Raw genomic sequence first — 115343 nt, forward strand, 5'->3', positions numbered from 1 at the left:
CGATTGGAATGGGTGTTAATTTGCCAATTCGACGCATTGTATTCATGAATTTATGCAAATTTGATGGAGAAGAAGAACGATTTTTAACGTCCCAAGAAGTCAAACAAATTGCAGGACGAGCAGGAAGGATTGGAATTTATGAAGTCGGATATGTAGCAGGGTATGGACGTTCTTATTCATTTTTAAAAGAAAAGATTGAGATGGAAGATGACCCGATTGAACAAGCTGTCATTGGACCAAGTGAAGTGTTACTTCAGATTGAAGGATTACCGCTCAAAGAAAAGCTGGCGCTTTGGAGTACAATGCCTGTTGAGACCCTGTATTATCGTAAGATGGATATCCGTGATTATATTTTAGTCTTAGATAAAGTCCGTCGTTATAAATTGGATGAATATGTGGAATGGAAATTGATGAAGTTACCAATTGATGTGCATAATGATGAAGTCTTATCGACGCTACTATTTTTCATCGAAAGCTATTTTGTTCAAAAAGTGGGTGAAGTACCAAGACCTCATCTAGGTGAAGTTAATTTATCAAATTTAGAAACCTACTATCAAGAGGTTAACCTATACTACTCATTCTGTAAAAGTTTCAATATTGAATTTGATGTTGAATGGGTATACGATGAAAGACTGAGAATCAGTGAACTGATCAATGATTTACTTATAAAAGGAAGATACTAAATTTAAATGATATTAATTGGATGATGAAAATCAGGCGCATACGAAAATCAATTTTAAATGATAGGATAAGTGAGGATAGCATCATTGTTCATAAGTAGCCAATAAAATAGTATAGGGTTGAGTCTTATCACTTCTACTCAAGTCATACTAAAGCTACTAACATCAAGTAAAAAGGTTCAGAAACTTGAGTTCTGAACCTTTTTAGTAATCATTAATTAGAATTTATTAAACATTGATTCATCTTCAATTAACCAAAGCTTTTTATAAACTGTTCCAAATTCAATAGGGCAAACAAATCCATTTCGGTCAACTAAATGTAGTTGATTCGTAATCGTGTTTTGTTTAAGTTCTCCTGAAAGAAAAACAATGTCATCATAACATTCTATTTGAATTTTATCATTTAATTTAACGCTACAAATAAATTCACGATCAAAGTAACTATAAACATGAAGTTCATTATTGTTTGGTTTGATTAAAATATCGTTAAACATTTAAAAGCCCCTCCTAGTAAAAAAAACATATTGATAAACAATCTTTTATTAAATGTAAAAGATTGATGATTTCCTAGTTTTAAATATAACATATCCTAAAATACAAATTAAGCAATATGCAATTCTATATACAAAAGAACTTTAATTCATACATTTATAATCAGACTTACTACTTAAGCCCTTCTGTTGATACTAAGGAGAACGATAGGGGCAATCTAACATCTTTAAGAGAATAAGCTTCCACTATTTTGAGTAAAAGTTTTCCGAGTGTGAAAAACTTATTTAGACTGAGATAATTCGAGGAGCAAAGTGAGAAGTCGAATAGAATTTAAAAACTGTTCAGAGTATATTTAAATCTGAACAGTTTTTTTATTATTTTTTAAGTTTAAGGTTATTTACGAAGTTAATGACTGCCGGGTCATGCATTGAACATTTTGTAAGTAGTGTTGTATCTTTATCAACAATTTGATTCAATAATCGACGCACTCCTTCTGTTGATGAAAAGCTATATACTTTCCCTTTAAATCCATTTCGACGACATTGCAAAGCAATATATCTAGCTTGGGATCCTATAGTGATTAATACGTCGAGATCATACTGGCAAATCATATCCCCAACTTTTTGATGAAGTTGTCTTGAGTTTTTCCCCAGTGCATCAATGCTACCAACTAGCGCTATTTTTTTACGATTTTTAGCTATTTCACACATTGTTTTAATACTTGCTTCGAGTGAAGTAGGATTGATGTTCCAAGTATCCACAATCAGCTGACATTGATTCAATCCTTTCATAACTTCAAAGTGAGAATTTAAATGTTTGAATGAAGGAAGGAGTTTAATAGAATCACGATAGCTAATTCCCACTTCATAAGCAGCTGCAATGGCAGCCATGCTATTATAAACTTGATGGACACCGTAACCAGGAATGAAAACTTTGTATCTTTTATTATTAACAGTTAAAATGTAACTCATTCCTTTAGGTACGAATTCAATGTTTGAAGCCTGATAATCGGCATTCTCGCCTACACCATAGTAAATAATTTTTCCTTTAAAATCTTCTAAGCTAATTTTTTTAATGTTATCATCGTCGGCATTTAAGATTAAGGTTCCTTTTTCACCAACTGCTTTCACCATTTCACCTTTAGCTTTTATGTAACCTTCGAGTGTTTTACATTGATCAAGGTGGTCAATACCGATGTTTGTGATGATTCCGATTTGTGGTTTAAAGTATCGTGAGCTTTTTTTTATATAACCAGGAGCAGCCACGGCAGTTTCATAAACAGCTGCTTCAACACTATCATTTAATTTCATTAAGTAAGAGAGATGTTTAGACTCCCCGTTAGTAGACTTCACGGTTCCCTCTGTTTTATAAAAATGCTTTAAAATATGACGTGTCATATCTTTTGTTGTTGTTTTACCACATGTTCCAGTGACAGCGATAACGGGGATATCAAATTGATTACGATAAAAATCAATAAAGTCATAATATGACTCTTTTATTTTATTAACTTTGATAATTGTACAGTTATTACCGAATGGACAGTGACCAATAGGCCGATCTGTAACAATTGCACAAGGTAAGTATTTTTTGATAAATCTCCAGTCAAAAGTTCTAGGATTGAGTAAGAAAAGAAGGGTATTACTAGATTCTACTTGTTTTGCTTGTGTCACAACGGAAGAAATCATGAGATTATCATTTCCTTTAACAAGAGAACCGTGAATCACCTTTCTAATCGTACCTATTGAAAGTTTTTTCATAATAATATCTCCTTATGATTTAGGGTGGGTCTCCCTTATGATTTGAATTTCATAGTTCCCGATGTTAAGTTAAGTGACAATCTTGCTATAAGTATTATAAGGAATAAAAATATGATGTATTTAATAGTAGAACTTTATCATAATGAATTGAACTTAATTAAGAAGGGAACAACTATCCTTATCGGTTATTGAGGTGAGATTTATGTTGTTTAGCTAAATAAATCGTATACTGAATCATTGTGCGCTCAGCACCTACTTTTCCAAATAATGCATGAGGAAGTCCAGGGCGCCAATTTACTTCATAAATCCAAAAATGTTTATTTTGATCAATACCAATATCAATACCAAGCTCATCTAAAGTTTCAGAATGAACTTGTTGTTGAATCTCATCCATGTGCCGTGCCAAATCCAATGCAAATCTTTCAAGGCGTTTTTTCATGGCACTGTATTCTTTTGGGTATTGTTGGCGTAAAAATTTTTCAATTGGAACCCGAGATCCTCCGCTACTTAAATTAGTAACGAACGAATTATTACGAGCTACACGGGCATAAATTAAGGCAACTTTCCACTCACCATTACCATCTTTTTGCACATGCAGTCTTAAGTCAAAAGGGACACCATATCGTGTCTTAGAATTAATACAGGGCTGTATTAAATGTTTTTTACCTCTGATACGTTGTTTCACAAATCTCATCAATTGTGCTTCATTATATATAAATTTCTGATGATCTACTTTTACACTATATCCTTTAGGTAATTTATCAATAAAAGTCACACCAATCCCTTTATGACCATCATTCGGTTTAAATACAATTTTTTTATATTTATTTAAAGCGTTTAAAACATCTTTAGGTGAGTAAACCGTAATAGAAGGAATTAAATACTCTGAAAAAGTTTTCGCTTCTTTTAAGCGATAATAAACTGTCATTTTTGATCCAATGGAATGGCTTGTAAAAGGAATTTCTTGTTTTAAGACATCAATTTTATCTTGGGAATGAGCCATTTTACCTGGATTTCCGTGGTTGAATATAACATCTGGAAAACGGCGTTCAACTTTTTTCCACTGATTTTTAACTAAGATATATCCATTGATTTTTCGATTTGCAATATCGATCCCTTTTGGTGAAAAAAATAAAAATTCTGCATTTTCTTTTTGGGCAGCGACTGCAAAGTAATAAGCCTGCTTCACCGTTCTTGGATTTTTGCGATGGCTTAAATATCCAATTAATATCATATTTTTCTCTCCTTAGGATAGATAAAAACACTACCCCAATGCTATCATATGCGAATTGAGAGCGAACGGATAATTTTTTCCAAAATAAAAACTCCAATAGGGTTGGAGTTTTAAATAGGAAATTTAAAGAGCTAACGTCTTGGTTTTCGATTTGAATTTCGACTAAGATTTCGAGTATTAGTTCGATTGACATTACGATTTGTATAAGGCATTAAGACGAATTTTATTTTTGAAGCAGCATATTTAGCATTTTTTTTGGCTTCATTTTCAGTTTTTCCAATCGCTACAACATAAGCATAACGATTTCCCATTGATTCTGGGGGGGTTAAGAGTGTACCTTTTCTAGGTTTAATATAAACTGATTTAACATTAGGGGATGTAAGTGCAGCTTGTTTTCCTAAGACTCGCTCTAAGATTCCTTTTTGTTTGACAATAATATATTGTGCAAATGCATTTTTTTTGTGTTTAGGTTCTAAATCAGGTTCTTTACCAAGTGCTAGTTTTAACGTTTCTTTTACAAGATTTATACCCAATCCAATTTCAAGAAACTCATTCATTCCACTACCAGAAATTCTAGGATTTGTTTCAACTAGCTTCCATTGTTTATTAACGAGGCGCATTTCAAGATGACAGGAACCATTTTCAAGCCCGTGAAGTTCAATGATATCTTTTACAGCAACTTTAAGAGATTCATAGAATTTTGGATTTGGATCAATCACTAGATTATACCCCGTGATGATATAACGATTGTAAAATGTAATCTCTTGCTCGATAATCGCGACAATATGAACGCTTTTTTTAATAACCATACATTCAACTAAATATTGAGGGCCATCAAGGTATTCCTCAAGAAGTAGAGGCTCTTGTGGATATTTTTTAGTGAGTCTTTTTCGATAAGTGTTAAACTCATCCATCGATGTAATTTTAAAAACATCTTTAGATCCTGCTGAAGACGGAGATTTTAACATGAATGGAATTAAGTCTTTAACTTCACGCTTACTAAAACTTTCATTTGGATTTAGTTTAATAAAACGTGGGCTATAAGGAGAATTTTTAACCGCATTTCGTGATAATAACTTATCTTCCATATTCATAATTCCAGCTGTTGTGAATTGACTAAGACCAAATTCTTCTGCTAATTGAGCTGCTACATAACAATATTGATCAATAAAGCTAATGATACATTTAATTTCAAATTTACCTGTTTTTTGTAAGTTACTTATGACGTTACGAACTTCATCCATGTTTTTAAAATTGACTCGTTTCACTAATTTTATTTCAGGGTATTCTGAACGATTTGTAAATCCGGATTTATCAGTTAATAAAATTGTAAAGTATCCCATTTTATCTGCGGCTTTAATAGCTTCACGACTAGAGCCGTTTTTGTTACTATTTATAAATATAATGGTTTTCATTACCTATTACTTCCTTTTGTAAACAATAATTTAATAGCTTTGACGATGATTTCATTTGAGTAGTTCAGCTTTATCCAAGTGTGTATGTGGGAAGTCTTTTATAAATGGAATGATAGGAAATAAGACTAGGAACTTTAGGTATTAGAAATACTTTTGATGTCATATTACTAAGTTTCTTATCCTAATCTTCTGATGTAGCATTCTTTTGCTAATCTTACGTTCATTCACACATCATTTTTTACATAAGCTTGCGGCATAACGAATAGTGTTAGTTTCGATTCCATACTTTCCATAGAAGGAGTGTGGAGTGCCAGGAAGCCAGTTGACTTCATATATCCAGATATTGTTGTGTTCATCAATTCCGATATCAATTCCGAGTTCGTCAAATTTATGAAGATGAGATTTTTCCTGTAAATCATCTAAGTGATTGGCAAGCTTTATGGCGAAGATTTCAAGTTTTTTCTTCATTTCTTCTCGATGACGTGGATTGTGTTCTTTTAAATAGTCATCTAAGACGGCGACTTTTGCTCCTTGATGAACATTTGTAATTAAGCTTCTTGTTGTAGAACTTCGTGCATAAATGACTGATATAATCCACTTTTTATTTCCATCTTTGTGCACATGTAGTCTAAAGTCCGTTGGTTCACCATCACTATTTTTAGAGTTAATATAGCGTTGTACAAGATAGTTTGTATGAAGGATTCTTTTTGACACAAATTCATTTAATTGAGATAGGGTATAGATATGATCTACCCCTTCAAATTGAACTAAGAACTTTTGTCCTTTTCGTTCAATAAAGGTTACACCTTCACCTTGATGACCACCAACCGGTTTAAAGACAATTTTTCCATTCTTTTGTATAAACTTCAACAGTTCTTGGGTTGAAGAAACTGTTTGAGTTGGAATTAAGTAACGTGAAAAAACTTTTGCCTTTTTTAAACGCTTATATACCGCCATTTTATTTCCTACTGGATAACTTGTAAATGGAATTTCTTTTCTTAATCGGTTAACGATCTGTTTTGAACGATTAAGCTTTGCAGGACTCCCTGCATTGAAAATGACATCAGGAAATCGTTTAGTTGCACGTTTCCAAATTCCGTCTTTATACACATAGCCATTAATGACTTTATTTTTAAAATCCACCCCTTTAGGTGAAAAATAAATAAAATCTACCCCTTCTTCTTTAGCGGCAAGGGCATAAAAAGAAGTTCTTTCAATGGAAGTGGGCATTTTACGATGATGTAACATTCCAATCAAGATCATTTTTTATCACTCTTCTTTAAAATAGGGTAGGATAAATAGCATCCCAATTTTATAATATGCGGGACTTCGATATTAGGGTAGAGAAAAATAACATAAAAGAAAGCTTAAAGTACAAAAAATCCCTCTACTAGTGCTAATAGTAGAGGGATGTATGTAATAGGGATTGACATGTTAGGTAAACAATGATGTTTTTTATTTTAAACTTGCGGCTGCGCTTGCACCGGCAATACGACCAGTTCCATAAGCATATCCTAAAGTTCCACCTTCAAAGAAGACATAGCTGTTTCCATATGCTCCATTTGTTTCTGATCCAGCAGCATATAATCCTTTAATTGCTTTTCCGTTAGGATCTAATACTTCAGCATTATCGTTAATATCAATTCCACCTAAAGTTCCTAAGAAGACTGAAGGAGTTGTTTTAACAGCATATAAAGTTCCTTCTAATTTATCTAAATATTTAGATGATTTAAAGTGATCAGTATCTTCACCAGTTTCACATAATTCATTGTAACGTGCGATAGTATCAACTAAGTGAGCCATTCCTAATTTTTCTGCTAATTCTTCAGGACTGTTTGCAGTAATAATACTTCCTGCTTCAATTAACGCTTCAATATCAGGCATGATATCCGTTGGTGTATGAGCTTTTTTAGCAGCGTCGGCTGTGTTAACTTCGTGTCCAACTTCAATAAATACTGTTGGATTAGTTGCTAATTCACCAGTATAAACATCAGTTAAACCAGCAGCTCCTTTTTCTTTAACGATATCGATCATCGTTTGATCGAAGATTTCATAAGCTGTCATTTGAGGTAATGATTTAATAACATTTGATGTTTTAATTGGTTCGAAAATAAATGATTCTTCATTCATGAAACGATTTCCATCAACATCAACAAATAAGAATGGATTAATTAAAGCAGAGTTTAGTGCAGATCCCCAAGATGATCCACCGCGGTTAACTCCATAATGCATTGTAATAGCATCTTCATAACTTGCTGCAGCCCCAGCAGAGATGGCCATTTCGATACCTGTTCCGATATTTGTTGCAACGCGACCTTTTCCTACGCCTTCACCAAAATATTTAGTTACTAATTCTTCGTTTCCAGCAAATCCACCTGTTGCTAAAATGACGGCATCAGCATTAATTGTTAAGATTCCACCGTCTTCTTTCTCAGCTTGAATTCCTTTAATTTCACCATTTTCAATCATTAAATCTGTTGCTTTAGTTGAATATAGAACTTCTCCACCTAGTGCTACAATTTGTTCATGTAATGTTGTAATAGCAACAGTTCCTCCATCTACATATCCATGGATAGTTGAATTAGGATGCGTATACTTATGCTCTTCATATCCACCAGTTGAAGGATGAGCTAAGATTAAATTCACCCCATTTTCGATTAACCAGTCAACAGTGCGTCCAGAGTTTTGAATTACTTTAGATAATAATCCACCATTTGCAGTATAGTTACTTGTATCAACGAATTGATCATAGAACCATTTACCATCTACTGTTTTACCTTGTTCTTGTTGTTGAGTTGAATCTGTTCCAAATAATCCACCAGCCATTGTTCCTTGACCAGCAGGAGATGCCGTCATTTCAACTAATGTTACTTTTGCTCCATCTTGAACAGCTTGTAAGGCAGCAGCCGAACCTGAAGCACCTCCCCCAACAACAACGATTTCAGTTGTGATTTCTTCGTCGATTCCAACTTTAGCAATTTCAGTTTTAAAATCTTCAATATTAGCGCCTGCTTCTGTTAAACATGTTTCAATAGCTGTTAATAACGCACTTGAACTATTTGTTGCACCTGTTACCGTATCAACGGCAATTGTTTGGTTTGCTACGACTTCTTCAATTAAAGATTCTAAAGCTTTATCTCCAAGTCCTGCCGTTTCTGTTGATTCTAAAATTTTAATACTTTCAATTTTTGTTTCACTTAAGACAACTTCGACTGTAATGGTTCCGTTGTTTCCAGTCCCCGTTGCGGTATAAGTTCCAGCTTTAAGTGTTCCTTTTGATTGCGTTGATTCAGATACTGAATCAGATGATGTTGATGCTTCATTAGCAGAACATCCAGTTGTAAGTAATGCCATGACTAAAAAAGCAGCGGCAGCACGTTTAGAAAAATGATTCATGATGATAACCTCCCCAAATAAACTTTGTGTTTTATTTAACAATCTCAGTTTAAGGGTGAGGGTAAGTGGCAAGTCAACAGGATTTGTGAAAAAATTAATATAAAAAATCTACTTTTTTTATTCATTTTCTAATTAATTTACATATTTGGAATAGACACAGATTCTCAAATCAGCATAAAAAAAAACTAACCCGAGTGTAGGACACAGGTTAGTCTATTGGAATATATATTTTAAAATATTGATACAGAATCTCATCCTCGCAAGTCGATTTTAATAAGATAGCGATGATATCCCCACTACAATGAAACGGATACGCAGTGAAGATTTCCTTAATCGCATGAATTAGAACTTTGTTTTCAGTATACGGGATCTTAACTTTTAAATAAGTTGTAAAAACACGACAAGAATCTATACGAATAAATCGTTCATCAACTGCTAACTGTAAAAAATCTAGTGCAGTTTGTGAAATCCCCAAACACCAGTGATAACTAAAATCCTCCGTCTTTAAATTAGACTTTGGAATATATAATAACGACTCTGTAATTGGGGCATGATCAATTAAATTAATTTCTCCGATTAAACTATGGTGTTCTTCAATTAATCTTTTATTATCACTCTGGATTAAAATATATCGAGTTGGCATCATTTCAATGAACCATTGATTTAATCTTTCATCACATTCTACACTCAAATCATATAAATCTATCGCCAACTTTTGTTGTAATTTTAAATTTTCAATTTCAACTTGAAGAGAGTCAATATGCTTTGATAGCATCTCATTTAGTTTTGTATTATCAATTCCTTTAACTAAGTCAGAAGTATCCTTAATCGAAAAACCTATATTACGAAATTTTTTAGATTGAATCAATCTTCCAAACTGCCCAAAATCATAATAACGATAATTAGTTTCATGGTCTTTCGTTGGAATAATTAAATCAAATTTTTCATAATGCTTTAATAAATGAGGAGACACTCCCATTGTCTTAGTTAATTGTCCAATCTTATAATTCTCCATAACTTCCCCTTAAAAAATATTTGTCAAATGATATGCACTTCATTTTATCAAAAGATAAGAGGAATTGCTATAAAACCTATCTTTTAATCGATATTTCCAAGGGAATCTTGTTCATAACGATCTAAAAATAAATTCGTATTAATCAGATTTAACTGTTTATTCAGTGCAAAAATTAATAAAGAATCACGACGATTCTTAGCGTACAACTTATTAAATCCGCCAAGAGTCAAAGCTTTATTAGTCTCCTCAAGGGAAAAACCACCGCTAATACATAATTTTAAAATGGTATCGCGACTAGGAGATTTAGTTCCATTAAAAATCTGATATGCATAAGAACGTGAAATATCAGCTTGTTCAATCCACAAGCCTTTCTTTAAGTTTTTGTTTGAACGAATTTCCTCAAGATAATTGATAAACGTTAATGTGTTTTTGGGTAATTGAAGTTTTAAGTAGTCATCTAACATTTTCTCATCTTCAATAAAGTTTAATATTGTATCAAGCTCTGTCGTTTTTTTATCGCTCATATTCACACCTCAAATCACAAATTATATATTTACAGAAATAGTTTGATCGTTCCTAGGTCCTAGAAATTTAATTTAGTCAAAAGTTTTTACGCTGTTAAAAACTTACTTGGACTTGTATAGTATAATAGTATAATGAGTTAAACTTTAAATCAATGTTAAGGGGATTATATGGATCAACTAGAACAAGAATATCAAATTTCATTATATGAAACATTAGTTGAATTAAATCATTCACCTAAAAGTGACGTTTTACTTGTTCAAAATTCGTTAACAAGTAAAATTTATATTAAGAAAATTCTGAAAAATTATAATCTAGATGTTTATCGAAAATTACAACATATTAAAAATCGACATCTTCCAAAAATAGAAGAGATATTTGAATGTGAAGATTGTTTAATTGTTATCGAGGAATTTATCAACGGACGAACCTTACAAGAATATATGAATGAGCCGTTAGATGAAAGTTTTGCGATTAAATGTGGAATTCGCTTATGTGAAGTACTAGAAGTACTACACAATCAAAAACCCCCAATTATCCACCGCGATATTAAACCATCCAATGTCATGATTAGTGCAGACGGAGTTTTGAAACTGATTGATTTTGATGTATCGCGTGTTTACCAAAATAATCGCCAGCTCGATACACACATTTTAGGAACTAAAGGTTACGCTTCACCTGAGCAATTTGGATTTGAACAAACGGATGCACGCAGTGATATTTACTCGATTGGTGTGTTACTAAATGTATTAACAACTGGTGATATGTATCAAAAAAATCGATCTAAGATTGGGAGAATCATCGATAAATGTACGAAACTCTCACCGAATGATCGATATCAAAATGTGCATGAATTAAAGTCAGACTTATCCAAACTGATTCATAGGCCAATAGAACTAAAAGAATCATTAATTAGGCAACAAGTTAACCTATATTTATCTTGTTTAGACTTTTTAAACATTCTTCCTAACAAGGAACCTAAAAATCTTGTTTTAAAAGAAATTAGACAAATTCCAGGATACCGACGTGGAAATCTACTATTTGTCATTATTGCGACGCTTTGGTATCTGTTTTTAATATTTGGGGGAACTCAAGGTACTTCAATCATTACTTGGATTGAAAATGTATCACTCGTTATCTGTTTAATTAGTATGACGTTACTCAACAGTAATTATAAACAGCTTCAACAGAGACTTCCGGGTATAAAAGATAATTTATTGACTGGATTAATGGTTTATAATTTTATTATATTCATGATTTGGGGATTACTTAATGATTTTTTGAAACGCTAATTTTTTATATTAAACCAAAAGGGTCTGCTCCTAGCAGACCCTTTTGGTTTAGGTTATTTGTATAATCAATAGGTGTCATTTCAATCGATACTGATCTAATTAAGTTATATATCATCGCATAGAGAAGTAAAAAAACGAAGGAGGACCTGAATAATGGGAAAAATGATTAAATGTAAAACGTGTTCTAAAGAAATAGCATCTAAGGCTAAAGTATGTCCAGAATGTGGGGCGAAAAATAAAAAATCATTTTATAAAAAATGGTGGTTTTGGTTGATTATTTTATTTGTCATGATTGGAGCTTTCGGTGGGGAAGATTCATCAAATCATTCAGAATCAAATCAAACTATTGAACAAGAAGTGGATCAAGTAAATAAAGTAGAAGAGACTACTCAAAAAACAGAAAATACTACTCAAGTAGAGGAAAAAGTGGAAGAAAATATTCCAACAGAATACAAATCAGCCCTAAAAAAGGCAACAACATACAGCGATATCATGAATATGTCTAAGGCAGGAGTATACGATCAACTAACATCGGAATATGGAGAGAAATTTTCACCAGAAGCTGCCCAATATGCCATTGATAATGTGCAAGTTGATTGGAAAGAAAATGCATTAAAAAAAGCAACAACGTATAGCAATACCATGAATATGTCTAAAGCTGGTGTTTATGATCAATTAACATCAGAATACGGGGAGAAGTTTACAGCAGAAGAAGCACAGTACGCGGTGGATAATGTAAAAGCGGATTGGGAGGAAAATGCGTTAAAAAAAGCAGAAACTTATCAAAAAATGATGTCTATGTCTCCGAGCGCTATTTATGATCAATTAACATCAGAATATGGAGAGAAGTTTACAGCGGAGGAAGCACAATACGCAATTGATCATCTTCAATAACTCATAAATTTCTAGGAGCGTTTGACGCTCCTTTTTTTTGCTCTTTATTAATGAAAATATTATTTATCAAATTAATAGTTTGTCTGCTTGTAGCAGACCAATTTTAATTTGATTCTAGTTATAATAAAAGAGTGGTTCATATTCTAATTGCCTTTAAAAGTGTTTGGTGTGTAGTTGAAATGATTTTGTGGGGAAATCATTAATTAGTAGTTGTTATGTTATTTAAATTTCATTTGAGAGTCTATCTTATAGTTGTAAGGTAGGCTTTTTTTGTCGTTTATAAACAATAAAGGATGCAAGCCTTCAGATAATCTTGTAAAATGAATGAGAAAGTGAACGTTTAAAAAGAAAAGTTAGGAGGAGATTTTTTGTTACAGACAGTCCTCGCAGGTATCAAACCCATTAATCAAGAAACAAAGAAGTTAGCTAAAAAAAGAGTTGATTCATTAGCAAAGCCCCTAGGGAGTCTAGGTGAATTAGAACATCTTTCAATTCAAATCGCCGGAATTACAGGACGTGTTGTAAATAAGATTGAAAAAAAGTGTATTATCATAATGGCGGCTGATAATGGAGTGGTTGAAGAAGGCGTAGCATCAGCTCCACAACTTGTAACATTGGCTCAGACTAAAAATTTTATTAAAGGTAAAACAGGCGTTGCAGTTTTGGCAGCTCAAAATAAAGCTGATTTAATGGTGATTGATATTGGGATTAATTCTGACGAAATTATTCCAGGAGTCATTCATAAAAAACTTGCGAAAGGAACGCAAAATATTTATAAAGGGCCCGCAATGTCTCATGAAATGGCGGTTCAAGGGATTGAAGTTGGAATTGAAGCAGTTAAAAAAGCTAGAGAAAAGGGGTACCAATTACTCGGCGTGGGTGAAATGGGGATTGGAAATACCACAACCTCAGCTGCTGTCTTAAAAGGATTAACGGGGATTTCTGTGGATAAGCTTGTTGGAAAAGGTGGCGGAATTACGAAAGCTGCCTATGAGAAAAAAAAGCACGTCGTAAAACGAGCAGTTGAGTTAAATCAAGTAAATCCACAAGATCCAATTGATGTGATTGCTAAAGTCGGTGGATTTGATATTGCAGGAATGGTCGGTGTCTTTTTAGGTGCGGCTTATTACCAAATCCCCGTTGTCATTGATGGCTTTATTTCAGTTGTAGCAGCATTAGTGGCAACTAAATTAAATAAAGATGTAAAAGATTATTGCATTCCATCGCACAAATCAGAAGAAATCGGCTATAACATAGCGATTGAACAATTAGGATTGACACCTATGCTAAACCTTAGCATGCGTTTAGGGGAGGGGAGTGGTTGTCCCATTGCGTTTTCGGTGATTGAATTTGCAATGGCTATGATGAATAACATGGCAACATTTGATGAAGCGCATATTGATGATGATTATTTAGATGAAGTGCGGAATGAAGAAAGTTATAAAGTTTAAGGAGGCCGACTATGGAAATCGGATTAATTCATATTTATTGTGGAGATGGTAAAGGAAAGACAAGTGCTGCAATGGGACTTGGACTTAGAGCTGTTGGTCATGGGAAAAAAGTATTGTTAACACAATTTTTAAAAAGTAATAAAACAGGAGAATTAAAATCGATTGAGAAATTATCAGAATTTTTTCATGTTGTAAAAGGTGAGCCAGCTAAAAAATTTGTTTGGAATATGACAGAAGAAGAAAAAGCAATCGTAAAAATAGAACATACTAATCGTTTTAAAGCAGTCACCAAAAAGGCAGTCGAAGAAGACTATGATGTTCTCATTTTAGATGAATTGATTGCGACGGTTAATTTAGACTTTGTTCCTGTGCATTTGGTCGTTGATTTTTTAAAGAATAAGCCAACATCATTAGAAGTTGTCATGACAGGGCGTAATCCTAAAGTTGAATTAGTTGAACTTGCTCATTATGTATCTGAAATAAAGGCTGTGAAGCATCCGTTTACAGAAGGGATTCCCGCACGAGTAGGAATTGAAATATGATCATCCTTGTAGTAGGTGGAGCTAAAAGTGGAAAATCTGATTATGCTGAAAAAATAGCACAAATGCTACATGAAGGCGGAAATCTATATTATATTGCAACGATGAATCCTCATGATGAGGAAGATCAACAACGAATCAAAATTCATCAACAAAAGCGTGAAGGCCGCGCTTTTCAAACACTAGAAGCAAAGCGACAGCTTCATAAAATAATCGATACGATTAATCCACAGGATACTATCTTACTCGATAGCTTAACCTCGTGGATGACAAATGAAATGTTTGTAATGGCTGAGTTTTATCCAAATGTGAGTGTACAAATGCTAGAAGTCGTAAAAAAGATAAACACAAAACACCTTGTCATTGTGTCAGATTATTTGTTTAGTGATGCCATTCATTATGATGCGTACACCGAGACATTTCGGCGCGAACTAGGCTATGTAAACTGTGAAATCGCAAAATTGGCTGACGTTGTCATCGAGTGTGTTTACGGAAATACGATTGTCCACAAGGGAAAGGAGGCGCTTCATGAAAAGCTTATATTACGCACTTAATATGGCCATCAGTATGTTCACGATTATTCCACTACCGAAATATGAATGGGATGAATCATCGGCACGTCATATGATGAAACTTTATCCTTTCATCGGACTCATCATCGGAGGACTTTGGTACGTGGCGGCTTTGTTGTTAACCGCTCTTCAAGTCACGGAAACTTTAACCGCCTCTATCTTACTTGCCATTCCATTTTTACTGACAGGATTTTTACATCTAGATGGGTTCATGGATGTATGTGATGCCTTATTATCAAGACGTTCCCAAGAAGAAAAAATTCGAATATTAAAAGACTCTCGGGTCGGTGCCTTTGCTGTTATTTCTTTAGTCTTATTATTAATTTGTCAGTTTTCAGCACTTCAGACACTTCTAACACATCAACAATCCTTTCTGTTTTTCATTCTCATTCCGATTATTTCAAGAAGTCTTGTTGGATACTTTTTAATTACAAAGGAGACGATTAGTGAAAGCTATCTAGGAAAATTATTTAAACAAGGAACTGGGCGCCTTGACCTTCTTATCTTAAGCCTAATCTACTTCATCACCTTTTTGGGGAGCTATCTACTCGTTGGAATATTAGGGATTGCCGTTCCCCTTTTCATGGGAATCGCTGCTTTGCTACTTGTACGTAACACCCAAAAACAACTCGGTGGATTTAACGGAGATGTCGCGGGCTATATATTAGTTCTTTGTGAATTTATCGGATTACTAACCTTAGGAGTGATAAGATGAAACTCATAATTGGTGGCGCCTATAACGGAAAATTAAATTACGTAAAAGAAACATTAAGAGTAGTGGATGAAGATATTTGTTATATTCAAGACACCCTTGATTTATCAAAATCAGTTCTATACGGAATTCACCACTTTATTTATCACAACGCCTTAAATGGCATCTCATCATTACCATTTTTTGAAGAGCATCTCGACGACTTAAAAACTAAAGTCATCGTTTGCGATGAAATCTCATCAGGCATCGTTCCATTAAAAAAAGAAGAACGATTTTATAGAGAGGAAGTAGGGCGCATCCTGCAATTTTTAAGTCGTGAAAGTAATAGCATTATTCGGATTTTTTGTGGTATCGAGGTGGTCCTTAAAGATGAATAATATGATTTTATATGTCATCAGACATGGAAAAACAAAAAGTAATGAACAACGACTTTACTGTGGAAAAACAAACGATGTTTTAAGCGAAGCCGGCATCAAGGAAATCAAAGAGAAACAAAAATGTTACAACTATCCTGTTTGTGCTAAAAACTTTACAAGTGGTGCAATTCGTGCGAATCAAACCTTTGAACTCCTTTATCCCCAAACCTTTTATGAGGTGCGTCCATTATTTTGGGAATATGATTTCGGTGAGTTTGAAGGAAAGTCGTATGACATGTTGAAAGATGATGCGCGCTATATCGAATGGATCATGGATGAAGAGGGAGCAGTTTCGTGTCCACAAGGAGAGTCAAAACAAGATTTTTATAAACGAATTTCAAAAGGACTTGAATTACTTGTGGATGAGTTGTTAGAAAGTCATGAATCAGAGGCTTTGTTAGTCTGTCATGGCGGTGTGATTGGAACATTACTTCATTTGTTTTATGATCAACGTAAACATTTTTATGAGTATCAACCCCGTTGTGGTGGCGGTTATAAATTACGTCTTACAAAGGAGACAAGTATTAAAATAGAGATATTAGAGGAGTTTTAGCATGTGGTCTTTAATGATTGGATTCGTCCTTGATGTCATCATCGGCGACCCACATAATCCATATCACCCGGTTCGAATCATTGGAAGTTGGGCGATGAATTTGGAAAGTGTATTTCGAAAAATAGATTCAAATAACCTTAAATTAGCAGGAGCACTTGCGTGGCTTTGTATTATTGTTCCGACCTTTTTAATCACGTTAATCATCGTTAAAATAGCGTTCTTTATCCACCCGATGGTCGGGATTTTAGTAGAAGGTATTTTAATTTATTTCTGTCTTTCAGCTAAAGGGCTGAAAGTTGAAGGACTTAAAGTGATTAAAACGTTAGAGTCCGGTGATATTGAAAAAGCGCGTCATCAATTATCATATATTGTCGGACGTGACACGGCATCACTTGATGAAACTTCAATTGTTCGTGCAGTGATTGAAACAGTGGCAGAAAATATGTCAGATGGCATTATTGCTCCGATTTTATTTGCAGGACTTGGTGGTGCGCCGCTTGCGATGGCGTATAAAGCAGTCAATACGTGTGATTCGATGTTTGGTTATAAAAATGAGAAATACCTTGAATTTGGTTTTGTTTCAGCTAAAATGGATGATTTATTTAATTATATTCCAGCTAGATTAACGGGCTATTTGATTATCATTGCATCATTTATTTTAGGATTAGATTATAAACAAAGTTATCAGATTTATCAGCGTGATCGTTATAATCATACCAGTCCAAATAGCGCACATCCAGAAGCTGCAGTAGCAGGAGCCTTAGGAATTAAGCTAGGAGGAGCGAATTATTATTTCAGTAAACTGGTTGAAAAACCGACGATTGGCGACGAAACAAAAGCGATTGAAATGAAAGATTTATATCAAACGAATATGATTTTAACAACGGTGAGTTTTTTAGGATTAATTGTTGCCTTATTAATTGGAGGAGTGGTGAGATGAACTTAGGCCATGGTGGAAACATTGCACAGATTGCGAGATTACACGGAATTTTTGAAGATAGCATCATTGATTTCTCGGCAAATATTAATCCTCTTGGACTATGTCCGAATGTGTTAGAGGCCATGATTCAATCATTAGATAACATTGTTCATTATCCTGATATCACGTACTATGATTTAAAACGGGCTATTGCGAATTATGAAAATATAAAGGAAGAACAAATCATACTTGGAAATGGAGCAGCAGAAGTGATTTTTAATGTTGTTCGTGCACTTCAACCTAAAAAAGCATTGTTGTTTGCACCGACATTTTCAGAGTATGAAGATGCCCTAAAATCGATGGAGTGTCAGATAGAGCATTATATTTTAAAAGAAGATTTTAAGTTAGAAGATGGTTTTATAGACGCGATAAAGGAAGGGATTGATGTTTTATTTATTTGTAATCCAAATAATCCAACCGGTGTTTTAACACCGAAAGAATTCATCTTAAAAGTTTTAAAGAAAGCAGTCCAAACTAAGACAAAAGTCGTCGTGGATGAATCATTTTTAGATTTTGTTGAGAACAAAGAAGACTACTGTATGATAAGTGATGTGAATCAATTTAAACAGTTGATCGTAGTTAAATCACTGACGAAGTTTTTCGCCTTTCCAGGTATTCGGGTGGGATATGGTGTTTTAAGTGATCAACATCTGATTGAACAAATCAATAAAATCGCGGTACCGTGGGCGATTAATACGGTCGCTAATTTCGGAGCTCAGGTGGCGTTAACTCAAACAGAGTATATCTCTAAAACTCTGACCTATGTTAAAGAAGAAAATGAATTCCTATACACAGCTCTTGAAAAATTTGACTCATTGACAGTGTATCGTGGGGCGGTAAACTTCTTATTTTTCAAATGTAAAGTGTCATTGGATTTGAAACAGGAATTATTAAAGGATGGGATTTTAATTCGTAGCTGTGATAATTATGTAGGGTTATCAGCAGGGTTTTATCGGGTTGCAGTGCGCACACGAGCAGAAAATTTAGCGCTAATTAACGCGTTAGAGGGCATTTTGATATGAAAGAAGTGCTAATTATTTTAGATGGTTTGATGGAAGAGCAGCTTGACTTTAATCCGACATCCTGGTGTGATTTTTCGGTTTTGAATCGTGATCTGGATAGTTTAAATTGTATTTTTAATCTGCTTGGTTATTCGTCTAATCAGTTTGAGATTGGTGAACGTGCCTATTACGAAGCTCTTGCAAATGGGATTTCTCTTCAGGAAAATGAAGTTGTATTAAGATGTAATATTGTACGAGTTGAGGATGGAAAATTAGTAGACTTTACTGGTGGAAGATTGCCGTCAAACATTGAAAGTATCCTTCAAGAAATTCACGTACCGGATGGAACGTTGTATGCGGGTGACACGTATAAAAATTTATTGCTTCTAAAAAATTTTTCCTCAGATATTAAGTTATACCCGCCACATTTTCATGTAGGTGAAGACCTTGATACTTTAATACCAAAGGATTGGCGACTTCAAAAACTGATGAAGGACTCTAAAGCTGTTTTTAATCAACACGGATTAAACGGTTGCATGCTATGGCCTTGGGGATTATCTACGGTGGTTCATCTTCCATCTTTTTATGATCGATATCAAAAAGTTGGAGCAGTGGTAAGTGGGATTGATTTAGTAGCGGGAATGGGATTAGCGCTTGGTATGAAATCAATTAAACCAAGCCTAGCAACAGGTTATGAAAATACAGATTTAGTTCAAAAGCTTGAAGTAGCCCTTTCTTTAATTCAAGAAGTGGATGTTTTAATTGTGCATATTAATGGACTTGATGAATTAGCTCATCAAAAAGATTTTGCGGGGAAGTTAGCCTTCTTAGAAAAAATAAATACCCAATTCATTTTACCGTTAGTCAATCAACTCAGTGATACAATGATTTATATAACATGTGATCATCGTACCGATTCTAAAACTGGGAAACATGAGGTAGGGAAGGTGCCGATGTGGGAAATAGTTTTAGAAAAATAAAAAAGACTGCTTTTCGTGGCAAGGAAAAGCAGTCTTTTTTTGATTAAAACATGGCAGTGAAAGAATTCAAAAAGGAATTCATTTCGGTTTGTAAAAATTCAAAACGTAAACATAAGAAGCAACACACACACCCAAAGGAAAATAAAGTAATAAAACTAAAGGAGTTTGTAAGATTAAGCCGTACCCCAGTAACTTAATCTTCTCTACAATGTATGGGAATAGTATTAGATTTAGAACTAAAATAAACTCTTTTTTGAAATTAATTTAGATGTTATGATGAGAATTGAAATGAGGGATAGGATGAGTAAATGGTGGATGATGATTTTAATAAGTATGCTATTAACAGGATGCACATCACAAGCTATTAAGTTGGATGATGAGAAGTTTTTAGAGTGTGTCGACGGTGATACGGTAGATTTTTCAATGTTTTTTCCTACTGATTGGGATATAGTATGGATCTTTCATCCATATACACCACTTGAAAAAGTTGAGGAAACAATTGGAACTCGTTTTAAGCATGAGACAGCGATTGAGTATTCAGATACTATTCATTTAGTTATAGCTCTAAAAGATGACCATGTGGTGAGTTATGCTGAGATTAGCCGCTTAGTTTATGATTTCAATACGGCAGAAACGTTAAAAATAACGAAGGAAAACCAATTACAAATCAATTGAGAATAAAGATTGGGTATGATTCATAAAGTGTTAGGTAATTGGCTATCATTAGACAAATTTGACAAATAGAAGTGTAACGACTATACTTGATTAGTCATGGACTCATAGCAGGTGATATGATCTTAATAAGGAATGAAGTGAAATTCTTCAACTATCTCAGTAACCGTGAAGCGGACAATGTCTTAGTGAGCCACTGCATCAATTGATGTGGGAAGGGAAGACGGCGAATGATGCAAAGTCGGGAGACTTGCCTGATATGCGAGTGCTATTATCCCCTGAGGATGGGATAATGGGATACGTACGTGATTTTACTTAAGTCATTAGGTAAAAGAATTTAATGTAGTCATACCTTAATGTGGTATGTTTTTTTATGTTAATTTCATACGTATCATATGAACCTCAAAATTTTAAAACTTGGAGGAGAAGTATGAAAAAGTTTAAACAAATCGTGTCATCATCTTTAGTGGCATTTGTTACAATGATGTCATTAGCAGGGTGTCAAACAGAAGCACCCGAAAACAAAGAAACAACTGAACAAACACAAACGCCAGTTGAGCAAGCACAAAACTCAGATGCAACATCTTCAAAAATGGTAGACCGTGAAGGAAATGAATTTGAAGCGCCAGTTTCGATTGAGCGCATTTTATCAACTGCACCATCTAATACGGAAGTATTAATTGCACTAGGATTAGCTGATAACCTAGTTGGTGTGGATAAATATTCAACAGATATCGAAGGAATTCCAGCAGATGCTGAAGTCATCGATTTTAGAAACCCAGATTCAGAAGCAATTATTGAAATGCAACCTGATATTATTATTGCATCAGGACATAACAAAGTAGGAGATGAAGATCCTTACGCTTTATTAAAAGAAGCGGGAATTACAGTAGTATATATCCCAAGTAGTGATAGCATTGAAGGAATTTATGAGGATATTGCTTTTATTGCGGATGTAACAAATAAAGAAACAGAAGGACAAGAATTAATTGATGAAATGAAACAAGAAGTAGCTGCTATTAAAGCCGTTGGTGATACCATCACAGATAAAAAAACAGTGTACTTTGAAATTGGTTCATCATCAAAATTATATAGCTTTGGTCATTCAACATTTATTAATGAATTAATTGAAACAGTAGGCGCAACAAATATTTTAGCTGATGAAGAAGGATGGATTTCACCAAGTGAGGAAGCGGTTATTACAGCTAATCCAGATGTTATCTTGACAAATGAAACTTACTTAGATAATGCGACTCAATTAATTAAAGAACGTGCGGGATTTGAAACAATCACAGCGGTTGAAAATGATGCCATTTATTTAATCGATAAAAATGCCTCATCACGTGGTAGCCAAAACGTGATTAAAGCTTTAAAAGAAATTGCACAGGCTGTTTATCCTGAATACTATGCAAACTAATAAACGCAAACTTTTAATACTACTAGCGATTCCGTTAGTAGTATTAATTATATGTATCGGAACCATCATCGGAAGTTCGAACATTGACTTTCTTGATATCTTATCGATTATAGGGCATAAACTATTTAATCTCCCGCTACTCGAAAATATCCAAAATAAAGATGTCTCAATCATTTGGGTCATTCGATTACCACGCGTCTTACTCGCTTTTTTAGTCGGAGCCTCTCTCGCTGTTAGTGGAGCTGTCATTCAATCCATTCTAAAAAATCCACTTGCCTCACCTTACACACTCGGCGTCTCATCTGGAGCATCGCTTGGTGTTGGACTTTACATTATCCTAGGGTTTTCAATTCCATTGGTTGGGAATATGGCCTTACCTGTTATCGGGTTTATTTGTGGGTTAGCCACTGTTTTTTCAGTTATTTTATTCGCGAACAAAGTAGATCGTGGGCTCTCAAATAATACAATGATACTTGCTGGAATGGTATTTTCATTATTTACAAATGCCATGCTCACAACCATAACTGCTTTAAATAGTGAGAATATTACTCAAATAACGATGTGGCAAATGGGCTCATTTGCGATGCGGGGATGGCCCTATGTGAGAGCTATTATCCCATTTTTTATCGTCGGTCTTTTTATCGTTTTAAAATATTGTAAAGAAATGGACGTTTTAAGTTTCGGAGAAGATCAAGCAAAAAGCGTCGGAGTTGAAACCAAAAAAGTTAAAACAAACCTCATTGTAGCAGTTGCAATTTTAACTGGAAGTGCGATTGCTTTAAGTGGGACGATTGGTTTTATCGATTTAATCACACCGCATGTCGTAAGGAAACTGGTCGGTTCAAATCATAAATGGGTCATTCCAATGTGTATCGTTTTTGGTGGATCTTTCATGGTGTTAACAGATTTAGTTGCTAGAACGATTATCTCCCCATCCGAACTTCCTGTTGGAGCTATTACCGCTTTAATTGGAGCCCCATTCTTTGCTTATCTATATTTCAGTAAGAGAAGTAGGTGAGTCAAATGTTAAAAATTAATCAACTCAATTGTGGATATGATGGAAAAATAGTTGTTAAAGACGTTAACCTACACATAAAAAAAGGTCAAACTCAATGTATTGTGGGGCCTAATGGTTGTGGAAAAACAACGATTTTAAAAGCAATTGCCAACCTTCTAGATTATGAAGGAGAAATTCTATTAGAAGGTCAGAATATTAAACACATCAAACGAAAGCATCTTGCTAAAAAGATTGCCTTCATGACGCAATCATCAGACCTTTATTTTCCTTATACCGTGTATGAAACCGTCTCACTAGGAAGATATGCTCATTCAACCGGACTGTTTTCCACACTATCAAAACGTGATAAAGAGATTGTGCTCGATTGTATTAAACGAGTCGGATTAGAAGCGGAAAAGGATAAACTCATCAATGAATTATCAGGTGGTCAATTGCAGCGCGTTTATTTAGCACGCGCATTTGCTCAAGAACCTGACATCATTTTACTTGATGAACCGACGAATCATTTAGATTTAAAATATCAGATTGAAATTTTGGACCATATTAATCAATGGACAAAGGAGCAGGGAAAAACTGTGATTGCCGTTTTGCATGACTTGAATTTAGTTCAAATGTTTAGTGAAGAGGTCATCATGATTAAGGACGGACAAGTCGTGGCATCTGGTCTTTCAAAAGATGTTTTAGATGAGGAAAGATTACTTGATGTTTACGGAATTAATATCAAAAACTTTATGTTAGAAGCGTTAGAGAAATGGAGATAAGGTTATGAAATTTGTTATGTCATATAGCTGTGGAAAAGACAGTACGCTATCATTATATCGTATGATTAAAGCAGGACATGAACCGTTAGCTTTATTAATTACAGTGGATAAAAAGGTATGTCGTAGTTGGTTTCACGGTGTTCCTAAGCATCTACTTGAAGAAGTATCAAAGTCATTAAATATTCCGCTTTTATTGGTTGAAAGTATTGGGGATAATTATAAAGAAACGTTTGAAGAAGCACTAGGTAAAGCCAAAGAACAGGGCGCCGAGGCTTGTGTTTTTGGAGATATTGATTTAGAAGCCCATCGTACTTGGTGTACGGATCGTTGTGAAGCAGTTGGACTTGAGGCAGTCTTTCCTTTATGGTTAGAAGATCGTGAAGCGTTAACGCATGAATTTATTGATTTAGGGTTTACAACGGTTTTAAAAAATGTGAAGTTAGAATGTTTAGGTGAAGAATTTTTAGGCAAGGTCTTAACGAAAGAATTAGTTGAGAAAATTAAAGCAACGGGGTCTGATGCATGTGGTGAAAATGGTGAGTATCATAGTTTTGTCTATGATGGGCCATTATTCTCTTATCCTGTTTCATTTGAAGTTGGCGAAAATATTTTAACCGAGACACACGGTTATTTAGATATTAAGTAGGTAAACAACATGAAGACAAAACGAATCATGTTACTTGGAACAGCCTCATCAGTTGGAAAAAGTACTCTAGCGGCAGCGTTTTGTCGCTATTTTAAAAAGCAAGGATATAGCGTTGCACCGTATAAAGCTCTGAATATTTCACTTAATTCTTATGTGACAAAAGATGGCGATGAAATTGGACGTGCTCAAGTGGTACAAGCCGAAAGTTGCGAAATCGAACCGGTTGCAAACATGAATCCAATTCTAATGAAACCGAGTGTGGGTTATAAAACACAAGTCATTGTTCGAGGTAAAGTTCACTGTACGATGGATGCCTATCAGTATCATGATTTAAATAAATATTTAAAGGAACAGGCGGCACTAGCCTACAAACAGTTAGCACAAAATCATGACCTAATCGTTTTAGAGGGATCAGGAAGTTGCGCTGAAATTAACTTAAAAGCAACAGATATTGCAAATTTTCATACGGCAAAGATGGCAGATGCGCCCGTTATTTTAGTTGCTGATATTGATAAAGGCGGCGTTTTTGCCTCAATTGTTGGAACGATTATGTTGCTTGAGGAAGACGAGCGAGCACGTGTTAAAGGAATTATCATCAATAAGTTTCGCGGTAAAGTCGAGTACTTTAAGGATGCGATGAAGCAAATTGAAGACCTGATTAACATCCCAGTACTTGGCGTCTTACCTTATTTTGAATTAGACATTGAAGAAGAAGACGGCGCAACGGACAGAGTTCAGACCAAAAGAGGGAGCGGTGTTGATATTGCGGTGATTCGACTTCCACACATGTCGAATTTTACAGATTTTAATGCTCTTAATCGATTGCCAGATGTCAGTGTCCGCTATGTCTTTAACCCAAGAGAATTAGAAGGGGCTCATTTAATTATCATTCCAGGAAGTAAAAATACGATTGATGATTTAATCTATTTAAAACAAAGTGGTTTTGCCAATGGAATTGAGTTTCAACGAACACAAGGAACCTTAGTTTTTGGAATTTGTGGTGGTTATCAAATGCTTGGCCAAATCGTTAAAGACCCAAAAGGTGTCGAAGGAAATCCGCGTGAGGAAGCGGGACTTGGCTTACTTGAAATGATCACTGAATTTAATCCGATAAAAACAACGAAACAAGTGTGTGGATTTGATTTAGATGGAAATCAAATCAATGGATATGAAATCCATAATGGCATGAGTTTCACAACGAATTCTGAAAACATCTGGATTAAAGATGAGAATGATGTCGTCCTTGGGATGAAAAATAAAGAAGGAAATGTCTTTGGAACCTACATTCATGGATTATTCGATGAAGGTGACTTTGCTCTCAAGTTAATCAATCAACTTAAACAAAAATTAAATCTAGAAATAAAAAATCAAATGAATTATAAAGATTATAAAATGTCACAGTACGATCAACTATGCGAGCTTTTAAAAGAGAATGTTGATATGGAATACATTGAAACCCTATTAAATTAAATCTATATTTTGAAGGATAGTTAATATCTATGGATTTGTTTTTTTAGAGTGAATTAACCAATTCAAGTCGAATAATATAAAGTCCAATTTAAAATAGAGCTTAATGAAAATACCTAAATGAAATGATAAATAGAGTTTTAATATTTATCCTCTGTCATTTAGGTGTTTTTTTATTTATGAAGCGATAAGAAATTGTTCAATGAGCTGATATTCAGGATTCATATTTTTTGAAAGTATCTTAACATAATATTTTCAAATAGATACACACTATAATTAGGAACCATCAGCTTAAAAATAGGTGTTTTGATGAGTTCAAAATTAATGTTTTATTTTAATAGAAAGATGGGATTGAAAAATATGTGTACAGGACTTAGCTTAGTTACAAAAGATAATAAGCATTTATTTGGACGAAATTTAGATGTACCCGCTACATATGGACAAGCTGTTCATATTGTTCCAAGAAATTATGATTGGTTCAATATTGTGAGTGATGAAACATATACGTCAAAGTATGCTTGTATTGGGATGGGAATTGTTGTGGATCGTCTTCCCCTTCTTTTTGATGCAGTTAATGAAAAAGGATTAGCAGGTGCCGGGTTAAATTTTACGCATTTTGCTAAGTTTAACGAAAAAGCTGTTGATGGAAAAACGAATATTTCAGGTTCAACTTTCTTATACTGGGCATTAAGTAATTTCTCAAATTTAGATGAATTAAAAGAAGCCTTAAAACAGTTAATTATTACGAATATTCCAGTTAAAGAAGGGCTTCCTGTTGCAGGACTTCACTGGATGTTTACAGATTTAAGTGGAAAAAGTATTGTCATTGAGTACATGGAAGATGGAATGCACGTATACGACAATCCAGTAGGAGCCTTAACAAATGATCCAACTTTCCCTTGGCATTTAACAAATCTATGCCAATATGTAACATTAGATACAAAAACTCCAGCACCAAAACAATTTGGAGAATATGTTGCTAAACCATTTGGTCATGGGCTTAATATGTGTGGAATCCCAGGAGATGCTTCTCCAGCTGCACGATTTGTTCGAACAGTCTATTTCCGTGATACAGTTGTCGAAGCAGATGATGAAGTCAGTGGTGTTTCAGCATTCTTCCAAGTGCTAACAGGTGTTACCGTCATAAAAGGAAGCGAAATTGATCCAAATGGAGATATGAATTACACCGTCTATAAATCTTGTATGTGCCAAGAATCAGGAACATACTACTACACAGATTATAAAAACCGTCGTATTAGTGCCGTTTGCTTATCAAAAGCCGACCTAGATGGAAAAGAAATCATCAGCTTTGAATATCAAGGTAAACAAGATATTTTATTCCAAAACTAAATCAGATAAATAAAAAAAATCATCTCATATTCTAGTTCATATGAGATGATTTTTTTTATTCATAAGGATTATAGGCGAAAAAATTAAAAAGATAATAGAGTTAATCTTCTGAGCTTTACTTTAATCTCCAAAAGATTTTTTATTTAATGTGCTATAATATCTCAATATTAGATGCTTAGCAGTGGGAGGGAAAAATAGAGTGAAGAAAGTGAATTATCACACGCATACGAAAAGGTGCAAGCATGCGGGGGGAAGTGACGAGGAATATATAGAAAGTGCCATTAAATCTGGTTTTCAAGAATTAGGATTCGCAGATCACACACCATGGCCATTTGATTCAAGCTACACATCAAGTATGCGAATGGATATAGAACAACTTGATGATTATGTGAATCATCTGCAAATCTTAAAACAAAAATATGTCAATCAAATTAGTATCAAAATTGGGTTAGAGTGCGAATATTTTGAGGAATATATTCCATGGCTTAGGCATATAATTGAGGAATATAAAGTCGATTATGTGATTTTTGGTAATCATTTTTCATCGAACGAACAGAAGAATGTCGGATATGGAAAAATGAAAACTGATGAAACAGCATTAGAGCTGTATTTAGACACCGCGATTAAAGCTATTGAATCGAAACTCTTTGCTTACTTTGCACATCCTGATATCTTCATCAGAGGCTATGGAAAATTTGATGACGTTTGCGAACGGATTTCACGTCAGATTTGTGAGAAAGCGAAAGAATATGACTTAATTTTAGAATTTAATATTTCAAATTACATCTGTGAACCTGATTCAAAACATTATTTATATCCATGTCTTGATTTCTGGAAAATTGTAAGTGAGCTTGGATGTCGATGTATTATAGGGTACGATGCGCATCAACCACAGGTGTTAGAGCAACAGAATGGTTACTTGAAAGTGATAGCCGAACTTGAAAAAATAGGCATTGAAATCGTAGATGTTATCCCATTTTTGAATCATCTATGACTCTGAAAAGAAGTTATTTCCACAAAACAGTAAGCGCTTCAAAAATAAGGGTATAAGATGTATAATAAAAATATAGAGTTTCGACGTATTTCAACAACTGGGGAGGGGATTATATGAATACTCAGATGATGATTGAGATTGTTATTCGCACTATTTTATCAATGATCATTGGTGGTTTGATTGGGTGGGAGCGTGAAAGTACGCATCGGCCAGCTGGACTGCGCACCCATATGTTAGTTGCTGTTGGAGCCTGTGTGATTATGCAACTTGGAATATTTACGGCAACACAGTATGGAAACTTAGATCCAACTCGCCTTGGCGCACAAGTTATTTCTGGGATTGGATTTCTAGGTGCCGGTACGATTATGAAAGAGGGAGCTTCAGTCAAAGGATTAACAACGGCTGCTAGTCTTTGGGCGGTAGCATGTTTAGGTCTTGCTGTTGGATGTGGAGCCTACTTTATTGCAATTGTTGGATTTGTTGCGATTATCTTGACGTTAACGGTATTCGAACGGGCTTCAAACTACGTTCCGGATGGAAAATATACGCGATTAACCATTAGTATTCGTTGTGAAGATATCTCGCAAACATTAGCACATCTTAATGAAATTGCCGAAAAGCATCAAGCTCAAATTCTAGAGCTACAATTAAAAGTAATCGAAGAACATAACAATAAAATTACGTTTAAACTAGCGACCAATAAATCACGTCGTCGATTAGATTCAACAGAGTTAATGGGGAATATTTCACAGTACTCAGGAATCAACACCGTTAAAATGACGGAGTGTTAAAAACGTGATATAATGAAACACTGAAAAGCTATGGAATTTATTCCGTAGCTTTTTATATGAGGTAAAAAGGAGTATGAGAGCATGAATATGGATCATATTTTAAATGCAAATTTATTTAAAGTTTGGTCAAAATTTGTTATGGCATCAGTCATTGGTGTCGTATTAAACACGATTTATACGATTATTGATGGAATGTTTGTTGGTCAAGGGGTTGGAGAAATAGGACTTGCGGCAGTCAACATTGTTTGGCCTGCCATTACATTAATTATCGGAACAGGATTAATGCTTGGAATTGGGGCTAGTAGTTTAATCGCTATTTCACTCGGTAAAAAAGATATCGAAGAAGCTGAAAAGTATCTGGGAACAACGATGGTGGCTTCAATAGCAATCGGTGCTTTGATTACAATCGTTGGTTTATTATTTAGAAATCCGATCTTAAGAATGCTTGGGGCGGATGAAATGGTGATGCCATATGCACAAGATTATTTCTCCATTTTTTACTGTATTACCATTCCTTATATTTTTTCTACAGCGCTTAACCCTATTGTACGAACAGATGGAAACCCAAAACTTGCGATGATGATGGTTGGGATTGGAGCAATTGCAAATATTATTTTAGACTATTTACTCGTAATAGTTTTTGATTTTGGAATTAAAGGGGCAGCAATTGCTACAAGTGCGAGTATTGTTCTAAGTACTTTGATTTCACTTTATTATTTTTTAAAAGGCAACTCAACCATTAAGATTAGGAAGCTCTATTTAAAACTTGATGGAAAAATTTTAAAAGAAATTGTGAAAATTGGATTTGTTAGTTTCATGATTCAGCTCTCGTATGGAACCATTATTTTTGTTCAAAACAATGTCATGTATGCTTATGGAAGTAACATCGATGTAGCTATTTACACTGTTGCATCGTATGTGAATTGTTTCTTCGTAAATGTTTGTACAGGAATTTCACAAGGTCTTCAACCCTTAATTGGATATCATTTTGGAGCGAATAAATGGACTCGTATGAAGCAATTTTTATATTTAAGTATTGTGATAAGCGTGGTAGCAGGTATTCTTGTTTTCATTGGAATTTATAGTTACGGTCGAGAACTCGTATCCATTTTTGGAATTTCATCTGAAAATTTAGAGTATGGCTATCAAAGTATTTTAATGTATTGTTTGGGTAGCCCCATTATTGGAATTATTTTTACGATGAGTGGTTATTATCAAGCTATCGGTAAAAATATTCAGGCCAATATTTTGTCGGTTAGTCGAGGGCTTATTTTTCAATTTATTTTAACACTAGCATTACCACCACTTATTGGCGTATCAGGTGTCTTTTTATCCTTACCGATAGCCGAAATTTTAACACTGATGATTTTAGTGTTCATGAATGGTAAAAGGGTCATGAGGTTAAAATTTTCCTATTAGCATTATTTCGTCAAATTTAAAAATAGCGATAAGTTTTTCATACTGTGAAACTTTTTAACAGATTTCATTAGTAAATTATGTTAGAGATAAAAGGAATCATCTTGAAAAATCGAACTAGACCGTCTCTTGTTAGAGATGGTCTTTTTTCATAGATCAATAAAGGAGAAGAATCCATATGATATATTAAGCTTACTATTTTGGAGGGGGAAACATGGCAATAAAAATGAGCAAAGTTGCAATTATAGGAACAGGATTAGTCGGATCAAGTTGTGGATATGCTTTAATTAATCAAGGAGTATGTGACGAGATACTATTAATTGATATCAATCAAGAAAGAGCAACAGGTGAAATGATAGATTTACTTAATAGTGTTTCATTTATGTCATCTCGTACAAAAGTAAAAGTTGCAAGTTATAAAGAACTTCATGATGTAGATATCATTGTTTTCACTGCAGGAGCCGCACCAAAAGGGAATCAAACACGACTAGATACACTAGGAGTCAGTGCCGCTATCTGTGATTCAGTCATTAAAGAAGTCATGGCATCAGGATTTAACGGTTTCTTTGTGGTTGCATCAAATCCCGTAGATATTATTAGTTATCATATTATGAAACTATCAGGTCTTCCTAAGAATCAAGTAATTGGAACTGGAACCTCCATTGATACCATCCGTTTAAAAACGATTCTATCTTCTTACTTAAATGACATCGATCCACGTGATATACACGCCTATGTTTTAGGAGAACATGGAGATTCACAAATGGTACCATGGTCAAATGCAAAAGTAGCGGGAATTCCTTTAACAGAATATATAAAAGAACCACTGGATTTAAATGCGATTGCTTATCAAACGATGCAAGTCGGATGGGAAATTTACAAACGAAAAGGGACCACCTACTACGGTATTGCGGCTGCCGTTGTGAGAATCATTAAAGCTATTTTTAATGATGAACAAATAATCATTCCAACGTCGGCGCTGCTAGAAGGAGAATATGATGAATTTAATATATACATAGGAGTACCAACGATCATCGGAAAAAATGGAGTCGAGTCAGTCCTTGAACTCCCACTTACACCAAACGAATTAAACGCCTTTAAACACTCCAATAATGTGTTAAGAGAATCTATGAAAACGATAGGGTATTAGAACATTAGAATAAGTAATGAAAGCATTAGCTTCAATTAAAAGACGTGCATGGACACGTCTTTTTTGTATGTCATTGATCTCTTGTTGTATTTGAGTTAGAATTAAGAAAATGAAATTAGTAATTAGGGTGATAGAAGGAGTACTAGGATGAAACAAAGTGAGCCAGTTTTTATTCGCAATACAGGTAGTATAAATGTCTTAGATGATTTATTAAAATCTTTAGATCGTTGTAGCGGGTTTTATTTTACAGTTGCATTCATGACATATGGTGGGATTCAACTTTTATTACAAAAGTTTAAAGAATTAGAAGAACGAGGGGTAGAAGGGAAAATTTTAACGTCAACTTATCAAAACTTTTCGGAACCGAAAGCCATTGAAAAGCTTCAAGAGTTTCAGAATATTGAGGTCCGATTATTCGATAAGCAATTAGATGGGGGATTGCATGCGAAGGGGTATCTATTTATTCAAGGAGAGGTGGTTGAGGTTTATATCGGATCTTCAAATTTAACGACGAGTGCTTTAAAAGACAATATTGAATGGAATGTCAAATTAACTAAATCCATTCAAGAACCGTTTGTGAAAGAGGTTTTAAAAGATTACGAACAATTGTGGAATTTAGCTGGTCCATTAACGGATGAGGCGTTACAAGCCTATAAAGAAAGTTGTAAACGTTATAAATTATTTGAAAAAGAGAATTCAAGGTCATTAGATGATGTGATGAAAGATGTCGAAGAATTTATTCCTAATCAAATGCAACAGGCTGCTATGAAGAAATTAGCGTCTTTGCGAAATCGTGGTGAAAAGAAAGCCTTGGTGATTGCGGCAACAGGAACTGGGAAAACCTATATGTCGGCATTTGATGCTAAACAATTTGAACCTAAACGATTATTATTTATTGTTCATCGGGAAGAAATCTTACAGAGCGCAAAAGAGACATTTGAAAAAGTCATCCCAGGGATTAAGGCAGGATTGTATACAGGCAATCAAAAAGATAAAGATGCAGATTACTTATTTTCAACAATTCAAACAATGTCCCGCTACTATAAGGATTATAAAAAGGATGATTTTGATTATATGATCATTGATGAAGCTCATCATGTGGGTGGTGATACATATCAAAGATTACTCGATTATTTTGAACCTAAATTTTTACTTGGAATGACGGCAACCCCTGAACGTTGTGATGAGTTTAATATTTTTGAATGTTTTGATGGTCATGTTGCACTTGAGGTTCGATTGAGAGAGGCGTTAGAAGAAAATCTCATCATTCCATTTCACTATTTTGGGATTCGTGATATTGAGGGAATTGATTTAAGTGATGTCAAGTTAGATCAAATTCAAGAAATTACTAAGCGATTAAAGGTAAATGAACGTGTCGATTTTATTATTGAACAGATGAATTTATTTGGTCAGGATGGAGAATTTAGAAAGGCACTTGGGTTTTGTGTGAGTGTTGAACATGCCGAGTATATGACTGAGAAATTTAATGAAGCGGGAATTGTGAGTGCTTGTTTAACTGGGAAAAATACACCTGAAGAACGTCAGTCTGTTATTAAGCAACTAGAAAGTGATGAAGATCCATTGGAGATGATATTCACTGTGGATATCTTTAATGAAGGAGTTGATATTCCTGCAATTAACTTAGTTTTAATGTTACGTCCAACGCAATCTCCAATTATTTTTATTCAACAGTTAGGACGAGGATTAAGAAAACAAGAAAATAAAGAATTCTTAACTGTGCTTGATTTCATCGGAAATCATAGTAAGTCTTTCTTAACTGCTATTGCTTTAAATGGTGACCGATTCTATGATAAAGACAGTTTAAAAGTAGCTGTTTCAACCGGATTTAGTGATATTCCTGGGGAAAGTTTTATTATCTTAGATACGATTTCAAAAGAACAAATTTTAAGACAGCTTGATACAGAAAACTTCAATTCAATGACTTACCTCAAAGAAATGTATCAAGAATTTAAACGAATGAATCGTGGACAAACCCCGTATATGTTAGTTGATTACTTGAAATATGAAGGAGCACCAGATCCAATTACCTTTATAAAAAAAGAAAAAACGTATCTAAACTTTATTGCGAAGGTGGACAAGGATCCATTCATAGGTTCACTAATCCAGTCCGAAGAATTTATAAAAGTTTTAAAAGAATGGTCAGGGCAGCTTCCATTAAAACGACCATTTGAATTCATTATATTAAAATATTTTTTAACTCATCTTCAAGAAACACATATTGACTTAGAAGTAGCCGAACATGAAATTTTAAAATATGTTGAATCAGTGAATGAAGCCAATGTGAAACATGCTCTAGAGTGTTTGAGTCAAACATACTATGATTCAACTGAAGTGAATCAATATTTGAAATTAGGAGAATACATTGGAGATACTTTTATCATTACTCCTATTTTTAACCAGTTACGGCAAGCTCCACACTTTAAGCCATATTTAGCAGATGTCTTAAATTATGGGTTAATTCGTTATGAAGAAGAGTTTAGCGATACAGATTACGGTATTCCGTACTTTAAGTTGTATGAGTCCTATACGATGAAAGAAGTAGCTAAGTTGGCAACATATGATAAAAAGCATAGTGCTTTTAGAGGACAAGGATTATTAACCTTTGAAAATGAATTTTTCTTATTTGTTGATTTGCATAAGGAAGAAGATATTAAAGAAAGTATTAACTATCAAGATAAATTTATTTCACGTGAAATCTTCCAATGGCAAACTCCAAATGCCACATCTCAAGATTCAGAACGTGGTCAGAAAATTACGAAAAATAAGGATTATGGTGTGAATCTTCATTTATTCATTCGTAAATTTAAATCAATTGATGGAGTTGTACAGCCATACATTTATATTGGAAAAGGAAATACAATTTCAGCTGAAGGTAATAAGCCGATTACGATTCATATGGAATTAGAACATAAAGTACCTCAGTTTTTATATTTAGAATTTAATCATAAAGCATAAAACAAAAGAGTCTAATCACAATCGTGTTTAGACTCTTTTACTTATTTACTCAGAAGCTCAACTGCTGGGATATCAGCAGGAGCCCAGTGGAGAGATTTTAAATCCTGCTTTGGAATCCATTTTAACTCTGCATGCTCACTCGCAGTTGGAATTCCATTAACCAATTTACACATAACAGTTATGAGATTTACAAAAATATGTTCATATTCATGTGTATAATCATTAAAGATATCGAAAGCTTCAATCTCACAATTTAATTCTTCTTTAATTTCTCGAATAACTGCTTCTTGAATGCTTTCTCCTACTTCAATTTTTCCACCTGGAAACTCCCAATAGTTTGGAAGACTCATCTCAGGAGAACGAAGCGCGCACAATACTTCATCTGCTTCACTTAAAATAATTGCGCCTACTACACGTACTGTCTTTTTCATCTTAAATCACCTTTAGTTTTTTAGTAATTATAACATAATTTATTGCTATGAGAATGTTAAATTGATAACAGAAGAACAAGAATAGCCTCTAAAATTCAAACATATAAATAAAGTGTATGGATTTATAGGGAGGGATTATAGTGGGGTAAATATATTATGTAATAAAGGTATCGAATTGACAAAAGGAGAAAGTATTGTTTTAGAGACTTTAAGAAAAATATATAAGGACGTTACTTATAATGTATTCATATATGTTCAAGCCATGATTGGAAATAAACGACCAGATTTTATTATTATGGATGAAAAAAGAGGTGTGTCAATCATCGAAGTGAAAGACTGGTCAGAAGATTATATAGTTGATGTGAATAAAGTTAAAGTCAAACTTGTTGATCGAGAATGTGAAAATCCTATTAAACAAATTAAAGGGTATAAAAATCTTCTTAGTAGTGCTTTATTTACAAGAGATGTAGATCCTATAGATGAAGAAGATATAAGTCTTAGAATTATATACACTAACTTGAATCAAACCTCCCAATATAATGAAAACTTAACCTTATTATTTACTTCTCAGGTAGGCTATATATTTAAGAATAACTTAGCCAACTTAAGAGTCTCTCAATTGTTTGACAAAGAGGCATTAGAAACTCCTCTCTTGCTAACAGATTTAAATTCAATAAGGGTTTCATTATATCCAGAAATCGAAATAATTACCTTGGATCAATCCATTATTAGTCGAGAGATAAAGGCATTAGATTTTGACCAAGAAGAGTTTGCTAAAAGAATTCCCCTCGGGCATTATATGGTAACAGGAATTCCCGGAAGTGGAAAAACTGTAATTCTATTATCAAGAGCAGTTTATTTGATTAAGGAGAACCCAGATTGGCGTATTTTGATTTTAACGTATAATAAATCTCTTAGTCATAAACTAAATAGTCAGTTGGAGAGAATAGCCGAAAATTTAAAACAAGATGCGATAAATGATATAAATCTTGAAAATATAGAAATAAGAAATTTTCACTCAGAAGTTAGCCGATTATTAGGGAGAATGAGAAAACCTGAAAATATGGATAATGATGTTTGGTTTAATGATGAATCGGTAAAGTTAGCGAGTGAAAAAGCGTATCCGATTTATGATGCAATTTTGATTGATGAATATCAAGATTTTTATATGAATTGGATTTCTCTTTGTTTAAAATTATGTAAAGAATATACGAATGATACATCTGATAAGATATTTAAAAATATATTTTTAGCGGGTGATCGTTTACAGAGTATTTATAATCGCAATGAAATTAGTTGGAAAAGCATCGGTATTAATATGCAAGGCCGCTCTAAATTTTTAAAGACATCTTATCGAAGTGCCAAACAACATTTGAATCTAGCACTTAACTTTTTGCGAAATGATAAAATTTTAAAAAAAGATGTTGATAAATTTTATGTAGATGAATTAAATAATCAGGAGTTAGACGCTGTTAATAATGGAAGTGTTGAATTTTTAACAGGTAATTTTGCAATGATTGGAGATAAAATAATTGAATTAAAAAAACAAGGATATAAAAACGAAGATTTTTTAATTCTTTGTCCAAGTAAAAACTGTTGTGACAGTGTAAAACAAAAAAGTTCGAGTTCAATCAAGTATGAAATGGAATACATAAAAGATTTAACAGATGAGACAAAGAATATTATTTTAACAACCTATCATTCATCAAAAGGCTTAGAGGCTAAAGTCGTTTTTTTAACAGAAATTGATAAAATATATGTAAGTAATGATGCAAGTGATCAGATTAAAAGAAAGATTTTATACGTAGGGATGACAAGAGCTTCTGAAAAATTATATATACATAGTACATCATCTGAAAATGGAAAGTACCTAACTGAATTGAAAAAACTATTATAGAATAAATCAGCCCTGCAGTAGAATTATAAGGTTAATTAGATAATTTAGTATAACACATTATAAAACTAAACTGTTTGGAATTAATATTAAATTAAAAGTTGATATAAATAAAATGAATACATATAAAAAGTGCACTTCAGGAAAGTGCACTTTTTATATGTATTCATTGGCTAATATTTATTTTATATAAAATTATAAAACAAAAATTAGTACAAATGTACTAATTTTTGTTGACTTGTTAAATTTTGAGTGTTAATCTATTATGGCAAAGATGATTTGTGAAAAATATATTTTTGATTCAAATATTGGAATTCATTTCAATATTTAGGAGAGTTTTTGGAGGAGAAGAAGTATGAAAAAGTTAGCTAGTTTATTAGCTGTATTCGGGTTAACGTTATCATTAGGTGCGTGTTCTAATGAAACAGCTCAACCTGAAGAAACATCTACACCTGAAGTATCTGAAACAACTGAGACTCCTGAAGTTGAAGCAGAAACAGCAGCTTCTGAAGGAAATAAAGAAATCGTTGATGGATATACATCAGCATCAACAACAAAAACAACATTAACTGGAGATGCTTTAACAGAAGCAACGACTGGCTTAGTGGCTGTATCATCAGACTTAGCATCATTAGCAACGACCCAAGAGGAGGGGTATATAGCTCCTGAATCAGCAGCTCATGTTCAAATTTTATCAGTTAATCCTACGGGAACAGTTGGATTCTCAACAATCGCAGCTTGGCAATATCAACAACATGAAGATGGAGTTGATCAAGTTGTGGTCCAATTAACTGATGGACAAAATGCTCGTAACTTAGCTGAAATTGGAAAACGTGGATCAATTATCGTTCACAATGGTTTATATTACATCTTACATTTAGAAACAGTAGCAGTTGAAGTATTAGAATACACAGAAGAAAACTTCAATAATGGATTATTCAACTATGCTTACACTGGAGCTGCTCACCAAGCATCTCAATACAACATTACATTCAATGTATTAGCAGTGGAAAGCACACCGGTTGCATTATTAGATTAATTTAAAAGTATGTCATGATTTACCCCCTTAAAAAATGATATAGATAGCTAGTGGCTTCAGTCACTAGTTTTTTAATGCCTATGATTACTTAGACTGCTTGATAAACTTTAATGTTTTAAAAGTCATGTAATTTTGTGCAATAAATTATCTAAAATAGCTCATTGTATTTCACGTCATTTCCATTGAAAACAAAATCAAATTTTGTTAACATTAGCATTAACAAAAGGAGAGATGGGATATGGATAAAAAGCGTCAGATACTTATCACAGCAAGAGCATTATTTAACGAGAAAGGATATCATCAAGTTAAAATGCGTGACATCTCAAATGAACTAGGAATTAGCGTTGGAAATCTAACGTATCACTATAAAAAGAAGCAAGATATTATTCAGGCCATCCACCAGGAAGTTTATGAAACATTAAATGAGGAACATGCAGTCGAAACATTATCCGATTTAATGAACTTACTTCGTCATATGATTCGTACTCTGTTTAATGAGAAATATTACTTTAATGATCGAACAATTGGAGATGAACTTCCTGAATTTATTGAAGAACAGGGACGTCGTTCTATTGATGTAAAACAAAACGTGATAGATGGAATGAAAAAACTTCGAGAAAATGGTCTACTTAACGTGGATGATGAAAGTATAGAAGTTGTCATTCAATTCATTTTATTAAGTCACATTGGGTGGATTTTAGATATTAAAGAATTAACAGAAGAAATAGAAGATGCCTATATCAATCAGCATCTCATCTTATTAAAACCTTACTTAACAGAAGCAGGGTTAAAAGAATATGAACAATTAAAAAAGCGATGAGAGAAGAAACTCATCGCTTTTTAGCTTTAAAATTAGATGTAACATTAGATTTTGATTTAAATTTAGATGTGCCCTTAGATTTAGCCTTATTTTTAGACTGAGCTTTTAATTGAGCCAACTCTTTCTCTCTTTGCTTTTTTCGTTTAGTAGCTTCAGGATTTTTATCAATCATCGTAAATAAATTAGTACCCGAATCACAATCAGGACATTTATCAGGGGCTTTGATTCCTTTGTGGATATACCCACAGACTTCACATACAAATTCTTTCATTATATAACCTCCAAGTTTAAATTGTAACTCTTAGTATATGCATAAGTCCATAGAAGTTTTTCATCGTCAAAAAAATTATACTTTAGTGGTGTTAGAATTCTTTTCAATGATTTTTCTATTTAAAGTCCATTTTCTTCTAAAGAGGTCACCTACCTATACTAAAAGATTTTTAATTCATAAGATGTATTGTCGGCAAGATAATTGAAGTTATCGCGTCGGCATCTTAGTACAAAAAAGGAGTGTCTTTATGAATTATTATCAAGCAAATGCACACAGAGGAAACGGATATTATAGAAGTGGGCGACGCACTAGTACTACATCAGGATCAAGCCGTTCACAAAGCTCAAGATCAAGCCGTTCACAAAGCTCAAGATCAAGCCGTTCACAAAGCTCACAATCAAGCCATTCACAAAGTTCAAGATTTAGTCGTTCTCAAAGTTCACAATCAAGCCGCTCTCAAAGCTCAATGAGCAGTCGTTCTCAAAGTTTTCAATCAGGCCACTCTCTAAGTTCAATGAGCAGTGGTTCACAAAGTTGGTCTAGATTTAGTCGCTCACAAAGCTCACAATCAAACCGTTCTCAAAATTCAAGAAGCCGTTCAAATAGCTCACGTAGTCAGTCACAAAGTTGGTCTAGATTTTAATTGTTAAATCTGACGCCGTGAGATTATGGATAAACATTTTAAAAAAAATCAGTCTATTAACGGATATAAAGTGACAAAAAGACTAGGTGAAGGTCGATATGGGATTGCTTATTTGGCAACAAATGAGCAATCTCAAAAAGTTGTAATTAAACAATTAAAAAAAGATATGCTTAAGGAAACGAGAAAAAAACTGTTTTATGAAGAAAAGATATTAAAAAGTTTAGATCATCCAGCTATTCCGAAATTTATTGGAAAATTTAAAGAGGGGTCAACTGAAGGATATATTCTTGAATATATTGAAGGAAAAACATTTGATCAACTCATAAGACGAAATGAAGAAGTTTTTACCAAAGATGAAATCTATCATATTGCGGATCAATTACTTGATATTTTGCAACCACTTCATGAACAAAATATTGTGCATCGCGATATTAGGTTACCTAATGTTATTGTCAAAGACAATAAAGAGTTAGCGCTTATTGATTTTGGGCTTGCAAGATATGTAGATAATCAGCGCTATGTTAAAGCCGTTGATTACTGGTATCTAGCTGATTTCCTTCTTCATCTTTACTACACGACATATAATGGACTTGAAACATTGGAAAGACCATGGTATGACGAGCTTGATTTATATGATGAAGAAGAAAAGTTTCTTAAAAAACTATTAGGTATTTCAAAAGATAAGGCAAAGTATCATAGTATCGATGAGATTAGACAGGATTTAAATAAAGTAAAACAGATTCATCAACGAAAAAAAAAGGAAGAGGAGGGGATTAATGTGATTAGTGAGGTTGAGATACAAAAAATTCATCTTAAAAGTTTTAGAGCGAATATTTATAATCTAGAGCCATTTAGGGTAATTGGTTTAATTGATGTTGATGTGAAATACAGTTATGGAATAGAGCGAGTAACGTTGGCTTTTTATCGCTCATCAGGAACGAATAATGGTAAGATTAAAGGACTTTGGTATCCGATTGTCGGAATTAAACTTGAAACTGGACCGTTTACTGAGTTTACAGATTATTTAAACCATGCTTTGACGATGTCGACAAGACGAGGATATGGTAAAAAAGGCTGGTTAGCAAAATCAGTGTTTTTTACAGATAGCTATGTTCCCAAATCACGATTCCGTGGATTTTCTAACGGACCACATTATGAACCTCTTTTTGAAATCGGAAAAACATTAATGAATCTTTATGATGAGGATAGTTATTATGAAATGCACGAACTAGATGCAAAAACATTAGACGATCTTGTAATAGAAGACAGAATACTACCTGGTAATAAACATACTCAAAGAGAAAACTATAATCGATTAATGGCCGATATCATTAATGGGGTTAAATAGCGTAACCTTAAGTCAATCTAGCTGTAAGTTGTTTGAATACTTGTTCAAATGACTTACAGTTTTTTGTTTTTTATCCTAATTTCGTATAAAATATCCAAGTATGGTACAAAATTTAATTAAATTTAAAAATTTTACATGAAATTTTTTAAATATCATGGTAGAATATTTAAGTTGAAAATATTCATCACACATATGGAGTAAGTGGTCAAGTGCTATGTAGATAGTGGTCATTTACAATGAAGTATGTGGTAGTAAAACAAAATTATAATTAGGAGGAAATAATTATGGCAATTATTTCAATGAAACAATTATTAGAAGCTGGGGTACACTTCGGACACCAAACTCGTCGTTGGAACCCAAAAATGAAACAATACATCTTCACAAGCCGTAACGGAATCTACATCATCGACTTACAAAAATCATCTAAAAAAATCGATGAAGCTTATGCAGCAATGCAAGAAGTAACTAAAGATGGTGGAAAAGTAGTATTCGTTGGGACTAAAAAACAAGCTCAAGAAGCTATCAAAGAAGAAGCTATCCGTGGTGGACAATACTGGGTTAACCAACGTTGGTTAGGTGGAACTTTAACTAACTTCAAAACTATCCAATCTCGTATTGCACGTTTAGAGCAATTAGAAGCTATGGAACAAGACGGTACTTTCGAAGTATTACCTAAAAAAGAGGTAATCAACTTACGTAAAGAAATGGAACGTTTAAATAAATTCTTAGGCGGAATCCGCGAAATGAAAGAATTACCAGCTGCAATGTTCGTAGTTGACCCACGTAGCGAGCGCATCGCAATCGCTGAAGCACGTAAATTAAACATCCCTGTATTCGGTATCGTAGATACTAACTGTGATCCAGATGATGTTGATTACGTAATTCCTGCAAACGATGATGCAATCCGCGCTGTACGTTTAATCGTTGGTAAAATGGTTGACGGAATCATCGAAGCTAACCAAGGTGCTGCTGAAGAAGTAGTAACTGAAGAAGTAGCTGTTGAAGCTGCTGCTGAGTAATTTTTACTCTTAAAAACACTTATCTCGTAAGAGATAGGTGTTTTTTTTTAGTATTGACATAAATTGTAAGCGGTGTTATAGTGATTTTAATCTACTAAGATGGAAACAAAAAGGGGGAATAATAATGAATTTTATAAAAGGAATGGATGTTTCAATGCTTCAAGAACTTGAATCAGAGGGAGCAAAATACTATTTAGACGGACAAGAAATGGATATCTTTGACTTATTTAAGCAAAAAGGAATTAACTCTATTCGATTGAGACTTTGGAATTATCCTTATGATGAAACAGGGGCACCTTATGGTGGGGGAACGAATGACTTAGAAACAACAATCAATCTAGCTAAACGTTTAACTGAAAGTGGATTAGATTTTATTTTAGATTTTCACTATAGTGATTTTTGGGCAGATCCTAAAAAACAAGTGAAACCTAAAGCGTGGACTGATTTGACTGGCCGAGATTTAGAAAACGCCGTGCATGATTATACGTTAGAGACACTTAAAACATTAAAACAAAATGGTATTCAACCGACATGTGTGCAAGTTGGAAATGAAATTACGTACGGATTTTTATGGGGAGACGGGCATATTTCTAATTTAGAAGGAATGACATCCCTACTTCAAGCAGGAATTTCGGCCGTTAGAGAATTCGATTCAACAATCAAAATTATGCTTCATTTAGATTATGGAACGGATAATAGACTATATCGAGAATGGTTTAGCAGTGTTAAAAAGTATGAACTCGACTTCGATTTAATTGGCATGTCGTATTATCCTTATTGGAATGGCAGTCTTGAAGTATTGTTAGCTAATATGAACGATATTAGCCAAAGATTTGATAAAGATATTGTCATTGCAGAAACAGCTTTTTGTTATACAACGGACTCACTTGGATGTAATGGGATGATTGTTGATGAAGAGCTTGCCAAAAATGTTCCTTATGAACCAACCAAAGAAGGACAAAAGGAATACTTAGAAGCCTTACTTAATATCATTAAAAGTGTCAGAGATAATCGTGGGGTTGGTCTTATTTACTGGGAACCATCATGGTTGCCAATTCCTCATGTTGCCTGGGCTAAAGAGGCGGGGGCTAAATATGCTAATGATGAAGGTGAGCTAGGAAACTCGTGGGCAAATCAAGCTTTATTTGATGAAAGCGGGAATGCTAATCCAGCATTAGATATTTTCTTAAATGATTAAAAAAGAATGCACTTGTCAGGATCTAGAAAATTTATAGATTTGGATAAGTGCTTTTTATATGATAAAATATAAAAATTTAAAATTAAGTTCAAGAATTTTCATTGTTTGACTTTAAATACCATAATGTTATAATCAATGTTGGCAAGTGCGGAAAATGTTATTATTTGTCGAGATACTGTATAAATATATTTACTTGAAGATACGTTTTTCTTTATTAAGAAGGATATATCTATTAAATATTGTATTAATTAAGTAAAGGGATGATAGATAATAGGTTTAATTTGGCACTGTCCAATTTTTTATAAAATGGTAGTTAGAGGTGGTTAGCATGTTGTGGTTAATTGATATTTTAAAATCTCGTCCTGAACTAGCTTTGTTCTTAACATTAGCTATTGGGTATGCAGTTGGAAAAATTCAAATTGGCACATTTAAAGTTGGAGCAGTTACGGGAGTTCTAATAACAGGTGTTGTGGTAGGTCAGTTGAATATTGTGATTGATCCAACGATTAAATCGGTATTCTTTCTTTTCTTTTTATTTACGCTTGGTTATAATGCAGGACCACAATTTTTTAAAGGGCTTAAGAAAGAAGGACTATCACAAGTTATTTTTACGTTTCTTGTTTGTGTGATTGGATTGATTTCTACGATTGTTGTCGCAAAATTATTTTCATATCATGCAGGACAAGCTTCAGGGCTCGCGGCAGGGGCATTAACTCAGTCGGCTATTATTGGCGTATCACAAGATGCTATTTTAAATTTACCTGTTGAAGATACAATCAAAACTCAAATGATAAACTTTGTTCCAGTTGGTTACGCTGTAACTTATATATTTGGGACGATTGGAGCTGCTTTTGTATTATCAACTTTTGGCCCTAAAATACTTGGCGTTAACTTAGAAGAAGAAAGTAATAAACTAGACCATGCTTCGCGTGTAGCAATTGAGGATGAGTTACTGAAATCATGTGCAGGTGAAGTTATTTATCGAGTTTATAAGATAGATGAAAAATTTATTGGACAACGTGTAGAGCAGGTTGAAAAACAACTGTCAACTGAACCGATTCGTCTTTTTATTGCACGAATTAAACGTTCAAATCAGATATTAATCCCAACGGCTGATGAGATCATTCAAAAAGAGGATAGAATTGCGATTGTATTTAAAGAAAAAGATTTACCGAATGTTTATTTTGCTGAAATTGGAACAGAAGTTATGGATTATCAGTTAACTAGATTGGAAACAGAATCTGTGGCTATTTATTTGAAGAATGTAGAATTAAATGGGAAAACCGTTAAGCATATTGATAACGATGTCTTAACGCGCCATGTTTTTATTTCAAAAATTCAACGTGCTGGGGAAGAAATAGCATATGATGATCATACCATCATACAAAAGCATGATGTGATAACTTTAACGGGACCTAAAAATGAAGTAGAAGCGATGAGTTCTGTTATTGGAAAAGTTGCTCGTAAAACAGATGAAACAGATATGATTTTCGTTGCACTAGGTATTTTGTTAGGTTCTTTAATTGGAATTCCAACTTTAATGCTTGGAAAGATTGGCATTAGCTTATCAACAAGCGGTGGCGCTTTAATCATGGGATTAATTTTTGGATTTTTACATTCACGTCGACCGACTGTTGGTAACATCCCTAAAGGAACAGCATGGTTTTTAAGTAATGTTGGTTTAGCGGTATTTGTTGCTATTGTAGGAATTAGTGCGGGTCCTGGATTTATATCGGGATTACGTGAATCAGGAATGAGTTTTCTATTAGCAGGAGTTATCGTGACACTCATTCCAACATTCTCAGGTATTCTTCTAGGAAAGTATGTATTCAAATTTTCAGCTCCGGTTACATTAGGAGCTACAGCTGGGGCTTTAACAGTAACAGCAGCTCTTGGGGCTGTTTGTGAGAAAGCGAAGAGCAACGCTCCTGTTCTTGGATATACAATCCCGTATGCTGTTGGTAATATTTTATTAACGATTTGGGGATCTTTAATTATTCTCTTTTTCTCATAAATTATATAAGTCCAGATAAGTTTTTTACATTTGGAAAACTTTTATTTTCTCTAGTAAGTGAGGATGGCGATGATATGCCTCCTGAAGATAGGATATATTCGTACCAAAAAAATTTGGCAATCGAGACTCATGTTTAATAGGTAGAAATAAGTATTAAAAAACTTCTCACTTTTTGAGAAGTTTTTTTTGTTATGATTCTTTATTGTTTTAATAAACAATATTTGGTAGAGTATTTCTATATATAAGCCAAATTAGGAGGAAAAACTGAATGGAAGTTTTGGGAATTATTATCGTCTTAATTGAGGGAATTTTATCATTCTTTTCACCTTGCATCATTCCTCTCTTACCGATTTACTTAGGAATATTATCAACAAGTGATAGTGAAGAAAAATTATTTCATAAAAGTGGATTGTTTAAAAATACAATCGCCTTTGTACTAGGCATTTCGACAACATTCATCTTACTAGGACTTTCTTTTCAATCGCTAAGTTCACTTTTAGCAAAATATCAAAACACGATAACTCTCGTGGGGGGAATTATCATCGTTATCATGGGACTCTTTTATATGGGAGTGCTAAAAATTCCATTTTTAAATCAAGAAAAAAGAATGCACATTCAAACAAAACGTATGAACATATTGAGCGCCTATCTGCTCGGATTTACGTTTAGTTTTGGCTGGACACCTTGCATCGGACCAATGCTTGCGTCGGTTTTAATGATGTCAATTACCCAAAGTTTCGTTCTCATTGTGGTTTATACAATGGGATTTATCATTCCGTTTATGATTGTCGCACTATTTTATAATCGATTGTTACATTTCTTAACTTGGATTAAATGTAACATGGACAAGATTAAGCTCGTAGGAGGAGCGGTGTTGATTATTTCAGGAGCAGTCATGATTTGGGGAAGCATGAATGTTTTAAACGCTGAATCGATTGAAAATCAAACCAACATTTCAGAAGAAACCTCAGCTGAAGAAGGAATCAAAGCCATTGATTTTGAGCTAAAAGATCAGTTTGGAAAAATACATCAGTTGAGTGATTACAAGGGAAAAATTGTGTATTTAACTTTCTGGACAACATGGTGTAAAAATTGTGTGGCAGAACTTCCGATTCTAAATCAATTATACGAAGAATATGGATTTAATGAAGATGACGTTGCTATTTTAACGATTGCCTCTCCTAATGTTGGACGAGAAGGTGATGAAGAATATATTAAATCATTTATTGAACAAAATGGATATACACTCCCAGTTTTAATGGACGATGGAGGAATGATTGCGTCATACTATGGAATTCAGGCTATTCCGACAAATTTTGTTATTAAACCTGATGGAACGGTCCTTGGTTATATTCCAGGGCGAGTTGGAGAAGAAACAATTCGTAAATTAATTGAAGAAGTAAAAGAGTAATAAAAAAAGTATGGTCTTATCGTAAAGTGAGATCATACTTTTTTATATTGACGACTTAAAAGTGCCAAGGGATAAGTGTAGCTATTTTGATGCAGTGATGGTGTAAAGATATATAAGTCCAGACAAGTTTTTCACACTTGGAAAACTTGTCTGGGCTATAGTTAAACCTAAGTATCAAAAAGACTCCGGTACTGAGACTCATTTATAATAATGACATACATTTCTGTTTCTATATAGATGAGAAGATGGCTGAAATAATCATACTATTCAAAGGATGTGAACGATTATTAATCTTTATAAGTATATGTTACAGAGACATGACTTAAGAGCTCATTTAATTTCTTATTAAGTTTGAAATCTTTACTATCAATAAAAATCATGGTACTTGCTTGCCATAAAATCACACTAGCAGATGTGTCAATGAGAGTATTAAGAAAGGTTTCGGGATAATAAATCTGAAGATAGTAATTTACAATAAAGAAAATTAAAGCAGTCAATACATAATAAATTAATCGTAAAATTGATAGTCGACGAATTTGATTTTCATAATTTGAAAAAGATTGATAGTAGTTTTGAATTCCTTCTACAGATAAATTTTCTTTTGCACAATCCTTGATAGAATGAGGTAAAAAGATATGCAGATTTAACTCGGGAATCTGTTTTAAATCTCTGTTAAAAAGAGCCTCTTTTAACAATGCGTCAATATTTTCATTGACTGTTCGGATGTTTAAAGGTCGACAATCAATTTCGTTGAAAATCGCATCATAACTCTCTAGCTGGATGGGGACGGTAATAATTTCTTTCATTATAAAAACTCTCCGTATGATAAAAAATGAATAATATTAGGATGGGAAATTTTCATTAATTTATTTTATAAGAAAGGGGTTTTAAAAAAAATGAAATGATGGTAAGATGAAGTTGTATTTGAATTGTGCGAAATGGGACAGGGGATATGTTAAAAAATGTATGAATCATGTATTAAAAGAGCGGGGATTTTTGATGCAGGCTTATTTATTTGTTCATTTTAGAGAAAAATCGACACCAGATGGTGAACAAGTCCATTTTGGTTTAAGTAAAGACGGATTTCACTGGGAAGCAGTCAATCAAGGGCGTCCAATTGCATGGGCCTATTATGGAGATAAAGGAGTTCGTGATTTCACGATTGTTCGTTGTCACGATCGCCAAAAATTTTATATTTTTGCTACTGACTTAAGTCTAGCTTATGGAATGCGTAATCAATATCATAACTCATGGTATGAAATTTCGGTTAATGGAAGCAAATATTTCTCAGTTTGGGAATCAGATGATTTAGTAAACTGGTCAGAACAACGCCTTGTTAAAATCGGGGATGATAAGTTTGGATGTATGTGGGCACCAGATCTTATTTTTGATAAAGAAAATGAAGACTACGTTCTTCATTGGTCATCACCTCACCATGATTATCCAAATGGAGAAAAAGGTATTTACTACAGTCGTACAAAAGATTTTGAACACTTTACCAAACCAGAAGTTCTTTATCGTAAATCGGATAGTGGTGTCATTGATTCAGCGATTTACGAAGAAAATGGGATATACTACATGTTCGTTAAAAGTGAAGAGAATCCTGCTAAAAATATGCTGCTCAAAGCCAATCAAGTGACAGGACCTTACACACGCATTGAAAAGTTTGATGAATGTATGGCAGATCTCGCAACACATGTCTATGAAGCGCCAACAGCAGTTTGTTTAGAGGATGGAAAATGGTGCTTGTTCTTAGATTATTATGGTGTCCGTGGGGCAGGCCAAGGATATGTGCCATTTGTTTCTGATGATATTTCAGAAGGGAAGTTTGAACGTTCAGATGCAAGTTTTAGCTTCCCTTACGGATTCAAACATGGAACCATTTTACCCATTACGCTTGAAGAATACGAACGGATAAAAAATCATAAATGGGAAGCATAGTGAAAAAGAGTGACGTCATGAAAAGAGTGACTTCACTCTTTTTCTTTTTAGGTAAATAATTGGTTTGTAGTAGTCCATAATATAATATATATTCAATTTAATGATTAAATGAGATGATAAAATAATTAAAAAAGATGAAATACTTGTCTCAACTAAACTTGTTTCGTATAATCCAATTATCAGTTAGCTAGTGCTAACTAAATGACATTATGAAGAAATAACAAAGGAGAATCATAAAATGAAGAAAAGTCTTTTATTAATAATGAGTACATTCGCTTTAATGTTTGGTTTAGTAGGATGTTCAAGTTCTGATAAAACAGTTGAAGAAAATACAAATCAAACAGTTGAAACAACAGTTGTAACAGATGTTAAAGGAGAAGTTGAAATTCCAGCAAATCCACAGCGTATCGTTGATTTAAGTGGTGCAAGTGATATCTTAGCTTTAATTGGATATGATGTAATCGGAACAGCAAATAGTGATGGATATGACTATACAAAATTCCCAACTTACTTAGAAGATGTATTAGGAAATGCACAGATTTTAGGTTATAGTATGTTAGCTGAAATGGATGTTGAGGCTATTATTGCTTTAAATCCAGATTTAATTGTCATTTCAACAGTACAAGAGAAAATGTATGATCAATTATCTAAAATTGCACCAGTTGTTATGGTTGAGATGAAACAAGTAGATTGGAAAGAAGATTTCATGCATGTTGCGAAAGTATTTGGAAAAGAAGAAGTTGCAACAGAATGGATTAATGACTATTTAGCAAAAGCAGCAGAAGTTGGAGCACAAATTAAAGCAACATATGGTGAAGATAGCTCATACTTATCATTCTTAGCAAGCGGTGGAAGCTTATTTATCTTTGATCAAGCTGGTTTAGGATCAATTTTATATAATGATATGGGATTAGCAAAACCTGAAGGAATGCCTAAACAAGAAAATATTAGCTTACCAGTTGTCACATTAGAAGGATTAGCAGAAATTAACTCAGATTATATCTTTGCTGTTGGAACAGATGAAGATTTAGCGACATTAACAGCAAGTAGCATCTGGAATAACACAGAAGCAGTGAAAAATGGAAATGTTGTAACATTACCAGCGAGTCCATACTTTAACCAAGGTTATAGCCCAATTGGACGCTTAGTATTTGTTGAAGAAGTACAATCTTTATTAGCGAGTATGCATGAATAAAAAAACATTTATTCTCGTTTTAGGATGTAGCATAGTTGCAATAATCGGGCTAATTGTTGCAATCTGTGCAGGAGCAAAGAGTATTCCTTTGCAAACTGTATGGGATAGTATCTTCCACTATGAAGACGTGTTAGATATGCAATTAGTTAGAGATGTTCGAATACCGAGAGCCATTAGTACCGCCTTTGTAGGCGGTCTTCTTGGTATTACGGGTGCTATGATGCAAGGGGTCACAAGAAATCCTGTTGCCGAACCATCTCTAATGGGAATTACTCAAGGCGCGACATTTGCAATCGCGCTTCTTGGCATGAGTTCCTCTTTATACGGATTACTTGGAAACACACTGGCTGCTTTTGTTGGAGCGATTATCAGTGGATTACTCGTCTTAGCTTTTAGTATGAAAAGTGCTCGAAACATGAATATGTCACGCTTGTTATTAGCGGGAACTGCTCTTAGTACTTTTTTCATTTCAATGGCAACTGTTATTGCTCTGCTTACAAATAAATCACAAAGTTTAGCATTTTGGATAACTGGGGGCTTTCGAGCTGTGACATGGAACAGTGTCATGCTACTGCTTATTGTTGGAGGAATGACTACGATAATCGCCCTGTTTTTAGCACCGAAAATTAACATCGTTAATTTAGGGGAAGATGTCTGTATTGGACTAGGTGAAAATCCTGTTAAAATTCGTATGATCACATTACTTTTAATTATTCCGATGTGTGCAGTATGTGTGGCAGTAGCGGGAAACATCGCATTCGTTGGGTTAATTGTGCCACATATTATTAGAAAACTTTTAGGAACTGATTATCGAGTGATTATGCCGGTTTCTTTTTTAGGTGGGGCAATGCTCGTCATTTGGGCAGATGTTTTAGCGCGACTTGTTAATCAACCGTACGAGACGCCAATTGGATTATTTACGTCTTTAGTAGGAGTTCCATTATTTATTTGGATGGTTAGAAAGGAGAGCTAATTTTGAAAAAACGTTTAATAATTGTCAGTATCATGATTACTCTTCTTCTAATCGGAATCTTTTTGCTCGCCATTAGTTGGGGAAGTTATAATATTCCACTTCAAGATGTTGTAGCGACCTTATTCGGAAACGGAACTAGACTTCAAAATGCAACGATTTTTGATATTCGTCTACCACGAATTGTTGTAGCGATGGTGGTCGCTGTTTGTTTATCAACAGCAGGATGTATTTTACAAAGTGTCACACGAAATGAACTTGCTGAGCCCGGAATGATTGGAATTAATGCCGGAGCAGCACTTGGAGTGGTGTTGTTAATTTCGTCAGGACGTACGAATTATTATGATGCGATTGGAGACGCGGCATTATTTGTCATGCCAGTTGTAGCCATTATCGGAAGTGTGATTAGTGGAGCCTTAATTTATAGGTTAAGTTATAAAAAAGGCGTCTCACCAACTCGCTTAATTTTAACTGGAATTGGTGTGAACGTTGGAATTAATGCCTTTATCTCATTGTACCAATTAAACATGGCGCAAGGAGATTATAATCAAGTCTTAACATGGACGAGTGGAAGCTTATGGGGAAGCAGTTGGAAATTTTTCTATTTGGTGACTCCATTAGCGATTCTATTTTTAGCTTTAACGATTTGGAAAGTTAAAGTGTTAGACGTTTTAAATTTAGGAGATGAAATTGCAACAGGTCTTGGTGTTAAAGTAGAAAAAGAACGTAAAATTTTATTTTTCTATGCCATTGCCTTAGCAGGACTAGCAACCTCTGTTGCTGGAAATATTGCCTTTTTAGGATTACTCGGACCTCATATTGCTAAACGCTTAGTAGGTCCAGTACACAGAAGACAAATTCCTGTTTCAGCTTTGATTAGTTGTATCATTATTTTATTTGCAGATTCTATTTCACGAAATGTATTCTCCCCAATTGAAATTCCAGTAGGGATTACCATCTCAATTGTAGGAGTTCCTTATTTCATTTACTTAATGATGAAAGAATAAATTGTGCCGGAGGGATAAGATGGACGCGATTGAAGTTAAAGACTTAGATGTAGCATACGAACAAAAATATATTATTAAAAATATGAATCTCGAAATTCCTAAGGGAAAAATTACGATGATTATTGGCTCAAATGGATGTGGAAAATCGACGTTATTAAAAACAATTGCTCGTATTATCACACCTAAAAAGGGAGAAATCAAATTAGATGGTGTGAGTCTTAAGGCGCAAGCACCAAAAGAAATCGCAAAAAAAATGGCTGTCCTGCCACAAAGTCCGATTGTTCCTTCAGGCCTTTTAGTCAAAGAATTAGTCTCTTATGGACGTTTCCCTTATCAAAGTGCGATGGGGGGATTAAAAGAAAAAGATATTGAAATGGTAAACTGGGCAATGAAAGTAACAGGAATTGCTGAGTTTTCAGAGCGTTCAGTTGATAGCTTATCAGGCGGGCAACGTCAACGAGCATGGATTGCCATGGCTCTAGCTCAAGAAACCGAGATTCTCGTTTTAGATGAACCAACGACGTATCTTGATATGGCGCATCAACTAGAAATTTTAATGCTACTTCAAAAACTAAACAAAGAGGAAAATCGCACGATTGTGATGGTTTTACATGAGTTAAATAATGCGACGAAGTTCGCAGATTATTTAATTGGGGTGAAGGAAGGCGAGGTTGTTTTCCGTGGGAAACCACTCGACGTGATTACTAATGAGAATTTATATACCTTATACGGGATTGATGCAAAGTTACAATTAGATGAAACGGGGCAGTATCCAATCTGCGTCGACTTTAGTATCAAATAAGCTTAAGGAGAGAATATGTCAAATAAACTATACCACAAGAATTTTAACATCTTAGTTTTAGGGCAAATCATTTCGTTATTTGGAAGTTCGATTCAACGATTTGCTTTGTCATTATATTTATTAGATTTAACAGGATCGGCGAGTATCTTTGCAACCATTCTTGCGATTTCAATGATTCCAGTCGTTTTAATGTCACCAATTGCGGGAATTTTAGCCGACCGTGGAGATAAGAAAAAGTTAATGGTTAGCCTTGATATATTAAGTGCTATTTTATTAATTTTCTATTCAGTTATTGTCTTAAATGGGCAAGACAGTGCTTGGATGATTGCTATGGTAATGGTAATATTATCAGCTATTTCAACCATTTATCAACCTGTTGTGAATACGTGTATTCCAATTGTTGTAAAAGATGATCAATTAGTTCGCGCCAATGCGATTATTCAACAAGTCTCTTCACTAAGTAACTTCCTTGGCCCAATTTTAGCCGGAATGTTATATGGATTTTTCGGAATTACAGGTGTGATTACGCTAAATATGGTGAGCTTTTTATTCTCAGCTATCCTTGAGTTATTTTTAGATATTCCACATCAAAAATCTGAGGAAAAACAATCGTTTAAAACTGTGTTTGTGACGGATATGAAGGAAAGCTATCGTTATTTAAGATATAAAAATCCAATCGTTTTTCGCATGCTTTTATTCTCGGGATTTTATAATCTCTTTTTAGTACCAGTCTTTAGTGTTGCGGCACCTTACTTAATTAAAGTCACATTCGGATTATCGTCACAAGTTTATGGAATTGCAGAAGGAATCATTGCTCTTGGGATGATTATTGGAGGATTGATTATTACCGCGAAACCAACAAAATTCCACATCAAACGTGTACACCATTTACTGTACTTTACCTCAATATCAATGGTGATGATGGGAATCTCAGTTTACTTATTTCAAAACGGACTAAGCACAGCTCTTATCAGTGTTATCTTATTTACCGTATTTGGGATGATCATCATGGGAATTCTAGGTGTAGCCAATGTATTAAGTGCTGCATACTTATATCAAGCAACTGATGGGGCTATGCTTGGAAAAATTTTAGCCTTTGGATCAGCTTTTGCAATATTATGCATTCCACTAGGACAGATTCTATTTGGAGGCATGATTGAGATGTTGACACAGAACATTTACTGGTTGATTTACGTGGCAGCCATCTTTGTATTTGGAGTCACAATGCTCGTACGCTCAAATGTTTTACAAATTAAAGGAGAAATAAAAAACAGTTAGAGTTCATCTAACTGTTTTTTAATTTCTACTATTATTTCGATATTGAAGTGGGGTGCATTCATACGTTTGTTTAAACATTTTAATAAAATTACTACTATAAAGATATCCTGTTTCAGTTGCAATATCAGCAATACTTTTATCCGTTGTACACAACAGATTAGCCGCTAATGTCATGCGTAGAGAGGTTGTGAATTCTCCAATCGACATATGATATTGATGAGAAAATCCGGCTTTTAACTTTTGTGGATTTAATAAAACTATTTCACTCAGTGTTTCAATCGTTGGAGGGTTAGAAATATTTTGAGTTAAAATATCATGAGCCTTTTGAATACTTTTAATATCCCTAGCACTTAAATTAAGATAACGATCTTTCCCAATTTGAACCTTTCCATGATGAAGTTGCTTCGTAAACGTATTATCATCAGATTCCTCGACTGTCTGAATAATCAACGAAATACATTGTAAAATACAACTTTCAAGCATTAAGGAATCGAGCATATTTTTGTTGGATAAAGTTTGCATTGTTTGTAAAATAGACATGACTTCAAGTGGAAGATAATTATACGTATAGTTTGTTGCAAATCGCTCAAAATCAAAATCATTTTTTAATAAAGGGCGAATCACATCATTGAAATAATTTTCATAAATCGTGATTTCTGCACCATGAAAATGTTGTCCTTTTGTCCAATTCTGCTTCCCTTTTAAATCTTTTTCTACAACGAAAAAAGAAGAAGGTTTAAAAGAAGAAATGGGTTGATTATCAATTTGAAATTCTGTTGTCCCTTTGTGAACCGTTCCAAATCGAACAAGTCGCTGTGGGTTATCAAAATTTAATGTAAAATGATGGGGAATCGTATAATCAGCAATCCCGAACTCATAATAACCAGGGCGTTCGTATAATAAGAAATAGCCATTTTCAGGATGTTCAATATCTTTGAAAATTTTACAATACTTCTCTTGGAATGCCTTGAAATTTAACTCATAAAGGACCGCTTCTCGAAACTCCTCTGAAGAGTGAACGATTGTCATGCTAAAACCTCGCTGTCAAAAAAACTGATTTTAATTAAGTATAACATACTACAAAAGTCATTTTCAAAATGTATCTTTAAATGATTGAATTCGATAAAATAATTGACTTTTTGTCTCTAAATGAGTTAAAATCTAATTATAAAAAATTAAATAATGAACTAGAACAAACGACACATGTAGTGCTTTGCACGTAAATCTGATTACGGTACAAGGTGACTTCGTGTGTCTTTTTTTGCGTTCTTTTATGAAAAGAAAGGAAAGATACTATGCCAAAAACAAAAATTCAAAAATTATTCTTTGCTGTACTAACTGTTTTTATTACAGTTCATTTATTCGTCTTTTATAACGTAGCCATTGAAATGGGAGGAATGTCAAATCAAGTCTTTGTTACTTCTTTAAAAATCGTTCCGATTGAATTCATCTTCGCCTTACTTATTGAAATATTTATTGCAGGTCCTCTTTCAGAAAAACTTGCTTTTAGTATGATTGATTTCAAAAAAGATAGCCAAGTGATTATTACAACCGTATTTATTTGCTCGACTATTGTCTTCATGTGTCCTTTAATGTCATTAGTTTCAACTATTTTATTCCACGGTTTCACAAGCGAACTAATTGCTACTTGGTTCCAAAATATTGTGATTAACTTACCCTTTGCTTTCTTTACTCAAATTTTCTTTGTTCAACCCTTTGTTAGATATATTTTCCGATTTGTCTTTAAACACCAGTTAGATAATGAAAAACAGTACGATACAAATGAAATTGAAGTCGCTTAAGATGAAAAAGTTATCCTCCTAATTGAGGATAACTTTTTTTCTAATACTAAAATATGACATCCAAACGGAATAAAGGGGGGATGATTGACATAAAATAAAGAGAATTCACAATTAAATAGTATTAAGCATGATGAAACGTGCTTATTCAAACCATCATTAAAACGTAGAGGTTGCGAAGGCTTAAGAGTACTAATAACGAGGTAAGCGCGATGACTTATTGGGAAAGGAAGATTCGCCGAAGAGATTAACTGACGCTTTAAGGTTAATTCTCTGGGGGTGCATAAAAGATATGCATCACTGTCACAAAAATCACTTTGTGGTGTGCTACATTTGAGGATATCCCAACCGATTTTTCGGTATATTAAAGGCCCCTTGAATGTATTCGAGGGGCTTTTTTAGTGCCTTATCAAAATGAAAAAAGGAGTCTAGGATGAAACTACATGGAACAATGAACATTGAAAATCAACAATTATTTATTGGAGGGGTAAGTTGTCAAACATTGGTTAACACTTATCAAACACCACTTTATGTCTTTGACGAAGCACTACTTAGACAAAATTGCAAAGATTATAGGAAGCATTTTAAAGTTGAGGAGCGAGGGAATCGTGTGGCTTATGCCGGAAAAGCTTTCTTGCCACTTTACATGTGTCACCTGATTAAAGAAGAGGGGCTTTATCTTGATGTTGTATCTGGTGGTGAACTGTATACTGCTTATAAAGCTGATTTTCCAATGGATCATGTTTTGTTTCATGGTAATAATAAGACATTTGATGAAATCAACATGGGCTTAGAGTATGGTGTCGGTGTTTTTGTAGTTGATAATTACTATGAACTAGAGACGCTAAATACAATGTGTCATAAACGTGGTAAACAACAAAATGTTTATTTAAGAATTACACCTGGTATCGAAGCACATACACACGACTACATTAAAACAGGACAAATCGATTCGAAATTTGGATTCACCTTATCGAATGGGGACTTACAAAGATGTCTTGAAGTGTTTCATAAGTATGAGCATTTAAATTTAATTGGTTTGCATGCGCACATTGGATCACAAATTTTTGATGTGAATCCCTTTTTAGATGAAGTTGAGATTATGATGACACTCGTAAAAGATATTAAAGAGCAATTTGGATTTGAGATTACTGATGTTGATTTAGGTGGAGGAGTCGGCGTTTATTACACAGAGAAGGATGCACCTAAATCGATTGCACAGTTTTGTGAGGCAATTTTAACAAAAGCCCAGACGGTTTGCGAAACTTTACAAATAGATATTCCAAGATTGATTATTGAACCAGGGCGCTCAATTGTTGCCAATGCAGGAAGTACTTTATATACGGTTGGGTCAATGAAAGATATTAAAGATGTTAGAACTTATGTTAGTGTCGATGGAGGAATGACAGATAATATTAGGCCTTCTTTATATCAAGCGGTTTATGAATGTGCCATTGCAAATTGGATGGAATCAGGAAACGAGCGTCATGTTACGATTGCCGGAAAATGTTGCGAAAGTGGGGATATCTTAATAACTGACGTTGACGTAAATAAGATTGAAAGTGGGGACATTTTGATTATCACCTCAACAGGTGCTTATGGTTATTCCATGTCCTCAAATTATAATAAAATTCCAAAAGCAGCAGTTGTTGCTGTGAAAGATGGTGAGGCTCAATTAATTTGTCGTCGTCAAACATATGAAGAACTTCTATCACTAGAAGTTTAAAGAGGTAAACAGGAGGGGAATTAAATGGGGATTTTAGTGCATAAATATGGCGGCACATCAGTTGCAAGTACGGATAAAATCAAAAATATTGCTAAAAAAATAGTCGCTGAAAAAGAAAAGGGACATGATCTGGTCGTTGTTGTTTCAGCCATGGGAAAAACCACAGATGATTTGATTGAATTATCAAAAAAAATATCAACTAATCCTGATAAACGAGATCTTGATATGCTCTTATCAACGGGGGAACAAGTATCCATTTCCTTATTATCGATGGCGCTTAAAGAATACGGTGTGGATGCAATTTGTTTAACCGGATTTCAGGCTGGTATCAAAACCCAAGGTCCTCATACAAAAAATAAAATCATTGATATCGACATTGAAAAAGTAAAATCGTATTTAAAAGAAGGAAAAGTTGTCGTCGTCGCAGGATTTCAAGGTATGAATGAAAAAGGTGACATTACAACACTTGGTCGTGGGGGTTCCGATACAACAGCTGTCGCTTTAGCAGCCAAACTACGAGGAGGATGTCATATTTATACGGATGTCGATGGAATCTACTCTGTTGATCCGCGTCTATATAAAGAGGCAAAGAAATTAGATGATATTAGCTATGAAGAAATGATGGAAATGGCGAGTCTTGGAGCTGGAATCATGGAACCAAGAGCTGTTGAAATTGGTTGTAAATATCAAATTCCAATTTATGTAGCATCTAGTCAGCATGATATCACGGGGACAACAATTAGGGGAGTTGATCATAATATGGAGGAGAACGTCATTACAGGATTAAGTATCAGTGACGATGTGTTAATGGTGACTATCAGCAATCTTGAATTTAAGGTTGAAAATATTGCAATAGTTTTTGAAAAATTAGCAGAAGCGAATATTAATGTGGATATGATTAGTCAAACGGGACCGATTAATGGGATCGTTAATCTTTCTTTTACTGCATCAACAGACGATTATGATGTCATCAAGGAAGTCATGCAACAACTAAAAAAACAGTATCAAGAAATTGACATTGAACTTGAAGATGATATTACAAAAGTCTCAGTGATTGGGGTTGGAATGTTGAATCAAAGTGGAGTAACGGAAAAAATATTTAGAATTCTAGCTAATCATCATATCTCATTTAGACAGGTAACGACATCTGAAATCAGCATTTCCTATACCATCAATAAAAAGGATAAGGCAACAACAGTTGCTGTTTTAGCCGGAGAATTAGGCTTATAACTTAGGGGAGTGATTAATTTGAAAAAAGTAAATGTTGCAATTGTAGGGGCGACTGGATTAGTTGGGCAAACTTTTTTAAAGGTACTCGAGGAGCGTCAGTTTCCGATTAATCATTTATTTCTACTAGCATCAAGTCGCTCGGTTGGAAAAAAAATCGAGTTTGCTGGAAAAGTTTACACGGTAGAAGAGTTAACACCAGATTCCTTTAATAAAGACATTGATATCGCGTTATTTTCAGCAGGTGGAAGCGTCAGCAAAAAGTATGCACCGATTGCTGCGGCTCATGGTATACGTGTTGTTGATAACTCGAGTGCTTGGCGAATGAATGACAAGATTCCTTTAGTCGTGCCAGAGGTTAATGCGAATGTATTAACGGAGGATGATTATATTATTGCAAATCCAAACTGCTCAACCATTCAATGCGTCGTGCCGTTACAAGTATTGCATAAAGCTTATCAAATTAAACGAATTGTCTATTCAACGTATCAGGCTGTATCAGGTTCAGGTGTGAAAGGATTAAGGGATTTAGAAAGTGATATTCAAGGAGAAAGAGTGTCATTTTATCCGCATCCGATTGCCTATAATTGTCTACCTCATATCGATGATTTTTTAGATAACGGATATACAAAAGAAGAAATGAAAATGGTTAATGAAACGAGAAAAATTCTTGGAGATAATAACCTAAAAATTACAGCCACCACAGTTCGAGTACCTGTTAGATTTGGACATAGTATTGCCATTAATGTCGAGCTTGAACACCCTTTTGAATTAGAAGAGGTAGTTGAAAAATTAAGAGCGGCTGAGGGAATTGTAGTAGTAGATGATGTTGCAAACAATGAATATCCACTTGCTCTTTGTGCTGAGGGAAAAGATGAAGTGTTTGTCGGACGAATTCGTCGTGATTTTAGTGTTGAAAATGGATTAAATTTATGGGTAGTTGCCGATAACATAAGAAAAGGAGCGGCGACAAATACCGTTCAAATTGCACAGCAATTATTAAAATACTTATAAATGTAGCTTTTTACGCAGAAAGAGTTGAACTAGGATGACTAAATTTATTGGAGCAGGAGTCGCATTAATTACGCCGTTTAAAAATGAGGAAGTAGATTACGAAGCTCTTCGCGCTTTGATTGAATGGCATATTCAAAATTCCACAGATGCCATTATTGTTTGCGGAACAACTGGTGAATCTGCCACGATGAGTGATACAGAGCGAAAAACGGTGATTAAGTTTACGGTAGAAGTTGTAAAATCTCGTATTCCGGTCATTGCTGGAAGTGGGAGCAATAATACGCCCTACGCGATTGAATTGAGTCGGTATTGTGAATCAGTTGGCGTAGATGGTTTGCTTGTCGTGACACCTTATTATAATAAGGCAACAGATTTAGGACTGATCAAACATTATGAAGCTATCGCGTCATCGGTTAAGATTCCAATTATTTTATATAATGTTCCCTCAAGAACAGGAGTTAATTTGAAACCACATGTAGTGAAACAACTGAGCGGGATTAAAAATATTATTGGAATTAAGGAAGCGAGCGGTGATTTTTCACAAGTTGCTGAAATCATGAGATTATGTGGTTCTGATTTTGCGATGTACAGTGGAAATGATGATATGATTGTTCCCATTTTATCGCTTGGCGGAGTCGGTGTAATTTCCGTCGTGAGTAATATTTTACCTAAAGAAACGCATGAACTAGTCATGAGTTATTTACAAGGTGATACGAATAAAGCTTTAAGGTTACAACTTGCGATGAAGTCATTGATTGATGCTTTATTTATCGAAGTAAATCCAATCCCGATCAAAACAGCTATGAATTTGCTGGGAATGAAGGCCGGAACTTTGAGATTACCTTTATGTGAGATGACAGAAGAACATGCAAAAATACTTAAAGAAGAACTTACAGCTTATGGAAAGTGGCACGAGGTGAAGTAACATGATTAGAATTGGACTTAGTGGATGTTTAGGGACGATGGGACAAATTATCAGTGAGTTGATTGAACAACAAGATGGGGTAGAGCTAGTGTTTGGAATTGATAAGCGAGCGGGAGAGATTGACGTTTTGTATCCAGTTTTCTCTTTACCAAAGGAAGTTAACCTCTCATGTGATGTCATCATTGATTTTTCAAATGCGGGCAATGTCGATGATTTAATTGATTATTGTATCTCGAATCAGGTGGCGGCTGTTATTGCTACAACAGGGTTAAGTGAGAAGCAAGAAGAAAAGATTAAAGAGGCAGCACGCATCATTCCGATTTTTAGATCGGCCAATACATCGCTTGGAATCAATGTGTTACTTGATTTAGTGAAGAAGGCAACAAGTATTTTAAGTGATAATTTTGATATTGAGATCATTGAAAAACATCATAATAAAAAAGTTGATGCACCGAGTGGAACAGCATATATGATTGCGAGTACGATTAATGAGGAGCTCCATCATTCGATGAAATATAATTATGGCCGTCAAGGAAATGACTCAAAGCGTTTAGAAAATGAAATTGGAATTCATTCAGTTCGTGGTGGAACCATTCCCGGGGAACATATCGTTATTTTTGCTGGCTTAGATGAAGTTATTGAAATCAAACATACTGCATTATCAAAAAAAATATTTGCAAAGCAAGCTATTAAAGCAGCTGAGTTTATTGCCCATAATAAACCACAGTTATATAACATGGGAGATTTAATGAATCAATACTAGGGGGGATTTTTTAGTGATGAAGGAAAAACAGTTATTAACTGATCCATATGAAATTGCACACTTTATTAAAGAAGCAAAAAAAAGTACACCGGTTAAACTTTATATCAAGGGTGACTTAGAAGGTGTGGAGTTTCCGAACTGTAAAGTATTTGGCGAAGGTCATTTTAAAATCGTATTTGGTGAATATAGCGAGATTGAATCTATTTTAGAAAAACATCAAGCTAAGATTGAGTACTATGAAATGGAAAATGACCGTCGTAATTCAGCCATTCCAATATTAGATTTGAAACAGATTAAAGCACGAATTGAACCAGGTGCTATTATTCGAGATCATGTGACGATTGGTGAAAATGCCGTTATTATGATGGGGGCTGTCATTAATATTGGAGCCGAAATCGGTGAAAATACAATGATTGATATGAATGCTGTCGTGGGAGCTCGAGGAACAATTGGAAAAAATGTTCATATCGGAGCGGGATCAGTCATTGCAGGTGTTCTTGAACCACCTAGTAAAACACCTGTGATCATTGAGGATGATGTGATGATTGGAGCCAATGCGGTTATTTTAGAAGGGGTTCGAGTTGGAAAGGGAGCAGTTGTAGCGGCAGGAGCTGTTGTAACGGAAGATGTCTTGCCAAATACCGTAGTAGCGGGAATGCCTGCCAAAGTCATCAAACAAAAAGATGAACAAACAAAAGACAAGGTGAAAATACTAGAAGATTTAAGATAATTTTTAGTCGAATATAAAAAGATTAATCTTAGGTATTATTTCTTAGATTAATCTTTTTATTTTATTTTCTTGCTATGGAGTTAACTCCATACCCTATAATAACTTTGTAATGAAATTTCTAATAGTTATAGTAGGTGAGAAAAGAGAGCACTTTATAGGAATTTTTGAAAAGGGGATTAAAATATGACAAGTGCTGAAGTTAGTAAAAAATATAATATTTCTATTGATACATTACGGTATTATGAGAAGATTGGCCTTCTCCCACCTATAAAGCGTGATTCTAAAGGTTATCGTGTTTATACAGAACAAGATTGTAATTGGATTTATTATATTAAGGTGATGCGAAATGCAGGGGTTTCGATTGAAGCCTTAATCGAATATTTCGATTTATTTCAAAAAGGGGAATCCACGATTAACAAAAGAAAAACAATTCTTTTAGAACAACGCGATCAACTAGCTAAAAAGGTTCAGGAGATGCAAGACACATTAGCCATGTTAACTCATAAAATTGATATTTATGAGGAACTGCTATTAAAGTTCGAAGATGAAAAGTTAAGAGGATTAGAAAATTAAGAAAGAAGGAATAAAAATGAAACAGGTGACATTAAATAATGGATTGAAAATGCCTATTTTAGGGTTCGGTGTTTACCAAATTACAGATTTAAAAGAGTGTGAACGTGCGGTATTAGATGCGATTGAAGTAGGGTATCGATTAATTGATACCGCACAAGCGTATGGTAATGAGGAGGCAGTCGGAAGAGCTATCAAAAAATCATCGGTTCCAAGAGAGGAATTGTTTATTACCACAAAAGTATGGATTTCAAATGCAGGATATGAAAAAGCAAGGCAATCACTAGAAGAATCATTAAAAAAAATGCAACTTGATTACATCGATTTAGTTCTCATACATCAACCTGTTAATGATTATTATGGAACGTATCGCGCAATGGAGGAAATGTATAAGGAAGGGAAAATTAAGGCGATTGGAGTAAGTAATTTTTATCCGGATCGTTTAGTAGATATTTGTTTATGCAATGAAATTATTCCAGCCGTTAATCAGGTAGAAGTTAATGTCTTTCATCAGCAAACAGATGCTCAGGAGTATATGAAAAAATATAATGTTCAAATGGAGGCATGGGCACCCTTTGCTGAAGGTAAAAACGATATGTTTAATCAACCTCTTTTAAAAGAGATTGGAACGAAATATGGGAAGTCGGTTGCACAAGTTATCTTAAGATGGTTAGTTCAACGTAATATTGTTGTATTAGCTAAATCAGTCCGTAAAGAAAGAATGGAAGAAAATATAAATATTTTTGATTTTGAATTAAGTCACGATGAGATGAACAGGATTAGTGAATTAGATAAGGGTGAAAGTTCATTCTTCTCACACTATGATCCAAATATTATTGAATTTTTAGCTAATCTAAGTAGATAAAGAGTCAGATTAAATTTAAGTTTGATGGTGTAATAAGACAGGTAAGACCCCTAAATCGTAAAATTTCTGATAATTTAAAATGGCAAACCTCAATTATTTAATACTAAATAATTGAGGTTTTTTTTTGATTTTTAATAAAAATATCGAGATGATGAAATCGACTTACGTTACACTATTGGCGGAAACGTTTTTAATTTTTAATCGCTTTCTATAGAAGAATAAAATATAATATGATACTATCATAGTAGAACTTATCGAAAAATGTAGTAAATTGAGTGAAGAGGTTGACAGATGTTTAATTACGAACAAATCAAAAAATTTACTGACGTAGAGATTTTAATCTATAACTATATCATGCAAAATTCTCAAAATATTCGTTATATGACGATTAGAGAACTAGCAGATGCGGTTCATGTTTCGACTTCTGCGATTATGCGCTTTTGCAAAAAACTTGATTGCGAAGGATATGCTGAATTTAAAGTGCAATTTAAAATGCATTTAGAAGAAACAAAAGAAAAACAACCATTAAACGATATTTCAGAAATCATACATTATTTTCAAAGTGTTAATAATGAGGAATTTGAGCAAAATATTAGTCAAGTTGCGCAATTAGTGAGTCAAGCCAAACAAATTATCTTTGTAGGGATTGGAACATCAGGAATTCTTGGAAAGTACGGAGCACGCTATTTTTCAAACATTGGAAAATTTAGTTACTTTATCGACGATCCATTTTACCCAAACATCGGAGGAATTAGCGATGATGCTGTTGTCATCATGCTATCGGTATCAGGAGAAACTGAACAGACATTAAACTTGGCCAGATTCTTTTTACAACAACGTTGTACGTTAGTTAGTATTACCAATAGTACAAACTCAACGTTAGCTAAAATGTCCCAATATAATCTATCGTATTATATGACCAACCAAAAAAATCAAAAAGAATATGATATTACAACTCAGGTTCCAGTCGTTTTTATTTTAGAATCCATTGGAAGAAGACTGACGTTAAATGCGTAAACACAGGCTATTGTGTTACGCATTTTTTATTGTCACAAGTTGTTTCGTTTTGGGAACAAATATCAAAGCGATGTTACAAATGCTTATCGCTTACAAAAATAATGACAGAAAGGGCTTTATTAAATACAATAGGTATGCAACACAGTTAGAGAATTAGATGGAGGTATTACAAATGGCAATCGATTATAGCCAAACGGCAAAAGAATTAGTTGCTGCCTTAGGTGGCAATGAAAATATTAACAATGTAACACATTGTGCAACACGTTTACGTTTTATTTTAAAAGATCATTCAGTTGTTGATAAAGAAACAGCAAGTAAAATTAAAGGAGTTATTACAACAGTAGAAGCTGGAGGACAGTTCCAAGTTGTTATCGGAAACCACGTTAAGGATGCGTATGAGCAAGTTTTAAAATTAGTTGATGTAAGTGAAGAAAAAGGATCAACTTCAACTGAAAAAGTAGGAGTATTTAGTAAAATTATTGATATTATTTCAAGTATCTTCGCACCATTCTTATACACATTAGCTGCTTGTGGGATTTTACAAGGAATCTTAGGGGTACTAGTTGCGTTAGAGTGGATTGATACAGCAGGTGGAACATACCAAGTCCTAAACTTTATTTCTTGGACAGCGTTCACATTCTTGCCAGTTTTAATTTCGATTACAGCAGCGAAAAAATTTAAAATTAATGAGTTTATTGCTGTTGTTATTGCCTGTGCGTTAATTTCACCAGATTATAATGCAATGGTAAATGACGGAACACAGTTAAGCTTCTTAGGAATTCAAATTCAGATGTTAAGTTATACATCATCAGTTATCCCAGTTATTTTAGCAGTATGGGTAGCCTCTTATGTAGCAAGATTCTTTGAAAAAATCTTACCAACTGTTATTCGTAACTTATTTACACCAATGTTTACAATTGCTATCATGGTTCCATTTACGTTATTAGTATTCGGGCCATTCGGAGCAACAATTGGTGGAGCAATTGGAGATACATACAATTACTTATATAACTTAAGCCCAATCGTGGCAGGTATTATTGTGGGTGGACTTTGGCAAGTATTAGTTATCTTCGGGGTACATTGGGGAATCACACCTGTTACAGTTGGAAACTATGCATCACTTGGATATGATACATTTACGGCACTTCAAGCATCTGCAGTCTTCTCACAAGCCGGAGCAGCATTTGGAGTCTTCTTAAAAACAAAAGATAAAGAATTAAAAGACGTTTCATTACCAGCCGCTATTACAGCCGTATTCGGAATTACAGAACCTGTTGTTTATGGAGTTAACTTACGTCTGAAAAAACCAATGATCTGTGGATGTATTGCGGGAGCAATTGGTGGAGCTATTGCAGGAGCATTCAATGCTGTATCTTGGAGCTATAACATGCCTGGTATTGCAACAATCCCTGCTTTCTTCAAGGCAGGACACATGACACCATTCATTGGTTTCTTAATTTCAATCGTTGTTTCATTCGTACTTGGTATGGTCTTAACAATGATCGTTGGATTTAAAGAGGATAACAAATAAGGAGGTAACAAACATGAGTCAATTACCTAAAAACTTTCTATGGGGTGGAGCTGTTGCAGCCCACCAAGTAGAAGGTGGTTACAACAAAGGTGGTAAAGGAATCAGCATCGTTGATGTTCTAACGGGGGGAGCACATGGTGTAGACCGAATTATTACTGAAACGATTGAAGAGGGAAAATATTATCCAAATCATGAAGCCGTTGATTTTTATGGTCATTATAAAGAAGATATTGCATTATTTGCAGAACTTGGATTCAAATGTTTTAGAACATCAATCGCTTGGACACGAATCTTTCCAAAAGGTGATGAATTAGAACCAAATGAAGAAGGGTTAAAATTCTATGACGATTTATTTGATGAGTTATTAAAATATAATATTGAACCAGTTATCACCTTATCTCACTTTGAAATGCCACATCATTTAGTTAAAGAATATGGTGGATGGAAAAATCGTAAAGTGATTGACTTCTTTGTTAGATATAGTGAAGTGGTCATGAAACGTTACAAAGATAAAGTGAAATACTGGATGACCTTCAATGAAATCAATAATCAAAAAAATTATAAATATCCACTGTTTGGATATACTTGTTCAGGCGTTATCTTCAATGAAGATGAAAATCCAGAACAATGCATGTACCAAGTCGTGCATCATCAATTAGTCGCAAGTGCTAAAGTTGTAAAATTGGGACATGAAATTAATCCAGATTTCCAAATTGGATGTATGATGGCTTGCGTTCCATTATATCCATACTCTTGTAAACCAGAAGACATGATGTATTCAGTAGAATCGATGCATGATCGTTACCTATTCTCTGATGTTCATGTACGAGGAGAATACCCATCTTATGCCATTAAGGAATGGGAACGTAAAGGATTCAATATCCACATGGAACCAGAGGATAAAGATATCTTAAAAGCTGGAATCGTCGATTACATTGGATTAAGTTATTACATGACAAATGCGGTCAAAGCAGGTGCGGTTGTAGAGGGGAATGGATTAGATGGATTCCCTGGAAGTGTGCCAAATCCACACGTTAAATCATCAGATTGGGGATGGCAAATTGACCCGATTGGATTACGTTATGCCTTAAACTTATTATACGAACGTTATCAAAAACCATTATTCATCGTTGAAAATGGATTTGGAGCAATCGATAAAGTCGAGGAAGATGGATCAATTAACGATGATTACCGCATTGATTACTTAAAAGCACACATTGAAGAAATGAAAAAAGCTGTCACTTTAGATGGTGTTGATTTAATGGGATATACACCTTGGGGATGTATTGACTGTGTATCATTCACTACGGGTGAATATAAAAAACGTTACGGATTCATTTATGTTGATAAACATGATGATGGATCAGGAACCATGAAACGTATGAAAAAGAAAAGCTTTAACTGGTATAAAAACGTCATTCAGACAAATGGAGAAGAATTATAATAAAAAAAGGTGCTACCGTGTAGGTGCACCTTTTTTGTTACTCTGATTCTAAAGTAGTTCCAATGGCAGCTACAATAGCACCAAATGTTTGAATCCAACTTCCGATAAAAATATAGATATTTCCTCTGATTTTAAATCCTTGTAACAGTTCGTATCCACCATATGCCTGTAAGCTATTCCCAAAAGTTTGTGTAAAGTTGCCGTAAGCACTCAGTAATTCTGCAGGATTGTTAGATTCTTTGAGTTCGCTAATACCAGCTAAGTATGCGCCATAGCCTTGTAAGAGATTTCCAACGATAATGAGTTGATAAACCTCATCTTTTTCAAGTTCTGATTGAAGGCTATAAAGGACTGCAAGATTTCCACTGGCTCCAATTTCGTTTCCGATTGTTCCAAGTAAAGAATCATTTCCTAATGCTTCAATTCCATTACCAGAAGCTTGTAGAATGTTTCCCCACTGACCTAAGTCGGTCACTAAATTTTGAGCCTCTTCCTCAGTTAGAAAATTTGATCCTAAAAAGGTGCCATCAAAATCAATGTCGGTAAAAAAGGGGGAAATCCCGAGGGATGCAACAACTGTTCCAGTTGCATCAATCCAGGCTCCAACTATTTCATCCATTGTGGTCTGTTTCATGATAATCTCCTCCCTTGAACTCACTTATTATTATTCTAAGTCGCTTTAATGATTTAGAGCATGTACAGGCCTACTTTTGAAGTAAAATTAAGACACAGGGATAGATTCTGCCACCAGATAGATATAATTAAAGAGAGTTTTTTAACAATGAAAAATCTCCTAATTAATGAAAGATTATGTCTCATACTGTCCATTAAAAAGCTTAAGTCGTGAGGGTAAAGATAAAAAGTAAAAAAAATATATAGATATATAGAAAAAGTCCACTTAATATATAATATTGAAAATTGAATGCGCTAACAGGGTGAATTAAAATAGAGCTATAGTTGATAAAACTTAATTCAAAAATAATAGTCCGTGGGGGAAAAATAATGAAGGATATGTTTTTAACGAAAAATAAATTGCAAGCTCGTACCGATGAAATCGCATCTTATCGTTATCGAGAAGGATTCAGCTTAGGGACTTTAGAAATAAAAGAAGATGTATCAGGTGAAGTTAATCCAGCTTTAGTTCATGAATTTGATGGTGAAATTGCCATTGGAGATCGTTGGTCAGGTCGCGATAAATACTTATGGTTACATAAAAACGTAACAATCCCAGCAAACTGGAGCGGAAAAAAAGTTTTAGGAATTTTTGATTATGGAAATACAGGAGCCGGAAATAATTCCGGATTTGAATCGTTACTTTATGTGAATGGGGAACCTTTCCAAGGGGTTGATAGTAATCATAAAGAAGTCTTCTTCAAAGAAGAACACATTGGACAAGAAATTTCATTACAATTCCGTTTATGGTCAGGTCTTGAAGGTGGAGGAGTGCCAACATCACAAGAACACCGTATTAATTGTGCAATGATCGCCTGGTTAGATGAAAAAATTGACGATTTATACTATAATGCGCACGTTATTTTAGAAACGTTAGACATTTTAGATGAATTTAATCCTGTCCGTGCTAAATTACAAAAGGCATTAAATGATAGTTATAAATTAATTGATTGGTCATACCCAGGGTCAGAATCATTCTATGAATCGTTACACGAAGCAAGCGATTTATTAAATGAGTTAATTGATCGCATTGGAAAGCATTCAGATATTCATGTCACTTGTATTGGTCATACTCATATTGACGTGGCATGGTTATGGCGTTTAAAACATACGAAAGAAAAATGTGCGCGTTCATTCTCAACAGTAATGCGTTTAATGGAACAATATCCAGAATATATTTTCTTACAAACTCAACCACAACTTTATGAATATGTAAAACATAACTATCCTGATTTATATGAAAAAATCAAAGCTAAAGTAGCGGATGGACAATGGGAAGTTGATGGGGGAATGTGGGTTGAAGCAGACTGTAACTTAACATCAGGTGAGTCATTAACGCGTCAAATCTTAGTCGGAAGCAAGTTCATTAAAGATGAGTTTGGAAAAGATGTTGAATATTTATGGTTACCAGATGTCTTTGGTTATTCATGGGCGTTACCTCAGATTTTAAAGAAATCGGGAATTGATACATTTATGACAACTAAAATTAGTTGGAATCAATATAATCGTATGCCGCATGATACGTTCCATTGGAGAGGAATTGATGGAAGTGAAGTCCTAACTCACTTTATTACAACACCTGAACCATGGAGTGAACCAGGATCTTGGTTCTATACGTACAATGGTCGTATTAGTCCAAAAATCGTTAAGGGAGTATTTGATGCTTACAGTGAAAAAGAGTTAACGAATGAATTGTTAATTTCTTACGGATTTGGAGATGGTGGAGGTGGTGTTAACCGTGATATGTTAGAATATCGTCGCCGTATTGACAAAATGCCAGGACTTCCAAATATTAAAACAGGAACAGCATCAGATTACTTTAAAAACTTACATGAAAAAGTTAAAAATACAGATTCATATGTTCATACATGGGACGGAGAACTTTATTTAGAATATCACCGTGGAACCTATACATCTCAAGCTTATAATAAGAAAACAAATCGTCAATTAGAGTTATTATATCGTCAGGCTGAATGGTTAATGGCAATGGCAGGTATTGAAAAAGATGAATTAGCTGCTGTTAAACAAGATCAATTAACAGAAGGATGGAAAATCATCTTATGTAATCAATTCCATGATATCATTCCAGGATCTTCAATTCGTGAAGTATATGAAGATTGTCATGATGATTATGAACGTGCAGAATGTCTAGCGACTGATTTACAAGCTGAAGCTTTAACAACATTCTCAAAAACATCAGCTCATACTTGGACGATTATGAATAACATGAACTGGAATCGTACAGAATTAGTGACAATCGATATCAAAGCGAACGGTACTTGGTACGATATTGATGGTAATCTGTTAAAGGCACAAAAACAAGAATCAAGCTGGGTGGTAGAAGTAAAAGATGTACCAGCGATGGGATGGACAACTATCCGTTTTGAAGAAGGAACAAGTAAAGAAGAAGCATCTGTTTTCAATGTAACGGAAAATAAAGTTGAAACACCATTCTATATCATCACATTAAATGAAGCGGGACAAATGACATCTATTTACGATAAAGAAGCAGATGTTGAAGTGTTAGCACAGGGAGAACGTGGAAATGTCTTACAAATGTTTGAAGATAAACCATTAGCACATGAAGCATGGGACATCGATTTATTCTACCAAGAAAAAATGCGCGAAGTAACAAATCTTCAATCGATTGAAGTCATTAATCAAGGAGCACTTCAAATCGATCTAAAATTAACATGGAAATACATGAGCACAACAATTGTACAAGATTTAATTCTTTATGCTAATAACAAGCGTATTGATTTTAAAACATGGGTAGATTGGCGTGAACGTAAACAATTATTAAAAGTTGCCTTCCCGGTCAATGTTCGTGCGACTTATGCAACGTATGATATTCAATACGGAAACGTGCGTCGTGCAACGAACTGGAATACAAGTTGGGAACAAGCGCGTTTTGAAACAGTCGCTCATAAATGGGTAGACTTATCAGAACGTGGATATGGAGTTAGCTTAATGAATGATTGTAAATACGGTCATGACATTAAAGATAATGTGATGCGTTTAACCTTATTAAAAGCAGCTACTCATCCAGACGTAGAACAAGATCAAGGTGAACATGAATTCACATACTCATTATTACCACATATCGGGGATTGGGTAGACGTTGATACAGAAAAGGCATCATGGGCGATTAATCAACCCTTACAAGCCATTGAAAAAGATTTAGGAACACGTCAATTCATGACCGTAGATAGTGACCAAGTTATTGTAGATGCCATCAAACGTAGTGAAGATGGAGAATACTTAGTGGTTCGAATACATGAATACACAGGTGGAAAAGATAACGTCACTGTATCACTTAACTTTGATGTTAAAGCATGGGCAGAAGCGGATTTACGCGAACGTTCAATTGAAGAATTTAAATCAACACCAATTGAATTAAAAGTAAAACCATATGAAATCAAAACAATTTTAATTAAAGCATAACAAAAAAGTCCTTAACCGCTAGACAGTCTAGTCGTTAAGGACAATTTTTATGAGGAGAATGATGAGATGTTAGAAACTAAAGTGAAAAGATATCAATACGGTAACCCATTTCAAACTGATGCCGTCGTCATCAAACTGCCAATCTATCACGAACCCTTACAAAAACTATCGCATGAAAATGGGAATTTTATCTACAAATTAGAAAAAGGGGCTGCCGTTTATGGGCTTGGGGAAAGTGTGCGCGGAATTAATAAACGCGGTTGGTTTTACACAAGTTTTTGTACGGATGATGATATGCATACTGAAAATAAACACGCCCTTTACGGATCACATAACTTTTTAATTTGCAATGAATCACAACCATTCGGAATTTTTATCGATTATCCTGGAAAAGTTCATTTTGATATCGGATATACGGATTTGGATACCTTAATGATTGAGCCTGAGATGATGAATCTAGATCTTTATTTAATTGAAGGTCAGAATGTTCTAGAAATTATACAGACTTTTAGAACACTCATCGGGCAAAGCTATATCCCACCAAAATGGGCTTTTGGTTACCAGCAAAGTCGTTGGAGTTATGAAACGGCAGATGAAATACGAGAAGTCGCTCACCATTTCAAAAAACATGAAATCCCATTAGATAGCATTTATTTAGATATCGACTACATGCAAAACTTAAAAGATTTCACAGTTGATCCTCATAAGTTTCCTGATTTTGAAAATCTGGTAGCAGAGTTAAAAGAGGAAGGAATTCATCTGATTCCGATTATCGATGCCGGTGTTAAAGCAGAAGCAGGATATGAAATTTATGATGAAGGCATAAAAAACGGATACTTTATTAAAAATGAGGATGGAACACCATTTGAAGCAGCTGTTTGGCCAGGAAAAGTTCATTTTCCAGACTTTTTAAATAAAGAAGCACGCACTTGGTTTGGAATGAAATATAAAACGTTAATCGATAAAGGCATTGAGGGGTTTTGGAATGATATGAATGAACCATCGATTTTTTATACGCCAAATGCGATGAAACAAGCGATGGATTCAGTGCTGGAAAATAAAGAAAAAAATATTGATTTAGGTTTGTTTTTCGGTATTAAAGATCAATTTAGTAATATCTTAAATAAGCCAGAATACTTTAAAGAAATGTATCATGATACAGACCAAGGGTTTGTATGCCATCATGAGGTTCATAATCTTTATGGATATAATATGACACGTGCTGCTGCGGAAGCTTTTGATGTGATTAAAGAAGAGCGTATGTTGTTATTCTCACGTGCCTCTTCAACCGGAATGCACCGATTTAGTGGAATTTGGACAGGCGATAACCGTTCTTGGTGGTCACATTTATTATTAAATATTAAAATGATGCCATCTCTTAATATGTGTGGATATCTATATAGTGGAGCTGATATCGGGGGATTTAGTGATAATACAACCGAAGACCTGTTAACAAGATGGTTACAGTTTGGAATCTTTACACCATTAATGCGTAATCATACGGCTAAATATACAAGAGCCCAAGAACCGTATCGTTTCAAAAGTATGGATGTCATGCGTCATTTCATTTGCTTACGCTATGTATTGGTGAATCATTTATATAGTGAATATATGAAAGCTTGCTTAAGCAACACTTTATATTTTAAAGCGTTAGCCTTTGAGTATTCGGATGATATTTCAAAAGAAATAGAAGACCAACTCCTACTTGGAGATGGACTCATGATTGCACCTATTTATGAACAAAACAAAACAGGACGTGTTGTCTATTTCCCAGAAGAGATGTTATGTGTTCGTTTTACAACTGAAAAAACGTATCAACTTGAATTAATGAAACAAGGGCATCACTATGTTAGCATGCCAATAGATCAATTGGTTATCTTTATTCGTCCTAATCATTTATTAATTTTAAATGATGAAGCACAAAATGTGTCTCAGCTTGATAATCATCAAATTGAAATCATCGCTCATGTTCAAACAACGTGTGAAGGACGTTATTATGAAGATAATGGTCTAGTTAAAAATCCAAAACTAGAAGATGGATTAAGTCAAATCAACATTAACATTGAAAATAATGAAGTAGGTACACAGTGGCAAAAATCAAAGAATAGCCAACTGAACCACGTCACTTACACTGTGTATGATGCCAAGCAAAATGAGATTTTCATTCATACTGAAAATTTATAAAAAAAAAGGATTCTCAAATTTTGAGAATCCTTTTTTAAGTACACTTTATTTAGTTAGTCAATTTTAGACTTGTCCTAGGAAAACTTGTACAACAAGTGCGACAATAACAACAATAGCTGAAATAATGAATCCGTGAAGCATAGGAAGGAAACCTGACTTCGTAACATCGCGAATATCTGTTTTTAATCCAATTGCAGCTAGTGCCATGACCATAAAGAACTTACTTAATGTTGAAAGAGTTGAGCTTAGTGCCGCTGGGATAATACCAACACTGTTTAGGATAGCTGCCCCTAAGAATAATAAAATAAACCAAGGGAATATCTTTTTTAAATTAATTTTCTTTTGTTCACCTGATACGGCTGAATTTTGTTTTTGTTTTAATCGTTCATTTAAATATGAGAAAGCTAATACAACCGGAATGATTGATAATGTACGTGTTAATTTTACAATCGTTGCAAAATCACCTGCAGCATCGCTATAAGCGTATCCTGCGGCAACAACAGAAGATGTATCGTTTACAGCTGTACCTGCCCATAATCCGAATGCCATATCACTCAATCCAAGTGCTGCTCCCATAATAGGGAATAAAATAACCATTACAACATCAAAGATAAATGTTGCAGAAATAGCATAAGCGACATCTGAATCTTCAGCATCGATAACTTGTGATAAGGTAGCAACAGCCGTTCCACCACAAATTCCTGTTCCTGCTGAAATTAATGAACTAAGTTTCCAGTCCATTTTGAAAAGCTTTCCAAATAAATAACCAAATCCAAATGCTGCTGCTAAAGTAAATACCATGACAACAAGTGAGTATTTACCAACATGAATAATTTGACTAATACTTAAGCTAGTTCCTAATAAGACAATTGCAACTTTTAAAAGTTTTTTTGAACTAAATGTAATTCCAGCTCTATATTTTGTATCATCCTTCATAAAAAAGTTAAGGGCCATCCCTACTAAAAGTGCAAATACACTAGCCCCGATGATATGAATATATTGATTTAGTAACGTTGCGATAATAGCAATCGCTAATGAAAGAAGAACCCCAGGTATGACTTTTTTCATAAAAACCTCCTATTTTTTAACATAACTTTACAATAACATGCAAAAATGTATAAAATCAAATTATACATTTTTATATGACTATAATATTTTTTTATAGGAGGTACCTATGATTGATTATCGATTACTTACTTTTATTGATGTGTGTGAAACAAGAAATTTAACAAAAACAGCGAAACACTTATGTTTAACACAGCCTGCTGTTACACAACATATTAAATATTTAGAAGAAACTTATAATACGAAATTATTCGTTTATGAAGGAAAAAAAATGCAGATTACAGAATCGGCACACGCCCTTTTACAGTATGCATTAAAAACACAGGCACTGCTCAAATCAGCTGAAGCTGAAATATATGAATTAAAAACAAAACAGGTGAAGTTAAATTTTGGCGCAACATTAACGATTGCAGACTATGTCATGCCAACGATATTAGATGCACACTTAAAACGATTTCCAGACATTCAACTTAACTTTAAAGTTCAAAATACATCCCATTTAATTGAAGATCTTTTAAAAGGTAAAATTGAATTTGCATTCATCGAAGGTTATTTTGACAAGGAACAATTTGAACACCATTTACTAAAGAAGGATGATTTCATTTTAGTAACATCAATTAATAGTGCACTAAATGAAACAATTACATTAGAAGAATTGAAGAAGCAAAGACTCATTATTCGTGAGTTTGGATCTGGAAGTCGCGATATTTTAGAAAAATTATTGGCTAATACTAATAGTTCACTCAATCAGTTTAGACAACTTGATGAAATTGGAAGTCTAAAACTATTGAAACATCTTGTCAAACAAAACCATGGTGTCACGTTTATCTATAAAGAAGCTGTCAAAGAAGAATTAGAAAGAAATGAATTAAAACAAATTCAGATTGATGGAATTAACCTCAGTCGAGAATTCAATTTCGTCTACTTAAAATCATCCTTACACAAAGAAAAGTATCAAAAATTTTTTAGGTTTGCCAAAGATAAGTTAACAGATATTGATTTATCAATTGGAGAAGGATAATTTTTAAATCGAGAATTAAAGTTAGTTGACAAAGAAGTAATTGGTGAATAAAATGGAAAGATATTTAGTGATGTATAGATAACAATTAAAACATTACACTATTAAAATGGTTATATTTATTACATCATACTGACATTTTTTCTGATGAGAATTAAAGTAAATGAGTGAGGCAGTGAATGAGTAGAAATTTTAGTTTGTTAGGAAGAGATAATATGAGGAGAAGGTCAAAATTCAGACAATTAATTGGCATTTTGATGGTATTACTTTTTATCATAGCCCCTAATGATTGCATCAGAGCATCCGATAAAATAAAAGTCGCTTTTTATGAATATTATCCGTATTATTATCTGAATGAACAATTACAACCTTCGGGTTATTATCATGATTTAATGAATTTGATTGCAAATGATTTGAATCTTGATTATGAATATGTTGATGTCCCTATTAATCAGGCTTTAGATAAGTTAAAAAATAAGGAAATAGATCTTTTATTTGGAATTTCCTCTACTCCCAAAAGACAAGAAGAATATCTGTTTAGTAAGTATTATATTAACATTAATAGAGTTGGATTGTTTACTAACCACAATATTAGATATGGAGATTTAGAGGCATTAAACGGAATGACGATTGGGTTTATTGAAAATGAACAAAATTATCAACGATTGTTAAATATGCTAGAGGGAAAAAATATTAATGTCAATCTGAAAATTGTCGATTCATATGAAAGTACTTTAAATTTATTCCGTCATCATCAAGTAGATGCTATTCTTTATTCAGCTGAATATACAGATTTAGATAAGAAGTATCGTAATATCTTTGAATTTTCTACAGGCTCTTTTTACATTGTTACAAATAAGGAAAATAAAGAGTTGATGACGAAAATTGATTCTTATTTCGAACAATATGATTCCCTTCCAAATAATCCGATTCATAAGCTTTACGATAGTTATTTTAATTTATATAAGCAAAAAAGTGATTTATTTATTTTGATTATTACTATATTAATTTTAATTATACTGACATTTGGATTAAAACTAATGTTGGATCAAATGAAAATAAAGAAGAATCGTCAAAAGATTTTAAATGATTTAGAACAAAATAAATTTTTATTATACTATCAACCTATTATAAATCCCAATACGAATAGAATTGTAGGTTGTGAAACGTTGTTGAGATATCAAAGTGGAGTTAAAATTCAAACGCCATACTTCTTCTTAAAACAGATTGAAGAATCTAATATGATGTATGAAGTGACGATGTGGGTTTTAAGAAAAGCGATTGAAGATTACGATACGATAACGTCATCAAATGACAATTTGGAGAACAATTTTTATCTCTCTATTAATGTCTCATTTAAGGAATTACAGGATGCTAGATTTTTAACTGATTTGGAAGAATTAATTAAAGTGACAAATGCTAATCCACAACAATTTTGTTTAGAGATAGTGGAAAGATTCCAATTAAGCGACGTTGAAAAAATTCAGGATATTATTTTAAAACTTAAAAAAATAGGATTTAAAATTGCCATTGATGATTTTGGTGCTCAATATTCCAACTTCGATGTATTAGAAATGATTGATTATGATATGATTAAATTAGATAAATATTTCATTGATGATATTGAATCATCGTTTAGAAAAAGAGAAATTATGAAATGTATGTCAAATATAACTAAAGAAAATAAGATCATCATGGTCATAGAGGGAGTAGAAAGTTACGCTCAAGTAGAGATGATTAGAACTTTTGATAACGATACGATGTATATTCAAGGTTATTATTATTCAAAACCAGTACCATTGGATAAAGTGATTACTTTAAAAATAAAATCAGAAATATTGAATAATAAAAGTAAAAATTCAGTGATAAAAGGTTGATTTAAAGAACCGATAGTGTATTTTTACGTACAAAAACGCACCATTAACGAACAAAAAATCGAAAAATGTCGGAAATTGTGTTATTTTTTTGGTAGCGACGTGAGGTTACTTATCTGTTCACGAATATCATGTCCAATTAAAATCCCTTCTAAACTTAGAAGGGATTTTAATTGGACATGATATTGTTAGGATAGAATATATATGCATAGAAGCCTAAAGAACTGAATTTTAATTTTAAAAAAGTCATTAATTTCATGATGTTGTATTTCTTTAAAATAATATTACGAGATTAATGCATATCAGTTAAATTAAAAGTCGAAATTAAATAATACATGATGCACAATATACAAGATAGTATTGATTGTTAATTTTAAATTTTTAAGCAATTTGCTGTGAAAGTTGCTTACACTTTTCCAATATTAAACAATGAATTAATCTATCTTCTACAGTGCTACCTTGGATTGTCAACACTAAACTAAACAACTTTTTTAAGAGTATTTTGACGATATTCAACTGGGGATAAATATCCCAGTGAAGAGTGGATCCTATGATTGTTATACCAGTTAACGTAGTCGGCAAATTCATAACCTAGTTGTTCTTGGGTTTCAAATATCTGATGGTTTACAAATTCTGTTTTGATTACTTTATAGGTCGCTTCTGCAACAGCGTTGTCATAGGGACATCCCTTCATACTTAAAGAGCGTTTAATTTCAAATACCTCTAAAATCTCATCAATGATTTTATTCTTAAATTCGTTACCTCGATCCTTGTGGAAAATCTTGATTTGACTTAGGTTAGTTTGGACTGTACTGAACGCCTTCTTAACTAATTCTGCATCCTTATTAGGCCCAGAGCTATAACCGATAATTTCACGATTAAACAGGTCTACAAGCACACAAAGATAGTGCCAGCGATTTTTTACACGAATGTACGTTAAATCACTGACAAGAACGTTTAAATGTGGTTGTTCATCAAAGTTACGATCCACGATATTTTCAGTGTTATCTTCGTTACATTTAGCTGTATGCGGCTTAAATTGAGCAACGGTATAATTCGATACAAGGCCTTCTTGTTTCATGATACGACTAATACGACGACGTGAAACTTGTTGTCCCATCTTTTTTAACTCTTGCTTAATTTTTCGAGTCCCGTAATTATTTCGGCTTCGACGAAAAATCTCAATGATATCAGTAACCAGTTGAGTTTCATCTTTCTTCGGTTTAGACTCATAATAATAAGTGCTACGAGGCACATTAAGGACTTTGCACATCGCTGAAACTGAATATTTGTGTGTATTGTTTTTAATCACATTTATCTTCGTCCTAAGATCAGCGCGGCTTGCTTTAAAATATCATTTTCCATTTCCAATTGCTTAACTTTTTTACGAAGTTGGATTAACTCCTGTTCTTCTTCTGAGCGGTTATCTTTCTCCTTAAAAGAACCTGTAGAAGTTGACTGTTTAATCCATTTATCGAGTAAAGACGATGAGATATCGTATTCACGAACAATATCACATTTACGTTTCCCATTTAAATAAAGCTGGACTAATTGGTTTTTAAATTCATCTGTATACGTACGGCGTGGTCTACGAGTTTTAGTTTGGGTCATGTTAAAGCTCCTTTAGATTGATATTATTTATAATTCTACATGACCTTAAAAAAACTGTCTAATTAATTGTAACCTATCCAAAATTATATCAAGGGAAGTAATAAAATATAATCCATGTCAAAGCAGATGGATTGCAACCTATATTAATAAATCTAAAGTACCAAAATTAATTGAATCTGCATTGAATGAAGTAGCGTAGCAATAACAGATAAAAGAAAAAATATTAGAATATGATTAAAGAAAAAAAGATTAATCTCAATTTAGTAGTCATCTACTATACTCAGATTAATCTTTTTCTTTATATTCATTTTCCTGTAACAGTTGCGGACGTGGATATTCTGGTGGAGATGGGGCGTTCCGGTTATTATTCACGTTCACAGTATATTTTACAATGATTTTTATTAACCGATTAAGATTATTTATAGTCCAATGAGGATAAATGAATTTGAAGTTATTTTTTTACATGGTATATTTGTTTTGTGCAAGGGAGAGGATCTTAATTTGTTTTTAAAAAAAAGAAAATTGGGGGATGAAAAAATGAAAAAAATCGCAAAAAATTAACAGCTTTAACAATTGTTTCAACATTAGCCAGCGGAGGGGCTATTTTCGCTAATGCAGCAGTTCCAGATAATGTTACAGATAACGAGGGTGTTTGGGAAACCGTTACAGCTAACATCGGGAATGCTCGTTTATCATTTGGAACAGTTACTGTAAGCACGAATTCACTAACAGGTGGAGCCCATGCAGAAACAGCGACATATGAGGGAAAGGCGACTAAAATTTCTGCAACAATAAAAACAACTTACAATAATGGGGCTGCTGTTGGTCCTTCAGCAACAAATTCAGCAACAAATACAACAGCAGTTAGAACTGATACTGTTCGTTTATTTGGAGCAAGTGGTAGAAAAGCTACTGCATCAGGATCAATTACATATAATGGAGAAACTCAAACAGCTACGGTTAGTAAAAGTTACTAGTAATCTAATATAGTTGGTTAGTTCTCTTTAAGAGAAAAATAAAGTATCTTCTCCCTATACCATTATCTTAAATGAAAGAGGTATAATATGTTTAAGAGAAAGTATGTCGCTGTTTCAGTGGGATGTATTTTAGTTATAATTGTGTCCTTCTTTTTATCTTTTAATACAAATTTAATTGATTCGAATATGAATTCTGACTTGGATCTGAAAAATACCAATTATTTTGAAGGATATGATACGGTTTATAGTGTAGGTGTATCCAATCAAAATTCAGATACAGACCTAAAAAATAATCAGCAATTGGCCGTAACTAACTTATCTGAACCATTTAATTTCTATTTTAGGAATCAGGGTAAGGATAGAAAAATGGTTATGACGGTTTATTATAATTATGAACAAATTGATTTTAAATTGAACTTAGAGGATGATTATACGAACCAATATGTTTTTGATATAAAAGATGGTGAACTCATCGAGGAAACACTTTATTTAGATTCAACAATTGAAATGAATGAGTGTATGAATAAGCTAATGATATCCTTTACCTCTGGTTATGATACACATCAGTCGGATTTAGATACTTATCCAACGAATGAGTATGGAATAACTACAATCTATGATTTGTTTTTTACAAACAATTTCGAAGAGGGCAATGATAAGGTTGATGCCGCAAGTTCAGAACCAATTATACCTAAAAATGTTTTTCAAGATTTTGTTTCAGAACCGTTGATTATTAATATGGATTATGAAAATAAATTACAAAATCAGAAGTTGATTTCAGTTCCTGAAAAGAATTTACAGGTACAACCAAATGAAAAAGTTAATTTAATGTACAATATTAGTAATAGTGAATCTAATTTAGCGCTTATGATATTGACAGTAGGTTTTGAACAAGTAAAAATTAATAATAAATATTACGAAGTCATTGAGTTAAATGAATCAAATAGCGTATTTAATGATTCTTTTGATTTTGTAGCTCCGTCAGAAGTTGGCAAATATGAAGTAATTGCATATCTTATTTATGATCCATTTAAGACAATGAAATCAACTTCTCTTTTCAATTCAACTGTTGGACATAGTTATAGATTTACTTTGGAGGTCATGGATTAATCAATGAAAATAAGTGAAAAATAGATTAAGTATAATAAGTATTTATATTTAATCTATTTTTTAAATTAATAATTTAGTGCTAGTATAATTTTATGAACACGCTTAAGTTAAGCCACTACAATAGGCTTGGTAAAAGGATGTGTCAATATGAAAAAATATAATGCTAAATTTATCAAACATATACTATTTCATCGCCTAAGAATGCTTATGAAATGATTAAAGAACAACTAGAGGGATTAGATCGTGAGCAATTCATCATTGCTTGTTTGAATACAAAGAATGAACCAACGAATATTTCAGTCGTATCAGTTGGAACACTCAATAAAGCCATTGTCCATCCAAGAGAAGTATTCAAAACAGCCATCCTATCAAACGCAGCTAGTATTATGGCATTTCATAATCATCCATCAGGTGAAACAACACCATCACAACAAGATATTCAAGTAACTAACCGCTTATATGAGGCGGGTGAGTTACTTGGTATCAAGCTATTAGATCATCTCATTATCGGAGATGGGACATTTACATCATTAAAAGAAAAAGATTATTTATAAGGAGCTAAGTGATTATATTCAAGTCACTTAGCTCTTTTATTGTGTAATCAAGAAGAGAAAGAGAGTGGAAGTCTGGAGTCATAAAATAATGGTTTGTATTAAAGAAGTATATCGATATCTAACAACAAAAAGTATAATAAATCTATATATTTTATACCGATTATGACAAAAAAAATAACCGATTAGGAAATTCTATTTATTAAAAAGATAACAAATGGTATGATTTTAAAAGAGTGGAAGAGGAGGAGGATGGTGGAAAGTTCTACAGTAGTTAGAAAAAATTTGGGAGAATTAATTGCTACAACCATTGCATGTTGGATTCAAAAAAGAACTTCTATAGATGAATTAGAATATTTAAAAATAAAGTTGGGAATCGAAGTTATTCTGATTAATCTTATGAAAGGGATTATTGTCTATGGGGGGGCTTTAGTGTTAAATATATTTTATTTAACGTTAATTTTTCATAGTTCTTATCTTTTTATAAGAAGTAAGTCTCATGGTTTACATGCAGAAACAAGTGCGAATTGTACTATTATTAGTGTTATTTTATTTGTTCTATTACCGTATATTTCGAAAGATATGATATTTAGTGACTTTTTTATTTTTATTATTTTTGTTATCTCATTTTGTTGCTTGATTTGTTATGCTCCAGCAGACACAGGTAATCAGCCATTAATTGGTAGAGAAAAAAGAGGGGAATTGCGCAAACAATCTCTTATAAGATGTGTAATTCTTTTGTTGATTACATTAGGTGTTCAAAATAGTATAATGAAGGTTATGATAACATTGGGAGTTATCTCTCAAATTATTTTTATTTTACCAGTAACTTATAAGTTATTGAAAAGGAGTTATAATAATTATGAAAAATATGAAGAAGAATTTAATGAATGAGTTCAAACAAGGTGCTGCGAAATCCTTGGGGAAAATAGCATCAATAACTGGTGATGCGGCTACTGATGGTGTATGTATTGGTTTTATTTATGAGCCTAAAGTACCTAAAGAATTATTGGCGAATAAAGCTTTAAATAAATAATAGGTACAGATTTTTTAAAAAAATCTAATCTTTTGATATAATATAAGCATTAAATTATGGAGGGAATTTGATGCTTATTTTTTTTATACTGTTTTTAGAATTACTTACGTTATTAATAGGAGTTAATATTTTATCTGATGATGGAATAGGGATAAAGAATTTTTTGCTATGGTTATTATTGATTCAAATCATTGGTCAATTTTTTTACATGGAAATAGGGTTTTTGGCAATATTTTTGGTTCTGTTCTTTTTAATCACATGTTTAATTATTAAATCTAAGAAGATTTTCTCCAGTATTTTAATCACTTGTTTACCTTTGGTTACCCTCGTTGTTACCAATTATTTTGCTCAAGTGATGGAGATGTATGTCGTCAAAGACCTTTTAAGCTCATTCATTGTGAATTATGATAGAGAAATAGTTGCTACGATTCTTACTTGTATTTTAACGATTTTAGTTTGCTATTTAACAAAATATGTGATAGGGAAACTTCGCAGATTTATTATTTTAGAAAGAAAATATCAGATTTTAATCCTCATTTTTCTTTTATTTATGATAGTTATTTTTTATGTCAATATATTTATAGGTCAAATTCAGGGGTTTAGTAGTGAACATATTACACTTACAAGTATACTTTTTTTTATTTATGCTTGTTTATTATGTGGTGTTTATCTGGCTTTAATTTATACATTAAATAAAGATTCAAAAATGAAGCAAGAACGAGTTTTGAATCAACAGTTACATGATTATACTATTCAACTTGAGCAATTGTATAATAATTTAAATAGTTTTCGTCATGATTATCTTAACATTTTAGTGAGTTTAGAAGAAGGTATTCGAACAGAAGATATCGAGATGATAAAAGGAGTCTACCATAGAGTAATTAAACCGACAGAACAAATTGTAAAAAGTAATGATTATATTTTAGGGAAGGTCCGCAAGGTTCATATTGTTGAGATTAAGAGTTTACTGGCCGAAAAAATTATTAAATCTCAAGCTAAAGGAATTGATGTAAGAGTAGAAATAGAAGAGATTATTGAGTCTATTTATATGGACGTATTTTCATTCTATAGAGTTTTTTCTATTTTATTAGATAATGCTATTGAAGCTGCTAATAGCGTAAGTAATTCGTATATTTCAATTGTATTTATCCAAGATAGAGATATTCAAAGAATAGAAGTAGAAAATACTTGTGAACATCAGGAGATAAGTTTGAAGGATATTTATAAAAAAGGGCATTCTTCGAAAGGAAGTAATAGAGGCATTGGATTATATAATGTCCAACAAATATTGAATGATAATAAATATTGTACGTTAGAAACCTTTTATGAATTAGGGGTATTTACACAAACTTTGATTTTAAAAAGGGAGGATAGAGAATAATGGAGATTTTTATTTTAGAAGATGATCCAATTCAAAGATATAGATTAGAAAAAATTATTAAGGAAGCTTTAGAGAAGAGTAGTATTTTATATAAGAAAATATTTGCTACGGCTAGACCAGTGCAACTTTTAAATGAGATTAATTCTATAGGAAATCATCATATCTACTTTTTAGATTTGGAAATTAATAATCATTTAGGAAAAGGATTAGAGATTGCTCAGCTTATACGTGAAAAAGACCCTTATGGAACAATTGTCTTTGTTACTACTCACTCAGAATTAGCTCCTAAGACATTTGCATATAAAGTTTCGGCTCTTGATTTTATTGAAAAAGATCAATCTGATTTTGAGTTTAGAAAAAGAATTGAAGAGTGTTTAATAATTGCTAATCAATACCAGCAAAAACCAATAAGTGAAGATTCTTTTATATTCGAGAATAAATATACGAAATTTCAGATACCATTTTCAGAAATTTTGTATTTTGAAACATCTGAAATTCCACATAAAATTAACTTAGTAACATCTAAAAAAAATATTAGTTTTTATGGAAAGTTAAGTGATATTGTTAAGATGGATGGTCGTCTGTTTAGCTGCCATAAATCATTTGTAGTAAATATACCAAATATTATTAGTGTCGATAAGAAGAATAAATTAGTCTATTTTAATAATGGTATGTTTTGTTTTGTTTCTCGAAGATTATTAAAAGAAGTTGAAAATAAGATAGAGGAATTAAGGGTTAAAAAATTCTAAAAATAATATTGGTTTATAATTTATTATAGAATTCAAGATATAGAGTTTATAGCTGATCAATGTTAAATATTAAATTACATAAAATCTAAACCGTTTAGGATAAAAAATATACATTTAAGGATAATAGTATTCTATTATTTAAACATAGTTTATATAATTCTAGATGTTGATTATTATATAAAGAGGAGAGGGGGTTCATGAATAGTAGTAGAAAAGATATATTGAAAAAGCTTGGGGTATCTAGTGCACTAGTAGGAATTATTGGGACAACGGGAGCTCAGTTTTTATCTCCAATTATTGCTAAAGCAGAAATCGAAAGTACAGTAGAAGAAGTTAATAATATAAATTTAGTTACAGAAGATTTTGATTTAACTCCGTTGTATGATTTGATTCAAACAGGTGTATTTAGTGAGTTTGCATTTAATGAAAGTGGTCAACTTATTTTGAATATTTCTATTGAAGAAGCAACCGAACAATATCAATTATCTGAATCACAGACTACTTTATTATCAGATACATTAGAACAGTGGAGGAATTTAACTGGAGCTCAAAATTTATCTGCTAACGCAAGATTGCATATTAGTGGAGTAAATATATATTTTACAAATTACGATGTGAAAATGTATTTATCTAGCGTTATTATGATGGGACCAGCAGCAGTTGTTGCTGCAATCACTGCCGCTACTACGTTAATAGGGACACCCATTGCCGGTGCAATAGCAGCAGTTGTTGGAAGTTTCTCAGCATTTGCTATTTGTGCAACAGTGCAAGATGCATTAATGACAGGAAAAGGTTTTTATATTGGTTTAACTGGATGGGGAATTTGGTAAAGAATAATGGAGGCTTTATTAGATGAACCTTATCGAAGATTTTTTTAAAATATTAAGTAGTACTTGTGTAGTTCTTTTAGTAATAGTATTACTTATTGTAATTTATCGAGTATTCAAAATAGGAATTTTATTATTATTGGATAAATTTTTAAAAAAATAATTATTTTAACTAATATTATAACAATTAGAGATATGATACAATTCTAGAAATGGTTTAAAATAAAATATAACCATATATTATCTCTTTGAATAGTGAATCAGGAGGTAATATAGATGTCGAATGTCGCAAGTAAAAGAATAAATATTGTATCTATTAAAATGGTAAATGTGTCTAGTTTCCTTTATCAAACATGTACCATTTCATCACCAAAAGATGCTTATGAGATGATAAAAGGTAGGCTTGAATCACTTGATCGTGAACAGTTCATCATTGCTTGTTTGAATACAAAGAATGAACCAACGAATATTTCAGTCGTATCAGTTGGAACACTCAATAGAGCCATTGTCCATCCAAGAGAAGTATTCAAAACAGTCAACCTATCAAATGCTGCTAGCATCATGGCTTTTCATAATCATCCATCAGGTGAAACAATACCATCACAACAAGATATTCAATTAACCAATCGCTTATATGAGGCGGGTGAGTTACTGGGTATCAAGTTGTTAGATCATCTCATTATAGGAGATGGGTCCCCTGGCAGTGAGTAAAGCGAACAATCCTCCGCTGCTAGGGTATGGAACATTTACATCATTAAAAGAAAAAGGTTATTTATAAGGAGCTAAGTGATTATATTACCGTCACTTAGCTCTTTTATTATTCCATAACTAATAGGGGGGAGAAACTATATTCAGTATCACAACTTATCGATCAGTTTACTGTTTCAAATAGCTAATAATCATAATCAGTATTTTATATTTTCTAATCGGGTAATCTCCGGAACTTCAAATTACTGTTCAAGCTTTTGTAATCTATTAATCTTATAAAAAACACTCACAATACCATATACTAACAGATCAATTAAAGTGATTGATAGGAAACTTCAAGTTGTTAAAAGAATTGCCTTTGTATAATATAACTTTTATTAATTTTAATCACGTATTCTCAGTATTTAAAATTTAATTCAAGTCAAAAGAAAAAATCCTAGTAGCTTAGTCACTAGGATTTCCATCCAGTTGTTTATTGTCATAAATCACAAATGAATCAGTAAGACTATATCATCATCTAACTAAAAATAGTTTTTTACTATTTAAATAATTACTTATTTAAGGTGTACTAAATCGATTTCTTCTTACTTTTATTATTTTTTCATTCTAGAGATATCAACTAGCGTGGGCATTCTATTATCGAATCTTTCTACTTCTATTGTCCTCTGATATTCAAAGTCTAGGTTATAGACTGTAATAGAATTTAGTGAGGATTTATCTAACCTTTCCTGTGTTAGAATAGTATTAGTTTCAAAGTTTACACCTACAATGCGGCTATCACCGATTTCTATCATTGGAGTGTTATCTGAACCCAAATTATCAAAATCTAACTTTAATAATAAGTTATCCTCTTGATATCGTGTCGATTCATATCCCTCTGATTCTTTACTTTTTTCACAAGATATCTCTAAGTAAAGTTTGCCTTCTTCTTCTTCGAAGAACGAGAGTGGTGTACACAGATTTCTATCTTTAGAATTAGTTTCTGAGTAGTTTACTTGTGTTTTAACTTCTAAATTTTCATCTACCTGTTTTATGGTAAATTCACCTGTATTTAATCCTTCACCTAATAGAAATAAATTATCCTTATATGGGTAAAAGTAGATAATATCACGTGCTAGTAGTAAGTCTTCATTAACATCTATAGAAGATAATAAGTTAAAATTTTTATCATATATCAAGATTTTTTCTTCACTTGAAATATTTTTATTTTCATCCAATATAGGTTGAGCGCTATTAGCATATACATAAATCTTATCCTTAAATACAACACCATTCCAAATATGAAGGTTACTTTCTAATTCAAAACATTTCCAAGAATCTTCTAAATAACAAAATCCTGAATTGTAGGCTTCACCATCAGCTGCAAAACCATTATTGATGACAATAAATAAGTTTTCGGAGTAAGGATTAATACGCTCATATTTTTGAGCTATTGTTCCTACTTTATTTAATGACTGTGTTTGATTATCATATGACAATATAGTTGAAGTCTCCGGATAGCTATCAAAATAAACTATATTTCGAGTTTGACGCAATACTGAATATCCAACACCTTCACCTTTTGGAAGTTTAACTTTATCGATAATTTCACCATTCCCATTGGAATATAATAAATAGGATGGAGTGTACAGATCATTACTTAAAATCTGCAAAACTTCAAAATCTTTGGGTTGTTTAAGTAATGTATTATATCCTATTAAAATGAAGCCTACAATTAAAATTATAGTTACAATTATTACACCAAAAAGATTTTTTTTCATTCTTATTCCTCTATTTCACTTTTTGATAGAAAAATACATTATCGTCCCATAAGATTTGTTTTGGAGTAACCCCTACGATATCGTAGCTCCATGAACTATCTTTGTAATGATCTCCTACATTATAGCCCGCATTAAGCCAAGCTTTATATACTAATTTAGAACAATACCATTGATCAGTGCTATTTAATGTTGTCAAAATAGTATAGGGCTTACCTATTTGTTTAGCTGCGTAATTTACTGCTGTTTTATAATTCGATTGTGTAGCACCACCTACATAAAGCTCATCGGTATTAACCTTAGCCCAATACGTTCTATAACTCACTTTACTCTTAACTCCCTCACCAGGATTTGCTTCAATTACTGTATTTTTATTGTAATCTACAATTCCAGCATGCCCATGATTCCAACCTAAAGTTTTAGAATCTAGAGTAATTAAAATATCCCCATAATTTTGCCACTCGATAGTTGTTGTTCTTCTAGCATCTGAATCTACTAGGGCTCCTACACTTTCTTTTTTCATCTCAGTAATTGCATCAATTTCGTCTCTATTTAGATCAGAGATGACTTGAAGAACAGCACTAATTGCATCCTGTTGTTCTTCTTGTGGCAATTTTTCGACTTCTTCTTGATTTAATTCTCGAATTCTTTGTGAATATGATTCAATCCCTTCTGATCTTAGTAAGGATTGTTCAGGCATTTTTACTTCATATTCTGAATTCTGTGCTGCTTGGACACTCATAGAAGAATAAATTCCTAATAAAGTTGTAAACATAAATAAATACTTTCTCATTTTAACCCCTCCATTTTTTAAATTAAATAATTATTAGTATAATTTTTCGATATATTCCTTTTTACAAAAATAATTCTTCTAGTCTTCAGATTTGTAAATACTATCTCATTTTATAGAAAAATAATAAATAAAGGGAATTAATGTAGAATTATACAATCATTATTCGAATAATATATTATCAATAAATTAGTTTTTAAAAAACTTAATATGCTTAATCGGTTATTTAATACTCTTAAGTGGTTGGGATAAGTCAGTGTTTTGAGCACAAAAATACTAAGCTTTTAAGCTGTGGATTGTCAACACTAAACTAAACAACTTTTTTAAGGGTATTTTGACGATATTCAACTGGGGATAAATATCCCAGTGAAGAGTGGATCCTATGATTGTTATACCAGTTAACGTAGTCGGCAAATTCATAACCTAGTTGTTCTTGGGTTTCAAATATCTGATGGTTTACAAATTCTGTTTTGATTACTTTATAGGTCGCTTCTGCAACAGCGTTGTCATAGGGACATCCCTTCATACTTAAAGAGCGTTTAATTTCAAATACCTCTAAAATCTCATCAATGATTTTATTCTTAAATTCGTTACCTCGATCCTTGTGGAAAATCTTGATTTGACTTAGGTTAGTTTGGACTGTACTGAACGCCTTCTTAACTAATTCTGCATCCTTATTAGGCCCAGAGCTATAACCGATAATTTCACGATTAAACAGGTCTACAAGCACACAAAGATAGTGCCAGCGATTTTTTACACGAATGTACGTTAAATCACTGACAAGAACGTTTAAATGTGGTTGTTCATCAAAGTTACGATCCACGATATTTTCAGTGTTATCTTCGTTACATTTAGCTGTATGCGGCTTAAATTGAGCAACGGTATAATTCGATACAAGGCCTTCTTGTTTCATGATACGACTAATACGACGACGTGAAACTTGTTGTCCCATCTTTTTTAACTCTTGCTTAATTTTTCGAGTCCCGTAATTATTTCGGCTTCGACGAAAAATCTCAATGATATCAGTAACCAGTTGAGTTTCATCTTTCTTCGGTTTAGACTCATAATAATAAGTGCTACGAGGCACATTAAGGACTTTGCACATCGCTGAAACTGAATATTTGTGTGTATTGTTTTTAATCACATTTATCTTCGTCCTAAGATCAGCGCGGCTTGCTTTAAAATATCATTTTCCATTTCCAATTGCTTAACTTTTTTACGAAGTTGGATTAACTCCTGTTCTTCTTCTGAGCGGTTATCTTTCTCCTTAAAAGAACCTGTAGAAGTTGACTGTTTAATCCATTTATCGAGTAAAGACGATGAGATATCGTATTCACGAACAATATCACATTTACGTTTCCCATTTAAATAAAGCTGGACTAATTGGTTTTTAAATTCATCTGTATACGTACGGCGTGGTCTACGAGTTTTAGTTTGGGTCATGTTAAAGCTCCTTTAGATTGATATTATTTATAATTCTACATGACCTTAAAAAAACTGTCTAATTAATTGTAACCTATCCAACTTAATGATTAGCTTCTTTTTGATACTATAGAGCTTGATTAAATAAAATAAAAATCTTATTTGCATTATTACCAAATAGAAGGTGGAAAAACTGTATGGTTACTATCTAATTTTGAAGTTAAGTTGGATAATCGATATGAGAATTGTGAAGTATTTAAGTTAATATATATGTCTAGAATTATTACATATAGATCGATAGTAAGTAGTTAGAGATAATTTTAAAAAAATATTGTGTCAAAGAAAAGAATATAACAAAATATAGCTTTTTTTGTTAAGTAAAAGAAATTGTTATCCTGCATAAGTGATTGTAAAATATACTAGAATCATGATTCTATAGTATGACTTAAATTTAATTTTACAATAAGTGAGGATGATAAGGATGAAAATGAAAAATATTTTTTTATTAGGAATAGTAGGTGTATGTTTGTCGTATGGGACAGCTAATGTCTCTGCTAGTGAGTTAACGAAAGTAATAGGAGGAGGGAGTTATATTATAGGTTCTGAGCGTTTGGGTGTAGGAAGTTGCTCAGGGGTTAGTACAGTTTATACGGATCAATATACTAACTATCAAGCTCAATGGAAACGAGGGTGCAGCAATAATAATTTAGTATCAGAGTATTACATGTATTATAGTGATATGATAGATATGGGAAGAGCTAGTTCAACTAATGGAGAAGGGACATATCGGACATCTGCTTGGACCAAAAATGTTAAAGGTAGTTACTCAACAGCAGTATCACCAACCAATGTATGGACGAAATCTGGAACTAACAAAGTGAATTATGATTATACTAGTAAATAAGAAGTCTAATAAATTAAAAGAGAGTCTATTTATGGATTCTCTTTTAATATAGGAGGGAATAATGAGGGTTATAATTTATTTGATTTTAACAATCCAATTTTTAATGAGTTCTTTTATTAGTATCTCTAACTTTAAGGTTCAAATGGAGAATAATCTTTTATATGCCGATAGTACCAGTATTGCATTAAGCATTAGAAATCTTGATGAGGATAACAGTACTATCATTCGTATGTTAGAGAATTTGGCTGAAAAAAATAATCTTGAAATTTACAAACATACTTATACAAGTTCAAGCAACTTGGATATATATGCTTCTGACTGTTCTTTGGGAGGAAAAGTTCAGTTAAAACAAGGAATTTATCCTGAATCAGAATTTGGATCTTATATTTCTACTACTCCTATTTCCTCAATAAATGATTCTAATCAAGTAGGAATAATCAAAAGTTTTAATGATAATTTAACAGTTAATATTTATGATTTTTCAAATCTTAAACATTATGATGTAACAGGGGTTTATTATCTTAATACAACAAATGTAAATAAGATAGAATTATTTATTGATGATTTAGATAATAATGGAATAAATGCACAAATTATTGATATGAATTTTGGCATTGAAGTTAATAAGATAAAGATCTTTTCTAATGCAATTGAAATATGTGTTATGTTATGTGGAATGTTATCAATTATCCATTTTATCATTCGTGAATTGAAAAATATATTTATATATAAGATGGTTGGTTATAGTAATATGGCAATTACTAAGGAAGTATTGAAGAAGATATCAATGCCTTTTATTTTATCTGGGATGAGCATGGTTCTGACTTGGACTTTCATTTATTTAGTAAATAGCTCGTTTGATTATTATTTAAATATTTTATTTTTACAATTTAAAATCTTCATTTTTTATATGGTAATTTATTTTATCACTAGTTTAATTTTAATCAATATTTATTTATATAGATATAGTGTTAATACGATGATTAAAGGTAATAAACCATTTTATTCGATGCTTATTTTTATAAATTTTATTTTAAAAGTCAGTTTCCTCCTTATCTTTTCTCAATCATTGGTACAGTGCATAGATGTTTCAAAAGAATTGATTGAAGCTAAGCAAAGTTATGCACAATGGGATAAAACTGAAAATATTTTTAGAATTAATGTCCAGTATACAGGTTTAGAAAGTACACGAGATCAAAGGGAAATCGATTATTATAATAAAGCTACTAAGTTTTTAAATGAATTAATTAATCAAAATGGATTTTTATTGGATACTTATAATTTTATGCCCGGAGAAAATGGGTATATTTATGAGAATAATTATTTTTCAAATATTCCACCGGAGATTGCGCCCAATGGTAGGCGAATTACAATAAGTGAAAGTTACCTAATATATAATCCTATTGAAACAGTAGAAGGAGTTAATGTTCTGGAAAGAATAGAAAATGAACCATATACTCTAAATTTACTTGTTCCAGTTCAATTTCAAAAATTTGAAGACAAAATCATTTCTATTTATAAAGATGAATTTTTCTTTAGAGTAGTAGAGGTAGATAATTCATATCGTCAAATGCTAAATCAGTTACCTAATAAAATGTCAAAAAGTGATGTAAATATTAATATTATATATGTTAAAGATAATCAATCATATTTTACATATCAATCTCATATAGCAAGTGAAACTAATAATTTAATTATTGATCCGATTGTAACAATATATAATGAGTATTTTTGTCATGCTTCTGACTCATTTGCCTATTTAACGACCTCTGCTTATTTTGAATCGACATCAAAGAATCCTTATAATGATATTGTTGCATTATTATTAAATGCTAATTTAAATTCTATTTCACAAATTTCATCTGTATATGATGAGTTAGGACATGAAATAGCTTCTTTAAATAAAACGATTAAAGAATGTATTATTTTAATGGTAGGATTATTGATTTCTAATTTTTTAATCATCTATCACTTTATATCTAATTATTACGAGAAAAATAAATATAAATTATGCTTGGAAGAAATAGTAGGATATAGTTTTAAAGATAGAAATAGATGGGTTTTGTTGACGATTATTTTTCTTAATTTAATTCCAATTTTATTTAGCTTAGTATTATTAAAATATAAATTAGTTATTATTAGTATTATTTGTTTGATTTTAGTACTAGAAGTAATTATGGTCATGATTTTCGGAAATAAATTAAATAAAAAAAATTATGCTCAAGTTATTAAGGGGGAAGATTAATAATGATTATAGTTAAAAATATATCAAAGAGTTTTAAGGAACGAGTCATTATTGATAATTTTAGTTTAATAATTCATGATGGTGATTTTCTGGGAATAATTGGTTCTAGTGGTTCAGGAAAAACGACACTAATCAATTTATTAAGTTTATTAGAAGAATCTGATGATGGTGAAATCACGATTAATAATATCGTTGATCCGACCTCAAAAGAAAGAATGTTATTAAGGCGAAATGTTCTAGGAAATATATTTCAAAATTACGCACTTATGGAAAATTGTACAATAAAGGAAAATTTAAAAATAGCTATTCGCTATCAAAAGAAAAAAAAATATGATTTTAAGGAGGTATTAAAGAGAGTTGGATTAGAGCATATAGACTTAAATACTAAAATTTATGAGTTAAGCGGAGGAGAGCAACAACGTATTGCATTGGCGAGAGTTATTTTACAAGATTCTCAATATATTTTTGCAGATGAACCGACAGGAAATTTAGATGAAGAAAATACAGAAAAAGTTTTTAATATATTAAAGGAATTAAATCAAGAAGGCAAAACTATTATTTTAGTTACACATGATAAAGGATTAGCAGAGCGTTGTAAAAGAATTATTCATTTATAAAAAAAGAAGTATAAAACTAAGGTTCTTTGTCAAATAGTGTTGCTGATTAAATTGTGACCTATTACAATGAATGACTGAATTGAAATCCTAGTAGCTATGCTGCTAGGATTTTTAATTTAGGTTTTGTTAGATTTTGAATCATGAGAATACGTGATTTAATTACCCTACTAGTGGAGGAAACATGCTTCGCATGGCAGGTGACCCAATGATAGAAACTGCGATATCCAAAGGCAATACGCTTAATGACTTTGATTTTATTATTGATGCCTTCGATCGGACCATTCGTATAGGGTGTTGTTAGTGTATTTTGAATATAAGATTGATAAGTTTTAAAGGTTTGAAAAGCGGTTTGAAGTTCAGGAGAAATCAGAGGATGTTCTGTTTCAAGTAAATGATTAAATCGCTCGAGGTTTTTAGTTTGGAGGGCGAACAGTAAGTCTTGATAGAGCTCGTAAGTAGCTTTAAATTCAGGAGATAAATCAAGTAAGAAGTTTAAGATATCTATTTCACGCATCGGTTGTTTGAAACAATAGACGGAACGATAGGTTGTGGTGTTTAGTAAAAGATGAGATTTTAAAAACAATCTCCAATAACGTTTAAACTTACGGGCATGTTTCTTAAACCTCTTCATGAATCGAATTCGAGTTTTATTGAGTGCACGAGAGATGTGTTGGACAAGATGGAACTTATCCAGGACAATTTTGGCATGAGGAAAAAGCTCCTTAATTAAACTGATATAAGGGGCGTACATATCGATGACAATATGTTTGACACGTGAACGAGCTTCTTTTGAATACCGTTTGAAATAAGCCTGAAGCGAACTTAAACGGCGATCCTCGCCGATATCAATGATTTGTTTAGTGTCGGCATCACAAAAGATAAAAGACATATGACCTTCAGCAGATTTAACCGATTTAAACTCATCAAAACAGAGGTTTTCAGGTAAGAAGTTAAGGTTTAATGTTTGAGATTCATAGAAACGATGGATGATCCGATTAACGGTTGAATGAGAAACTTGATGGCGACGGGCAATATCGCACTCTGAAATTTTATTTTGAGCATCTAAAGCAATGGCATGTTTGGTGTTATAAGGGATATAACAGTTCTTTTCAACAATAGATGTTTTTAATGTAAAGGTGGATTGACAATGCCCACAATAATAACGCTGTTTTTTAAAACTAAATAGGTATCATGGAGTGAGACCTTTGGAATGACAATTCGAGAAGTTTTAAACCCGTGCTTTTTAAAATTGGAATCAAAAAGAGTGCCACAGTGTCCACAATGAGTGGGTTGATAAGATAAAATTCCTTTAAAAACAAAGCTAGTGATTCCATTAACTTTAACTTCTTCAAAATAATCTTCAGGAAAGATGATATTTTTATCTTTAATATTTAAAAATTTTCTAGTAGAATATGAGTGAGACATTAGAATTTATCCTTTCAATATTGTTTTAGTCGATAACATTGTAACAGGATAGAGACTTGATGTCTCTTTTTTGATGCCATGAAAAAAGGCGTTGCTTAGTCAGCAACACCAAATATTATAGAACCAAAACTAATTAGGGTTTTATACTTTTTTTTTTACTGATTTATATCGATAGAATAGATTGATTATTGATATAAAAATCCAATATTAGCAATAATCTTTATGAGACGTACCTTTTTCCGCTAAAACTTAATTTAAGATAAAGATTGATATAAAAAATCTTTTTTTGTAAAATATTGGTGTATGAAAAGGGGATAGAATAGGGTGATAGAATGTTTTTGACGGTGGGACAGAAGTTAAAGAAATACAGAAAATTATTTAATATAAAATTAAGTATGTTTGAAAGATATGGATTTAGTGCAGCATACATTAGTTATATAGAAAATAATAAAAGAATACCTCCATTTGAAACGGCAAAAGAAATATTTGAAGCATTAGTTTGCTTAACGAATGGTGAGATAGTTAAGCAGATTACTGTAGAGGATTTTGTAAAAGATGAGTATGAAGAAGCGGAGAGTTGGGTAATTGTAAACTGTAATTTGGATATGGCTTTAAATAATTATAAACAGTATTATGAAGTATGTAATAAATATAATTTAAATAACTATTTAATAAAATTAGATGAAATTTTAGCATATTATTATCAATCAATAAAGAAATATTTTATATCAAATGAATATTTCACGAATTGTATTTCACAATTAAAAGAAATAGATAAGAGAATTGTAAAGTATTATATTGAATTAGGCGTCAACTACCAAGACTTAGGACTTTATGAAGAGTCTCTTTTAAATTTAAATTTGGCTTTAAAGTGTATTAAAACGCAAGATTTAGAATATATTTATCGAATTTATTACGAATTATCTAGAAGTTATTACTATTTAAAAAAATTAGATGATAGTTATTTATTAGTAGATAAAATAATAGATAATTGCCCTTTTATTCAACGAAAAGCAGCGGCAATATTATTAAAAGAAAATATTTTAAAAGTAGATGGAAGGTTGGAAGAAGGAGAAAAAATTTTAAAACAGTTTATAGAGAAGCAGTTATATACACCGTATTTAAAGTACGCTTATCATAATTTAGGATGCAACCTAAATGATCAACATAAGTATAGAGAAGCATTAGAAGTTTTAAATCAAGCTTTGGCGTATAGAACATCTAGCAGTGAAATCGCATTAACAAATTATCTAATAGGTGAGGTTTATTATAATATGAAAGACTTGACTAATAGTAGGAAGTACTATAGTCTTTCGCAAGAGATGGTATTAAAAGAGGGGACTTTTGATCATAAAAAGACTGTGGTTGAAAGATTGATTTCTTTATATTTTGATGTTGGTGATATGTATAGTATAGAGCAAGAGTTACAATTAATTGATCTTATTAGTCATGAGTGTCATTATCGAGAATTAAAAAACATAGCTAAAATTAATATTTTAAGATGCTCAGTATCTAATGGAGTGAATCTCACTCCTAAGCTGAGGGATTATGTAATAGGAAATTAATGATTAACAAATGAAGTATAAATTTTGTTAATTAAAATAAATATTAAATTGAATAAAATAATTATAAAATTAGTTTATAAAATTGGATCTAGGTCAATATTTTGGACACAAAAAAGTTAAGTTTTTAAGCAGCTTGTCGTGCAAGTTGCTCACATTCTTCAGGTGTTAAATAATTAATCGATCCATGCATTCGTTTTCGATTGTACCAGCCCTCTATATACTGAAACAAAGCGATTCTAGCCTGTTCAAATGTAATATATGTTGTTTGATATACTTCTTCTTTCTTTAGAGTGGCATGGAAAGATTCGATACAAGCATTATCGTAAGGACATCCTTTACGACTGAAAGACTGGATCATCTTAAGGTCTAAAGTTAAGTCTTTAAACTCTTGGCTGGTATACTGTGATCCTAAATCAGTGTGAAGAATAATCTCATCTTTAGGTTTTTGAGAAACATAGGCATTCTTTAAAGCTTTTACGATAATATCTGTGGTCATTTTTTTTGAAAAATGATAACCAATAATTTTCTTTGAATGTAAATCCATCACTGAAGCTAAGTAGCACCAACCTTCTTTTTGAACGTAAATATAAGTAATATCGGATACCCATTTTTGATTAATTGAAGTCGTCGAAAAATCCTGTTCTAGAATGTTATCACGTTCTAAAACAATTTCCTTAGATTGTTTATATGGAGTATACTTCTTTTGAATAATCGAAGCTAAACCGCTTGATTTCATTAATCGCTGAACACGTTTCAAACTAACAGAGAATCCTTCTTTAATCAATTGACGATGTACCTTAATAGCACCATATCGACGCTTACTTTCAAAATAAATTTCCTTAATACGTTCAAGTAGTTGTTGATTTTCATGTTCCCATTTAGATTCCGTTTGATGCTTCGATTGATAATATGTACTTCTTGGAATATTCAACACATCACAGAGCTGTTTAATATTATGTTCCGAACGATGTCGATCGATAAACTGGCATAAATCAGACTGACTTACTTTCTCGCGAATATGGTCATAGCCTTTTTTAAGATTTCATTTTCCTCTTGAAGACGTAACATCTCTTGTTTCATGCGTTTAATCTCCTCAAGTGTAATGGCAGTATCATCGATTGAGGCAAGAGGAGAAATTTGTTTAATCCATTCCCTACTAAAGGTGGATACCTGCTATCGCAGAGTAGGGGACCCATTTATAGATCGTAACTTCTGATACACCATATTCACGACTAAGGTCTAAGACTTTCCGTCCAGTTTTATAAAGTTCAACAACCATAGATTTAAATTCAGCATTATATTTTTTCATACAGACACATCCTTTTATTAAGTCTATTGTAACGACTTAACTTAAGTGTGTCCATAAAACTAAGCCTGTTTTTGAGGCGTTATTTGATACGTATAGTTTCGTTAATAACAACCCCGTTTCACAATCCATGGAAGCTGTTTTGTTAGTCATGGACGAGCAAGGTTTAATGAAGGAACAAGAAAAACTTCAAAAATTCTATGATAGTGTCCGTGTTCGTGCCGAAGGAATTGATAACTTAGAAGCGAAACAAGACATTATCATTCAACTATACGATAAATTCTTTAAAGTTGGTTTTAAAGATACGACAGAGCGCTTAGGAATTGTCTTCACGCCTGTTGAAGTCGTTGACTTTATCATTCATTCCGTAGATGACGTGTTAAAAAAACATTTTGGTAAATCAATTAGTGATGAAGGGGTTCACATTTTAGACCCGTTTACGGGAACTGGAACCTTCATCGTGCGCTTACTTCAAAGCGGACTGATTAAAAAGGAGGATTTACTAAGAAAGTATACGCAAGAATTACACGCTAACGAAATTGTACTATTAAGCTACTATATTGCAGCTATTAATATTGAGGAAACCTTTCATTCCTTATCAGAAGGGGATTATAAGCCATTTGAGGGCATTGTTCTTACTGATACCTTCGAAAGTACAGAGCGAGAGCACTCCCTTGATAGCGTCCTTTTTAACGAAAATAACGCTCGCTTAAAACGTCAACAAAAAGAACCGATCTTTGCAATTATCGGAAATCCACCATATTCTGTAGGTCAGAAAAATGCTAATGACAATAATCAAAATCAAAGATATCCTATTTTAGAAGGTAAAATAGAAGATACTTATGCTAAATATTCTAAAGCAAATTTAACAAAAAGTTTATATGATTCTTATATTAAAGCCTTCAAATGGTCGAGTGAACGTATTAAGGAAAAAGGGGTTATTGGTTTTGTAACAAATGCTTCTTTTATAGATAGTAATAGCGCAGATGGTTTAAGAAAATGTTGGTATGAAGAATTTAATTATATTTACATCTTTAATTTACGTGGTGATCAACGTACATTAGGGGAAAAATCACGTAAAGAAGGTGGAAAAATATTTGGTTCTGGAAGTAGAACACCAGTAGCTATCACCTTATTAATCAAAGATGGCTCAGATAATCATCAAATCTTTTATCACGATATAGGTGATTACTTATCTCAAAAAGAAAAATTATCTATTATCGCTAATAATAAATCAATTTCTAATTTAACATGGACTCAAATTATCCCAGATATTAATAACGACTGGATTAACCAACGCGATGAAAATTATGAAAAATATATTTCTATGGATGGAGAAATTTTTGCAGATAGAATACCTGGAGTAAGTACCAGTCGTGATGCATGGGTATATGATTATTCAAAAAAGAATGTTAAAACAAAAGCGAATACATTAATTGATAATTATAACTCAGAAATAGAACGATTAAGCACCATTACAGATAGTAAAGCAAGGTTAGCTCAAGTTAATAACTCAAATGATTTTATAAAATGGAGTGTAGGATTAAAAGAGAGTTTTAAAAATGGAAAAAATATAGTAGCAAATGATAATGAGATTATTTTGAGTATGTATCGTCCATTTGCAAAAAAATTCTTATATTATCAAACAGAGATTATCGAACGTCCATCTAAATGGAAAAATTTATTTAAAGAAGATAATAAAATAATCTATGTAACAGGATTAGGAGCGAGTCGTGGATTTTCTTGTCTTGTTGTTGATTTAATTCCAAATTTACACTTAATGGATACAGGGCGTGGTTTCTATTGGAAAAACACACATACAAACTCATTAAATATTAACAAAGATATTCTAAACAAATTTGATTTAACTGAAGATGATATTTTTGGGTATATTTATGGAGTATTACATTCAAATGAATATAAACAAAAATACGAAAGCGACTTAAATAAGGCATTTCCTCGTATTCCGATTTTAAAGAATAAAGATGCATTTATTGGGGTAGGTAAAAAACTTACTGATTTACACTTAAATTATGAGAGTGTAGCACCTTATGAAGATGTTGAGATAACTTATAAATCATCAAATCCATCTTATAGAGTAGAAAAAATGAAATTTGGTAAGGTACGAGATGAAAATAGAAAGTTAGTAAATGATAAGAGTATAATCATCTTTAATAGTGATATTACGATTAGCAATATTCCAGAGAAAGCGTATGAATACATGGTAAATGGTCGTTCTGCGATTGAGTGGATTATGGACCAATACCAAGTAAAAACAGATAAAAAGTCTGGAATTACAGATGATCCAAATCTGTTCTCGGAAGATGAAAAATATATTTTCAACTTGTTATTAAGTATTATCAATGTTTCAGTTCAAACAGTAGATTTAGTTAATAGTCTTCCAAAACTAGAAATTATTGAGGATTAAAACTTGGAGATAATATGTCTAATTATTTTATTATGAATAAACTCCCGTTTTAAAATAAATTTTAAGTATATATTATTACCTTGAATAATTATTTAGGAGGTAGTAATATATGTCAGCTATCGCAAAGCGTGTAAATATTATTTCACTTAAAATGATAAAGGAATCTAGTTTTCTTTTTCAAACACGTACCATTTCATCACCTAAGGATGCCTATGAGATGATTCATGAGCAACTTGAAGATTTGGATAGAGAGCAATTCATCATTGCTTGTTTGAATACAAAGAATGAACCAACTAATATTTCAGTGGTAGCAGTTGGTTCATTAAATAAGGCTATCGTTCATCCAAGAGAAGTCTTTAAAACGGCTATCCTGTCAAATGCAGCTAGTGTCATGGCCTTTCATAATCATCCATCGGGAGAAACCACACCATCACAACAAGATATTCAACTAACTAACCGCTTATATGAAGCGGGTGAGTTACTCGGTATCAAATTGTTAGATCATCTCATTATCGGAGATGGAACATTTACATCATTAAAAGAAAAAGGTTATTTATAAGGAGCTAAGTGAGTATTAAAGTCGCTTAGCTCTTTTTATTATGTCGTAATTTAATAAGGAGGATAAATTTATGAGCCATAAATTAACGATTTGTATTACTGAAACATTGGAACGTCTGATTGAAGTAGAGGTTGATGACATTGACTGTGATCCGATTGAATATGTCAGACAACAATATCTTGATGAAGAAATCATCTTAGATTCTTCAGATTTAGTTGATACTGAATTTAGAATATGTGAATGATTTTGTTGACATCAACCGACAATATATTCCATAATTAAATGACAACAAGAATTATGGAGGTATATACAATGTTTGATGTTTATTATGAAGAAGCTGATGAGTAATATATTTACTCAATGATAAAATTTAATGAAGTAGATAGAAGAACCAAGTGAACATAGAGTTTGCTTGGTTCTTTTTTATTTACCTTTTTAATAGGAGGAGTTTGAAATGTTAAAGTGGATTAACGTGAAAGAACTGGTTCGATTAGATTTAGATGAATCAAAGTCATTAGGAATTATGAGATTAGATTGGTCAGGATCAACGATAGATGAAGTTTGTAATCAGTGGTATCCATCAGAACAGTTTGATGAAGTTATCACAAAATATGATATCTCTATTCAATCGTTACAAGAAGGGTTAAATGAATTAATCTTTAATCAATTAAATGTATTTAATCAAGTCATCGAACAATGTGGAGGTGAAGGATATAGTTATGAACAGACATTCAAAGTTGAAACAAGTGATTTCAATTTCTTCATTCGCTTAAAACCTGTAAGAGGTGAATATAGTCATATCTTTGTTTATTATCGTTAAACAAATGAAGGAGGTTTAAAGATGGCAATTGTAAATAGAATGAGTCTAAGAACAGAGGTGGTATATAGTGATGATATGAAACATCGCTATATAATAAGGAAAGAGTGGGATAAAAATAAACCTAAAGCTACCATTATCATGATTAATCCATCAAGTGCTAATGAAGTAGAAATTGATCATACCACTATGAATGTGATTAATAATCTGAATCGATTAGAGTATGGAGCTGTAGATATCACGAACTTATTCTCATTGATTTGCCCTAAGATAAGTTATAGAAAATCAATTGGTGAATTAGTTGAAGATGAGAATGATATCTATATAGAGAAGTCATGTTTAAAGTCAGATATAGTTATCATTGCTTGGGGTTCAATTGGAGAAGGGAGTAAGAAAATTACAGGACGACAGGAAGAATTACTAGAGAAACTAAAACCATTTAGAAATAAGATGTATGTGATCTGTGATCCTTATCGGAGTATTCCGATGCATCCCTTATGTCCACGAATTAAGAATCAGTGGCGTTTAGTTAAGATGTATAAGGAGTAATCATTAATTATTCAAAATTAAATTCAATTAGTATTAATTATGATTTAATACTTAACCAATCCATTAGAAGACCTAGCCAATAAGGCTAGGTCTTTTACATAGGAACAAAGAAAGGATGAAATAAGCAATGAAAATTTGGAAGTTAGAACAGTTAAAGCAAGAAATGAATGTAGATGAAATGGTCTTAGCGAAGGCAGAAGAGATTCTCAAGGTCTTAAATGTTCATTATGGGGATGACCGATTAGTGACCGATTTAGGTGGCTATATCTTGTTGGATATAGAAGAAATTCATATATTCATTAATCAACATTCAACATTAATTCCTGAATACATTGAATCCTTTGAAGGTCGAGATTCAAATCAATATGTGGAAGTACTGTTCATGTTATCAAGTGATGATCATGTCGTGCTTTATTTGTTAAAAGAAACATTAGATAAAGATTATCCAACATTAGTTAAACAGTATGAAGCATTAGAAGGAGGGGAGTAAGATGTTGTATTGGTTAAAAGTCATTGCATTAGTTCTAGAACTTATCATGGAAGGTTTGAGTCAAGGAGAAGCTATCCATCGAGTGGCTGGACGATTAGGACTAGATCCAGAAGAAATCAAACGTTGGATGTAATAAAGGAGGAGGAAACAATGCAACGATACATAACAAGTGGAGTCAATGAACAAATCTCAATAGACATACAACTGTTTTGCTGGTACTGCTATGAGGTAGTTAAAGCGACAGGTAAATACGACTACCTACAAGTGTTTGAATTGAAAACGGTTGGAGAAGATACACAACAAATTGAACATAGACAAGAAGTACCAGAATACAATCAAGTTTATCAACTAAAGTCAATTAATCCAATCGAGCAGAAGATCTTCATCATTGATGAAGGAGAATATGCCACGATGTTGTTAGCAGAAGAATATTAATCAAAAAAGACATAGCCTATCTTATTTAATTTAGAATTTCATTAATGAATTTAAATCATTTATTCATTAATAAAATTCCATTAAAACAATAGGTCTATGTCTTTTTTTTCCCTCTTTCCCTATATGAATAAAAACGGAGGGAGATAAAAAGGGAGTGTAGAAACTAAGTGAAATCAATAAAAAATAAATAAATTCCCTGTTTCCCTTTAGAAATAAAAAAATAAATAAAAGATCTAATCAAATCTAATGAATAAAAATAAGATTGACGTTTAAAAAAATGAGGGAAATAGGGAAAGTAGCTCTCAAAGTAAGTAAGACCAAGAAAAAAAGTCTCCCTAATCCAAAGGGAGACTCAAAAGATGTAAAGGGAAGAGGGAATTCTATTCCGGGAGGATATGAAATAGCTTAACACGTTTATGCGATTTAGTTGGATCACATTCACTAATTGTAGTCAGTAGCTCATAGAATAGATTCAAAGAATTATTCTTATTGATTAAGAAACAAAGTGTTTGATTAGATTCGGTAACATCGAAGAAATAACGTTCTAATGGATAGTTTTGAGTCTCCTCCATATATAAATTATTCACCTGATTTAAGTATTCTTGAAGTAACTCTTTGAATTGTAATATTCTTTCAGATTCAACATCTGGTTTTAGTCGTAAATATATATGAACTAAAGATAAAGGTATAAAGTTTTTTTGTTTTACTTTTCGGTAACAAACTGGTTCAAAAATATCGAAATCTTTTATTAGCTTAGATAGCTGTAAAGAGGTTTGTTGAGGAGCTTTCATTCCTTTTAATACATAGTGATGGCCATTATATTCAATACCAGCTAATTCTAGATCACGTCGGATAGATGCATCTGATAAATGATTTAGACCAAATTCATCAAAGACAGATTTGATATCTGCAAATACGATACCATCATCTTCACCAATTGAATCTAGTATCAGATTGATAAGTGTCTGACGAACTTTCTTCATAGTATCTTTTTGTCTTCTTGGACGTTTAGTTTGGTGTTCATTAATCATAAAATAACCTCATTTCTCACAAAGAATAAATTACCATAATATCCATTTTATAGGTTTTAAGTGGATAAAAAAACAGGTATAAATTTGAACCGTAGCCTGCCGGCCCGCTAACTTAACTTATGTCAATAAAATATAATAAAATAGATATTAATGTCAATAAAATCAGTTAATTTAATGAATTTTGATGTTTTGACATCAATAAATTGCCATGCTAAACTTCTAATTGTTCCGGAACGAGATTTGTTTAGAGGTGATTTAAATGTGTGTGAATTATCTGAATGAAGTTTTAAATGAAGAGATGATTAATGAATTAATAAATGCTGGTCCTTGTTACTATAATGAAACTCCAAGCCGTTATACAGGGGTTGTCAATCAAATTGATTTTTATATCGATTATTCAAAAATGATACCAATAAGTATTATTCGAATTGAATGCGAAGACTTCCTTAATGAAAAGACAAGTCATCCACTTGTACTTTATTTAGACCAATCTAATCAATACACTAAGAAGTTATTAAAAAATCTTCAGATGACATTTAATGATCCACTTGTTCCACAATTTGAACGTTTAGTAGGTTGTGAATTAAGTTTTGAAGTAACGTGGCTTGATGAAAATCAAAGTTTTATTATGGATGCCTGGTTAATTAAACATAATTCTAGTTTAAATGATAAAGTAGTCACTCATTTAGGAAAGTTAGATGAACCTGTTATCTTAGACAAAGCAGATTGTGATTTACTAGATCCTAATTCTAAGGTTAATCAATTAGAAGCAATTAGAGTAGAGGATTACGTCGATGATTGGGATGAGTTAGATGAATCTTATTATGCTAAAGTAGCGAATCAATTGTTTTAGGAGTGAGACATAATGAAAAATGTAATAAAAAGGCCACAAATGGAAAAAGAAAAGAAGAAAACGTACTTGCCATATCCAAATATTTATCTGACTAGCAGGGGTGTTTTCAGAAAAGAAGAGCTTAAAGATGAAGAACCTAAACATCATTGGATATCAAATTATATCAATTTAAAGGAACATTCATTAAATCTTGAAACAAATCAGCATGAAGTCACAATTGAGTACCTACCCCAAGGTTGTAACACTCTTAAGGAGATAAGTGTTTCAGGGGATGAAATTGCAACTTTGAATAAAATTGAACGTTTGTCTTTATATGGTGTTGATATTAATAGCTATAACAAGGGTGACATATTAAAGCATTTACGAAATTGTAAAGCATCAATACCATGTATTAACAATCATTCCGATTTAGGATTTGTTTTAGTTGATAATGAGATGGTGTTTAAGCACCATCAACTCATCAGTTTAGGTAAAAAGCAGACTTCTAACTATAATGGTGAATTAAACATTGAGCCTAAAGGTTCTCATCAAGAGTGGTATAGATTAATTAAGGAAGAAGTTCAAGGGTATACGCCTCTTGAACTTGCAGTAATCATGGGATTAGCCTCTGCAACCATTGGCTTTATCTCAAAAGAATTATCTGTTGAAAACTTAATTGTTAATCTAGTAAATGATAGTTCTACTGGAAAGACGACGGCTTGCCAATTAGCTGCCTCTGTCTTTGGTTCACCCATCTTGAAAGATAATGGTTTGGTCATGAGTTGGAATTCTACATTTAATGCCTTACAAAACAAAGTAGCAGGAAATACAGGGGTTGTCGTTGTCTTTGATGAAGCAAGTATGGCTAGAAATGATGATTTTACTAAGGCTATTTATTCTTTAGCAGAAGGAAAAGAAACTGCCCGTATGCAGAAGGATGGAGTAGTCAAGCAATCAAAGGTGTGGAATACGCTTATTATTTCTACCGGGGAAAAATCTTTATTTGAGGCTTCAAACAATAATTCCGGTTTAAAAGTAAGATTGATTGAGTTGAGTCATATTGTCTGGACCAAATCAGCAGAGAATTCTGAAAAAATAAAGCAAATTATATCTAATCATTATGGTTTTGCGGGCTACATGTATGCTGAAGAGCTTTTGAGACGTGGTAAAAATCATATTGTAGAAGGAATATTACATTGGAGAAGTGAAATTCGATATAAAATGATTTAAATTAAAATTTTTTTTGATTATTAAGTTATCTTTTAGGATTGAAAAATATTGATTGTTTTTTTTGTCTAATGCAAGAGATTTAATATTTTGTTATAAGTATATATTATAGATTTTATGATAATAATTTATTTTACTTATGGTTGCGATGGGATTAAACTATAAGTGTGAAATTCATTAGGAGGTTTTGACATAATGAATAAAAAGAGACTGATTGAAAAATATAATCCATAACAGTAAAAATAAGAGCGACTTAGGCTTAATCAATTTATATGTTTATTTCATGGTGATTAAACATTTTAAATAATCTAATTTTTTAGCTAATAATGACATGAGTTTTTGAGATATAAGTTACTTGAGTCAATAGATACTAAAGATACAAAGTAGATTATAGGGTTAAGTCGTGAAAAAATAGACATCATAAGAATAGACCGTTACTTTGAAACTTAGAGCGGTTGAAATAAAGATTTTTAATAACTCATTAGTTAGTATAATCTATTTCAATATTAGTTTTATTATCTATCAAAATTTCTTTAAAATTTGTCAAAAATAAAAGGAGATCAAATTACTTCGTAAGGTGGTCGAAAGGAGACTTAACATATGTGTACAGCATTATCATTAACAGCAAAAGATGGTTCACATTTATTCGGTAGAAATATGGATATTGAATATTCATTTAATCAATCAATTTTATTAACACCACGTCGTTTTGATTATAAAAATCGTGCAACAGGTGAAATGAATCAAACAAAGTATGCGATTATTGGAATGGGAACCATTATTGATGAACATCCATGTTATGCAGAGCTTTTTAATGAAAAAGGATTAGCGGCAGCAGGATTAAACTTCCCTAACTACGCACACTGGGATGAAAAAGCAATCGAAGGAAAAACAAATATCCCTCCTTATGATTTAGTTTTATGGGTCACTTCAAATTTTGAAACAGTTAAAGAAGTAAAAGAAGCTTTAAAAGATGTTGTTTTAGTTGATGTTCCAGTCAATGAACAAACTCCAATTGCTCCTTTACACTGGATGATTTGTGATAAAACAGGTGAAAGTATCGTTGTAGAAAAAACAGTAAATGGTTTAAGTGTTATGGATAATAAAGTAGGAGTTTTAACGAATGCGCCAACTTTTGATTGGCATTTAACAAACTTAACTCAATACATGGGATTAACGTCGACACAACCAAAAGATATAACACTCGGAGAACAAGAATTACATCCATTAGGGCAAGGGCTTGGTGCTTTCTCATTACCAGGAGATTATTCATCACCATCACGATTTGTTAAAGCTGCTTTCTTACGTAATAATATCGATTATGCAAATGTTAATTACTCTGGAATCAGTGAATTCTTCCACATCTTAAACGGAGTTGCAATGGTTCGAGGATCAGTCGTTACTCCTCAACATTTAAATGACATTACGTTATATACATCTTGTATGGATCAAGAACGTGGAATTTATTATTACAATACTTATACAAATCATACGATTTCATCTATTAATATGCATAATGAAGATTTAGACGCAAAAGAAATTAAATCATTTAAATTTAATGATGAATTTGCTGTAAATTTACAAAATTAATAAAAACTTATTTATTAAAAAGATGCTCCTTAAGTTTTAGGAGCATCTCTAATGAGTCATCTAGAAAGGTCGATTTTTATGAAGCAAACAATTAGTAATTCATCAATAGATAGAAAAAAATATTTTATTATTTTTGTCTGTATGTTTATTCAAGCGATTCCTTTTGGAATTGCTCAAAATATTCAACCACTTTTTGTTCCATATGTGGTTGAAAAATTTCATTTTTCACTAGCTTCTTTTAGTTTAATTTTCACATTTGGTGCAGTTGCATCTGCTATTTTCTCACCATTTTTAGGGAAATTATTTGGAAAAGTTAATATTAAATTATTATTTATTATAGGGACAGCCTTATCAAGCTTAGCCTTTGTTGGTTTTGGTTTTGCAAAATCGTTACCTGAATTTTATTTATATTCTGGAATTCAACAAGTAGGATGTGTCTTATTTTCGGGATTAGGTGTTCCTTATGTTATTAATAACTGGTTTCCAAATAAAGGACGTGGGAAAGCATTAGGAATTGCCTTCTCTGGTGGATCAATCGGTAATATCTTTTTACAACAATTGACATCACAATCATTAGCAGCTCAAGGACCTTCTGCTTCATATATGATGTTTGGACTTCTTTCTTTATTAGTTAGCTTACCTGTTATTTTACTCTTTATCCGTTTACCTAAAGAAGTAGAAGAGTCTAAAAGTGAAACAGAAGCAGTTAATCCTTTAATTGAAGATGAAGGATTAACTGCAGCAGAAGTAAGAAAAAATAAATATTTTTGGATTTTTGCTGTCGGATATGCAATTATGGCGATTGCTATCTCAGCATTAAGTACACAATATGCGACTTACTTTACAGGAGAATTACATTTTAGTGCAACACTAGTCGGAACACTTGGTTCTGTATTTGCCGCTTGTTGCTTGATTGGAAATATCGGTGGTGGAGTTTTATTTGATAAATTTGCAACTTTTAAAACAATGTTTATTGCCATGCTTTTACAAATTATTGCTATTCTCGCGATGTTATTAGCAGAATATATTCCAATAGCAGCTTTCTTATTTTCAATCGGTTATGGATTAAATGTTTACTCGTATATGTCTGCACCTGCATTTATGGCGAGTGATGTCTTTGGTAAAAAAGAAGCCAGTGTTAAATTAGGAATTATTAGTTTAGCATTTGCGGTTGGATTTGCTGCAGGGTCAAGTTTATTTGGAATGATTGTAGATCAAGTCAGCTTTACCGCTGCATGGATTACTTTACTAGGATGTACAGTATTTGGATATTCGTTATTATTAACTGGAATTAAAGGATATAAAAATAAATCTTTATCATAGTATAATAAAACTGAATTATTCATGATCATTCAAAAAAGCTGTGGTTTAGACTAAGATTTAGTCTAAACCACAGCTTTTTATCGTTTTTATCTTAAATTTGAGTCAATCGATGCTTCAACTCCCTAAAAAAGGGTAGACTCTCCCTCGGTGATGTGTTACTCTAAAAGACATCTTATTTTCAAAGAACGAATCGAGTCACTTACACTAACTGAATCAACTGAATCCTTTTTAAACAGTGATGGAAAATTTCTTTGTAGGGATAGTGACTACAGAGTTTGAACATGATTCTTCGTGAGTGTTTCACTTGCTTAGCAGCGATTTTAATGAGTTTTGTCCGTAAGGTTTCAATCTGCATCTTAGAAAACTCATGAGCTAATGTTAATCGTCTGAATCCATTGAAGAGATTGTAGGCTAACACGACCAGTTGAATTCGGTTAACATTTGTCATCAAGTGCTTATGATTGACTTTATCCATTCTGAATCTATTTTTACAGTCTTTGATATCGTTTTTCATCGTCCCACGTTTAGCGTATAGACTGATAACCATCTCTAGTCTTGTTTCCATGTTCATCACTAAAAATAAATAGTTAGGAATAAGTTCACCTGCTTTTCGTCTCACTTGAACGATGACACGTCTGGGTTGATTCCAACTCTTTGCTTGATAGGTAAACTCCCCATAGAATTGTTGAGAATATTGAAGCGAATAATCTTCTAAAAACTCATCCGTTACTGTTTTAGCTAAACGATAGAGAGTGGAATTTGCCTTTAAACGAATCACATAGTTTGTGTTTAACGTTTCGCATAACTAATAAAGTTCCTTATGAGCAAATCCAACCTCCGTGAACGAGTCGATAGCTCGATGTAAACTCCTTTTGATACCATGATAATAAGGGACCGATAAAAGAAACGATATTCCTTGAAGTATATACATTCCCCGCACGAAGCTCAACTTTTAAACCGTCTCCAGTTATTCCATAAAAAAACCATGAGAGGGTGAAAGCCTTGTGCTTGATAGTGGGTGTTAAAGGCATTCCCATATTGATGACCATATGTCTGAAAATGAGTGGAATCCATATCAAAAATAAAATGATTAGGAGCTTCGACTTGATAAAATTGCGACAGTAGTTTTTGATGGATGAGTTCAAATTGCTTGCTTGTTTCCTTCGTTAATCGATGAGTAAAACGAGATAAAGTCGGTTGAGAAGCTAACGAGGGCTTATCAAGCAAAGTTGTTAATAAAGGTTCAACTCGTCATTCATCCACATCATCAGCACAGTGATAACCAGCAATGGTTTGTTAAATTTGTTGGAGACAAAGGTCGTGATTCGTATGAGTTCGAATCGCTTGATCAGTTTCTAAATGAAAATGTTGTTGCAATAGTTCTGGAAACTTCACGTGATGCATAAATTCTTGAATTAATAAAAGTCCTGCATCAGATGTTAAATCTCCACCCTCGAAATTAAATTTAATCTTTTTATGGAAATGAAGTCGCTCTTGATGTATCATAAAAATGTAATCTCTCCTTAGTTTTGGTTTGGCGATTAAAACGATATCAAATGAGAGGTTATTTTCATAGCAAAATGCTTCACTTAAAAGGTGAAATAAAAAATAGAGAAAAAGCGTTGATTCCACTAAGGACTCAACGCTTTTTACATTTTTATGGTGAATAATTCAGGTTAAATTAAATTTTACTTGAATTTGTGTATAAGATAGTATTGTTAGGCAGATATTTAGAGGTGTACAGTGATTTTCAATAACTTCTCATTAATGTTGAATTTATTATAGTATTAGTCATTAATACAAACTAGTAAAAACGATAGGCAGGAATTATTAAAATGAAAATACTTTTAGATAAGATTGGAAGATTACCAGTGGGGATAATTGCAACAGCTATTGGGTTAGTTACACTTTCTAATATTTATTTTGGATTGGGATATACTTGGGTTAAGTATCTTTCAATTGTGATGGCAACACTAGTATGGTTAGCAGCACTTTTAAAGTTAATTTTACATTTTGAGAAAGTAAAGTTAGAATATAAACAAGTGATTCCTGCTAGTTTATATGCCACATTTGCGATGTTAACGATGATTTTAGGAAGTTTTATTGCTGATTACTTCTATGGTATTGGAAAAACAATTTGGTTAATAGCGATTGGTATACATCTTATTCATACTGTTATTTTTACTTATACACATGTTATTAAAAGATTTGATAAAGAATCATTTATTCCAACTTGGTTTGTTACCTATGATGGATTACTCGTTTCAACAGTTGTGGGATCACATATGCACGAACCATTAATTTCAAAAATTATTGTTATCTATGGATTAATTATGTTTATTTTGATTATGCCATTTATGATTTTCCGTATTTTCAAGCGTCCGCTAGCTGAACAAGTGTATCATACGGCAGCTATTTTAATGGCACCTGGATGTTTAATATTAGTCAGTTTGTTAAATGTATACCAGGAGCCAAATCCTTGGATTTTATATGTACTATACATTATTATTTTTAGTGCTTTTATTTATATTATCTATCATATTCCTCAATTCTTTCGCTTCTCTTTTCATCCAGGATTTGCAGGACTAACTTTTCCAATGGCGATTGGGACAGTAGCTACTCAACGTTTTAGTACTTATTTAATAGAACATCAACATCTCATAATAGGAGAGTTTTTACACCAATTAACGGGAATTCAACTTTATTTAACTACAGCAACAGTTGCTTTCGTTGTTTATAACTTTATTCGTATGATTGTTCAATCTTATCGAAAGTGTATATAACAAAATATAAAATATAATGTTGAATTTAAATCGATGATTGTTGAACTTTATAAAACTGGACGGAAAGTCTTAGAACTTAGTCGTGAATATGGTGTATCAGAAGTAACGATTTATAAATGGGCCCCTGCCCTGCGTTAGCAGGTATCCACCATTAGTAGGGAATAGATTAAACAGATTTCTCCTATTACCTCAATAGATGATACTGATATCACACTTGAGGAAATTAAGCGCATGAAACAAGAGATGTTACGTTTACAAGAGGAAAATGAAATCTTAAAAAAGGCTATGACCATATTCGCGAGAAAGTAACTCAATCTGAATTATGTCAGTTTATTGATCAACATCATCAAGAACATGATATTAAGCAACTTTGTGAGGTCTTAAGTGTCCCAAGAAGCACTTATTATCAATCGAAGCATCAAACTGAATCTAAGTGGAAACATGAAAATCACCAACTGCTTGAACGAATTAAGAAGATTTATTTTGAAAGTAGCCGTCGATATGGTGCTATTAAGGTACACCGTCAATTGATTAAAGAAGGATTCTCTGTTAGCTTGAAACGTGTTCAGCGACTAATGAAATCAGGCGGTTTAGCTTCGATTATTCAAAAGAAATATACCCCGTATAAACAATCTAAGGAACTTGTTTTAGAACGTGATAACATTCTAGAACAGGATTTTTCGACGACTTCAATTAATCAAAAATGGGTATCCGATATGACTTATATTTACGTTCAAAAAGAAGGTTGGTGCTACTTAACTTCAGTGATGGATTTACATTCAAAGAAAATGATTGGTTATCATTTTTCTAAGCAAATGACAACAGACATTATTGTTCAAGCTTTAAAGAATGCTTATGTTTCTCAAAGACCCAAAGACAAGGTTATACTTCATACTGATTTAGGGACACAGTATACCAGCGAAGATTTTAAAAACTTAACCTCAGAACTTAATGTCGTTCAATCTTTTAGCCGTAAGGGATGCCCTTACGATAATGCTTGTATTGAATCATTCCATGCCACCTTAAAGAAAGAAGAAGTGTATCAAACCACATACGTGACGTTTGAACAGGCTAGAATGGCCTTATTTCAATATATTGAAGGCTGGTATAATCGCAAAAGAATTCATGGTTCCATTAATTATTTAACACCAGAAGAATGTGAGCAACTTGCACGACAAATTGCTTAAAAACTTAACTTTTTTGTGTCCAAAATATTGACCTAGATCCAATTATTTGTATATACAAAGGGTAATAAAATGCTTACTTCAATTAATCTAACTAATAATTTTCAAGATAATAAAATTCAATTGAGTATACCGTTAAAATTATCTACTCAAAAAATAGAAGGAAGAGATATGACTAAAGCAGAACGAGAAATGTATCGTGACTTACTCATTGAACATGTACAAAAAGAGGGTATCGATCTTGATGGGAGAACAGCGTATCTTGGAACTTATTCGACACTTCTTCAACGTATCACATATCCAACAGGAGAGAAGTTTTTAGAAAATTTGATTAAGTTAGCCATTCTAAAAGGACATTTTGCAAAGAATAAACACTACACTCTTCCTAATATTATATAGAAATAAAAAACCATTATCTCAAATCAGATTAAATCTGAACTCAGATAATGGTTTTTGTTTTGTTCAATTTCCTGTAACAGTTGCGGACGTGGATTTCATGGTGGAGATGGGGCGTTCCGGTTAGTATCCACGTCCCGAATTGTAATTAAGTTCAAATTATAAGGTAATTTATGCTAAAATTATGATAGGAAATTAATTGAAAGGGTGAAAATATGGGGGTCTCTAGTGAAAATATTCAAACTGTAATAGATTATTTAAATAGATATCAAGGAAAGCAGTATGTTGTTTCAAATAAACTAAAAACTAGTGAACAGAAAATAGAAATGCTTGAATTTAAGAAAAATGGCCAAGAGGCTGTAGATTTACTACACTCGATTGCAAATACTGTACGAGAATCAGCATTACCTAATTATGAGATAGTAACTAATAAGCGTTGGTTTAATGCGGCCCAAAAAGGATTAACTTATTTTTGGATTGAATATAAGAAAACTGGTTATAAAGACAGTAAGTCTAGTATCTCACTATTTATTTCAGTAGAACAAGGATGTTCATCTCCGGTATTTTTAGCTGTAGAAGCAAAAGATAATAAATGTAGCGAACTTGATTATAAAAAGCATAACCGGTTAGTATATAAGGAACTAGAATCTTCTAATCTATATCTCGCATTAAAGTATAAAAAAGATGCTACTCATTATATTACAAATCTTTCAAGGGAAGAAGTTATCGAAGAGTATGAAAAAGGAAAATTAGACAAGGTAAGATTGCAGTTAGATATTAAAGCTCCGTATGATAATTTACTAAAGAGATTAGAAGAAGGGGTTAAAGAGTTAGAACCCTATTATTTGGAAGCTATTTCGGATTTTGATGAAGAAAATGACGGTATTAATGAAGGTGATTCAAAATATAATGTCAAAATAGAAGGTTTTTATCCCAAAAACATGATTTTATATGGGCCACCGGGTACTGGAAAAACATATCACACTATTTATTACTCAGTGGGAATTATTG

General features: G+C 32.8%; 102 protein-coding genes, 6 pseudogenes and 2 riboswitches (2 of these 110 running past the window's edge). Of the genes and pseudogenes, 83 read left to right on the forward strand and 25 right to left on the reverse strand.

Annotated features, from left to right (window positions below; translation table 11 throughout):
- Nucleotides 1–683, forward strand: partial view of a helicase-related protein gene (locus tag HLK68_RS07535; protein ID WP_132942539.1) — the 3' end only. It extends 1084 nt beyond the left edge of the window; the window shows 683 of its 1767 coding nt (coding positions 1085–1767); the start codon falls outside the window, past its left edge; it ends in the stop codon at nt 681–683.
- Nucleotides 684–898: 215 nt separating this feature from the next.
- Here the strand turns inward: HLK68_RS07535 and HLK68_RS07540 are convergent, their stop codons facing one another.
- The 8 genes from HLK68_RS07540 to HLK68_RS07575 all read right to left on the reverse strand — a co-directional run bounded on the left by HLK68_RS07540 (nt 899) and on the right by HLK68_RS07575 (nt 10513).
- On the reverse strand, nt 899–1174 hold the full coding sequence (locus HLK68_RS07540; protein ID WP_006784195.1) for a hypothetical protein: 276 nt from the start codon (nt 1172–1174) through the stop codon (nt 899–901).
- A 372-nt stretch (nt 1175–1546) separates the two neighbouring features.
- Nucleotides 1547–2929 (reverse strand): Mur ligase family protein, encoded by a 1383-nt coding sequence (locus HLK68_RS07545; protein WP_009606359.1) that lies wholly within the window; start codon nt 2927–2929, stop codon nt 1547–1549.
- A 178-nt stretch (nt 2930–3107) separates the two neighbouring features.
- On the reverse strand, nt 3108–4163 hold the full coding sequence (locus tag HLK68_RS07550) for a YheC/YheD family endospore coat-associated protein (protein WP_006784193.1): 1056 nt from the start codon (nt 4161–4163) through the stop codon (nt 3108–3110).
- 131 nt (nt 4164–4294) lie between these two features.
- Nucleotides 4295–5578 carry an ATP-grasp domain-containing protein gene (locus HLK68_RS07555; protein WP_006784192.1) on the reverse strand — a complete coding sequence of 428 codons (1284 nt, stop codon included), beginning with the start codon at nt 5576–5578 and terminating at the stop codon, nt 4295–4297.
- Between the two features lie 231 nt (nt 5579–5809).
- Nucleotides 5810–6841, reverse strand: a complete 1032-nt coding sequence (locus HLK68_RS07560; RefSeq protein WP_006784191.1) for a YheC/YheD family endospore coat-associated protein — start codon at nt 6839–6841, stop codon at nt 5810–5812.
- Between the two features lie 192 nt (nt 6842–7033).
- Entirely contained in the window at nt 7034–8974 is a 1941-nt protein-coding gene (locus HLK68_RS07565) for an FAD-dependent oxidoreductase (RefSeq protein ID WP_006784190.1), read from the reverse strand.
- A gap of 208 nt (nt 8975–9182) precedes the next feature.
- Nucleotides 9183–9989: a MerR family transcriptional regulator gene (locus HLK68_RS07570; RefSeq protein ID WP_132942538.1), complete on the reverse strand. Its 807-nt coding sequence runs from the start codon at nt 9987–9989 to the stop codon at nt 9183–9185.
- Nucleotides 9990–10072: 83 nt separating this feature from the next.
- Nucleotides 10073–10513, reverse strand: a complete 441-nt coding sequence (locus HLK68_RS07575) for a helix-turn-helix domain-containing protein (RefSeq protein ID WP_006784188.1) — start codon at nt 10511–10513, stop codon at nt 10073–10075.
- A 168-nt stretch (nt 10514–10681) separates the two neighbouring features.
- Here HLK68_RS07575 and HLK68_RS07580 point away from each other — a divergent pair, with 168 nt between their 5' ends.
- From HLK68_RS07580 to HLK68_RS07690, 23 genes are all read left to right on the forward strand, one after another.
- A complete protein-coding gene (locus tag HLK68_RS07580; RefSeq protein WP_009606355.1) occupies nt 10682–11803 on the forward strand; it encodes a serine/threonine-protein kinase in 1122 nt (373 codons plus the stop codon).
- A gap of 153 nt (nt 11804–11956) precedes the next feature.
- On the forward strand, nt 11957–12697 hold the full coding sequence (locus tag HLK68_RS07585) for an Ltp family lipoprotein (RefSeq protein WP_006784186.1): 741 nt from the start codon (nt 11957–11959) through the stop codon (nt 12695–12697).
- 368 nt (nt 12698–13065) lie between these two features.
- Nucleotides 13066–14148 (forward strand): nicotinate-nucleotide--dimethylbenzimidazole phosphoribosyltransferase, encoded by a 1083-nt coding sequence (cobT, locus tag HLK68_RS07590; protein WP_006784185.1) that lies wholly within the window; start codon nt 13066–13068, stop codon nt 14146–14148.
- An 11-nt stretch (nt 14149–14159) separates the two neighbouring features.
- A complete protein-coding gene (locus HLK68_RS07595) occupies nt 14160–14690 on the forward strand; it encodes a cob(I)yrinic acid a,c-diamide adenosyltransferase (RefSeq protein WP_009606366.1) in 531 nt (176 codons plus the stop codon).
- Nucleotides 14687–15241 (forward strand): bifunctional adenosylcobinamide kinase/adenosylcobinamide-phosphate guanylyltransferase, encoded by a 555-nt coding sequence (locus HLK68_RS07600; RefSeq protein WP_006784183.1) that lies wholly within the window; start codon nt 14687–14689, stop codon nt 15239–15241. Before HLK68_RS07595 ends, HLK68_RS07600 begins: the two co-directional genes overlap by 4 nt.
- Nucleotides 15216–15974 (forward strand): adenosylcobinamide-GDP ribazoletransferase, encoded by a 759-nt coding sequence (locus HLK68_RS07605; protein WP_006784182.1) that lies wholly within the window; start codon nt 15216–15218, stop codon nt 15972–15974. The genes HLK68_RS07600 and HLK68_RS07605 overlap by 26 nt, the downstream gene beginning before the upstream one ends.
- Entirely contained in the window at nt 15971–16348 is a 378-nt protein-coding gene (locus HLK68_RS07610; protein WP_006784181.1) for a bifunctional adenosylcobinamide kinase/adenosylcobinamide-phosphate guanylyltransferase, read from the forward strand. The genes HLK68_RS07605 and HLK68_RS07610 overlap by 4 nt, the downstream gene beginning before the upstream one ends.
- The gene (locus HLK68_RS07615) at nt 16341–16940 is read left to right on the forward strand and encodes a histidine phosphatase family protein (protein WP_006784180.1); all 600 of its coding nucleotides are present in this window, start codon (nt 16341–16343) and stop codon (nt 16938–16940) included. Before HLK68_RS07610 ends, HLK68_RS07615 begins: the two co-directional genes overlap by 8 nt.
- A gap of 1 nt (nt 16941) precedes the next feature.
- Entirely contained in the window at nt 16942–17880 is a 939-nt protein-coding gene (cbiB, locus tag HLK68_RS07620) for an adenosylcobinamide-phosphate synthase CbiB (RefSeq protein ID WP_006784179.1), read from the forward strand.
- Entirely contained in the window at nt 17877–18941 is a 1065-nt protein-coding gene (cobD, locus tag HLK68_RS07625) for a threonine-phosphate decarboxylase CobD (RefSeq protein WP_006784178.1), read from the forward strand. The genes cbiB and cobD overlap by 4 nt, the downstream gene beginning before the upstream one ends.
- Complete coding sequence (locus HLK68_RS07630) at nt 18938–19900, forward strand: phosphoglycerate mutase (RefSeq protein ID WP_006784177.1); 963 nt, start codon at nt 18938–18940, stop codon at nt 19898–19900. The genes cobD and HLK68_RS07630 overlap by 4 nt, the downstream gene beginning before the upstream one ends.
- A gap of 300 nt (nt 19901–20200) precedes the next feature.
- Nucleotides 20201–20575 carry a hypothetical protein gene (locus tag HLK68_RS07635; RefSeq protein ID WP_006784176.1) on the forward strand — a complete coding sequence of 125 codons (375 nt, stop codon included), beginning with the start codon at nt 20201–20203 and terminating at the stop codon, nt 20573–20575.
- A 92-nt stretch (nt 20576–20667) separates the two neighbouring features.
- A riboswitch (cobalamin riboswitch) is annotated at nt 20668–20844 on the forward strand.
- A gap of 158 nt (nt 20845–21002) precedes the next feature.
- The gene (locus HLK68_RS07640) at nt 21003–21989 is read left to right on the forward strand and encodes an ABC transporter substrate-binding protein (RefSeq protein ID WP_055164517.1); all 987 of its coding nucleotides are present in this window, start codon (nt 21003–21005) and stop codon (nt 21987–21989) included.
- Nucleotides 21979–23007, forward strand: a complete 1029-nt coding sequence (locus tag HLK68_RS07645; protein ID WP_006784174.1) for a FecCD family ABC transporter permease — start codon at nt 21979–21981, stop codon at nt 23005–23007. Before HLK68_RS07640 ends, HLK68_RS07645 begins: the two co-directional genes overlap by 11 nt.
- A 5-nt stretch (nt 23008–23012) precedes the next feature.
- Entirely contained in the window at nt 23013–23768 is a 756-nt protein-coding gene (locus HLK68_RS07650) for an ABC transporter ATP-binding protein (protein WP_006784173.1), read from the forward strand.
- 4 nt (nt 23769–23772) lie between these two features.
- Nucleotides 23773–24414: a Dph6-related ATP pyrophosphatase gene (locus HLK68_RS07655; RefSeq protein WP_006784172.1), complete on the forward strand. Its 642-nt coding sequence runs from the start codon at nt 23773–23775 to the stop codon at nt 24412–24414.
- Nucleotides 24415–24423: 9 nt separating this feature from the next.
- Nucleotides 24424–25884, forward strand: coding sequence for a cobyric acid synthase (locus tag HLK68_RS07660; RefSeq protein ID WP_132942537.1), 1461 nt, complete (start codon nt 24424–24426; stop codon nt 25882–25884).
- 306 nt (nt 25885–26190) lie between these two features.
- Nucleotides 26191–27231: a choloylglycine hydrolase gene (bsh, locus tag HLK68_RS07665; protein WP_009606361.1), complete on the forward strand. Its 1041-nt coding sequence runs from the start codon at nt 26191–26193 to the stop codon at nt 27229–27231.
- Nucleotides 27232–27430: 199 nt separating this feature from the next.
- Nucleotides 27431–28225: a histidinol-phosphatase gene (locus HLK68_RS07670; RefSeq protein ID WP_132942536.1), complete on the forward strand. Its 795-nt coding sequence runs from the start codon at nt 27431–27433 to the stop codon at nt 28223–28225.
- A 113-nt stretch (nt 28226–28338) separates the two neighbouring features.
- Nucleotides 28339–29016, forward strand: a complete 678-nt coding sequence (locus tag HLK68_RS07675) for an MgtC/SapB family protein (protein ID WP_009606867.1) — start codon at nt 28339–28341, stop codon at nt 29014–29016.
- Between the two features lie 81 nt (nt 29017–29097).
- Entirely contained in the window at nt 29098–30435 is a 1338-nt protein-coding gene (locus HLK68_RS07680; RefSeq protein ID WP_006784167.1) for an MATE family efflux transporter, read from the forward strand.
- Nucleotides 30436–30646: 211 nt separating this feature from the next.
- The gene (locus HLK68_RS07685) at nt 30647–31582 is read left to right on the forward strand and encodes an L-lactate dehydrogenase (protein ID WP_132942535.1); all 936 of its coding nucleotides are present in this window, start codon (nt 30647–30649) and stop codon (nt 31580–31582) included.
- Between the two features lie 147 nt (nt 31583–31729).
- Nucleotides 31730–34558, forward strand: a complete 2829-nt coding sequence (locus HLK68_RS07690) for a DUF3427 domain-containing protein (RefSeq protein WP_132942534.1) — start codon at nt 31730–31732, stop codon at nt 34556–34558.
- A gap of 41 nt (nt 34559–34599) precedes the next feature.
- Here the strand turns inward: HLK68_RS07690 and HLK68_RS07695 are convergent, their stop codons facing one another.
- Nucleotides 34600–34989 (reverse strand): (deoxy)nucleoside triphosphate pyrophosphohydrolase, encoded by a 390-nt coding sequence (locus HLK68_RS07695; protein ID WP_006784164.1) that lies wholly within the window; start codon nt 34987–34989, stop codon nt 34600–34602.
- A 175-nt stretch (nt 34990–35164) separates the two neighbouring features.
- On the opposite strand from HLK68_RS07695, the gene HLK68_RS07700 reads away from it, so the two are divergent.
- The 3 genes from HLK68_RS07700 (at nt 35165) to HLK68_RS07710 (ending at nt 38742) form a co-directional block, all read left to right on the forward strand.
- Nucleotides 35165–36886, forward strand: a complete 1722-nt coding sequence (locus HLK68_RS07700; protein ID WP_155222807.1) for a UvrD-helicase domain-containing protein — start codon at nt 35165–35167, stop codon at nt 36884–36886.
- A gap of 352 nt (nt 36887–37238) precedes the next feature.
- Nucleotides 37239–37922 (forward strand): hypothetical protein, encoded by a 684-nt coding sequence (locus HLK68_RS07705; RefSeq protein WP_006784801.1) that lies wholly within the window; start codon nt 37239–37241, stop codon nt 37920–37922.
- 238 nt (nt 37923–38160) lie between these two features.
- Nucleotides 38161–38742, forward strand: coding sequence for a TetR/AcrR family transcriptional regulator (locus HLK68_RS07710; RefSeq protein ID WP_006784800.1), 582 nt, complete (start codon nt 38161–38163; stop codon nt 38740–38742).
- Between the two features lie 10 nt (nt 38743–38752).
- On the opposite strand, the gene HLK68_RS07715 is transcribed toward HLK68_RS07710, so the two are convergent.
- Entirely contained in the window at nt 38753–39013 is a 261-nt protein-coding gene (locus HLK68_RS07715) for a rubredoxin-like domain-containing protein (RefSeq protein WP_006784799.1), read from the reverse strand.
- A gap of 668 nt (nt 39014–39681) precedes the next feature.
- Here HLK68_RS07715 and HLK68_RS14570 point away from each other — a divergent pair.
- The 5 genes from HLK68_RS14570 to HLK68_RS07745 all read left to right on the forward strand — a co-directional run bounded on the left by HLK68_RS14570 (nt 39682) and on the right by HLK68_RS07745 (nt 46646).
- Nucleotides 39682–41004: a serine/threonine protein kinase gene (locus HLK68_RS14570; RefSeq protein ID WP_238581453.1), complete on the forward strand. Its 1323-nt coding sequence runs from the start codon at nt 39682–39684 to the stop codon at nt 41002–41004.
- Between the two features lie 284 nt (nt 41005–41288).
- Complete coding sequence (gene rpsB, locus HLK68_RS07730; protein WP_006784796.1) at nt 41289–42023, forward strand: 30S ribosomal protein S2; 735 nt, start codon at nt 41289–41291, stop codon at nt 42021–42023.
- Nucleotides 42024–42147: 124 nt separating this feature from the next.
- Nucleotides 42148–43221: a glycoside hydrolase family 53 protein gene (locus tag HLK68_RS07735; RefSeq protein ID WP_006784795.1), complete on the forward strand. Its 1074-nt coding sequence runs from the start codon at nt 42148–42150 to the stop codon at nt 43219–43221.
- 328 nt (nt 43222–43549) lie between these two features.
- Nucleotides 43550–45235, forward strand: coding sequence for an aspartate-alanine antiporter (gene aspT / locus HLK68_RS07740; protein ID WP_006784794.1), 1686 nt, complete (start codon nt 43550–43552; stop codon nt 45233–45235).
- Between the two features lie 268 nt (nt 45236–45503).
- Complete coding sequence (locus tag HLK68_RS07745; RefSeq protein WP_129821309.1) at nt 45504–46646, forward strand: redoxin domain-containing protein; 1143 nt, start codon at nt 45504–45506, stop codon at nt 46644–46646.
- 287 nt (nt 46647–46933) lie between these two features.
- Here HLK68_RS07745 and HLK68_RS07750 read toward each other — a convergent pair whose 3' ends face one another.
- Complete coding sequence (locus tag HLK68_RS07750; RefSeq protein ID WP_006784792.1) at nt 46934–47452, reverse strand: hypothetical protein; 519 nt, start codon at nt 47450–47452, stop codon at nt 46934–46936.
- A gap of 193 nt (nt 47453–47645) precedes the next feature.
- On the opposite strand from HLK68_RS07750, the gene HLK68_RS07755 reads away from it, so the two are divergent.
- The 6 genes from HLK68_RS07755 to HLK68_RS07780 all read left to right on the forward strand — a co-directional run bounded on the left by HLK68_RS07755 (nt 47646) and on the right by HLK68_RS07780 (nt 53839).
- Nucleotides 47646–48587 (forward strand): glycoside hydrolase family 43 protein, encoded by a 942-nt coding sequence (locus HLK68_RS07755; protein WP_055164495.1) that lies wholly within the window; start codon nt 47646–47648, stop codon nt 48585–48587.
- Nucleotides 48588–48825: 238 nt separating this feature from the next.
- Nucleotides 48826–49782 (forward strand): ABC transporter substrate-binding protein, encoded by a 957-nt coding sequence (locus HLK68_RS07760; protein WP_006784789.1) that lies wholly within the window; start codon nt 48826–48828, stop codon nt 49780–49782.
- Nucleotides 49775–50755 (forward strand): FecCD family ABC transporter permease, encoded by a 981-nt coding sequence (locus HLK68_RS07765; protein ID WP_006784788.1) that lies wholly within the window; start codon nt 49775–49777, stop codon nt 50753–50755. The genes HLK68_RS07760 and HLK68_RS07765 overlap by 8 nt, the downstream gene beginning before the upstream one ends.
- Before the next feature lie 2 nt (nt 50756–50757).
- Nucleotides 50758–51759 carry a FecCD family ABC transporter permease gene (locus tag HLK68_RS07770; RefSeq protein ID WP_132942533.1) on the forward strand — a complete coding sequence of 334 codons (1002 nt, stop codon included), beginning with the start codon at nt 50758–50760 and terminating at the stop codon, nt 51757–51759.
- Between the two features lie 19 nt (nt 51760–51778).
- Complete coding sequence (locus HLK68_RS07775) at nt 51779–52561, forward strand: ABC transporter ATP-binding protein (protein ID WP_006784786.1); 783 nt, start codon at nt 51779–51781, stop codon at nt 52559–52561.
- Between the two features lie 15 nt (nt 52562–52576).
- Nucleotides 52577–53839: an MFS transporter gene (locus HLK68_RS07780; RefSeq protein WP_132942532.1), complete on the forward strand. Its 1263-nt coding sequence runs from the start codon at nt 52577–52579 to the stop codon at nt 53837–53839.
- 18 nt (nt 53840–53857) lie between these two features.
- On the opposite strand, the gene HLK68_RS07785 is transcribed toward HLK68_RS07780, so the two are convergent.
- Entirely contained in the window at nt 53858–54868 is a 1011-nt protein-coding gene (locus tag HLK68_RS07785) for a helix-turn-helix transcriptional regulator (protein WP_006784784.1), read from the reverse strand.
- A 266-nt stretch (nt 54869–55134) separates the two neighbouring features.
- Here HLK68_RS07785 and HLK68_RS07790 point away from each other — a divergent pair, with 266 nt between their 5' ends.
- The 12 genes from HLK68_RS07790 (at nt 55135) to HLK68_RS07845 (ending at nt 67450) form a co-directional block, all read left to right on the forward strand.
- Nucleotides 55135–55641 carry a DUF2798 domain-containing protein gene (locus HLK68_RS07790; protein WP_132942531.1) on the forward strand — a complete coding sequence of 169 codons (507 nt, stop codon included), beginning with the start codon at nt 55135–55137 and terminating at the stop codon, nt 55639–55641.
- A gap of 156 nt (nt 55642–55797) precedes the next feature.
- A riboswitch (Lysine riboswitch) is annotated at nt 55798–55976 on the forward strand.
- Between the two features lie 95 nt (nt 55977–56071).
- Entirely contained in the window at nt 56072–57364 is a 1293-nt protein-coding gene (gene lysA / locus HLK68_RS07795) for a diaminopimelate decarboxylase (RefSeq protein ID WP_006784782.1), read from the forward strand.
- 24 nt (nt 57365–57388) lie between these two features.
- Nucleotides 57389–58594, forward strand: a complete 1206-nt coding sequence (locus HLK68_RS07800) for an aspartate kinase (RefSeq protein WP_006784781.1) — start codon at nt 57389–57391, stop codon at nt 58592–58594.
- 9 nt (nt 58595–58603) lie between these two features.
- Complete coding sequence (locus tag HLK68_RS07805; protein ID WP_269148154.1) at nt 58604–59605, forward strand: aspartate-semialdehyde dehydrogenase; 1002 nt, start codon at nt 58604–58606, stop codon at nt 59603–59605.
- Nucleotides 59606–59639: 34 nt separating this feature from the next.
- Complete coding sequence (dapA, locus tag HLK68_RS07810) at nt 59640–60530, forward strand: 4-hydroxy-tetrahydrodipicolinate synthase (RefSeq protein WP_006784779.1); 891 nt, start codon at nt 59640–59642, stop codon at nt 60528–60530.
- 1 nt (nt 60531) lies between these two features.
- A complete protein-coding gene (gene dapB / locus HLK68_RS07815; protein ID WP_006784778.1) occupies nt 60532–61293 on the forward strand; it encodes a 4-hydroxy-tetrahydrodipicolinate reductase in 762 nt (253 codons plus the stop codon).
- A 13-nt stretch (nt 61294–61306) separates the two neighbouring features.
- Nucleotides 61307–62023: a 2,3,4,5-tetrahydropyridine-2,6-dicarboxylate N-acetyltransferase gene (gene dapD, locus HLK68_RS07820; RefSeq protein ID WP_009606850.1), complete on the forward strand. Its 717-nt coding sequence runs from the start codon at nt 61307–61309 to the stop codon at nt 62021–62023.
- 183 nt (nt 62024–62206) lie between these two features.
- A complete protein-coding gene (locus HLK68_RS07825; RefSeq protein ID WP_006784776.1) occupies nt 62207–62596 on the forward strand; it encodes a MerR family transcriptional regulator in 390 nt (129 codons plus the stop codon).
- A 16-nt stretch (nt 62597–62612) separates the two neighbouring features.
- Nucleotides 62613–63458, forward strand: coding sequence for an aldo/keto reductase (locus tag HLK68_RS07830; RefSeq protein ID WP_006784775.1), 846 nt, complete (start codon nt 62613–62615; stop codon nt 63456–63458).
- Between the two features lie 291 nt (nt 63459–63749).
- Entirely contained in the window at nt 63750–64475 is a 726-nt protein-coding gene (locus HLK68_RS07835) for a MurR/RpiR family transcriptional regulator (RefSeq protein ID WP_132942530.1), read from the forward strand.
- Nucleotides 64476–64647: 172 nt separating this feature from the next.
- Nucleotides 64648–66006, forward strand: a complete 1359-nt coding sequence (locus HLK68_RS07840) for a PTS transporter subunit EIIC (protein ID WP_006784773.1) — start codon at nt 64648–64650, stop codon at nt 66004–66006.
- Nucleotides 66007–66019: 13 nt separating this feature from the next.
- Nucleotides 66020–67450 carry a 6-phospho-beta-glucosidase gene (locus tag HLK68_RS07845; RefSeq protein ID WP_006784772.1) on the forward strand — a complete coding sequence of 477 codons (1431 nt, stop codon included), beginning with the start codon at nt 66020–66022 and terminating at the stop codon, nt 67448–67450.
- A gap of 37 nt (nt 67451–67487) precedes the next feature.
- Here HLK68_RS07845 and HLK68_RS07850 read toward each other — a convergent pair whose 3' ends face one another.
- Entirely contained in the window at nt 67488–68084 is a 597-nt protein-coding gene (locus HLK68_RS07850) for a DUF6944 family repetitive protein (RefSeq protein ID WP_129821308.1), read from the reverse strand.
- A gap of 368 nt (nt 68085–68452) precedes the next feature.
- On the opposite strand from HLK68_RS07850, the gene HLK68_RS07855 reads away from it, so the two are divergent.
- Nucleotides 68453–71566, forward strand: coding sequence for an alpha-mannosidase (locus HLK68_RS07855; protein WP_055164477.1), 3114 nt, complete (start codon nt 68453–68455; stop codon nt 71564–71566).
- A gap of 66 nt (nt 71567–71632) precedes the next feature.
- The gene (locus tag HLK68_RS07860) at nt 71633–73750 is read left to right on the forward strand and encodes a glycoside hydrolase family 31 protein (protein ID WP_132942529.1); all 2118 of its coding nucleotides are present in this window, start codon (nt 71633–71635) and stop codon (nt 73748–73750) included.
- A gap of 63 nt (nt 73751–73813) precedes the next feature.
- Here HLK68_RS07860 and HLK68_RS07865 read toward each other — a convergent pair whose 3' ends face one another.
- Entirely contained in the window at nt 73814–74818 is a 1005-nt protein-coding gene (locus HLK68_RS07865; RefSeq protein WP_132942528.1) for a YeiH family protein, read from the reverse strand.
- A 106-nt stretch (nt 74819–74924) separates the two neighbouring features.
- Between HLK68_RS07865 and HLK68_RS07870 the strand changes: the two genes are divergently transcribed.
- Complete coding sequence (locus HLK68_RS07870; RefSeq protein WP_006784767.1) at nt 74925–75836, forward strand: LysR family transcriptional regulator; 912 nt, start codon at nt 74925–74927, stop codon at nt 75834–75836.
- A 212-nt stretch (nt 75837–76048) separates the two neighbouring features.
- Complete coding sequence (locus tag HLK68_RS07875) at nt 76049–77710, forward strand: EAL domain-containing protein (protein ID WP_170837670.1); 1662 nt, start codon at nt 76049–76051, stop codon at nt 77708–77710.
- A gap of 475 nt (nt 77711–78185) precedes the next feature.
- Here HLK68_RS07875 and HLK68_RS07880 read toward each other — a convergent pair.
- Nucleotides 78186–79318, reverse strand: a protein-coding gene (locus HLK68_RS07880) for an IS3 family transposase (protein WP_170837671.1) whose coding sequence is annotated in 2 segments (ribosomal slippage) — nt 78186–79057 and nt 79057–79318 — 1134 coding nt in all. Because the reading frame shifts where the segments join, the coding sequence is not laid out codon by codon here.
- Nucleotides 79319–79814: 496 nt separating this feature from the next.
- The gene (locus HLK68_RS07885) at nt 79815–79994 is read right to left on the reverse strand and encodes a hypothetical protein (protein WP_132943028.1); all 180 of its coding nucleotides are present in this window, start codon (nt 79992–79994) and stop codon (nt 79815–79817) included.
- A gap of 388 nt (nt 79995–80382) precedes the next feature.
- On the opposite strand from HLK68_RS07885, the gene HLK68_RS07890 reads away from it, so the two are divergent.
- From HLK68_RS07890 to HLK68_RS07925, 8 genes are all read left to right on the forward strand, one after another.
- Nucleotides 80383–81405: a hypothetical protein gene (locus HLK68_RS07890; RefSeq protein ID WP_132943029.1), complete on the forward strand. Its 1023-nt coding sequence runs from the start codon at nt 80383–80385 to the stop codon at nt 81403–81405.
- 185 nt (nt 81406–81590) lie between these two features.
- Nucleotides 81591–81959 (forward strand): JAB domain-containing protein, encoded by a 369-nt coding sequence (locus HLK68_RS07895; RefSeq protein ID WP_262942116.1) that lies wholly within the window; start codon nt 81591–81593, stop codon nt 81957–81959.
- Nucleotides 81960–82211: 252 nt separating this feature from the next.
- On the forward strand, nt 82212–82850 hold the full coding sequence (locus HLK68_RS07900; protein ID WP_170837672.1) for an accessory gene regulator B family protein: 639 nt from the start codon (nt 82212–82214) through the stop codon (nt 82848–82850).
- Nucleotides 82819–82992 carry a cyclic lactone autoinducer peptide gene (locus HLK68_RS07905; protein WP_132943032.1) on the forward strand — a complete coding sequence of 58 codons (174 nt, stop codon included), beginning with the start codon at nt 82819–82821 and terminating at the stop codon, nt 82990–82992. The genes HLK68_RS07900 and HLK68_RS07905 overlap by 32 nt, the downstream gene beginning before the upstream one ends.
- A 70-nt stretch (nt 82993–83062) precedes the next feature.
- Nucleotides 83063–84373, forward strand: coding sequence for a GHKL domain-containing protein (locus HLK68_RS07910; protein WP_132943033.1), 1311 nt, complete (start codon nt 83063–83065; stop codon nt 84371–84373).
- Nucleotides 84373–85122, forward strand: coding sequence for a response regulator transcription factor (locus HLK68_RS07915; RefSeq protein WP_132943034.1), 750 nt, complete (start codon nt 84373–84375; stop codon nt 85120–85122). Before HLK68_RS07910 ends, HLK68_RS07915 begins: the two co-directional genes overlap by 1 nt.
- Before the next feature lie 197 nt (nt 85123–85319).
- Entirely contained in the window at nt 85320–85952 is a 633-nt protein-coding gene (locus tag HLK68_RS07920) for a hypothetical protein (protein ID WP_132943035.1), read from the forward strand.
- Between the two features lie 273 nt (nt 85953–86225).
- The gene (locus HLK68_RS07925; RefSeq protein ID WP_132943036.1) at nt 86226–86660 is read left to right on the forward strand and encodes a JAB domain-containing protein; all 435 of its coding nucleotides are present in this window, start codon (nt 86226–86228) and stop codon (nt 86658–86660) included.
- Nucleotides 86661–87250: 590 nt separating this feature from the next.
- Here the strand turns inward: HLK68_RS07925 and HLK68_RS07930 are convergent.
- From HLK68_RS07930 to HLK68_RS07940, 3 genes are all read right to left on the reverse strand, one after another.
- Nucleotides 87251–88417, reverse strand: coding sequence for a hypothetical protein (locus HLK68_RS07930; protein ID WP_055305877.1), 1167 nt, complete (start codon nt 88415–88417; stop codon nt 87251–87253).
- A 10-nt stretch (nt 88418–88427) separates the two neighbouring features.
- Nucleotides 88428–89207, reverse strand: coding sequence for a YiiX/YebB-like N1pC/P60 family cysteine hydrolase (locus tag HLK68_RS07935; RefSeq protein WP_055305878.1), 780 nt, complete (start codon nt 89205–89207; stop codon nt 88428–88430).
- A gap of 307 nt (nt 89208–89514) precedes the next feature.
- Nucleotides 89515–90647, reverse strand: a protein-coding gene (locus HLK68_RS07940) for an IS3 family transposase (RefSeq protein WP_170837671.1) whose coding sequence is annotated in 2 segments (ribosomal slippage) — nt 89515–90386 and nt 90386–90647 — 1134 coding nt in all. Because the reading frame shifts where the segments join, the coding sequence is not laid out codon by codon here.
- Between the two features lie 505 nt (nt 90648–91152).
- On the opposite strand from HLK68_RS07940, the gene HLK68_RS07945 reads away from it, so the two are divergent.
- The 3 genes from HLK68_RS07945 (at nt 91153) to HLK68_RS07955 (ending at nt 94392) form a co-directional block, all read left to right on the forward strand.
- The gene (locus HLK68_RS07945) at nt 91153–91530 is read left to right on the forward strand and encodes a hypothetical protein (RefSeq protein ID WP_055166272.1); all 378 of its coding nucleotides are present in this window, start codon (nt 91153–91155) and stop codon (nt 91528–91530) included.
- A gap of 61 nt (nt 91531–91591) precedes the next feature.
- Nucleotides 91592–93775, forward strand: a complete 2184-nt coding sequence (locus tag HLK68_RS07950) for a DUF1430 domain-containing protein (protein ID WP_055166269.1) — start codon at nt 91592–91594, stop codon at nt 93773–93775.
- A gap of 2 nt (nt 93776–93777) precedes the next feature.
- A complete protein-coding gene (locus tag HLK68_RS07955; protein WP_055166266.1) occupies nt 93778–94392 on the forward strand; it encodes an ATP-binding cassette domain-containing protein in 615 nt (204 codons plus the stop codon).
- Between the two features lie 94 nt (nt 94393–94486).
- Here HLK68_RS07955 and HLK68_RS07960 read toward each other — a convergent pair.
- Nucleotides 94487–95512, reverse strand: a pseudogene (locus HLK68_RS07960) (ISL3 family transposase); the annotation flags it as partial.
- Nucleotides 95513–95517: 5 nt separating this feature from the next.
- A complete protein-coding gene (locus HLK68_RS14515) occupies nt 95518–95817 on the reverse strand; it encodes a hypothetical protein (RefSeq protein ID WP_155062475.1) in 300 nt (99 codons plus the stop codon).
- A gap of 332 nt (nt 95818–96149) precedes the next feature.
- On the opposite strand from HLK68_RS14515, the gene HLK68_RS07965 reads away from it, so the two are divergent.
- Entirely contained in the window at nt 96150–97382 is a 1233-nt protein-coding gene (locus HLK68_RS07965) for a helix-turn-helix domain-containing protein (protein ID WP_055166263.1), read from the forward strand.
- 124 nt (nt 97383–97506) lie between these two features.
- Here the strand turns inward: HLK68_RS07965 and HLK68_RS07970 are convergent.
- A pseudogene (locus HLK68_RS07970) lies at nt 97507–98691 on the reverse strand (IS3 family transposase).
- 70 nt (nt 98692–98761) lie between these two features.
- Here HLK68_RS07970 and HLK68_RS14815 point away from each other — a divergent pair.
- The 9 genes and pseudogenes from HLK68_RS14815 to HLK68_RS08005 all read left to right on the forward strand — a co-directional run.
- Nucleotides 98762–98920 (forward strand): annotated as a pseudogene (locus HLK68_RS14815) (hypothetical protein); the annotation flags it as partial.
- A 30-nt stretch (nt 98921–98950) separates the two neighbouring features.
- Nucleotides 98951–101116, forward strand: a complete 2166-nt coding sequence (locus HLK68_RS07975; protein WP_394812702.1) for a type ISP restriction/modification enzyme — start codon at nt 98951–98953, stop codon at nt 101114–101116.
- Nucleotides 101117–101225: 109 nt separating this feature from the next.
- Nucleotides 101226–101675 carry a JAB domain-containing protein gene (locus HLK68_RS07980; protein ID WP_132942871.1) on the forward strand — a complete coding sequence of 150 codons (450 nt, stop codon included), beginning with the start codon at nt 101226–101228 and terminating at the stop codon, nt 101673–101675.
- A gap of 70 nt (nt 101676–101745) precedes the next feature.
- Entirely contained in the window at nt 101746–101919 is a 174-nt protein-coding gene (locus HLK68_RS07985) for a DpnD/PcfM family protein (RefSeq protein ID WP_132942870.1), read from the forward strand.
- A 210-nt stretch (nt 101920–102129) separates the two neighbouring features.
- The gene (locus HLK68_RS07990; protein WP_132942869.1) at nt 102130–102495 is read left to right on the forward strand and encodes a hypothetical protein; all 366 of its coding nucleotides are present in this window, start codon (nt 102130–102132) and stop codon (nt 102493–102495) included.
- A 21-nt stretch (nt 102496–102516) separates the two neighbouring features.
- A complete protein-coding gene (locus HLK68_RS07995; protein WP_132942868.1) occupies nt 102517–103041 on the forward strand; it encodes a DUF1643 domain-containing protein in 525 nt (174 codons plus the stop codon).
- Between the two features lie 127 nt (nt 103042–103168).
- Entirely contained in the window at nt 103169–103531 is a 363-nt protein-coding gene (locus tag HLK68_RS08000) for a hypothetical protein (protein WP_132942867.1), read from the forward strand.
- 1 nt (nt 103532) lies between these two features.
- The gene (locus tag HLK68_RS14695; protein WP_262942022.1) at nt 103533–103664 is read left to right on the forward strand and encodes a hypothetical protein; all 132 of its coding nucleotides are present in this window, start codon (nt 103533–103535) and stop codon (nt 103662–103664) included.
- A gap of 17 nt (nt 103665–103681) precedes the next feature.
- Complete coding sequence (locus HLK68_RS08005) at nt 103682–103966, forward strand: DUF960 family protein (RefSeq protein ID WP_006783875.1); 285 nt, start codon at nt 103682–103684, stop codon at nt 103964–103966.
- 380 nt (nt 103967–104346) lie between these two features.
- Here the strand turns inward: HLK68_RS08005 and HLK68_RS08010 are convergent, their stop codons facing one another.
- Nucleotides 104347–104997, reverse strand: a complete 651-nt coding sequence (locus HLK68_RS08010; RefSeq protein ID WP_040763783.1) for a hypothetical protein — start codon at nt 104995–104997, stop codon at nt 104347–104349.
- 259 nt (nt 104998–105256) lie between these two features.
- On the opposite strand from HLK68_RS08010, the gene HLK68_RS08015 reads away from it, so the two are divergent.
- From HLK68_RS08015 to HLK68_RS08030, 4 genes are all read left to right on the forward strand, one after another.
- Nucleotides 105257–105850: a hypothetical protein gene (locus HLK68_RS08015; protein ID WP_040763784.1), complete on the forward strand. Its 594-nt coding sequence runs from the start codon at nt 105257–105259 to the stop codon at nt 105848–105850.
- Nucleotides 105851–105862: 12 nt separating this feature from the next.
- A complete protein-coding gene (locus tag HLK68_RS08020; RefSeq protein WP_132942866.1) occupies nt 105863–107059 on the forward strand; it encodes a DUF927 domain-containing protein in 1197 nt (398 codons plus the stop codon).
- A 597-nt stretch (nt 107060–107656) separates the two neighbouring features.
- Nucleotides 107657–108646: a choloylglycine hydrolase gene (bsh, locus tag HLK68_RS08025; protein WP_006783877.1), complete on the forward strand. Its 990-nt coding sequence runs from the start codon at nt 107657–107659 to the stop codon at nt 108644–108646.
- 78 nt (nt 108647–108724) lie between these two features.
- Nucleotides 108725–109969, forward strand: a complete 1245-nt coding sequence (locus HLK68_RS08030) for a conjugated bile salt MFS transporter (RefSeq protein WP_155062423.1) — start codon at nt 108725–108727, stop codon at nt 109967–109969.
- A 199-nt stretch (nt 109970–110168) separates the two neighbouring features.
- Here HLK68_RS08030 and HLK68_RS08035 read toward each other — a convergent pair.
- Together HLK68_RS08035 and HLK68_RS14575 are read right to left on the reverse strand one after the other, a co-directional pair.
- Nucleotides 110169–110759: pseudogene (locus HLK68_RS08035) on the reverse strand (transposase); the annotation flags it as partial.
- Nucleotides 110760–110914: 155 nt separating this feature from the next.
- Nucleotides 110915–111475 (reverse strand): annotated as a pseudogene (locus HLK68_RS14575) (transposase).
- A gap of 329 nt (nt 111476–111804) precedes the next feature.
- Here HLK68_RS14575 and HLK68_RS08050 point away from each other — a divergent pair.
- From HLK68_RS08050 to HLK68_RS08065, 4 genes and pseudogenes are all read left to right on the forward strand, one after another.
- Complete coding sequence (locus HLK68_RS08050; RefSeq protein ID WP_132942865.1) at nt 111805–112752, forward strand: TDT family transporter; 948 nt, start codon at nt 111805–111807, stop codon at nt 112750–112752.
- A 33-nt stretch (nt 112753–112785) separates the two neighbouring features.
- Nucleotides 112786–113939: pseudogene (locus HLK68_RS08055) on the forward strand (IS3 family transposase).
- Between the two features lie 168 nt (nt 113940–114107).
- A complete protein-coding gene (locus tag HLK68_RS08060) occupies nt 114108–114335 on the forward strand; it encodes a hypothetical protein (protein WP_132942864.1) in 228 nt (75 codons plus the stop codon).
- 212 nt (nt 114336–114547) lie between these two features.
- Nucleotides 114548–115343 carry the beginning of an McrB family protein gene (locus HLK68_RS08065; protein WP_132942863.1) on the forward strand. 959 nt of this gene lie beyond the right edge of the window, so only the first 796 of its 1755 coding nucleotides appear in the window; its start codon is at nt 114548–114550; its stop codon lies off the right edge, out of view.

Origin of the sequence: Turicibacter sanguinis (genome assembly GCF_013046825.1) — a bacterium.
Taxonomy (GTDB): domain Bacteria; phylum Bacillota_I; class Bacilli_A; order MOL361; family Turicibacteraceae; genus Turicibacter; species Turicibacter sanguinis.

Excerpts from the sequence above, each read along its gene's own strand:
- HLK68_RS07540 (WP_006784195.1), bottom strand. The coding sequence starts at position 1,174 with ATGTTTAACGATATTTTAATCAAACCAAACAATAATGAACTTCATGTT.
- HLK68_RS07545 (WP_009606359.1), bottom strand. The coding sequence starts at position 2,929 with ATGAAAAAACTTTCAATAGGTACGATTAGAAAGGTGATTCACGGTTCT.
- HLK68_RS07550 (WP_006784193.1), bottom strand. The coding sequence starts at position 4,163 with ATGATATTAATTGGATATTTAAGCCATCGCAAAAATCCAAGAACGGTG.
- HLK68_RS07555 (WP_006784192.1), bottom strand. The coding sequence starts at position 5,578 with ATGAAAACCATTATATTTATAAATAGTAACAAAAACGGCTCTAGTCGT.
- HLK68_RS07560 (WP_006784191.1), bottom strand. The coding sequence starts at position 6,841 with ATGATCTTGATTGGAATGTTACATCATCGTAAAATGCCCACTTCCATT.
- HLK68_RS07565 (WP_006784190.1), bottom strand. The coding sequence starts at position 8,974 with ATGAATCATTTTTCTAAACGTGCTGCCGCTGCTTTTTTAGTCATGGCA.
- HLK68_RS07570 (WP_132942538.1), bottom strand. The coding sequence starts at position 9,989 with ATGGAGAATTATAAGATTGGACAATTAACTAAGACAATGGGAGTGTCT.
- HLK68_RS07575 (WP_006784188.1), bottom strand. The coding sequence starts at position 10,513 with ATGAGCGATAAAAAAACGACAGAGCTTGATACAATATTAAACTTTATT.
- HLK68_RS07580 (WP_009606355.1), top strand. The coding sequence starts at position 10,682 with ATGGATCAACTAGAACAAGAATATCAAATTTCATTATATGAAACATTA.
- HLK68_RS07585 (WP_006784186.1), top strand. The coding sequence starts at position 11,957 with ATGGGAAAAATGATTAAATGTAAAACGTGTTCTAAAGAAATAGCATCT.
- HLK68_RS07595 (WP_009606366.1), top strand. The coding sequence starts at position 14,160 with ATGGAAATCGGATTAATTCATATTTATTGTGGAGATGGTAAAGGAAAG.
- HLK68_RS07600 (WP_006784183.1), top strand. The coding sequence starts at position 14,687 with ATGATCATCCTTGTAGTAGGTGGAGCTAAAAGTGGAAAATCTGATTAT.
- HLK68_RS07605 (WP_006784182.1), top strand. The coding sequence starts at position 15,216 with ATGAAAAGCTTATATTACGCACTTAATATGGCCATCAGTATGTTCACG.
- HLK68_RS07610 (WP_006784181.1), top strand. The coding sequence starts at position 15,971 with ATGAAACTCATAATTGGTGGCGCCTATAACGGAAAATTAAATTACGTA.
- HLK68_RS07615 (WP_006784180.1), top strand. The coding sequence starts at position 16,341 with ATGAATAATATGATTTTATATGTCATCAGACATGGAAAAACAAAAAGT.
- cbiB (WP_006784179.1), top strand. The coding sequence starts at position 16,942 with ATGTGGTCTTTAATGATTGGATTCGTCCTTGATGTCATCATCGGCGAC.
- cobD (WP_006784178.1), top strand. The coding sequence starts at position 17,877 with ATGAACTTAGGCCATGGTGGAAACATTGCACAGATTGCGAGATTACAC.
- HLK68_RS07630 (WP_006784177.1), top strand. The coding sequence starts at position 18,938 with ATGAAAGAAGTGCTAATTATTTTAGATGGTTTGATGGAAGAGCAGCTT.
- HLK68_RS07635 (WP_006784176.1), top strand. The coding sequence starts at position 20,201 with ATGAGTAAATGGTGGATGATGATTTTAATAAGTATGCTATTAACAGGA.
- HLK68_RS07640 (WP_055164517.1), top strand. The coding sequence starts at position 21,003 with ATGAAAAAGTTTAAACAAATCGTGTCATCATCTTTAGTGGCATTTGTT.
- HLK68_RS07645 (WP_006784174.1), top strand. The coding sequence starts at position 21,979 with ATGCAAACTAATAAACGCAAACTTTTAATACTACTAGCGATTCCGTTA.
- HLK68_RS07650 (WP_006784173.1), top strand. The coding sequence starts at position 23,013 with ATGTTAAAAATTAATCAACTCAATTGTGGATATGATGGAAAAATAGTT.
- HLK68_RS07655 (WP_006784172.1), top strand. The coding sequence starts at position 23,773 with ATGAAATTTGTTATGTCATATAGCTGTGGAAAAGACAGTACGCTATCA.
- HLK68_RS07660 (WP_132942537.1), top strand. The coding sequence starts at position 24,424 with ATGAAGACAAAACGAATCATGTTACTTGGAACAGCCTCATCAGTTGGA.
- bsh (WP_009606361.1), top strand. The coding sequence starts at position 26,191 with ATGAGTTCAAAATTAATGTTTTATTTTAATAGAAAGATGGGATTGAAA.
- HLK68_RS07675 (WP_009606867.1), top strand. The coding sequence starts at position 28,339 with ATGAATACTCAGATGATGATTGAGATTGTTATTCGCACTATTTTATCA.
- HLK68_RS07680 (WP_006784167.1), top strand. The coding sequence starts at position 29,098 with ATGAATATGGATCATATTTTAAATGCAAATTTATTTAAAGTTTGGTCA.
- HLK68_RS07685 (WP_132942535.1), top strand. The coding sequence starts at position 30,647 with ATGGCAATAAAAATGAGCAAAGTTGCAATTATAGGAACAGGATTAGTC.
- HLK68_RS07690 (WP_132942534.1), top strand. The coding sequence starts at position 31,730 with ATGAAACAAAGTGAGCCAGTTTTTATTCGCAATACAGGTAGTATAAAT.
- HLK68_RS07695 (WP_006784164.1), bottom strand. The coding sequence starts at position 34,989 with ATGAAAAAGACAGTACGTGTAGTAGGCGCAATTATTTTAAGTGAAGCA.
- HLK68_RS07705 (WP_006784801.1), top strand. The coding sequence starts at position 37,239 with ATGAAAAAGTTAGCTAGTTTATTAGCTGTATTCGGGTTAACGTTATCA.
- HLK68_RS07710 (WP_006784800.1), top strand. The coding sequence starts at position 38,161 with ATGGATAAAAAGCGTCAGATACTTATCACAGCAAGAGCATTATTTAAC.
- HLK68_RS07715 (WP_006784799.1), bottom strand. The coding sequence starts at position 39,013 with ATGAAAGAATTTGTATGTGAAGTCTGTGGGTATATCCACAAAGGAATC.
- HLK68_RS14570 (WP_238581453.1), top strand. The coding sequence starts at position 39,682 with ATGGATAAACATTTTAAAAAAAATCAGTCTATTAACGGATATAAAGTG.
- rpsB (WP_006784796.1), top strand. The coding sequence starts at position 41,289 with ATGGCAATTATTTCAATGAAACAATTATTAGAAGCTGGGGTACACTTC.
- HLK68_RS07735 (WP_006784795.1), top strand. The coding sequence starts at position 42,148 with ATGAATTTTATAAAAGGAATGGATGTTTCAATGCTTCAAGAACTTGAA.
- aspT (WP_006784794.1), top strand. The coding sequence starts at position 43,550 with ATGTTGTGGTTAATTGATATTTTAAAATCTCGTCCTGAACTAGCTTTG.
- HLK68_RS07745 (WP_129821309.1), top strand. The coding sequence starts at position 45,504 with ATGGAAGTTTTGGGAATTATTATCGTCTTAATTGAGGGAATTTTATCA.
- HLK68_RS07750 (WP_006784792.1), bottom strand. The coding sequence starts at position 47,452 with ATGAAAGAAATTATTACCGTCCCCATCCAGCTAGAGAGTTATGATGCG.
- HLK68_RS07755 (WP_055164495.1), top strand. The coding sequence starts at position 47,646 with ATGCAGGCTTATTTATTTGTTCATTTTAGAGAAAAATCGACACCAGAT.
- HLK68_RS07760 (WP_006784789.1), top strand. The coding sequence starts at position 48,826 with ATGAAGAAAAGTCTTTTATTAATAATGAGTACATTCGCTTTAATGTTT.
- HLK68_RS07765 (WP_006784788.1), top strand. The coding sequence starts at position 49,775 with ATGAATAAAAAAACATTTATTCTCGTTTTAGGATGTAGCATAGTTGCA.
- HLK68_RS07775 (WP_006784786.1), top strand. The coding sequence starts at position 51,779 with ATGGACGCGATTGAAGTTAAAGACTTAGATGTAGCATACGAACAAAAA.
- HLK68_RS07780 (WP_132942532.1), top strand. The coding sequence starts at position 52,577 with ATGTCAAATAAACTATACCACAAGAATTTTAACATCTTAGTTTTAGGG.
- HLK68_RS07785 (WP_006784784.1), bottom strand. The coding sequence starts at position 54,868 with ATGACAATCGTTCACTCTTCAGAGGAGTTTCGAGAAGCGGTCCTTTAT.
- HLK68_RS07790 (WP_132942531.1), top strand. The coding sequence starts at position 55,135 with ATGCCAAAAACAAAAATTCAAAAATTATTCTTTGCTGTACTAACTGTT.
- lysA (WP_006784782.1), top strand. The coding sequence starts at position 56,072 with ATGAAACTACATGGAACAATGAACATTGAAAATCAACAATTATTTATT.
- HLK68_RS07800 (WP_006784781.1), top strand. The coding sequence starts at position 57,389 with ATGGGGATTTTAGTGCATAAATATGGCGGCACATCAGTTGCAAGTACG.
- dapA (WP_006784779.1), top strand. The coding sequence starts at position 59,640 with ATGACTAAATTTATTGGAGCAGGAGTCGCATTAATTACGCCGTTTAAA.
- dapB (WP_006784778.1), top strand. The coding sequence starts at position 60,532 with ATGATTAGAATTGGACTTAGTGGATGTTTAGGGACGATGGGACAAATT.
- HLK68_RS07825 (WP_006784776.1), top strand. The coding sequence starts at position 62,207 with ATGACAAGTGCTGAAGTTAGTAAAAAATATAATATTTCTATTGATACA.
- HLK68_RS07830 (WP_006784775.1), top strand. The coding sequence starts at position 62,613 with ATGAAACAGGTGACATTAAATAATGGATTGAAAATGCCTATTTTAGGG.
- HLK68_RS07835 (WP_132942530.1), top strand. The coding sequence starts at position 63,750 with ATGTTTAATTACGAACAAATCAAAAAATTTACTGACGTAGAGATTTTA.
- HLK68_RS07840 (WP_006784773.1), top strand. The coding sequence starts at position 64,648 with ATGGCAATCGATTATAGCCAAACGGCAAAAGAATTAGTTGCTGCCTTA.
- HLK68_RS07845 (WP_006784772.1), top strand. The coding sequence starts at position 66,020 with ATGAGTCAATTACCTAAAAACTTTCTATGGGGTGGAGCTGTTGCAGCC.
- HLK68_RS07850 (WP_129821308.1), bottom strand. The coding sequence starts at position 68,084 with ATGAAACAGACCACAATGGATGAAATAGTTGGAGCCTGGATTGATGCA.
- HLK68_RS07855 (WP_055164477.1), top strand. The coding sequence starts at position 68,453 with ATGAAGGATATGTTTTTAACGAAAAATAAATTGCAAGCTCGTACCGAT.
- HLK68_RS07860 (WP_132942529.1), top strand. The coding sequence starts at position 71,633 with ATGTTAGAAACTAAAGTGAAAAGATATCAATACGGTAACCCATTTCAA.
- HLK68_RS07865 (WP_132942528.1), bottom strand. The coding sequence starts at position 74,818 with ATGAAAAAAGTCATACCTGGGGTTCTTCTTTCATTAGCGATTGCTATT.
- HLK68_RS07870 (WP_006784767.1), top strand. The coding sequence starts at position 74,925 with ATGATTGATTATCGATTACTTACTTTTATTGATGTGTGTGAAACAAGA.
- HLK68_RS07875 (WP_170837670.1), top strand. The coding sequence starts at position 76,049 with ATGAGGAGAAGGTCAAAATTCAGACAATTAATTGGCATTTTGATGGTA.
- HLK68_RS07885 (WP_132943028.1), bottom strand. The coding sequence starts at position 79,994 with ATGTTAGCTGTAACGGTTTCCCAAACACCCTCGTTATCTGTAACATTA.
- HLK68_RS07890 (WP_132943029.1), top strand. The coding sequence starts at position 80,383 with ATGTTTAAGAGAAAGTATGTCGCTGTTTCAGTGGGATGTATTTTAGTT.
- HLK68_RS07905 (WP_132943032.1), top strand. The coding sequence starts at position 82,819 with ATGAAAAATATGAAGAAGAATTTAATGAATGAGTTCAAACAAGGTGCT.
- HLK68_RS07910 (WP_132943033.1), top strand. The coding sequence starts at position 83,063 with ATGCTTATTTTTTTTATACTGTTTTTAGAATTACTTACGTTATTAATA.
- HLK68_RS07915 (WP_132943034.1), top strand. The coding sequence starts at position 84,373 with ATGGAGATTTTTATTTTAGAAGATGATCCAATTCAAAGATATAGATTA.
- HLK68_RS07920 (WP_132943035.1), top strand. The coding sequence starts at position 85,320 with ATGAATAGTAGTAGAAAAGATATATTGAAAAAGCTTGGGGTATCTAGT.
- HLK68_RS07925 (WP_132943036.1), top strand. The coding sequence starts at position 86,226 with ATGTCGAATGTCGCAAGTAAAAGAATAAATATTGTATCTATTAAAATG.
- HLK68_RS07930 (WP_055305877.1), bottom strand. The coding sequence starts at position 88,417 with ATGAAAAAAAATCTTTTTGGTGTAATAATTGTAACTATAATTTTAATT.
- HLK68_RS07935 (WP_055305878.1), bottom strand. The coding sequence starts at position 89,207 with ATGAGAAAGTATTTATTTATGTTTACAACTTTATTAGGAATTTATTCT.
- HLK68_RS07950 (WP_055166269.1), top strand. The coding sequence starts at position 91,592 with ATGAGGGTTATAATTTATTTGATTTTAACAATCCAATTTTTAATGAGT.
- HLK68_RS07955 (WP_055166266.1), top strand. The coding sequence starts at position 93,778 with ATGATTATAGTTAAAAATATATCAAAGAGTTTTAAGGAACGAGTCATT.
- HLK68_RS14515 (WP_155062475.1), bottom strand. The coding sequence starts at position 95,817 with ATGTCTCACTCATATTCTACTAGAAAATTTTTAAATATTAAAGATAAA.
- HLK68_RS07965 (WP_055166263.1), top strand. The coding sequence starts at position 96,150 with ATGTTTTTGACGGTGGGACAGAAGTTAAAGAAATACAGAAAATTATTT.
- HLK68_RS07980 (WP_132942871.1), top strand. The coding sequence starts at position 101,226 with ATGTCAGCTATCGCAAAGCGTGTAAATATTATTTCACTTAAAATGATA.
- HLK68_RS07985 (WP_132942870.1), top strand. The coding sequence starts at position 101,746 with ATGAGCCATAAATTAACGATTTGTATTACTGAAACATTGGAACGTCTG.
- HLK68_RS07990 (WP_132942869.1), top strand. The coding sequence starts at position 102,130 with ATGTTAAAGTGGATTAACGTGAAAGAACTGGTTCGATTAGATTTAGAT.
- HLK68_RS07995 (WP_132942868.1), top strand. The coding sequence starts at position 102,517 with ATGGCAATTGTAAATAGAATGAGTCTAAGAACAGAGGTGGTATATAGT.
- HLK68_RS08000 (WP_132942867.1), top strand. The coding sequence starts at position 103,169 with ATGAAAATTTGGAAGTTAGAACAGTTAAAGCAAGAAATGAATGTAGAT.
- HLK68_RS14695 (WP_262942022.1), top strand. The coding sequence starts at position 103,533 with ATGTTGTATTGGTTAAAAGTCATTGCATTAGTTCTAGAACTTATCATG.
- HLK68_RS08005 (WP_006783875.1), top strand. The coding sequence starts at position 103,682 with ATGCAACGATACATAACAAGTGGAGTCAATGAACAAATCTCAATAGAC.
- HLK68_RS08010 (WP_040763783.1), bottom strand. The coding sequence starts at position 104,997 with ATGATTAATGAACACCAAACTAAACGTCCAAGAAGACAAAAAGATACT.
- HLK68_RS08015 (WP_040763784.1), top strand. The coding sequence starts at position 105,257 with ATGTGTGTGAATTATCTGAATGAAGTTTTAAATGAAGAGATGATTAAT.
- HLK68_RS08020 (WP_132942866.1), top strand. The coding sequence starts at position 105,863 with ATGAAAAATGTAATAAAAAGGCCACAAATGGAAAAAGAAAAGAAGAAA.
- bsh (WP_006783877.1), top strand. The coding sequence starts at position 107,657 with ATGTGTACAGCATTATCATTAACAGCAAAAGATGGTTCACATTTATTC.
- HLK68_RS08030 (WP_155062423.1), top strand. The coding sequence starts at position 108,725 with ATGAAGCAAACAATTAGTAATTCATCAATAGATAGAAAAAAATATTTT.
- HLK68_RS08050 (WP_132942865.1), top strand. The coding sequence starts at position 111,805 with ATGAAAATACTTTTAGATAAGATTGGAAGATTACCAGTGGGGATAATT.
- HLK68_RS08060 (WP_132942864.1), top strand. The coding sequence starts at position 114,108 with ATGACTAAAGCAGAACGAGAAATGTATCGTGACTTACTCATTGAACAT.